Annotated in this window: 100 protein-coding genes (1 of these 100 running past the window's edge); 67 read left to right on the top strand and 33 right to left on the bottom strand. The window is 65.6% G+C overall.

All coding sequences use genetic code 11. The features are described 5' to 3' along the window. A protein-coding gene (locus tag LK539_RS14735; RefSeq protein ID WP_227801760.1) for a DNA topoisomerase IV subunit B crosses the window boundary here: on the bottom strand, positions 1 to 1,605 show its 5' portion. 393 nt of this gene lie to the left of the window's left edge; the window shows 1,605 of its 1,998 coding nt (coding positions 1-1,605); the start codon lies at positions 1,603 to 1,605; its stop codon lies off the left edge, out of view. Between the two features lie 164 nt (positions 1,606 to 1,769). Between LK539_RS14735 and LK539_RS14730 the strand changes: the two genes are divergently transcribed. The 12 genes from LK539_RS14730 (at position 1,770) to LK539_RS14675 (ending at position 18,040) form a co-directional block, all read left to right on the top strand. Then, positions 1,770 to 2,615, top strand: coding sequence for a two-component system response regulator (locus tag LK539_RS14730; protein WP_227801758.1), 846 nt, complete (start codon positions 1,770 to 1,772; stop codon positions 2,613 to 2,615). A gap of 142 nt (positions 2,616 to 2,757) precedes the next feature. Then, positions 2,758 to 3,759 carry a gamma-glutamyl-gamma-aminobutyrate hydrolase family protein gene (locus LK539_RS14725; RefSeq protein WP_227801756.1) on the top strand — a complete coding sequence of 334 codons (1,002 nt, stop codon included), beginning with the start codon at positions 2,758 to 2,760 and terminating at the stop codon, positions 3,757 to 3,759. Positions 3,760 to 3,851: 92 nt separating this feature from the next. Continuing rightward, positions 3,852 to 4,184 carry a hypothetical protein gene (locus tag LK539_RS14720; protein ID WP_227801755.1) on the top strand — a complete coding sequence of 111 codons (333 nt, stop codon included), beginning with the start codon at positions 3,852 to 3,854 and terminating at the stop codon, positions 4,182 to 4,184. 426 nt (positions 4,185 to 4,610) lie between these two features. Then, positions 4,611 to 5,429 (top strand): polysaccharide lyase family 7 protein, encoded by an 819-nt coding sequence (locus LK539_RS14715; protein ID WP_227801753.1) that lies wholly within the window; start codon positions 4,611 to 4,613, stop codon positions 5,427 to 5,429. Between the two features lie 108 nt (positions 5,430 to 5,537). Then, the gene (locus LK539_RS14710) at positions 5,538 to 8,252 is read left to right on the top strand and encodes a TonB-dependent siderophore receptor (protein ID WP_227801751.1); all 2,715 of its coding nucleotides are present in this window, start codon (positions 5,538 to 5,540) and stop codon (positions 8,250 to 8,252) included. 238 nt (positions 8,253 to 8,490) lie between these two features. Then, on the top strand, positions 8,491 to 9,525 hold the full coding sequence (locus tag LK539_RS14705) for a LacI family DNA-binding transcriptional regulator (RefSeq protein ID WP_227801750.1): 1,035 nt from the start codon (positions 8,491 to 8,493) through the stop codon (positions 9,523 to 9,525). Positions 9,526 to 9,559: 34 nt separating this feature from the next. After that, positions 9,560 to 10,315 carry an SDR family NAD(P)-dependent oxidoreductase gene (locus LK539_RS14700; protein ID WP_227801749.1) on the top strand — a complete coding sequence of 252 codons (756 nt, stop codon included), beginning with the start codon at positions 9,560 to 9,562 and terminating at the stop codon, positions 10,313 to 10,315. Positions 10,316 to 10,409: 94 nt separating this feature from the next. After that, positions 10,410 to 11,375, top strand: a complete 966-nt coding sequence (locus tag LK539_RS14695; protein ID WP_227801748.1) for a sugar kinase — start codon at positions 10,410 to 10,412, stop codon at positions 11,373 to 11,375. Between the two features lie 35 nt (positions 11,376 to 11,410). Next, positions 11,411 to 12,682: an MFS transporter gene (locus LK539_RS14690; RefSeq protein ID WP_227801747.1), complete on the top strand. Its 1,272-nt coding sequence runs from the start codon at positions 11,411 to 11,413 to the stop codon at positions 12,680 to 12,682. Next, positions 12,679 to 14,937, top strand: coding sequence for a polysaccharide lyase 6 family protein (locus LK539_RS14685; protein WP_227801746.1), 2,259 nt, complete (start codon positions 12,679 to 12,681; stop codon positions 14,935 to 14,937). The genes LK539_RS14690 and LK539_RS14685 overlap by 4 nt, the downstream gene beginning before the upstream one ends. After that, complete coding sequence (locus tag LK539_RS14680) at positions 14,937 to 17,195, top strand: alginate lyase family protein (RefSeq protein ID WP_227801745.1); 2,259 nt, start codon at positions 14,937 to 14,939, stop codon at positions 17,193 to 17,195. The genes LK539_RS14685 and LK539_RS14680 overlap by 1 nt, the downstream gene beginning before the upstream one ends. Then, positions 17,192 to 18,040 (top strand): fumarylacetoacetate hydrolase family protein, encoded by an 849-nt coding sequence (locus LK539_RS14675; protein WP_227801744.1) that lies wholly within the window; start codon positions 17,192 to 17,194, stop codon positions 18,038 to 18,040. The genes LK539_RS14680 and LK539_RS14675 overlap by 4 nt, the downstream gene beginning before the upstream one ends. A gap of 158 nt (positions 18,041 to 18,198) precedes the next feature. Here the strand turns inward: LK539_RS14675 and LK539_RS14670 are convergent, their stop codons facing one another. The 3 genes from LK539_RS14670 to LK539_RS14660 form a co-directional block, all read right to left on the bottom strand. Beyond that, positions 18,199 to 18,471, bottom strand: a complete 273-nt coding sequence (locus LK539_RS14670) for a hypothetical protein (protein ID WP_227801743.1) — start codon at positions 18,469 to 18,471, stop codon at positions 18,199 to 18,201. A gap of 439 nt (positions 18,472 to 18,910) precedes the next feature. Continuing rightward, a complete protein-coding gene (locus LK539_RS14665; protein ID WP_227801742.1) occupies positions 18,911 to 19,633 on the bottom strand; it encodes a ribonuclease activity regulator RraA in 723 nt (240 codons plus the stop codon). A 95-nt stretch (positions 19,634 to 19,728) separates the two neighbouring features. After that, the gene (locus LK539_RS14660) at positions 19,729 to 20,406 is read right to left on the bottom strand and encodes a helix-turn-helix transcriptional regulator (protein WP_227801741.1); all 678 of its coding nucleotides are present in this window, start codon (positions 20,404 to 20,406) and stop codon (positions 19,729 to 19,731) included. Positions 20,407 to 20,479: 73 nt separating this feature from the next. Here LK539_RS14660 and LK539_RS14655 point away from each other — a divergent pair, with 73 nt between their 5' ends. Beyond that, positions 20,480 to 20,827 carry an NIPSNAP family protein gene (locus tag LK539_RS14655; protein WP_227801740.1) on the top strand — a complete coding sequence of 116 codons (348 nt, stop codon included), beginning with the start codon at positions 20,480 to 20,482 and terminating at the stop codon, positions 20,825 to 20,827. Next, positions 20,808 to 21,152, top strand: a complete 345-nt coding sequence (locus LK539_RS14650) for an antibiotic biosynthesis monooxygenase (RefSeq protein ID WP_227801738.1) — start codon at positions 20,808 to 20,810, stop codon at positions 21,150 to 21,152. The genes LK539_RS14655 and LK539_RS14650 overlap by 20 nt, the downstream gene beginning before the upstream one ends. A 7-nt stretch (positions 21,153 to 21,159) precedes the next feature. Here the strand turns inward: LK539_RS14650 and LK539_RS14645 are convergent, their stop codons facing one another. The 5 genes from LK539_RS14645 to LK539_RS14625 form a co-directional block, all read right to left on the bottom strand. Further along, positions 21,160 to 22,299 carry a YbdK family carboxylate-amine ligase gene (locus tag LK539_RS14645; protein ID WP_227801737.1) on the bottom strand — a complete coding sequence of 380 codons (1,140 nt, stop codon included), beginning with the start codon at positions 22,297 to 22,299 and terminating at the stop codon, positions 21,160 to 21,162. Further along, positions 22,289 to 23,491: a cation:proton antiporter gene (locus LK539_RS14640; protein WP_227801735.1), complete on the bottom strand. Its 1,203-nt coding sequence runs from the start codon at positions 23,489 to 23,491 to the stop codon at positions 22,289 to 22,291. The genes LK539_RS14645 and LK539_RS14640 overlap by 11 nt, the downstream gene beginning before the upstream one ends. A 167-nt stretch (positions 23,492 to 23,658) precedes the next feature. Then, positions 23,659 to 24,828 carry a VWA domain-containing protein gene (locus LK539_RS14635; RefSeq protein WP_227801734.1) on the bottom strand — a complete coding sequence of 390 codons (1,170 nt, stop codon included), beginning with the start codon at positions 24,826 to 24,828 and terminating at the stop codon, positions 23,659 to 23,661. After that, positions 24,822 to 25,418, bottom strand: a complete 597-nt coding sequence (locus tag LK539_RS14630) for a GNAT family N-acetyltransferase (protein ID WP_227801733.1) — start codon at positions 25,416 to 25,418, stop codon at positions 24,822 to 24,824. Before LK539_RS14630 ends, LK539_RS14635 begins: the two co-directional genes overlap by 7 nt. Continuing rightward, complete coding sequence (locus LK539_RS14625) at positions 25,415 to 26,269, bottom strand: MoxR family ATPase (RefSeq protein ID WP_227801732.1); 855 nt, start codon at positions 26,267 to 26,269, stop codon at positions 25,415 to 25,417. Before LK539_RS14625 ends, LK539_RS14630 begins: the two co-directional genes overlap by 4 nt. 189 nt (positions 26,270 to 26,458) lie before the next feature. Here LK539_RS14625 and LK539_RS14620 point away from each other — a divergent pair, with 189 nt between their 5' ends. Together LK539_RS14620 and LK539_RS14615 are read left to right on the top strand one after the other, a co-directional pair. Then, a complete protein-coding gene (locus tag LK539_RS14620) occupies positions 26,459 to 26,806 on the top strand; it encodes a cytochrome c (protein ID WP_227801731.1) in 348 nt (115 codons plus the stop codon). 10 nt (positions 26,807 to 26,816) lie between these two features. Next, entirely contained in the window at positions 26,817 to 27,155 is a 339-nt protein-coding gene (locus tag LK539_RS14615; protein WP_227801730.1) for a cytochrome c, read from the top strand. A gap of 202 nt (positions 27,156 to 27,357) precedes the next feature. Here the strand turns inward: LK539_RS14615 and LK539_RS14610 are convergent, their stop codons facing one another. The 3 genes from LK539_RS14610 to LK539_RS14600 form a co-directional block, all read right to left on the bottom strand. Next, positions 27,358 to 27,786 carry a DUF1841 family protein gene (locus LK539_RS14610; protein WP_227801729.1) on the bottom strand — a complete coding sequence of 143 codons (429 nt, stop codon included), beginning with the start codon at positions 27,784 to 27,786 and terminating at the stop codon, positions 27,358 to 27,360. A gap of 64 nt (positions 27,787 to 27,850) precedes the next feature. Then, on the bottom strand, positions 27,851 to 29,407 hold the full coding sequence (locus tag LK539_RS14605) for an aspartyl protease family protein (protein WP_227801728.1): 1,557 nt from the start codon (positions 29,405 to 29,407) through the stop codon (positions 27,851 to 27,853). A 99-nt stretch (positions 29,408 to 29,506) separates the two neighbouring features. Continuing rightward, complete coding sequence (locus tag LK539_RS14600; protein ID WP_227801726.1) at positions 29,507 to 30,157, bottom strand: RNA pyrophosphohydrolase; 651 nt, start codon at positions 30,155 to 30,157, stop codon at positions 29,507 to 29,509. Between the two features lie 204 nt (positions 30,158 to 30,361). Between LK539_RS14600 and LK539_RS14595 the strand changes: the two genes are divergently transcribed. The 4 genes from LK539_RS14595 to LK539_RS14580 all read left to right on the top strand — a co-directional run bounded on the left by LK539_RS14595 (position 30,362) and on the right by LK539_RS14580 (position 35,615). Further along, positions 30,362 to 32,080: a proline--tRNA ligase gene (locus LK539_RS14595; RefSeq protein ID WP_227801724.1), complete on the top strand. Its 1,719-nt coding sequence runs from the start codon at positions 30,362 to 30,364 to the stop codon at positions 32,078 to 32,080. A gap of 8 nt (positions 32,081 to 32,088) precedes the next feature. Next, entirely contained in the window at positions 32,089 to 32,703 is a 615-nt protein-coding gene (locus LK539_RS14590; RefSeq protein WP_227802089.1) for a lytic transglycosylase domain-containing protein, read from the top strand. A gap of 82 nt (positions 32,704 to 32,785) precedes the next feature. After that, positions 32,786 to 34,240 carry an alkaline phosphatase gene (locus tag LK539_RS14585; protein ID WP_227801723.1) on the top strand — a complete coding sequence of 485 codons (1,455 nt, stop codon included), beginning with the start codon at positions 32,786 to 32,788 and terminating at the stop codon, positions 34,238 to 34,240. A gap of 7 nt (positions 34,241 to 34,247) precedes the next feature. Next, positions 34,248 to 35,615, top strand: a complete 1,368-nt coding sequence (locus LK539_RS14580) for an alkaline phosphatase (protein ID WP_227801721.1) — start codon at positions 34,248 to 34,250, stop codon at positions 35,613 to 35,615. A 202-nt stretch (positions 35,616 to 35,817) separates the two neighbouring features. Here LK539_RS14580 and LK539_RS14575 read toward each other — a convergent pair whose 3' ends face one another. Together LK539_RS14575 and ffh are read right to left on the bottom strand one after the other, a co-directional pair. Then, entirely contained in the window at positions 35,818 to 36,207 is a 390-nt protein-coding gene (locus tag LK539_RS14575) for an SWIB/MDM2 domain-containing protein (RefSeq protein WP_227801720.1), read from the bottom strand. Positions 36,208 to 36,440: 233 nt separating this feature from the next. Beyond that, positions 36,441 to 37,808, bottom strand: coding sequence for a signal recognition particle protein (gene ffh / locus LK539_RS14570; RefSeq protein WP_227801718.1), 1,368 nt, complete (start codon positions 37,806 to 37,808; stop codon positions 36,441 to 36,443). Positions 37,809 to 38,058: 250 nt separating this feature from the next. Between ffh and LK539_RS14565 the strand changes: the two genes are divergently transcribed. The 10 genes from LK539_RS14565 to LK539_RS14520 all read left to right on the top strand — a co-directional run bounded on the left by LK539_RS14565 (position 38,059) and on the right by LK539_RS14520 (position 50,406). Continuing rightward, on the top strand, positions 38,059 to 39,030 hold the full coding sequence (locus LK539_RS14565; RefSeq protein ID WP_227801716.1) for an ABC transporter substrate-binding protein: 972 nt from the start codon (positions 38,059 to 38,061) through the stop codon (positions 39,028 to 39,030). 5 nt (positions 39,031 to 39,035) lie between these two features. Further along, positions 39,036 to 39,878, top strand: coding sequence for an ABC transporter permease (locus tag LK539_RS14560; protein ID WP_227801715.1), 843 nt, complete (start codon positions 39,036 to 39,038; stop codon positions 39,876 to 39,878). Position 39,879: 1 nt separating this feature from the next. Next, on the top strand, positions 39,880 to 40,695 hold the full coding sequence (locus LK539_RS14555) for an ABC transporter ATP-binding protein (protein ID WP_227801714.1): 816 nt from the start codon (positions 39,880 to 39,882) through the stop codon (positions 40,693 to 40,695). Between the two features lie 211 nt (positions 40,696 to 40,906). Further along, a complete protein-coding gene (locus tag LK539_RS14550; protein WP_227801713.1) occupies positions 40,907 to 41,710 on the top strand; it encodes an inner membrane protein YpjD in 804 nt (267 codons plus the stop codon). Continuing rightward, on the top strand, positions 41,707 to 41,958 hold the full coding sequence (locus tag LK539_RS14545; RefSeq protein ID WP_227801712.1) for a PP0621 family protein: 252 nt from the start codon (positions 41,707 to 41,709) through the stop codon (positions 41,956 to 41,958). Before LK539_RS14550 ends, LK539_RS14545 begins: the two co-directional genes overlap by 4 nt. A gap of 8 nt (positions 41,959 to 41,966) precedes the next feature. Then, positions 41,967 to 43,619, top strand: coding sequence for a PAS domain-containing sensor histidine kinase (locus LK539_RS14540; protein WP_227801711.1), 1,653 nt, complete (start codon positions 41,967 to 41,969; stop codon positions 43,617 to 43,619). Positions 43,620 to 43,646: 27 nt separating this feature from the next. Next, on the top strand, positions 43,647 to 45,122 hold the full coding sequence (locus LK539_RS14535) for a sigma-54 dependent transcriptional regulator (protein ID WP_227801709.1): 1,476 nt from the start codon (positions 43,647 to 43,649) through the stop codon (positions 45,120 to 45,122). Between the two features lie 473 nt (positions 45,123 to 45,595). Further along, positions 45,596 to 48,532 (top strand): ribonucleoside-diphosphate reductase subunit alpha, encoded by a 2,937-nt coding sequence (locus LK539_RS14530; protein WP_227801708.1) that lies wholly within the window; start codon positions 45,596 to 45,598, stop codon positions 48,530 to 48,532. Positions 48,533 to 48,628: 96 nt separating this feature from the next. Then, positions 48,629 to 49,738, top strand: coding sequence for a ribonucleotide-diphosphate reductase subunit beta (locus tag LK539_RS14525; protein ID WP_227801707.1), 1,110 nt, complete (start codon positions 48,629 to 48,631; stop codon positions 49,736 to 49,738). Positions 49,739 to 49,863: 125 nt separating this feature from the next. Beyond that, a complete protein-coding gene (locus LK539_RS14520) occupies positions 49,864 to 50,406 on the top strand; it encodes a DUF4256 domain-containing protein (RefSeq protein WP_227801706.1) in 543 nt (180 codons plus the stop codon). A gap of 8 nt (positions 50,407 to 50,414) precedes the next feature. On the opposite strand, the gene LK539_RS14515 is transcribed toward LK539_RS14520, so the two are convergent. Beyond that, entirely contained in the window at positions 50,415 to 52,868 is a 2,454-nt protein-coding gene (locus tag LK539_RS14515; protein WP_227801705.1) for a PAS domain S-box protein, read from the bottom strand. A gap of 172 nt (positions 52,869 to 53,040) precedes the next feature. On the opposite strand from LK539_RS14515, the gene LK539_RS14510 reads away from it, so the two are divergent. From LK539_RS14510 to LK539_RS14500, 3 genes are all read left to right on the top strand, one after another. Then, a complete protein-coding gene (locus tag LK539_RS14510) occupies positions 53,041 to 54,381 on the top strand; it encodes a glycoside hydrolase family 5 protein (protein ID WP_227801704.1) in 1,341 nt (446 codons plus the stop codon). A 61-nt stretch (positions 54,382 to 54,442) separates the two neighbouring features. Further along, positions 54,443 to 56,140: a PQQ-dependent sugar dehydrogenase gene (locus LK539_RS14505; RefSeq protein ID WP_227801702.1), complete on the top strand. Its 1,698-nt coding sequence runs from the start codon at positions 54,443 to 54,445 to the stop codon at positions 56,138 to 56,140. 107 nt (positions 56,141 to 56,247) lie between these two features. Next, positions 56,248 to 57,009, top strand: coding sequence for a hypothetical protein (locus tag LK539_RS14500; RefSeq protein ID WP_227801701.1), 762 nt, complete (start codon positions 56,248 to 56,250; stop codon positions 57,007 to 57,009). Positions 57,010 to 57,041: 32 nt separating this feature from the next. Here LK539_RS14500 and LK539_RS14495 read toward each other — a convergent pair whose 3' ends face one another. Next, a complete protein-coding gene (locus LK539_RS14495) occupies positions 57,042 to 57,701 on the bottom strand; it encodes an outer membrane beta-barrel protein (protein ID WP_227801699.1) in 660 nt (219 codons plus the stop codon). A gap of 325 nt (positions 57,702 to 58,026) precedes the next feature. On the opposite strand from LK539_RS14495, the gene LK539_RS14490 reads away from it, so the two are divergent. After that, entirely contained in the window at positions 58,027 to 59,673 is a 1,647-nt protein-coding gene (locus tag LK539_RS14490) for a glycosyltransferase family 4 protein (RefSeq protein WP_227801697.1), read from the top strand. Positions 59,674 to 59,788: 115 nt separating this feature from the next. Here LK539_RS14490 and LK539_RS14485 read toward each other — a convergent pair whose 3' ends face one another. Next, the gene (locus LK539_RS14485) at positions 59,789 to 60,190 is read right to left on the bottom strand and encodes a DoxX family protein (protein ID WP_227801696.1); all 402 of its coding nucleotides are present in this window, start codon (positions 60,188 to 60,190) and stop codon (positions 59,789 to 59,791) included. 131 nt (positions 60,191 to 60,321) lie between these two features. On the opposite strand from LK539_RS14485, the gene LK539_RS14480 reads away from it, so the two are divergent. From LK539_RS14480 to LK539_RS14470, 3 genes are all read left to right on the top strand, one after another. After that, positions 60,322 to 61,218, top strand: coding sequence for a LysR family transcriptional regulator (locus LK539_RS14480; RefSeq protein WP_227801694.1), 897 nt, complete (start codon positions 60,322 to 60,324; stop codon positions 61,216 to 61,218). A 486-nt stretch (positions 61,219 to 61,704) separates the two neighbouring features. Continuing rightward, positions 61,705 to 63,039 carry a transcriptional regulator gene (locus tag LK539_RS14475; protein ID WP_227801693.1) on the top strand — a complete coding sequence of 445 codons (1,335 nt, stop codon included), beginning with the start codon at positions 61,705 to 61,707 and terminating at the stop codon, positions 63,037 to 63,039. An 87-nt stretch (positions 63,040 to 63,126) separates the two neighbouring features. Continuing rightward, complete coding sequence (locus tag LK539_RS14470; RefSeq protein ID WP_227801692.1) at positions 63,127 to 63,654, top strand: YggT family protein; 528 nt, start codon at positions 63,127 to 63,129, stop codon at positions 63,652 to 63,654. Positions 63,655 to 63,727: 73 nt separating this feature from the next. Here the strand turns inward: LK539_RS14470 and LK539_RS14465 are convergent, their stop codons facing one another. The 8 genes from LK539_RS14465 to LK539_RS14430 form a co-directional block, all read right to left on the bottom strand. Next, positions 63,728 to 64,669, bottom strand: a complete 942-nt coding sequence (locus LK539_RS14465) for a carbohydrate kinase family protein (protein WP_227801691.1) — start codon at positions 64,667 to 64,669, stop codon at positions 63,728 to 63,730. Between the two features lie 10 nt (positions 64,670 to 64,679). Further along, positions 64,680 to 65,981: a zinc-ribbon and DUF3426 domain-containing protein gene (locus tag LK539_RS14460; RefSeq protein ID WP_227801690.1), complete on the bottom strand. Its 1,302-nt coding sequence runs from the start codon at positions 65,979 to 65,981 to the stop codon at positions 64,680 to 64,682. 3 nt (positions 65,982 to 65,984) lie between these two features. After that, the gene (gene prmA / locus LK539_RS14455; protein WP_227801689.1) at positions 65,985 to 66,941 is read right to left on the bottom strand and encodes a 50S ribosomal protein L11 methyltransferase; all 957 of its coding nucleotides are present in this window, start codon (positions 66,939 to 66,941) and stop codon (positions 65,985 to 65,987) included. Beyond that, positions 66,938 to 68,338 carry an acetyl-CoA carboxylase biotin carboxylase subunit gene (gene accC, locus LK539_RS14450; RefSeq protein WP_227801688.1) on the bottom strand — a complete coding sequence of 467 codons (1,401 nt, stop codon included), beginning with the start codon at positions 68,336 to 68,338 and terminating at the stop codon, positions 66,938 to 66,940. The genes prmA and accC overlap by 4 nt, the downstream gene beginning before the upstream one ends. Positions 68,339 to 68,437: 99 nt before the next feature. Further along, on the bottom strand, positions 68,438 to 68,911 hold the full coding sequence (accB, locus tag LK539_RS14445) for an acetyl-CoA carboxylase biotin carboxyl carrier protein (protein ID WP_227801686.1): 474 nt from the start codon (positions 68,909 to 68,911) through the stop codon (positions 68,438 to 68,440). A 95-nt stretch (positions 68,912 to 69,006) separates the two neighbouring features. Further along, complete coding sequence (gene aroQ, locus LK539_RS14440) at positions 69,007 to 69,444, bottom strand: type II 3-dehydroquinate dehydratase (protein WP_227801684.1); 438 nt, start codon at positions 69,442 to 69,444, stop codon at positions 69,007 to 69,009. A gap of 239 nt (positions 69,445 to 69,683) precedes the next feature. Next, the gene (locus LK539_RS14435; protein WP_227801683.1) at positions 69,684 to 70,238 is read right to left on the bottom strand and encodes a TlpA disulfide reductase family protein; all 555 of its coding nucleotides are present in this window, start codon (positions 70,236 to 70,238) and stop codon (positions 69,684 to 69,686) included. Beyond that, on the bottom strand, positions 70,235 to 70,864 hold the full coding sequence (locus LK539_RS14430; protein WP_227801682.1) for a hypothetical protein: 630 nt from the start codon (positions 70,862 to 70,864) through the stop codon (positions 70,235 to 70,237). Before LK539_RS14430 ends, LK539_RS14435 begins: the two co-directional genes overlap by 4 nt. A gap of 90 nt (positions 70,865 to 70,954) precedes the next feature. Between LK539_RS14430 and mpl the strand changes: the two genes are divergently transcribed. From mpl to LK539_RS14385, 9 genes are all read left to right on the top strand, one after another. Beyond that, positions 70,955 to 72,325: a UDP-N-acetylmuramate:L-alanyl-gamma-D-glutamyl-meso-diaminopimelate ligase gene (gene mpl, locus LK539_RS14425; RefSeq protein WP_227801681.1), complete on the top strand. Its 1,371-nt coding sequence runs from the start codon at positions 70,955 to 70,957 to the stop codon at positions 72,323 to 72,325. Continuing rightward, positions 72,322 to 72,897, top strand: a complete 576-nt coding sequence (locus LK539_RS14420) for a YqiA/YcfP family alpha/beta fold hydrolase (RefSeq protein WP_227801680.1) — start codon at positions 72,322 to 72,324, stop codon at positions 72,895 to 72,897. Before mpl ends, LK539_RS14420 begins: the two co-directional genes overlap by 4 nt. Before the next feature lie 11 nt (positions 72,898 to 72,908). Further along, on the top strand, positions 72,909 to 73,475 hold the full coding sequence (locus tag LK539_RS14415) for a chorismate lyase (protein ID WP_229520738.1): 567 nt from the start codon (positions 72,909 to 72,911) through the stop codon (positions 73,473 to 73,475). Between the two features lie 2 nt (positions 73,476 to 73,477). Continuing rightward, positions 73,478 to 75,529 (top strand): ribonuclease catalytic domain-containing protein, encoded by a 2,052-nt coding sequence (locus LK539_RS14410; RefSeq protein WP_227801678.1) that lies wholly within the window; start codon positions 73,478 to 73,480, stop codon positions 75,527 to 75,529. Positions 75,530 to 75,749: 220 nt separating this feature from the next. Beyond that, positions 75,750 to 76,604 carry a TonB family protein gene (locus LK539_RS14405; protein WP_227801677.1) on the top strand — a complete coding sequence of 285 codons (855 nt, stop codon included), beginning with the start codon at positions 75,750 to 75,752 and terminating at the stop codon, positions 76,602 to 76,604. Positions 76,605 to 76,610: 6 nt separating this feature from the next. Beyond that, complete coding sequence (gene aroE, locus LK539_RS14400; RefSeq protein ID WP_227801676.1) at positions 76,611 to 77,420, top strand: shikimate dehydrogenase; 810 nt, start codon at positions 76,611 to 76,613, stop codon at positions 77,418 to 77,420. 17 nt (positions 77,421 to 77,437) lie between these two features. Then, positions 77,438 to 78,157, top strand: a complete 720-nt coding sequence (gene mtgA / locus LK539_RS14395) for a monofunctional biosynthetic peptidoglycan transglycosylase (protein WP_227802088.1) — start codon at positions 77,438 to 77,440, stop codon at positions 78,155 to 78,157. A gap of 110 nt (positions 78,158 to 78,267) precedes the next feature. Then, positions 78,268 to 79,233 (top strand): magnesium/cobalt transporter CorA, encoded by a 966-nt coding sequence (gene corA / locus LK539_RS14390; protein ID WP_227801675.1) that lies wholly within the window; start codon positions 78,268 to 78,270, stop codon positions 79,231 to 79,233. A 163-nt stretch (positions 79,234 to 79,396) separates the two neighbouring features. Further along, positions 79,397 to 81,736, top strand: coding sequence for a DUF4214 domain-containing protein (locus LK539_RS14385; RefSeq protein WP_227801674.1), 2,340 nt, complete (start codon positions 79,397 to 79,399; stop codon positions 81,734 to 81,736). An 83-nt stretch (positions 81,737 to 81,819) separates the two neighbouring features. Here LK539_RS14385 and LK539_RS14380 read toward each other — a convergent pair whose 3' ends face one another. Beyond that, entirely contained in the window at positions 81,820 to 82,776 is a 957-nt protein-coding gene (locus LK539_RS14380) for an IS1595 family transposase (protein WP_227801672.1), read from the bottom strand. Between the two features lie 37 nt (positions 82,777 to 82,813). Then, entirely contained in the window at positions 82,814 to 82,981 is a 168-nt protein-coding gene (locus LK539_RS14375) for a hypothetical protein (protein WP_227801671.1), read from the bottom strand. A 21-nt stretch (positions 82,982 to 83,002) separates the two neighbouring features. Between LK539_RS14375 and LK539_RS14370 the strand changes: the two genes are divergently transcribed. Together LK539_RS14370 and LK539_RS14365 are read left to right on the top strand one after the other, a co-directional pair. Next, positions 83,003 to 85,189 (top strand): TonB-dependent siderophore receptor, encoded by a 2,187-nt coding sequence (locus LK539_RS14370; RefSeq protein WP_227801669.1) that lies wholly within the window; start codon positions 83,003 to 83,005, stop codon positions 85,187 to 85,189. A gap of 10 nt (positions 85,190 to 85,199) precedes the next feature. Beyond that, positions 85,200 to 86,465 (top strand): PepSY domain-containing protein, encoded by a 1,266-nt coding sequence (locus LK539_RS14365; RefSeq protein WP_227801668.1) that lies wholly within the window; start codon positions 85,200 to 85,202, stop codon positions 86,463 to 86,465. Positions 86,466 to 86,471: 6 nt separating this feature from the next. Here the strand turns inward: LK539_RS14365 and hemL are convergent, their stop codons facing one another. After that, complete coding sequence (gene hemL / locus LK539_RS14360) at positions 86,472 to 87,764, bottom strand: glutamate-1-semialdehyde 2,1-aminomutase (protein WP_227801667.1); 1,293 nt, start codon at positions 87,762 to 87,764, stop codon at positions 86,472 to 86,474. A 13-nt stretch (positions 87,765 to 87,777) separates the two neighbouring features. Then, positions 87,778 to 88,593, bottom strand: coding sequence for a hydroxymethylpyrimidine/phosphomethylpyrimidine kinase (locus LK539_RS14355; protein WP_373889545.1), 816 nt, complete (start codon positions 88,591 to 88,593; stop codon positions 87,778 to 87,780). 92 nt (positions 88,594 to 88,685) lie between these two features. Between LK539_RS14355 and LK539_RS14350 the strand changes: the two genes are divergently transcribed. The 6 genes from LK539_RS14350 (at position 88,686) to LK539_RS14325 (ending at position 97,877) form a co-directional block, all read left to right on the top strand. Continuing rightward, positions 88,686 to 88,838, top strand: a complete 153-nt coding sequence (locus tag LK539_RS14350; protein WP_029755924.1) for a rubredoxin — start codon at positions 88,686 to 88,688, stop codon at positions 88,836 to 88,838. Positions 88,839 to 89,084: 246 nt separating this feature from the next. Next, a complete protein-coding gene (locus LK539_RS14345; RefSeq protein ID WP_227801665.1) occupies positions 89,085 to 89,480 on the top strand; it encodes a PleD family two-component system response regulator in 396 nt (131 codons plus the stop codon). A 25-nt stretch (positions 89,481 to 89,505) separates the two neighbouring features. Next, entirely contained in the window at positions 89,506 to 89,898 is a 393-nt protein-coding gene (locus tag LK539_RS14340; protein WP_373889544.1) for a response regulator transcription factor, read from the top strand. After that, on the top strand, positions 89,895 to 90,428 hold the full coding sequence (locus LK539_RS14335; protein ID WP_227801664.1) for a chemotaxis protein CheW: 534 nt from the start codon (positions 89,895 to 89,897) through the stop codon (positions 90,426 to 90,428). Before LK539_RS14340 ends, LK539_RS14335 begins: the two co-directional genes overlap by 4 nt. 51 nt (positions 90,429 to 90,479) lie before the next feature. Continuing rightward, positions 90,480 to 92,720, top strand: coding sequence for a methyl-accepting chemotaxis protein (locus LK539_RS14330; RefSeq protein WP_227801663.1), 2,241 nt, complete (start codon positions 90,480 to 90,482; stop codon positions 92,718 to 92,720). A gap of 15 nt (positions 92,721 to 92,735) precedes the next feature. After that, a complete protein-coding gene (locus LK539_RS14325) occupies positions 92,736 to 97,877 on the top strand; it encodes an Hpt domain-containing protein (RefSeq protein ID WP_227801662.1) in 5,142 nt (1,713 codons plus the stop codon). Positions 97,878 to 98,001: 124 nt separating this feature from the next. Here the strand turns inward: LK539_RS14325 and LK539_RS14320 are convergent, their stop codons facing one another. Then, positions 98,002 to 99,465 (bottom strand): deoxyribodipyrimidine photo-lyase, encoded by a 1,464-nt coding sequence (locus LK539_RS14320; RefSeq protein ID WP_227802086.1) that lies wholly within the window; start codon positions 99,463 to 99,465, stop codon positions 98,002 to 98,004. Positions 99,466 to 99,753: 288 nt separating this feature from the next. Here LK539_RS14320 and LK539_RS14315 point away from each other — a divergent pair, with 288 nt between their 5' ends. The 6 genes from LK539_RS14315 to LK539_RS14290 all read left to right on the top strand — a co-directional run bounded on the left by LK539_RS14315 (position 99,754) and on the right by LK539_RS14290 (position 104,469). Next, positions 99,754 to 100,368, top strand: coding sequence for a YqgE/AlgH family protein (locus tag LK539_RS14315; protein ID WP_227801661.1), 615 nt, complete (start codon positions 99,754 to 99,756; stop codon positions 100,366 to 100,368). Positions 100,369 to 100,496: 128 nt separating this feature from the next. Continuing rightward, positions 100,497 to 100,889 carry a Holliday junction resolvase RuvX gene (gene ruvX / locus LK539_RS14310; protein ID WP_227801659.1) on the top strand — a complete coding sequence of 131 codons (393 nt, stop codon included), beginning with the start codon at positions 100,497 to 100,499 and terminating at the stop codon, positions 100,887 to 100,889. Continuing rightward, the gene (pyrR, locus tag LK539_RS14305) at positions 100,876 to 101,412 is read left to right on the top strand and encodes a bifunctional pyr operon transcriptional regulator/uracil phosphoribosyltransferase PyrR (protein WP_227801658.1); all 537 of its coding nucleotides are present in this window, start codon (positions 100,876 to 100,878) and stop codon (positions 101,410 to 101,412) included. Before ruvX ends, pyrR begins: the two co-directional genes overlap by 14 nt. Next, the gene (locus tag LK539_RS14300) at positions 101,396 to 102,373 is read left to right on the top strand and encodes an aspartate carbamoyltransferase catalytic subunit (protein WP_227801657.1); all 978 of its coding nucleotides are present in this window, start codon (positions 101,396 to 101,398) and stop codon (positions 102,371 to 102,373) included. Before pyrR ends, LK539_RS14300 begins: the two co-directional genes overlap by 17 nt. 11 nt (positions 102,374 to 102,384) lie before the next feature. After that, on the top strand, positions 102,385 to 103,665 hold the full coding sequence (locus tag LK539_RS14295; protein WP_227801655.1) for a dihydroorotase: 1,281 nt from the start codon (positions 102,385 to 102,387) through the stop codon (positions 103,663 to 103,665). Positions 103,666 to 103,704: 39 nt separating this feature from the next. Beyond that, positions 103,705 to 104,469: a 1-acyl-sn-glycerol-3-phosphate acyltransferase gene (locus LK539_RS14290; protein WP_227801654.1), complete on the top strand. Its 765-nt coding sequence runs from the start codon at positions 103,705 to 103,707 to the stop codon at positions 104,467 to 104,469. 12 nt (positions 104,470 to 104,481) lie between these two features. Here LK539_RS14290 and LK539_RS14285 read toward each other — a convergent pair whose 3' ends face one another. Beyond that, positions 104,482 to 105,060 carry a DUF6624 domain-containing protein gene (locus LK539_RS14285; RefSeq protein ID WP_227801653.1) on the bottom strand — a complete coding sequence of 193 codons (579 nt, stop codon included), beginning with the start codon at positions 105,058 to 105,060 and terminating at the stop codon, positions 104,482 to 104,484. Positions 105,061 to 105,256: 196 nt separating this feature from the next. Here LK539_RS14285 and ilvD point away from each other — a divergent pair, with 196 nt between their 5' ends. Then, the gene (ilvD, locus tag LK539_RS14280; RefSeq protein WP_227801651.1) at positions 105,257 to 107,119 is read left to right on the top strand and encodes a dihydroxy-acid dehydratase; all 1,863 of its coding nucleotides are present in this window, start codon (positions 105,257 to 105,259) and stop codon (positions 107,117 to 107,119) included. Positions 107,120 to 107,281: 162 nt separating this feature from the next. On the opposite strand, the gene LK539_RS14275 is transcribed toward ilvD, so the two are convergent. Continuing rightward, positions 107,282 to 108,139, bottom strand: a complete 858-nt coding sequence (locus LK539_RS14275) for a symmetrical bis(5'-nucleosyl)-tetraphosphatase (RefSeq protein WP_227801649.1) — start codon at positions 108,137 to 108,139, stop codon at positions 107,282 to 107,284. Positions 108,140 to 108,429: 290 nt separating this feature from the next. Between LK539_RS14275 and LK539_RS14270 the strand changes: the two genes are divergently transcribed. From LK539_RS14270 to LK539_RS14245, 6 genes are all read left to right on the top strand, one after another. Further along, a complete protein-coding gene (locus LK539_RS14270) occupies positions 108,430 to 109,530 on the top strand; it encodes a glycosyltransferase family 4 protein (protein ID WP_227801647.1) in 1,101 nt (366 codons plus the stop codon). A gap of 93 nt (positions 109,531 to 109,623) precedes the next feature. Further along, entirely contained in the window at positions 109,624 to 109,956 is a 333-nt protein-coding gene (locus LK539_RS14265) for an H-NS family nucleoid-associated regulatory protein (RefSeq protein WP_227802085.1), read from the top strand. A gap of 200 nt (positions 109,957 to 110,156) precedes the next feature. Further along, a complete protein-coding gene (locus LK539_RS14260; RefSeq protein WP_227801645.1) occupies positions 110,157 to 111,539 on the top strand; it encodes a phosphomannomutase/phosphoglucomutase in 1,383 nt (460 codons plus the stop codon). 16 nt (positions 111,540 to 111,555) lie between these two features. Next, positions 111,556 to 112,536 (top strand): lipopolysaccharide heptosyltransferase I, encoded by a 981-nt coding sequence (gene waaC / locus LK539_RS14255; protein WP_227801643.1) that lies wholly within the window; start codon positions 111,556 to 111,558, stop codon positions 112,534 to 112,536. 8 nt (positions 112,537 to 112,544) lie between these two features. Further along, positions 112,545 to 113,801 (top strand): lipid IV(A) 3-deoxy-D-manno-octulosonic acid transferase, encoded by a 1,257-nt coding sequence (gene waaA, locus LK539_RS14250; RefSeq protein ID WP_227802084.1) that lies wholly within the window; start codon positions 112,545 to 112,547, stop codon positions 113,799 to 113,801. 50 nt (positions 113,802 to 113,851) lie between these two features. Beyond that, a complete protein-coding gene (locus LK539_RS14245; protein WP_227801642.1) occupies positions 113,852 to 114,400 on the top strand; it encodes a YcxB family protein in 549 nt (182 codons plus the stop codon). A 158-nt stretch (positions 114,401 to 114,558) separates the two neighbouring features. Here LK539_RS14245 and LK539_RS14240 read toward each other — a convergent pair. Further along, positions 114,559 to 115,343, bottom strand: a 785-nt coding sequence (locus LK539_RS14240) for a M48 family metallopeptidase (RefSeq protein ID WP_227801641.1), incomplete at its 5' end; no start/stop codon positions are given.

Raw genomic sequence — 115,343 nt, 5'->3', positions numbered from 1 at the left:
GTGCTTGAAGAACAGCGTCAGCAGCAGCACCTGGATGTGCGAGCCGTCCACGTCCGCATCGGACAGGATGCAGATCTTCCCGTAGCGCAGGCCGGTCAGGTCGGGATTGTCGTCCACGCCGTGCGGGTCGACGCCGATCGCCACCGCGATGTCGTGGATTTCGTTGTTCGCGAACAGGCGGTCGCGCTCGGTCTCCCAGGAGTTCAGCACCTTGCCGCGCAGCGGCAGGATGGCCTGGAATTCCTTGTCGCGGCCCATCTTGGCGGAACCGCCCGCCGAGTCGCCCTCGACCAGGAACAGCTCGTTGCGGGTGATGTCCGACGATTCGCAATCGGTCAGCTTGCCCGGCAACACGGCCACGCCCGAGGACTTCTTCTTCTCGACCTTCTGCAGCGAACGCAGGCGGGATTGCGCCTGCTTGATGACGAGTTCGGCCAGCTTCTTGCCGTATTCGACGTGCTGGTTCAGCCACAGCTCGAGCGGCGGCTTGGTGAAGGTCGACACCAGCTTGACGGCGTCGCGCGAGTTCAGGCGTTCCTTGGTCTGGCCCTGGAACTGCGGGTCCAGCACTTTCGCCGACAGCACGAAGGAAACGCGCGCGAACACGTCTTCCGGCAGCAGCTTGACGCCTTTCGGCAGCAGCGAGTGCATCTCGACGAAGTTCTTCACTGCGCCGAACAGGCCGTCGCGCAGGCCGGATTCGTGGGTGCCGCCACTGACGGTCGGGATCAGGTTGACGTAGGATTCGCGCACCACGCCGCCTTCCTCGGTCCAGGCCACTACCCACGCCGCGCCTTCGCCTTCGGCGAAGCCTTCGTCGCCCGCGGCTGCGTATTGGGCACCTTCGAACAGCGGGATCACGGTCTGGCCGCCCGAGGTCTGGGCCAGGGCTTCGGTCAGGTAGCCGCGCAGGCCTTCGTCATAGCGCCAGGTCTGGACGTCGCCGGTTTTTGCATTGGTCAGCGTGACGGTCACGCCCGGCAGCAGCACGGCCTTCGAGCGCAGCAGGCGCTGCATGTCGCCGAGCGGGATGTTCGGCGAGTCGAAATACTTCGGATCGGGGCGGGCGGTGACGCGGGTGCCGTTTTTCTTGCCGCCGCGCTCGGCCGGTCGCGAGCTCAGGGGCTCGACCAGGTCGCCATTCTCGAAAGCCAGCTCGTGTACGCCATTGCCTTCGTCGTCCTTGCGCCAGACGGTGATCTCCAGGCGCGTCGACAGCGCATTGGTCACCGATACGCCAACGCCGTGCAGGCCGCCCGAGAAGGCATAGGCGCCGCCCGAGCCCTTGTCGAACTTGCCGCCCGCGTGCAGGCGGGTGAAGACGATCTCGACGGTCGGCACGTTTTCTTCCGGGTGGAGTCCAACCGGAATACCGCGGCCATCGTCTTCGACCGTGACCGAGCCGTCCGTGTTCAGGGTGACGCCGATGTTCTTGCAGTGTCCGCCCAGCGCCTCGTCGGAGGCGTTGTCGATCACTTCCTGGATGATGTGCAGCGGGTTTTCGGTCCGGGTGTACATGCCCGGACGCTGTTTCACTGGCTCGAGTCCCTTGAGGACGCGGATGGATGATTCGCTGTAGTCGGATGCGGGTTTCTTGGTCGCCATGCTGATATTCGTTAATTCAATGCTTGCGCATTCTATCTTGTCGCGCGGAAAAATTTGGCCTTTTTGCGATGCCAAACGTACTTGTTACTCCGCACCCTTGTGCTAGATTAAGAGGATGTGGCCCGGGAGATGCCAAAGGCGGCCCCAAGGAAAGGCTGGAGAAGATGCAAACCAGATATCCGTTCACTGTCCGCCTGGTCGGGTTCGCGCCGCCCGAATGCGCCCAGCTGGAGAGCCTGCTGGCGCAAGCCCCGTTGCCGGGGGCGTCGTATTTTTGCCTGCACGACGACAGTTTGCAAGAACCCGATCTCTATATTGCCGATGGCAGCAACCCGGCCGCCCTGGCTCGCCTGGCCTGCCTGCCGCCCGGCGCCCTCCAGCCCATCCTCATGATCGGCGGCGACGGCGCCAGCAAGTATCGCACTCTGCCGCGTCCGGTCGACTCCGCCCGTCTGTACCAGGTCCTTGCCGAGCTGCTCGATACCCGGGTGAAGGCGCTCGTCGCCCTGGCCGCCAGTGGCGAACGCAGCCTGCCGGAACGGCGACGAAGGCCCAGGCTGGCGCCGGATACCGAGGCGCCGGCCTACTATCAACGCCTGCGCCAGGGCCCGCCCGACGGCGCGGTGCTCATCATCGACAAGGGCGGCGCCTTTCGCGACCACGTCGCTCGTGTTGTCAGTAATACATTTGCCAACACTGCAGGGCCTGCTAGCCGCTCGATCGAGTGGACCGACAGCGGCCGCGCCGCGGTACGCCTGTGCGACGAGACGCCGGTGTCGCTGGTCATGATCAATACTTGCGCGACCGGCATCGAACCGTACAGCCTGAGCAGCGCCATCAAGTCTCAGGAAGGAGCAGGGCGTACCGCCGTGCTGTTTCTTGTTGGGCAATCCTTCAAATATGACAGCCTGCGCGCCCGTGATGCCGGCGTGCGCGGCCTGCTCGACAAACCGGTAGCGGACCGGCACCTGCTTGCTACTTTCCAGAAATTGTTGGCGCTGCCGCACTAAAACTACTGTGATTGCATACAGTATTATCCAAAACCGGAATCCGTGCAAGGCCGGGTGTTGTACGGATGAGCTGTAGCGAACGATAAGATTTTTGTAACAACTTCAAATCGTGCGCGGGTCTGGCAGAGCTATATTGGCATGCATGGCGGAACAACAACGACAACCATCCGAAGAGGTCCCTGGTCCTCCGGTCGACAAGCGTCGCGAGACGCCGGCCCGTATTCCCGACCGGCGTGCGACCCAGGGCCAGACCATGCGCGGCTACGCCAAGTACCAGCGCGATGGCGATACGGCGCTGGCGCTGGCCGGGCGGGTGCTGAGTTCGCGCTGGCGTGCGCTGCGCGAACGCTTCAACCGCGATTTCATGAACCGCACCCTGCACATCGGGGTGTCGGCGCGTATCTTTCATCCGGAACCGGGCGCCAGGGGCCTGCTCAGCAAGAACCTGCAGTATCTCGAAGAATCGATCGCCCAGTGGGTGATGTCGCGTGACGTGCTGGTGTTCATGATTCCGACCGTGAACACGAATGGCATGTTCCATCCCAGTAATATCACCTTGCGCCACTATGCGCGCCACCTCGACGGACTGGTGCTGCAGGGCGGGGCGGACGTGGCGCCCCAGACCTATTCCGAGGTGCCGACCCGGCCCGAGTGGAGCGGCGACCGCGCGCGCGACGTCTACGAGCTCGAGCTGCTGCATGAATTCGTCGACGCCGGCAAGCCGGTGCTGGGTGTGTGCCGCGGCTGCCAGCTGATCAATGTCGCCTTCGGCGGCACCCTGTACCAGGACGTCGTCACCAACGTACCGGATGCGCTGGCCCACGTGCAGGACATCTACGACGCGCACCGCCACGCGATCCGCTTCCCGGCCGGCTCCTCGCTTGGCAAGATGTTCGGCCATGTGAACCAGCCGATCGTCAATTCGATCCACCACCAGGCCGTCAAGGAACTGGGGCGCGATATCCGGGTCGAGGCCTATTCCGAGCCGGACGGCATCGTCGAGGCGATCCGCTACGAGCGCGCCGACTTCGTCATGGGCCTGCAGTGGCACCCCGAGTTCCACCGCGCCGGCGGCACCGAGTTGCTCGACTGCACGCCGGTGCTCGACGAGTTCCTGCGCGCGGCGCGCGAGACGCGGCTCTAGGCCTAGCGAAAACACTTGCGTTCGTCCCTTCATCGGTGAATAATGAATGAGAATCATTCTCATTCATTCGAGTATCCATGAGGAGGGCGTGCATGACCATTTCATTCGCAGACCCGGCGCCGGCGCCGCGCAGCCAGGACACCCTGCTGGTGGCGTCGCTGTTGCACCTGATGTCGCATTACACCGCGCGCGTCGACGGCGAACAGCCTTGCGTGAAACTGGCCTCGGTCATCGAGCGCCACCTGTGCGCACTGTCGCGCCTGCCGGACGTGGACCCGGTGCTGCGCGCCACCTGCGAGCAGTTGGCCGAGCGCTGGGCGCTGCTGGTGGATGAAACGATGCCGCGCCCTCAGCAGCCCAAGCAGCCGCTGCTGGCGCGTTTCATGAAAGGGCAGTGGGGCGCCAGGCCGGTCGCTGCCAACTAATCCGGTTCACGCGGCGCCGCGGCGCCGCTTTGTCGATGTCGCAGGAGGCCGTCCGGCCTTGCCAATCTGTTCCCCGCACATAGGCCAATCCTGGCGCTCGCAGCGCTGTCTCCCCTGGCAGCCAGCAACGCCTGTTATGTGCCAGCCATAATCCCCGCAAAAATTGTTGACTGACATCTTTTTTCTGATAGTCTTTACTAAATCGTTGTAGTAAATCGTTTACCTATTTCTTGCATTAATGGTCTAAGATATACGGAGCGCGGCAGTAGCCGTTGCAAGAAGGCCAAGATTAGCAAGGCAGAGAAATCGTTTTCTGTAAAAATGCTGTAAATCGTTTTAGACCGTCGTAGGCATGCGATGTCGCTTCTGTTCAGCAGACCGAATGCCGCGGCGAGTAACAACAAAAAACAATCCTGGAGACCTGGCATGACAACACCTCAGCGCTTGCGTTCGCTCGCCATCGGCCTGGCGGCCGCGCCGATCATCTGCGTCGGCTTGCCGGCCGCCCTGGCGCAACCCAGTCACGCCGGCGCGCCGGCAGCGTCGTCGGGCGCGGGCTTCACCCCTCGCGACAGCCTGGCCAGCCTGTTCGAGCTGGAGGGTGGTTCGCCGTATTCGACGCCCTATGACGGCACGCTGAATTTCAGTGCCTTCACCTCGAAACACGCGACGCCGAATGGCCATGGCTACCGCAATGAACTGAAGATCAGCCGCGCGAGCCGCCTGCCGATCGAACAGACCCACGAACATTTTTCGGCGCTGGTCACCCCCACGCTGCCGGCTGGCGCCAGGACCATCGTGGCGCAATACCACGTCGAAGGCATCGAGACCATCGTCAAGGTGTATGTGCAGGATATTGCCGAGCCGGCTCTGCTTGACGGCAAGGCAAACAATGGCGTCTTCGACGTCGTCGCACGGATCCGCGATACCAGCGGCAAGGATGTCTCTACCGCACTCGGGACGGTCAGGTCGGGCGAGCGCTTCGCACTCGATGTCCGCTTCGACGGCGGCAATGCCCGTGTCAGCGTCAGGTCCGACCGGCATGGCGCCCTGCAGACGCCGCTCACCCGGGTCATGGGCGACCACCGCAAGATCTATTTCAAGTTCGGCGATTACCTGCAGGCACGCGACCCCGACACCGGCGCCATGAGCACCAAGCCGGCCACCTGGGATGCCTATTTCCAAAGAAATGGCATCGGTAGCAGCCTGATCAGCTTCAGCGAAACGAAGTTCGAACGCAAGTAGGGCGTGTGGGCGGCGGCTCGTCCGTGCGAGCCGCCGGCGCCCGGATTCGGTATTCCACTTTTAGTAAAAAAAACTCTCGGAGACAATGCTGTGAATAAAAGTTCAAAGATGTTTTTCCATGCCCAACGTCCGATCGCGTCGGCGGTCGCCCTGGCCCTGCTCGCCATGGCCGGCGCGGCCCAGGCGCAGCAGGCGCCGTCCGAATCTTCCGATTCCTCGATGGCCAAGGTCGAAGTGACGGGGACGAGTTTCAAGCGCGCGGTGGCAGACCAGGCCTTGCCGGTCACGGTCGTCAAGGCCGAGGACTGGATCGCCCAGGGCATGCTGACCATCGACGACATCCTGATGTCGATGTCGACCGCGTCGGTCTACCAGCCGAATACCACCGCCGGCAACGGCAACAGCGCCAACATGCGCGGCATCGGCAGCTCGCGCACCCTGGTGCTGATCGACGGCAAGCGGGTCAATGACTCCTCGATCAACCCGAACGTCATTCCGGTCAGCGCGCTCGATCGCACCGAAGTGCTGCGCGACGGCGCCTCGTCGATCTACGGCAGCGACGCGATCGGCGGCGTGATGAACTTCGTCACCAAGAAATCGTATACCGGCGCCTCGGTGACCCTCAAGGGCACTTCGCCGGACAAGAGCGGCGGCGGCCAGTCCAAGGGCGCGAGCTTCATCGCCGGCAAGGGCGACCTCGCCAAGGACGGCTGGAACGTGTATGTCACCGCGGACTTCAATCACCAGAACGAGCTGCCGCAGAGCGCCCGTCCCGACCTGACGACGGACGCGCGGCGCCAGGCCGCCGGCTTTGCGCCGTTCCGAGCGACCCGGGGCACCAATTCGGTACCGGCCAACGTCACGGCCGCCAACGGCTCGACCCGGGTCGGCAACCTCACCATCACCGGCAATCCCTATTACGCGAGCGGCTGCCTGCCGCCCTACACCACGCCGGGCACCAACAATACCTGCTACTCCCTGTTCAACGCCAACAACCTGACCCTGACCAAGGAAGGCCAGCAGGCGTCGGTGTTCAGCAAGGGCACCCTGGCGCTCAACGCCGATCACCAGGTCTCGGCCTCGCTGCTGTATTCGAAGATCTACAACCGTCCGGTGAAGAACCCTACCTACGGCATCGCCGCTTCGATCCCGAACTTCCCGGCGCTGACCATCGGCCCGACCAGCCCATACTATCCCGGCAAGGGCATCGTTCCGGCCATGCCTGGCATTACCAACCAGACCCTGACCCTGGCATGGTCGCTGATCGGCGACCTCGGTCCCACGGTCTTGAACTACGACACCGAGACCGCGCGCGCGAACATCGACCTCGACGGCCGGCTGGGCGCATGGGACTACAAGGCCAGCCTGTGGAGCGCCCTGTACCGGTCGCACGTCAGCTTCCGCTCCGGCTTCGTGAACAGCTACGGCCTGCTGGCCGGTGTCGCCAACGGCAAGCTGAATCCGTTCGGCCTGCAGAACGAGGAGGGCCGCGCCTACCTCGACAGCATCTCGACCAACGGCCAGACCGCCGACTCGGGCCTGAACCGCCTGCACGGATTCGACCTGAGCGGCAGCCGCGAGCTGATGGACATGGCCGGCGGCCCGATGATGCTGGCGCTGGGTGCGAACGCGTATCACGATTCCGCCTATCACTCGATTCCGGACACGGTCGTGCAATCCGGCGGCCAGACCGGCACCACCGCGGCCGTCAACGAACGCGCCTCGCGCAACGTGGTGGCGGCTTACGCCGAACTCGAGATCCCGTTGACCAAGGCATTGAATGTCAACGTGGCGGTGCGCACCGACCACTACAGCGACTTCGGCTCCACCACCAATCCCAAGCTCAGCTTCCGCTACAAGGCCAGCGACACGGTGATGCTGCGCGGCGCCGTCGGCACGGGCTTCCGCGCACCGACCCTGAGCGAGCGCTACTTCGGCGCGGTCAACGGCCCGACCGGCCTGACCAGCGATTCCTACAACGACCCGGTGCTGTGCCCGGGCGGAGCGCCGGGCGCCAGCACCGGCGGCACCGCACTGCCAGGCTACAACACGACCCGCGTGTGCGCGGCGCGCCAGCCGATCAACACGGGCGCCAACCCGGACGTCGGTCCCGAGCGCTCGACCACCATCAATCTGGGCGCCGTGTTCACGCCGACCCGCAACCTCCTGGTCTCGCTCGACTACTTCAACGTCAAGCTGCGTGACGCGATCGGCCAGCTAGCGCAGAACGCGATCTTCACCAACCCCGCTTATGCCAACCTGTTCGTCCGCGACGCCAACCGCAACCTGCTGTGGGTGGACGACCGCCGCAACAACCTGGGCGGACTGCGCACCGACGGCATCGACGTCACGGCCACCTATACCTTCCCGCGCACGAGTTATGGACGCTTCGGCGTCCAGCTGGACGGCACCTACCTGCACCGCTTCGATACCCAGGTCGAAGACGGCGGCGAGTGGATCTCGAGCGTCAACAAGTTCGGGCCGCTGGATGCGAACGTGATGAACTTCCGCTGGAAGTATGGCGCCTCGGTGAAATGGACCAGCCCGAAAGGCGCCTGGAGCTCGACGCTGAACGAGCAGTACAAGCAGAGCTTCGAGGACCGCAACGCCGATTCCCAGTTCTACCACCGCATCGATTCCTACCGCGTCTACAACTGGTCGCTGACCTACGCCGGCTATCGCAAGCTGAAGGTCGTGGTGGGCATCAACAACCTGCTGGATCGCGATCCGCCGGTTGCCAACTACCGCAACGAAGGCTACGCCAGCGGTATGGCCAGCCCGGTGGGCCGTACCGTGGTCGGACGCGTGTCCTACGAGTTCTAAGTTCCAACACTGCGCAGGCCGGCCCGCCGGCCTGCGCTTCCTGGTGTTCTTCCCGATTCTCCAAATTGCTGTTGACTTCAACCCGGATTAGGGTAAGCTGGCTAAATCGATGCACTAAATCGTTGCAGTTCATACATGCCCAGTATTGATTGCAAATACAGGCAAATACTGTAACGATGTAGTAAAGCGTGGCATTTATAACAAGTAGTACAGCAAATTACAGAAAGATCAGAACCTCATGGGCGAACCCAAGATTCAGGATGTGGCAAGGCTGGCAGGCGTGTCGGCTTCCAGCATCTCGAATTTCCTGAATAACCGCATGGAGCAGATGCGGCCGGATACCCGGCAGAAGATCGCGAACGCGATCAAGCAGCTGGGCTACCGGCCCAACAATGCGGCGCGCCAGCTCAAGACCGGCGTCGCCGCCATGGTCGGCCTGCTGGTGCCGTCCCTGGCGAACCAGTTCTTCGGCTCGCTGGCATGCGCAGTGGAGGCCGCCGCCGCCCGCTACCAATGCCATGTCATGACCTTCAGCACCTTCCGCGACCCGCAGCGCGAACGGGCGGTGATGGCCGACCTGCTGTCCTATGGCGTGCAGGGCATCATTACCGGCTCGGCCCTGAACGATACCGAGCACCTCGCATCGATGACCGAGCGCTGCCCCGTGGTGGCCTTCGACATCAAACCGACCGACCAGCAGCACACCGGCATCGGCACGATCTCGGTCGACAACGCTGCCGCGACGGCCATGGCGGTGGCCCACCTGGCGGCGCTCGGCCACCGCAGCATCGCCCTGGTCACGCCGCCGCCGTTCACGCTCAACCGCCAGGAGCGCGTACGCGGTTTCCAGCAGGCGGTGGCGCGCGCCGGCATCGCGGGCGACGTGGTGCTGGCCGATCCATCGGACGCGCCGAGCGACCCGCACGGCGATACCCAGCTGTTCGAGATGGGCCGGGTTGCCGCGAGCCGCATCCTGGGCGCGCCCGGTGCGCCGACGGCAGCGATCGCCATCAACGACATGATGGCGATCGGCATCGGGGTCGGCCTGAAGCAGCTGGGCATAAAGATTCCGGAAGATTTTTCCCTGATCGGCATCGACGATATTTTCTTCTCGGCGGCGCACGATCCACCGCTGACCACCTTGCGCCAGCCCATCCAGGCCATGGCCGATGCGGCAGTCCAGCGCATCCTGGCGCCGCACGCTGCACAGTCGGGCGAGCTGTTTGCACCGGAGCTGATCGTCCGGCGCTCGACGGCCGCCCCCAAGCATTGACACGACCGCATTCACAATTTTAAGAAAGAGCAATATGGAACTCATCGGCAAACGCGCACTCGTCATGGGCGGTGCATCGGGCATCGGCAAGGCCACTTCGCTGGCGCTGGCACAAGCCGGCGCGGACGTGGTGCTGACCTACTGGAGCAGCAGCGACGAAGCGAACGAGGTGGTCACCCAGATCCGCGCCATGGGCCGGCGCGCCCAGGCGATCAAGGCCGACCTGACCGACGCCGAGGTCGCCGAGCAGGTGTATGCCGAGGCTGAAGGCGCGATCGGCGACATCGACGTCCTGTTCGCGAACATCGGCGGCCTGATCCAGCGCTGCCGCGTCGCCGAGATGCCGCTGTCGCTGTGGAACGAGGCGATGAACCTGAACCTGACCTCGACCTTCCTCATCTGCCAGGCGGCGCTCAAGCGCATGGAGCCGCGCAAGCAGGGCGTGATCGTGACCATGTCCTCGCTGGCGGCCTTCGACGGCGGCGGCCCGGGCTCGGCGCACTATGCCTCCTCGAAAGCGGCGGTGGCCACCTTCACCCGCGCGCTGGCCAAGGAAGTCGGACCGAACGGCGTGCGCGTCAACGGCGTGGCGCCGGGCCTGATCGCCACCCGCTTCCACGACACCTTCAACACCCCGGCCAACCGCGCTGCCATCGCCGAGCGCACGCCGGCCCGCCGCGAAGGCCAGCCGGACGACGTCGCCAACGTCGTGGTGTTCCTGGCCTCCGAGCGCGCCGCCTTCCTGGCCGGCGAGATCATCCAGGTGAACGGCGGTCTCGGCCTGTACTAAGCACCCCAGCAGCCTGCGGTAGCAAACCCAAGGGCGCCCTTGCCACGGCGCCGCAGGCCCGCTGTTGCCCAACATTTCCAAGGGATCGGACACCATGAACGGAGCAGTCACCCCAGCAAGCGATCATCCCGAGCTCGACGTGCTCACCGTCGGCGAAGCCATGGCTTTGCTGATGGCCTGCGAACCGGTCCCGCTGGACCAGGTCCGCCGCTTCGAGCGGGCCACCGCGGGAGCCGAGCTCAACGTGTCGGTCGGCATCGCCCGGCTGGGCTTCAAGGTCGGCTACATCAGCCGGCTCGGTGCGGACAGCCTGGGGCGCAACCTGCTCGATTTCATGGCGGCGGAAGGCATCGACCTGCGTCATGTACAAACGGATGCCCGCTACCCGACCGGTTTCATGCTGAAGTCGATGGCCCTGGACGGCAGCGACCCGCAGATCGAATACTTCCGGCGCGGTTCCGCCGCCAGCCATATGTCGCTGGACGACATGCCGGCCGGCCTGGTGCGCCAGGCCAGGCTGCTGCATCTCACCGGCATTTCGCCCGCCTTGTCCGGCAGCTGCCGCGACCTGGTATTTGCGCTGGCCGCGCAGGCACGCGGCGCCGGCCGCCTGGTGAGCTTCGATCCCAACTTGCGGCCGCGCCTCTGGCCCAGCCAGGCGGCGATGGTCACGACCCTCAACGAACTGGCCTCGCATGCCGACCTCGTCCTGCCCGGCCTGGCCGAAGGCAAGCTTCTCACCGGCTGCAGGCATGCCGAAGGCATCGCTGACTTTTACCTGGAGCGCGGGGCGAGCCAGGTGGTGGTCAAGCTGGGGCCGGAGGGCGCCTACTACGCCAGCGCCACCGAGCGCGGCATCGCGCCGGGCCGCCGCGTCGAGCGCGTGGTGGATACCGTCGGCGCCGGCGACGGCTTCGCCGTCGGCGTCATCAGTGCGCTGCTCGACGGGCTGCCGCTGGCTGCGGCGGCCGCACGCGGCAATGCGGTTGGCGCGCGCGTGGTGCAGTTCCGCGGCGACTGCGAAGGCTTGCCGAACCGCGCGCAGCTGGATGCCGGCTAAGACCGGCCATCAAGGACAACAATACGGAGACAGGCATGAAAACAATGAAAGGCTTGCGCTGGCTGGTCATGATGCTGGTGGCGGCCGCGACAATCATCAACTACATCGACCGCTCCGCCCTGGCGGTGATGTGGCCGGGTATTGCCGACGAGCTCGGCATGGACAAGCAGGACTACGCCAACATCGTGACCGTGTTCCTGGTCGGCTATGCGGTCGGGCAGACCCTGTTCGGCAAGCTGTTCGACGCACTCGGCACGCGCGTCGGTTTCATCCTGTCGATCGTGGTGTGGTCGATCTCGATCGGCCTGCACTGCGTGGCGCGCTCGGCGCTGTCCTTCGGGCTGTTCCGCGTGCTGCTGGGCGTGGGCGAGGCAGGCAACTGGCCGGGCGCGACCAAGGCCGCGGCCGAATGGTTCCCGATCAAGGAGCGCGCGCTGGCGCAGGGCATCTTCGGCGCCGGCGCCTCGCTCGGTTCCATCGTCGCGCCGCCGCTGGTCGCCATCCTGTACCACTACGTGGGCTGGAAGGCCACCTTCATCCTGATCGCGGCGCTCGGCTTCATCTGGATCGTGCCCTGGCTGATCATCTACAAGTCCGGTCCCGGCGCCCATCCCTGGATCAGCGAGGACGAACGCCAATACATCCTGAGCGGACAGGTCCGCGCTGAAGAGAAGCAGGCCGAATACGTGCCGACGCTCGGGCAGCTGCTGCGCCACCGCGAGAGCTGGGGTGTGATCGCTGCGCGCTTCTTCATCGACCCGGTCTGGTGGCTGTTCGTGGCCTGGCTGCCGCTGTACCTGAACGAGCGCTTCGGCTTCGACGTCAAGCAGATCGGCCTGTTCGCCTGGGTGCCCTTCGTGGGCGCCGCGATCGGCGCGCTGGCGGGCGGCTGGCTGTGCGGCCGCCTGCTGGCCCGCGGCTGGAGCGTGAACCGGGCGCGCAAGTCGGTGATCGGCCTCGGGCTGGCGCTGATGCTGCCGTCGCTGCTGCTCAGCGCAGTTGCCGCCACGCCCCTGCTGGCGGTGATGTCGATCGCCGTGATCCTGTTCGGCTTCCAGGCGGCGATCACGAACATCCAGACCCTGCCGAGCGATTTCTTTTCAGGCAAGACGGTCGGCTCGCTGGCCGGGATCAGCGGCACCGCAGCAGTGCTGGGCGTGATCGCCTGCATGCAGCTGGTGCCGGCCCTGACGGCAGACGGCAACTACGCTCCCTTCTTCGTGCTGGGTGCGCTGCTGGTGCCGCTGGTGTTCGTCTCGCTGTGGCTGGGCGGCACCGTGCAGCCGGTCCGGAAAGGAGATCAATGATGAGCTTCTCGAAGGCGCTGGGCGCCCTGACGATCGGTATATTGCTGAGCCCTGGCTTGTCGGCCAAGGATGTCGTGGTCAAGGACAAGGGCGCCTTCGACGCGGCCCTGAAGCGGCTGGCGCCGGGCGACGCGATCGTCCTCAAGAACGGCACCTGGCAGGATTTCGAGGTCGGCTTCTTTGCCGAGGGCAGGGCGGGCAAGCCTATCACGCTGCGCGCCGAAACGCCGGGCAAGGTGATCCTGTCCGGGCGCTCCAACCTGCGCCTGGCCGGCCAGCACCTGGTGGTATCGGGCCTGGTGTTCAGGAATGGTTATACACCCACGCAGGAAGTGATTTCCTTCCAGCGCAACGCCAAACAGGTGGCGAACCACTCGCGGGTGACCGAGGTGGTCATCGACAACTTCAACAATCCCGACCGCGATGCCGTCGACTACTGGGTGTCCCTGTCGGGCAAGCACAATCGCTTCGATCACAGTTACCTGGCCGGCAAGCGCAACCAGGGGGTGACGATGGCGGTACGCCTCGAGGGCGAGGACAGCCAGCAGAACCACCACCGGATCGACCATAACTATTTCGGTCCGCGTCCCATCCTCGGATCGAATGGCGGAGAAACCCTGCGGGTGGGCACCAGCACCTATTCCCTGACCGATTCCCATACCCTGATCGAGGAGAACTATTTCGATCGCTGCGATGGCGAAGTCGAGATCATTTCCATCAAGTCCGGCCGCAACATCATCCGCAACAATGTGTTCTTCGAATCGCGCGGCACGCTGACGCTCAGGCACGGCAATGGCAACCTGGTCGAGGGCAACGTCTTCTTCGGAAATGGCGTCGAGAACACCGGCGGCATCCGCGTCATCAACCGCGACCAGACCGTGCGCAACAATTACCTGGAAGGCTTGACCGGCACCCGTTTCGGCAGCGGCTTTGCGATCATGAACGGCACCGTGGATGCGCCGCTCAACCGCTACAGCCAGGTGCTCAATGCCCACATCCACAACAACAGCTTCATCGACGTCGACCACCTGCAGTTCGGCGCCGGCAAGGACGCGGAGCGCAATGCGCCGCCTGCCAACAGCCGCATGGAGGACAACCTGGTCCTGCACCGGACCGGCAAGGCGAACGTCGTGTTCTATGACGACATGCGCGGCATCCGTTTCGCCGGCAATGTCGTGCAGGGTGTGGACGCCGGGCTGCCCGCCGGCTTCGAGCGCGCGGCGCCGGCGCTGAAGAGGAATAGCGCCGGCCTCTTGATGCCGCAGGACGAAGCCTTGCGCCAGCGCGGCGCCAGCGCTTCGCTGCGCCCGATTGCCAAGGCGCAGACCGGGCCGGCCTGGTACCCGAAACGCGAGCCGCAGGTGGCTTTCGACTCCGGCAGGCAGATCGCCGTGGATGGCGCGCGCGAAGACGCCCTGGCGCATGCGCTGGCGCAGGCAGGCAATGGCGACCGCCTGGTGCTGGCGCCCGGCCGCTACCCGGTCGCCAGGCTGCTGGTCATCGACAAGGTGCTGAGCATCGAAGCGCAGCAGGCCGGCAGTGTGGTGCTGCTCCCCGAGCGCAACACGCTGTTCGAGATCCGCAATGGCGGCTCCCTCAAGCTGGCCGGGTTGCAGATCGATGGCAGCGCGAGCCCCGATTCGGCCGGCAACATCCTGATCCGCACGCAAAAGAGCGGAATGCAGGTGAGCTACCGCCTGGTGCTCGAGAACGTCGAGGTCAGGAACCTGGACGTCAACCACTCGCATCACTTTTTCGATGCGGGCGACCGCAGCCTGGCCGAAGAGATCCGCATCACGGGCTCGCGTTTCAGCAAGATCAGCGGCGACCTGCTCAGGCTGGACAAGGAGCGTGACGACCTGGGCAACTACAACGCCGAGGCCCTGGTGCTCGAGGGTAACCGCTTCGCCCAGATCGAGGGCGCGCTAGTCAGCCTCTACCGCGGCGGCACCGACGAAAGCACCTTCGGTCCGCGCCTCGCGTTCACGCGCAACGTCGTCGACCGCGTCGGGCAAGGCAAGCGCAACAAGCGCGCGGCGGCGCTGTACCTGCACGGCGTGCAGCGCACCCGCATCGCGGCCAATGAATTCGCCGACAGCGCCGGCATCGTTGTCGAGCATACCGTGGGCGACCCGGATACCGAATTGCGCGGCAATACCTACCGGAAGGTCGCGGCGCTCAAGGCGAGCGAACTGCACGCCAAGGGCGCCAGCACCGTACGAGTCCTCGACAACCAGGAAGCGCGAAGGAATTGATGATGTCGATGCACAGGAAATTACTTGGCGGGATGGGGATGGTGGCCATCCTGGGCCTCGGCCTCGCCAATCCGGCTTACTGCGCGCAGGCGCAGGCACGCCCAGCCGCGCATCCGGCGCTGGTCATGACGGCGCCGGAAGTGACCCGGATGCGCGCCGAGATCGCGCGTCCGGGGCGTTTCCAGCGTACCTACCAGCAGCAGAAGGCCGAGGTCGACCGCAAGATCGCCCTGCCGAAGCAGGTGCCGGTCCCGGTTGATGCCGGCGGCGGCGTCACCCACGAGATCCACCGCAACAACGCCCAGCTCATGTATGACGCGGCGGTGATCTACCAGCTCACCGGCGAAGCGAAATATGCGCATTTCGTGCGCGACATGCTGTCCATGTATGCCGAGCTGTATCCGACGCTGCCGCTGCACCCGCAGCGCAAGACGGATTCGGTGATTTCGGCAGGGCGTTTGTTCTGGCAGAACCTGAACGAATCGGTGTGGCTGGTGTACACGATCCAGGCCTATGACGCGATCCTGCCCGCCTTGCAGGAAGGGGAGCGGCGCAAGATCGAGAACGGCATCCTGCGTCCGGTCGCGCTGTTCCTGTCGGAAGGCTCGCCCCATACATTCAACACCATCCACAACCATGCGACCTGGGCCACCACCGCGGTGGGCATGACGGGCTATGTGCTGGGCGAGCGCGATTGGGTGGAACAGGCCCTGTACGGCTCGGACAAGTCGGGCAAGGGCGGCTTCCTGCGCCAGCTGGACGAGCTGTTTTCGCCCGACGGCTACTACACCGAGGGGCCGTACTACCAGCGCTACGCCTTGCTGCCTTTTGTGACCTTCGCCAAGGCCATCGAGACCAGGGAGCCGCAGCGCAAGATCTTTTCCTACCGCGACGGCATCATCCTGAAAGCGATCGACACGACGATCCAGCTCAGCTACAACAAGCTGTTCTTCCCGATCAACGACGCGATCAAGGACAAGGGCATCGACACCATCGAACTGGTGACCGGCGTTGCCATCGCCTACTCGGCCACCGGCGATGCCGGCCTGCTCGACATCGCCAGGCGCCAGGACCGGGTGATCCTGACCGGCGACGGCATGCGGGTCGCGCAGGGGCTCGACGCGCGCCGGGACAAACCTTACCGCTTCGCCTCCAGGGTGTTCCGCGACGGCGCCAAGGGCGACGAAGGCGGCCTGGTGGTGATGCGCGAGCCGGACCAGGCGCTGGTGTTCAAGGCCACCGCCCAGGGCATGGGGCACGGCCATTTCGACAAGCTGAACTGGCTGTTCTACGACAAGGGCGCGGAAATCGTGTCCGATTACGGGGCGGCGCGCTTCCTGAACATCGAAGCGAAATTCGGCGGCCGCTACCTGCCGGAAAACAAGAGCTACGCCAACCAGACCGTTGCCCACAACACTCTGGTAGTCGACGAAGGCAGTCACTACGGAGGCAAGCTGGATGTGGCCGAAGCCCACCATCCCGAGCTGCTGTATTTTTCCGACAAGGACGGGCTCAAGATTTCGGCGGCGCGGGTCGGGGATGCCTATCCGGGTGTGAGCTTTGTGCGCACCATGGCGCAGCTGCGCGATGCGAGGCTGCGCCAGCCGATCGTGCTCGATGTCCTGACGGTGGACTCAAGCAAGAACCATCAGTTAGACCTGCCGCTGCATTACAAGGGACACCTGATCAAGACCAACTTTGCGCTGGACACTGCCACCCAGAGCCTGGCGCCGCTGGGCAAGCGCAACGGCTATCAGTATCTGTGGCTGAAGGCGCGCGCAGAAGCGGCAGCGCCGCTGAGCCAGGTCACCTGGCTTAACGAGAATGGCCGCTTCTATACGCTCAGCACGCTGGCCGCGCCGGGAATGCAGGTGCTGTTCACCCAGATCGGGGCGAACGATCCGAACTTTAACCTGCGTAACGAGAATGCCTTCATCCTGCGCATCCCCGCGGCGCGCCAGGCGGCCTACGTGAGCGTGCTCGAGCCGCACGGTGGCCACGATCCGATCAGCGAGATGACCAGCGATGCCGACAGCCGGGTCAAGCGCATCCAGCACGCCCGCACGGGCGACATCGATGCGGTGCATCTGGCATTTGCCAGCGGCTTGGAGTGGCTGCTGCTGTTGAATAACAGCACGAGCTTCGACCCGAAACAGACCAGCATCGCCCGCTTCGAGGGCAAGGATTACTCCTTCCAGGGCCGGTTCAAGCTGATCGAGCTTGGTCAGGATCAAGCAAGGGGAGGGAACAAGCAATGAAACTATGTCGGGTTGGCGCCCCTGGCGCCGAAATCCCTGCGGCCATCGATGCCCAGGGGACGATCCGCAGCCTCGCTTCCCTGGTACCGGACCTGACGCCGGAATGGCTGGCGCCGGAGCGCCTGGCGGCGCTGGCGGCCGTCGACCTGACGCGGCTGCCCGCGATCGATCCCGCCACCCGCATCGGGGTGCCGGTGGCCGGGATCCGCCAGTTCATCGGGATCGCCCTCAATTATCGCAAGCATGCCGAGGAATCGGGACAGGCGATTCCCGCCGAACCGATCGTCTTCACCAAGGCCATCACCTCGCTGAGCGGTGCCAACGACGACATCGTGATGCCTCCCGGTTCCGAGCACACCGACTGGGAAATCGAAATGGGCATCGTGATCGGCACGACCACCCGCAGCGTGCCGGTCGCGGCGGCGCTGGATCATGTGGCCGGCTATTGCCTGGCCAACGATGTCTCCGAGCGGCACTGGCAGAACTTCCGAATGGGCCAATGGAACAAGGGGAAAAGTTTCGACAGCTTCGGCCCCATCGGTCCCTGGCTGGTCACGGCCGACGAGATTCCAGACCCGCACGCGCTTAGCATGGAGCTGAGCGTCAATGGCGAGGTGATGCAGGCCAGCTCAACCTCGGACATGATCTTCAGCGTCGCCGAACTGGTGTCCTACGTGAGCCAGTTCATGACCCTGTTGCCGGGCGATGTGATCGTTAGCGGCACGCCGGGAGGCGTCGGCATGGGCCTCAAACCGCCGCGCTATCTGAAGCAGGGCGACGTGCTGCGGCTGGCTATGGACGGGCTGGGGACCCAGACCCAGCATGTTGCCATGGAGGGTCGCTGACGCGCTGGCGAGGGCTCGCCGGCCAGCATGTCCAGGAGCTCCTGAAAAAACGGTTACTTACCCTGATGGCAACTAGCTCGTACACCGAGCCGTGCCAAGAGCGAGATGAACGACAGAGCTGAACTGCCGCATGGCCTTGTCCTGCTGCGAATCCGGCGCTATTGCGCTGCCGTGAGCTTGAGTCCCGGCCGTAGTGCCTGAGAGACTTCCTGTAGACCTTTGCGCTGGTCAGATACCTGCTCGATTCCCTTCCTTGTTACTTCTTCAAGAAAAACGATACGAGCCCTGTAGTAATCTGCACGCAACTGCATTTCCAGCAAATGTTGCTCGGATTGATACAGCTCCATGCGCAGCTCGTTGAGCGACCGTTTTGCGTGTTTCTCAGGCGTAAGAGCGTTTTGAGAAATCAAGTTTTCAAGCCACCGTAGCATGATGAAGCCCTCCTATCGTCAAGTGCTCTGACGCTGGTATCAAAACGGAAATCACGACACTGTCAAGGACGACACGACCCGATTTCCAGCTAGACACAGTCTATCAAAACATTTGCGCCACACTTTTGGAGCGTCCCTGATGTGTTGTTAAAATGACACCAAGTATTTGCCTATGCTCGATTTCCGTGGGCAAGCGGATCCTAGGAGGGCTGATGCCATTGCTGCGAAACGTTCGCTTCGGGTCGATAGCGGACGTACATGGGCTCAGTCCGAGCATGAAGATAGCGGCCGTGTTCGCAGACGCAGTGATGCCATGGCCCAAGCACTTCTTTCTGAAGGCCTCTGGACGCTCATTGCAGCCCGTCTCCCGGCGCACCAGGATCGCAGGTAGGCAAGCGCCCACGTATCAATGGTCACGCGTCCCTGACTGGGATCCAGTTTAGTCGGCGGCGCGACGCGCGAGCCAGGCTTCGTAGCGGACCCGGGTTTCGGGATTCGTGGCCGGATACAGGCCGATGATCGAGGCGCCGCTTTCCACTTCTTCCAGCACGAAGTCTTCGAAGCGTTCCATCTCGACCGCGTCGCGCGCGATTTCCTCAGCCAGATGGGCGGGGATACAGACCACGCCGTCGTCATCGCCCACCATGATATCGCCGGGATAGACCGGCACGCCGCCACAGCCGATCGGTGCGTTGATGTCGAGCGCGTGGTGCCGGATCAGATTGGTCGGCGCCGACGGGCCCGCGCACCAGGCTGGCATGTCCAGTTTGGCGATGCCGGAGGCGTCGCGCAAACCGCCATCGGTGACGATGCCGGCTGCACCGCGCACCTGCATGCGTGTGGCCAGGATGCTCCCAGCCGAGGCCACCGACACATCGCCGCGGCAATCCATCACGAGCACTGCGCCGGCGGGGATCTCTTCGACCGCCACGCGCTGTGGATGGCGCGGGTCGCGGAAGACTTCGATGCCGTCCAGGTCCTCGCGTGAAGGAATATAGCGCAAGGTGAAGGCCGCTCCGGCCAGGCGCTGTCCCGGCTTCAGGGGCCGGGCTCCCTGGATGAATACATTGCGAAAGCCACGCTTATACAGCAGCGAGGTGAGGGTGGCGGTGCTGACGGTTTTCAGCATGTCCAGCGTGCTGGAGGGTACTGCCTGATTCATCTTTTTCTCCGGGTCGGTGGTGCTCTACAACGATTTACTGTAACGATTTAGTAAGCAGGTCGAGCGTACGCACGAACACTGGACATGTCAACAAGCTAGCGGCGCTCGCCTTCGCCCAACCACTCCCGCAGTTTCGCTTCGCCGGCCTCATTGAACGCCATCACCCGCGACTCGGGCACCCGCTTCGCCCACCCGAGCTGCTCGAAGCGATCGAGCAGCTTCGCGCCGAGCACGCCCGCCAAGTGGTGGCGCCGCTCGCTCCAGTCCAGGCAGGTGCGGCAGAAGGGGCGGCGTCCGTCGGGCAGCGTGAGGTCCACGCCGAGCTGCCCCAAGGCTTCTCGTCCCTGCGACGTGAGCGCGATGCCATCCGGCCCCAGGGCAAAGGCGCCGCGCTGTGCCAGCCTTTCGTAGACCAGCACTCCAAGCTCGCCCGCCAGGTGGTCATAGCAGACGCGTGCCTTGCGCAGTGCCGGCTCGCGCGGGCCCACGTGCACGGGACGCTTCAGGGCGGCTGCCCCCATCAGGGTTTCCAGCATGTGCGCGACCTCGGCATCGGCGATGCGGAAGTAGCGGTGCCGTCCCTGCTTCTCGACCGCGAGCAGCCCGGCCTCGACCAGCTGGCCCAGGTGGGTGCTGATGGTCTGGCGGGTGACGCCGGCTGCGTCGGCCAGTTCGGTGGCGGTGAGCGCGCGACCGGCCATGAGTGCGCTAAGCGCCTGGCCGCGCGCGTTGTCGCCGACGAGTGCGGCAATGGTGGTGATGTTCGGTCCCATGCTTCGATCTTAGCCGAAGCATCGCCCCATGCAAACGGCCAGAATGGCCACATCCACCACACGAGGAGTTCGCATGACCATCACCTGTTTCATCCGCTACCAGATCGATCCCTTCCAACGCGAGAACTTCCGGCGCTACAGCGAAAACTGGGGCCGCATCATTCCGCGCCTGGGCGGCCACCTGCTCGGCTACTTCCTGCCGCACGAGGGAACGAATGACGAGGCCTGGGGACTGGTCGCCTTCGACAGCCTGGCCGCCTACGAGGCCTACCGCACGCGCCTGAAGACGGACCCGGAGTCGCGCGCCAACTTCGCGCTGGCGCAGGAACAGCGCTTCATCCTGCGCGAATGGCGCACGTTTACCGAGGTGGTGGAGGGCACGTTGGGAAAGGAGGCGCAGCATGATCGCCGTGATCTTTGAAGTCGAGCCGGAGCCGGACCGGCGCCAGGAATACCTCGATATCGCCGCCAGCCTGCGTTCCGAACTGGAGGCCATCGACGGTTTCTTGTCCATCGAGCGCTTCGAGTCCCTGTCGCGCCCGGGCCGCATCCTGTCGCTTTCGTTCTGGCGCGACGAAGAGGCGGTGGCGCGCTGGCGTAACCTGGAAGCACACCGCATCGCCCAGGCGCGCGGCCGCGCCGGGGTGTTCAAGGGCTATCGGCTCAGAGTGGCGCAGGTCGTGCGTGACTACGGCATGATGGAACGTGACGAGGCGCCGCCGGACGCCCGTGCAGTACATGGATAAATGCGGGCTAGCGCACCAGGCGCATGCGGCGCTCGCCGCGGAACTGCTGGATGGCGCCGTTGACCATGCCCTCGACGCTGCCTTCGCGCTCGAAGTGCCGGCGCAGGCGCGCGGCGTCGCTGCCCTCGCGTGCGGCGTCGGCCAGGTGCTGCAGCGCCTCGCTGCTCCCCAGCGCCTCGGCGTGCGGCATCATCTTCTCGAGCGTGGCGAGGATGTCTTCGCGCATCGGCACGTTGGCAAAGGTCTTCGGGTGCGTGATCGATCCTTCTAGGCCGAAGCGGCAGGCCTGGAAGCGGTTGTAGTTGTAGACCAGGTAGTCGTCCTCGACGGGCGGCTCGTCCACGCGTGTGAGGAGATGGCGGCACACGGCCTGCAGGTAGGCCGCCAGCGCCGCCGCCCGCTCCACCGTCAGCGGCGTGTCGCACACGCGCAGCTCGATGGTGCCGTACTCCGGCTTGGGGCGCAGGTCCCAATAAAAATCCTTCATGCTCTTGATGATGTTGGTGCGCTCCATCTTGGCGAAGTACACGTCGGTGAACTCCTGCCAGCTCAGCACGAAAGGCGCGCGCCCGCTCATCGGGAAGGCGAACACGGAATTCAGGCGCGCCGAGTCGAAGCCGCTGTCGTGACCCTGCACGAAGGGTGACGATGCGGACAGGGCGATGAAGTGCGGCAGGTAGCGGTTCAGCGCGTGCAGCAGGTAGAGCGCGTCGTCGCCGTTGGCGCAGCCGATGTGCACGTGCTGGCCGAACACCGTGAACTGCTTGGCCAGGTAGCCGTACAGCTGCGACAGGTATTCGTAGCGCGGCTTGGGCGTGATTTTCTGTTCCGACCAGTGCTGGAAGGGATGGGTGCCGCCGCCGGCGATGCCGATGTTGAGGATGTCGCCGGCCGCCACCAGGGTGTCGCGGATTTCCTTCAGCTCGGCGAGCAAGGGCCCGTAGGATGAATGCACGCTCGAGTTAATCTCGATCATGCTCTCCGTGATCTCGGGCGTGACGTTGCCGGGGAAGGGTTTGCGTTTTAACAGGTGCAGCAGGTCGGGTGCGGCCGCGGTCAGGTCGAAGTCCGACAGGCTGACCAGCTGCAGCTCCAGCTCGACCCCGAAAGTGAGCGGCTGCGAGGCGTTGAAGGCTTCAAGCGGCATGGGTAGCCTCCGGTGCGTCCACGGACGATTCGCGCGCCCACACCAGCACGCGCTGGATGATCACGGGACCGAACACTTCCAGCAGCATCGTCACCGCGGCCATGGCGCGCAGTTCTTCCACCACGTGCACGCCCGCGTGGCGCGCGTGTTCGATCAGCAGGATCACGAACACCGACAGCGGCGCCAGGCCCAGCCCCGTGAGGGCGCCCTTGCGCCAGGAGACGCCGGACAGGTGGGCAAAGGCCGTCACACCTGCGGTTTTTGCCACCTGGCGCACGAGCACCACGATCACTGCCAGCGCGCTGCCGGTGGCGACCTGGCGCCAGTCGAGCGTCGAGGCGGCGTAGATGAACAGCAGCACGGTCAGCACCTCGCCCAGCGCGCCGAAGTTGCGCTGCGCCTGGCTGAAGGCAACGCGGCGGTGGCGCGCGGTGAGGCCGAAGAACAGGGTGGCGATGTAGGGCGAGAGGGTGCCGGCGTCGCAGATCGCCACCAGCAGCACGATGGCAAGCGCAAACGCGACGGTGGCGTCCTGGCGCGGGTTGTGGATGGCGCGCAGCAGGGCCGGCACGGCTACCCCGAAGACCGCGCCCACCAGCGCCGATCCGGCCAGCACCACGAGGCTTTGCCACAGCGCCTCGCCCATCGCGTCGAAGGTGCGGAAGATCCAGAAGCCGATGATGGCGTTGAAGGCGAACACCGCCAGCACGCAGTTCTGCGCCGTCAGGTGCAGCACGCGCTCGGTCACCTGGCCGGAACTGCGCTGCTCGTTGATGACGCGGACGATGGTGGCGGGCGAAGTGCCCATCGACAGGGCCGCCATCATCAGCGCGATGATGTGCGAGGTGCCGAAGGCCAGCGCGACCAGGTAGACCAGCACGAAGGTAAGCAGGCTTTCCGCCAGCCCGGCCACCCCCAGCCAGGGGTTGCGGCGCAGCCAGCGCAGGTTGAAGCGGTAGCCCAGCTCGAACAGGATCAGGCCGAAGGCGACGTCGGCCAGCAGCGATACGGGACCGGCGCTGGGCGCCGGCAGCACACCGATCTGCGAATTGCCCAGTGCAAAACCGACCAGGCCATAGAAGCTGATGCGGGGCAGGCCCGTGAAACGCTGCCCGAATTCACCAGCCAGCCACGCGACCGCCAGCGCGAGCGGCCAGGCGAGACTGGTCAGGATGGGCAGCAGGTCGGGCATTGGAACTCCTTGTCATCGTCGTTGTAGGGTGGGCGGATCTTCCGCCCACGCGGCGACAGTTGGCACCGCGTGGGCGGCAAAGCCGCCCACCCTACGAACGGCAGAGTGTGGTGTTTTTGCCAATTCTACAAGAGGGTCCAGCGCGCACGATTGACGTAGGAGGGGGCCTATTTGGAGAGCAGGCGCATGGTCCGTTCCAGCCCTTCGAGGGTGATCGGGAACATGCGGTGATTCATGATCTGCTTGATGACGGCGATCGATTGCCGGTATTCCCACAGGTGTTCCGGCTCGGGATTGAGCCAGGCAAACTTGGGAAAGGCACTGGTGAAGCGGGCCAGCCATTCGGCCCCGGCTTCCTCGTTGTTGTACTCGACCGACCCACCGGGTGCCAGCACCTCGTAGGGGCTCATGGTGGCGTCGCCGACGAACAGCAGGCGGGTGTCGGGCGGATACTTGCGCAGCACGTCCCAGGTCGGGAAGCGCTCGCTGTGGCGGCGGTGGTTGTTCTTCCACAGGTAGTCATAGACGCAGTTATGGAAGTAGTAGAACTCCATGTTCTTGAACTCGCTCTTGGCGGCCGAGAACAGTTCCTCCACGCGCTCGATGTGGTCGTCCATCGAGCCGCCCACGTCCAGCAGCATCACCACCTTGATGCGGTTCTTGCGCTCGGGCTGCATGCGGATGTCGAGGTAGCCCGCATTGCTGGCGGTGGCGCGGATGGTGTCGTCCAGCGCCAGTTCTTCCGCCGCGCCGGTACGCGCGAAGCGGCGCAGGCGGCGCAGCGCCACCTTGATGTTGCGGGTGCCGAGTTCGCGCTCGTCGTCGTAGTCGCGGTAGCTGCGCTGTTCCCACACCTTCACTGCCGTGCGGTTGCGGCCCTGGCCGCCGATGCGGATGCCTTCGGGGTTGGTGCCGCCATTGCCGAAGGGCGAGGTGCCGCCGGTGCCGATCCACTTGTTGCCGCCTTCGTGGCGGCCTTTCTGTTCTTTCAGCAGCTCTTCCAGGCGCTGCTGCAGCTTGTCGTAGCCGAGTTTTTCCAGCGCCGCGCGCTGCTCCGGCGTGAGCTCGCGCTCGAAGCGCTTGAGCAGCCAGTCGAGCGGAATCTCGGCCTTCTCGTCGAAGACCGCGTCGACGCCCTTGAAATACAGGCCGAAGGCGCGATCAAAACGGTCGAAGTGGGCCTCGTCCTTCACCAGGGTCAGGCGCGCGAGGTAATAGAACTCGTCCAGCGAGGGCAGGATCACCTGGCGCTGCATGGCCTCCAGCAGGGTCAGGAATTCCTTGATCGTCACCGGGACCTTGGCATCGCGCAGGGCGTAGAAGAAGTCGATCAGCATTGACGGCTTCCGTGGCGCTCCAGCCGCTCGTGCAGGGCGCTTTTAATGGGCGGCCACTCGCTGCGCAGGATGCTGTACATCACCGTGTCGCGCACCGTGCCGTCGCGGCGCAGGGCATGGTGGCGGATGACGCCATCCTTCTTCGCGCCCACGCGTTCGATGGCGGCTTGCGATGCGAAGTTCTCGCAGTCGGTGCGCAGGCCGACCACGCCGCAGCCAAGGGTGTCGAAGGCGTGCGACAGCAGGATCAGCTTGCAGCTGGTATTCACGTGGGTGCGCTGGACGCTCTTGGCGTACCAGGTGTAGCCGATCTCGACACGCTTGATGCCAGGGAGGATGTCGTGGTAGCTGGTGCTGCCGAGCAGCTTGCCGCTACGGGTATCGATCACGGCAAAGGCGACGCGGTCGCGGGTGTCGAGCGCGGTGCCGATGTACTGCAGCGCATTGTGCGGCTCCGGCACGCTGGTCACGCGCAGCTTCCACAGTTCGCCGTCGAGGGCAGCGGCGCGCAGGCCTTCTTCGTGGTGCGGCGCCAGCGGTTCCAGGCGCAGCCCGTTGAACTCGAGCGTCACTGGAACAACCTTGATCATCGGTTGGTCCTCGACATGTAGACCAGGCGCTCGAACAGGTGCACGTCCTGCTCGTTCTTGAGCAGCGCGCCGTGCAGCGGCGGCACGATGGCCTTGGTATCCTTGCTGCGCAGGGCCTCGGCCGGGATGTCTTCGGCCAGCAGGAGCTTGAGCCAGTCGAGGAATTCCGACGTCGAGGGCTTCTTCTTGATGCCGGCGACTTCGCGCAGCTCGTAGAAGCTCTGCAGCGCGGCAGCCAGCAAATCCTGCTTCAGGGTCGGGAAGTGGACCTTGACGATGTCGGTCATCGTGTCGCGGTCCGGGAATTTAATGTAGTGGAAGAAGCAGCGGCGCAGGAAGGCGTCCGGCAGTTCCTTCTCGTTGTTCGAGGTGATGATCACCAGCGGGCGGTGCTTGGCCACCACCATCTCGCGCGTCTCGTAGACGTAGAACTCCATGCGGTCCAGTTCGCGCAGCAGGTCGTTCGGGAACTCGATGTCGGCCTTGTCGATCTCGTCGATCAGCAGGACCACCGGCTCCGGCGCCGTAAAGGCCTGCCACAGCACCCCCTTGACGATGTAGTTGTGGATGTCGCGCACGCGCTCGTCGCCCAGCTGCGAGTCGCGCAGGCGCGACACCGCGTCGTATTCGTACAGGCCCTGCTGGGCCTTGGTGGTCGACTTCACGTGCCACTGCAGCAGCGGCATGTCGAGTGCCGCAGCGACCTCTTCGGCCAGCATGGTCTTGCCGGTGCCCGGTTCGCCCTTGATCAGGAGCGGGCGGCCGAGCGTCAGGGCGGCGTTGACGGCCAGTTTCAGGTCGGCGGTGGCGACGTAGTTGTCGCTACCTTCGAAGCGGGGGGAAGCGTGCATGGGCGTTCAATTTCGAGGGATCGAGGAAGTCGAGTATACGTCAGAACCGCAGCCGGAACGGGGCGCCGGGAAGCTGCGTGCGTTTGTAGACTGGTGACAACTCTTCAGATAGAATCGACAGGTTGGTAGTCCATTTGCTAACTTTTTGTGCGTTTGCGGTATTCGAATTACAACTAACGAGCCACACCCATGAAAACATCTTTAGCACTACTGGTATTGGCAGCGTTTGCCGCCAGCGTCGTCCCTGCCGCCGCGGCGGAAGTTGTCGGCAATCCGAAAGCAGCACCGGCCAAGATCGAAATGTGCATTGGCTGCCACGGCATTCCCGGCTACAAGGCCGGCTTCCCCGAAGTCTTCCCGGTTCCAATGATCGGCGGCCAGTCGGCCAAGTACATCGAGAGCGCGCTGAAGGCCTACCGCAAGGGCGAGCGCAAGAACCCGTCAATGATGGGCATTGCCAAGTCGCTGAGCGACCAGGACATCGCCGACGTCGCTGCCTACTACGCGCAGCAGACCCCTGCCACCGCCAAACGCTGAGGAACGGACGATGAAAAAACTGGTTTCCGCACTGGTCGTCGGTGCTTTCTGCCTGAATGCTTCCGCGGCCGACGTCGCGAAAGGCGAGGCCCTGGTCAAGAAGTACAACTGCGCATCCTGCCACGGCGCCGACTACAACAAGCCGATCGACCCGACCTATCCGAAGCTGGCCGGCCAGCATCCCGAGTACCTGGCCCACGCCCTGCGCGCCTACAAGCGCGGCGCCGGTTCCAACGGCCGCGCCAATCCGATCATGGCCGGCCAGGTGCAGCCGCTGTCGAACCGCGACATGGCCGACATCGGCGCCTACCTGGGCAGCCTGCCGTCGAACCTGGTGGTCAGCAAGTAAGCATTCCCGCAGCCTTACCGGCCGCACAACATCCCCCGACCGGGCAGCCGGCGGGGGATGTGTTTTTGGTTCCCACCTTCGGGGTCAGGTCTGACATTTAGACACGAACTCGACAGTGAAAGGCTGCTGACGGCAGAGTCCGTGTCCGAATGTCAGACCTGACCCCGGTAGGAGAGTTTGAATCTTATACTGCCGCTGGACGCTAGCGCGAGGCGCGCTGGCGCACGCATTCGATATAGGCCTCGGTATCCGGCGGCACGCCGTTACGCTGCGAGGCCCAGATCATCTCGCCGAGGCATTCCATGATCTCGTGGTGGGCGTCGTGCTCGCCACGCCTGGCGACCAGCGCGTCGTGCGCGGCCTTGATGCCGCGCGGCTGGTCGATCGACACCTGTTCGGCAATCGACAGGTGCATCGACAGGTGCAGGAAGGGGTTCGGCTTGCCGCCCTCGACCGAGTAGTCGCGCGCGATCGCGGCTTCCACGTCTTCGAGTTCGGCGTGGTATTCCGGGTGTTGCACGATCCAGTCGGCCGCGATGGCGTCCATCGGGGTCAGGATGTCGCCGTTGCGCTGCTTGCGCAGGGCTTCGCAGAAAAAGCGGCGCACGTCGTGTGAAGACGGAGTAAACATGATCGGGAAGGGAATGAAGAAAGGCGGGAAGCCGGTATTCTAGCGCTTCCCGTCCCGGCCTGCTTCAGGTGGCTTCTTGCGCCGCTGCTGGTGGGGGCGGGGCGGCCGGGCGCGGCGCCGCCGACGGCCCGCATTCCGGACGGTGGAACAGCAGCGACTGCGCCTTGGCGCTGTCGCCCATGGCCGTCGCACGCTCGGCCATCATGGTCTTGGCGAGGCACACCTGGCCCTTGGCGCGCAGCTTGTCGTCGCGCGCTTCCTCGAGCAGCTCTTCCTCGCTCAGCTTGCCCAGGAAGTGGCGCGCGATCGGATTCGGCCACTGGTCCTTGTCGTCGCGCGCGAACGCCTTCTGCAGGTCGGCCTTGGCGGCATCGCCTTCCCCCAGGTGCAGGCGGGCCAGGTAGAGCAACAGGGCCGCGTTGCGGTCGCCCGGAAGTTGTTCCAGGCCCAGGCGCAGATGGCGTGCGGCCTCCGCGTAGCGGCGCTGCGACAGGTGGCTGCGCCCGACACTGAAGTTGGCTGCCGGGTTGTTGCCCGCCACGGCGCGGTCGAACCAGCTCTTGGCCTGGGCCGGATCGCGCGCCACGCCGTAGCCGGCGCGGTAGAAGGCCGCCAGCATCATCTGGGCATCGGTGTTCCCGCCTTCCGCCTCCTTCAGCATCCAGGGCTCGATGCCGCGCCGCTGGCCGAGCGGATCGCCGCCAAGGTAGCTGATGTAAAGCTTTTCCTGGCTCATGGCGAACAGGACGCGGTGCGAACGCAGGAAGTCGGCGCCCAGCAGGATGTCTGCATCATGATGCAGGGTATTCATGACGGCGACCCGCGCGTTGCGGATGGTCTCGGCGCCCAGCTGCAGGGTGTCGAAGATGGCCACCCAGCTTTCCACCTGGGCCTCGCCCACGCCCCTGCTGAAACCGGCGCGCTCGACGCCGGGCGCGTCGAGCTTGAGGCCGGCGCGCTTGGCAGCGTCCAGCGTGACCGAGGTGGTTCCCGCGCCGCTGTCGATCATGGCTCTCAGCTTTTTGCCGTTCAACAGGACCGTGAAGCGGGGATTGGGCGCCCTGCTGTCGCTGTAGTCGAAGGGGATGACGGTGGCGTCCGGGTCCCAGTAAGCCAGGAACTGGTCGCGGCAGTCGACCGGCCGGAAGAAGCGGATCGTCTTCTCCGCCAGCACGAACTCGAGGTCGGCCTGCAGCAGGAAGGGCGAGCCGAGGATGCCGTCGTACGAGGGCGCGTAGCCGAAATCGTGCAGCACTCTCAAGGTGCCGTTTTTTGCGCTGGCCGGGCCGGCCCGGAATTCCTTGAAGCGGGTGTTGTAGACCCGGCTGAAGCCGCCGATGCCGGAGGCGATGCTGCCGGTGTTCCACAGGCTCATGTCGCGTGGCTCGGTGCCGGTCCGGGTCAGGACAGTGAAGTCGGCCCCCGTATCGACCAGCAGCCTGGCCGGCGTGCCGTTGAGCGAGCCTTCCATCGTGATCTCGAGCGATGGCCCGGTGTAGCGCAGCGGGACCGTGGCGACGTTGACGTACTTGCAAGCCTTTGCCTCGGATTCGGCGGCCGCATGGGTGGGGAGGGTGGCGAGCAGCACGCTGCAGGCGAACAGGCGGGAGAGAAGCGTCATGCCGACATTGTCATGGCGCAATCCGCATTTGACAATTCAGCAGGCATAAAGGGGGCCCTGCGCCGGCGTGCGGCGCAGGGGAAGGGCGGCGCCGCGCCCTTATTCGTCTGGCACCAGCACCAGCGAGTCCGGCGTGGCCGGGCGCGCCGACGTGGCCGTGGCGAGCGCCGGTTGCTGCGCTTGCTGCTGCACCTTGCCGCCACCTCCCTGCGTGCGGCCGTGCGGCTGACGCAGGTAGCGCGCGCTGTGGCGGCGCTCGCCGTGCTGGCCCTTGGCCGGCCAGGTGAGGAAGCGCGACAGCTCCTGCAGCGCCCGTTGGTAGACATCGCGCTTGAACTCGATGACCATGTCCAGCGGCACCCAGTAGTCGTGCCAGCGCCAGGCATCGAACTCGGGATGGTCGGTCAGGCGCAGGTTGACGTCGTTATCGCGCGCCATCATGCGCAGCAGGAACCAGATCTGCTTCTGGCCACGGTAGTGGCCGCGGATCTCGCGCTTGATGAAGTGGTCGGGCACTTCATAGCGCAGCCAGTCGCGGGTGCGGCCCACGATCTTGACATGTTCCTGGCGCAAGCCGATTTCTTCCTCGAGCTCGCGATACATTGCCTGCTCCGGCGTCTCGCCGTATTTGATACCCCCTTGCGGAAACTGCCACGAGTGCTCGCGCACCCGCTTGCCCCACCACACCTCGTTGTTGGCGTTCAGCAGGATGATGCCGACGTTGGGGCGGAACCCTTCACGATCGAGCATAAGTGCACCTCGAAACTTTCTGCCGGCCGTACGATCCTTATATTTTTACCCACAAAGTGCCATTGCCAGCTTGCCGGCGAGTTGCCGACAAGGAGGGTGCTGCGTGTTCCGGACCCATTTGTAGAAAGATTGGACGCATCAGCCAGCTAATCCTTTAAAATTAGGTCGATTATAACTCTCTCTTTTTAAAAAGAATTCACGGATATGCGCGCCTCACGATTTTTTATTTCAACGCTTAAAGAAGCGCCTTCCGACGCCGAAATCGTCAGCCACCAGCTGATGATGCGCGCCGGGATGATCAAACGCCTCGGTTCGGGCATCTACACCTACATGCCGACCGGCCTGCGGATCATCCGCAAGGTCGAGAACATCATCCGCGAAGAAATGAACAAGGCGGGCGCGATCGAACTGCTGATGCCGCTGGTGCAGCCGGCCGAACTGTGGCAAGAGACGGGCCGCTGGGACAAGATGGGTCCGGAGTTGATGCGCGTCAAAGACCGTCACGGCCGTGAGTTCGCCATCCAGCCGACCTCGGAAGAAGTCGTGACCGACGTCGTGCGCAGCGAGCTGAAGTCCTACCGCCAGTTGCCGATCAACTTCTATCACATCCAGACCAAGTTCCGCGACGAGCGCCGTCCGCGCTTCGGCCTGATGCGCGGCCGCGAGTTCACCATGAAGGATGCGTATTCCTTCGACCGCGACGTCGAAGGCATGCAGAAGTCCTACGCGACCATGTTCGACGCCTACACCAAGATCTTCACCCGCTTCGGCCTGAAGTTTCGCGCGGTGGCGGCCGACAACGGCGCCATCGGCGGCACCGGCTCGCATGAATTCCACGTCATCGCCAGCACCGGCGAAGACGCGCTGGTGTACTGCCCGACCTCGGATTACGCGGCCAACATCGAAGCGGCCGAAGCGCTGGCCGGCGGCGAGCGTGGCGCGGCGACCCAGCAGCTGACCAAGACCTCCACGCCCGGCAAGACCAAGTGTGAAGCCGTGGCCGAACTCCTGAGCATTCCGCTGCAGCAGCACGTCAAGAGCATCGCCCTGACCGTCGAGAACGAAGGCAAGAAGACTTACTTCCTGCTGCTGCTGCGCGCCGACCATGAACTGAACGAGATCAAGGTCAACAAGGTGCCGGGCCTGAAGGAATTCCGCTTCTCGACCGAAGCGGAGATCCAGGAGGTGTATGGCACCGTGCCGGGCTACCTCGGTCCGATCGGCACCAAGCTCCCGGTCACCGTCGTGGCCGACCGCAGCGTCGCCAACATGGCCGATTTCGTCTGTGGCGCCAACGAAGCGGATTATCACTACACGGGCGCCAACTGGGGCCGCGACTGCGCCGAGCCGCTCGTTGCCGACCTGCGCAACGTGGTCGAAGGCGACGCTTCGCCGGACGGCAAGGGCGTGCTGGCGATCGAGCGCGGCATCGAAGTGGGCCACGTGTTCCAGCTCGGTACCGCCTACTCGGAAGCGATGGGCGCCACCTTCCTCGACGAAGCCGGCAAGCCGGCCCCGCTGCAGATGGGCTGCTACGGCATCGGCGTGACCCGCATCCTGGGCGCGGCGATCGAGCAGAACTACGACGACAAGGGCATCATCTGGCCGGATTCGATCGCTCCCTTCGAGCTGGTGCTGTGCCCGATGGGCCTGGACCGCAGCGAGATGGTCAAGGAACAGACCGAGAAGCTGTACGCCGAGCTGCAGGCGGCCGGCGTGGACGTGATCGTCGACGACCGTGGCCTGCGTCCGGGCGCGATGTTCGCCGACTGGGAACTGATCGGCGTGCCGCACCGTGTCGTGATCGGCGAGCGTGGCCTCAAGGAAGGCAACCTGGAATACCAGGGCCGCCGCGACGAAGCCGCCACCAGCGTGCCGGTCGACGGCATGGTCGCCTTCATCAAGGGCAAGCTGGGCAAGTGAACCCGGTGATGTTGTTCCCGTGGGCGGCGAGCGCGCTGCTTGCCGCCGGCTTGCTGTTCGGAGGCTCGGCGCAGGCCGGCAACCAGAAGGAAGAACAGCTTGCCGACGCGGTGCGCCTGGCGCTGGCCAACGCCATCCACGACAAGCGCCTGCCCAAGCCCGTCCTGCGCGACGAGGCGGCGCGGGCGCGCTACCAGGCCTGGTTCGGCGAGATGTCGCGGCGCCTCGCCAAGCGCATCCCTGACGAACTGTCGCGTACCGAGTTCCTCGAGACGGTCTGGTACGAGTCGACCCGCGCCGGGCTGGATCCGGGACTGGTGCTGGGCCTGATCCAGGTGGAATCCGCCTACCGCAAGTACGCGATCTCGATCGCCGGCGCGCGCGGCTACATGCAGGTGATGCCGTTCTGGACCAAGGTGATCGGCGACAGCGACCGCCGCATGCTGTTCAACATGCAGACCAACCTGCGCTATGGCTGCGCGATCCTGCGCATGTACATCGACATGGAGAAGGGCAACCTCTATCTCGCCCTGGGCCGCTATAACGGCAGCCGCGGCAAGCCGCAGTATCCCAACGCCGTGCTGGCGGCGTGGAAGAAGTGGGAGTTCGGGCCTTCCGCCTGAGCCTACAATCTCGAAACATTTCAATCTGCCATATGCACTTGGCAAGGTGTAAACTCTTCGCTTTCCCGACCTCGAGGTCTCCATGCGATTGTCCACCCTTGCCGGCGCCATCCTGATTGTGACGCTGGCCGGCTGCGCGGCCGTGCCGCCGGCTTCCCATTCACCCGCCCAGGCCTCGAACGAAGCGCGCGCGAAGAACGTCATCTTCTTCCTCGGCGACGGCATGGGCCTGAACACGCTCACCGCCGCGCGCATCTTCCACGCCGGCGAAGAGGGCGAACTCACCATCGACCGCCTGCCCGAATCGGCCTTCGTGAAGACCTTCTCGAACGACGCGATGGTGACCGACAGCGCTGCCGGCATGGCTGCCTACATGACGGGCGTGAAGCAGAACAACGGCGTGATCTCGATGTCCTTCGGCACCCGCTCGGTTGCGCCGGGCAAGGACGCCAACGGCAATGCCCTGGTCAGCAAATGCGAGAACGGTTCACCCGCCACGACCCTGCTGGAACTGGCGCGCAGCCGCGGCATGGCGACGGGCGTGGTCACCAACACCAGCGTCACCGACGCCACCCCGGCCTCCGCCTATGGCCATGGCTGCCACCGCAAGCTGGAAACCGACTTCGCCGCCATGCTGGTGCCGGGCGGCGCCGGCTACAACAATGCCCTTGGGGCGCGCGGCCTGGATGTGCTGTTCGGCGGCGGGCGCCAGTTCTTCACGCCCTTCGAATTTGGCGGCAAGCGTGCCGATAGACGTGACCTGCTGGCGGAACTGGGCAAGCAGGGCTTCCGCGTGGTGTCGAATACGGCGGAATTCAACACCCTGGACGCCAACCCTCAGCAGCCGGCCATCGGCCTGTTCGCGGCCAATCACATGGACTACGACGCCACGCGCGACCCTGCGAAGCAGCCGAGCCTGACCGAAATGACGCGCAAGGCCATCGACCTGCTGGCGCCGCACGCCGGTCCGACAGGCGCCGGCTTCTTCCTGGTGGTGGAGGGCGGCCTGATCGACCACGCGCTGCACGCCACCCTCGGCAAGCGCGCGCTGCAGGAAACCGTGTCCTACAACGCCGCCATGCAGGCCGCGCTGGACAAGATGGAAGCGCTCGACCCGGGCCTGAAGAACACCCTGATCGTCGCCACTGCGGATCACGACCACACGCTGCTCCTGAATGGCTACACGGTCCGCACCGGCAAGACCACGCCGACTAACCCGGGCGTGCTGGGCCTGGTGCGCAACCTCGACGGATCTCCGAAGCTGGACCGGGAAGGCCGACCCTTCACCATCATCGGCTTCGGCACCGGCGAGAACCGCACCAACGGCAGCCGCGGCTCCAAGCCGGCGCTGACCGACGAGATCGTGACGCGCGATGACTACCACCAGGAAGCGGTGGTGCGCACCCGCACTGGGGCCGAGACCCATGGCGGGACCGACGTCTACCTGGGCGCCGCCGGCGCCGGCGCGGAACTGTTCCGCGGGACCATCGACAACACCCGCGTCTTCAGCCTGATCAAGACTGCAGCCGGCCTGTAAGGAGACCATGATGAATAAACGACTTTCCTGCCTAGCGGCCGCCACCTTCTTCAGTAGCGCCGCGATGGCAGCGCCGCAGGCCAAGAACATCATCTTCTTCCTCGGCGACGGCATGGGGCCCACCACCATCACGGCCGCGCGCATCTTCAAGCACGGCGAGGACGGCCTCCTGAACTTCGAAAGGCTGGAGCGCACCGCGCGCCTGAAGACTTATTCGAACGACTTCCAGACCACCGACAGCGCGCCTTCGATGGGCGCCTACATGACCGGCGTGAAGATCAACCAGGACGGCATCTCCATCAAGGATGCGCGCGCCATCGATCCGGACAGGGACGCCAACGGCAACCGCACAGTCGACAAGTGCGTCGACGGCCAGGTGGTGCCGACCATCCTGGAACTGGCGAAAGCGCGCGGCAAAGCGGTGGGCGCGGTGACCACCACCGAGCTGACCCACGCCACCCCGGCATCGACCTTCTCGCACGTGTGCCACCGCGACGCGGCCTACAGCATCGCGCGCCAGATCGTGCCGGGCGGCGCCGGCTACAACGCGGCGCTGGGCGACGGCGTCGACGTCCTGATGGGCGGCGGGCGCCATCACTTCACGCCTTTTGATAAAGCCACCAATCCGAAGGGCCGTGCGGACGGGCGCGACCTGATGGCGGAGTTCGCGGCCCAGGGCTATTACGTGGCCGGCACGCGCGCGGGCATGATGTCGGCGCGTCCGGGCCGCAAGTTCGTCGGCATCTACAGCGCCGACGACCATCTCGACTACGCGCTGGCGCGCCGCCCGGAGCAGCCGACCCTGAGCGAGATGGCGCTGAAGGCGATCGAGCTGCTGTCGAAAGATCCGGACGGCTTCTTCCTGATGGTCGAAGGCGGCAAGATCGACCACGCCCTGCATGACAACAACGCGAAGAATGCGCTGGCCGACACGGTGGCCTTCGACGAAGCCATCCAGGCAGCCATCGACCGCATGCGCCAACTGGATCCGGGCCTGGAAAACACCCTGATCGTGGTGACGGCCGACCATGATCACACGATGGTCCTGAACGGCTACCCGAAGCGCGGCAGCAAGGTGCTCGATATCGTGCACGACTACGCGAGCGGAGAACCGAAGAAGGACGCCGACGGCAAGACCTTCACCGCCCTCGTCTTCGGCAACGGCAAGGTGCGCCCGGACCTGCGCGCCGACGTCGACAGCGCCACCGCGCAGCGCGACGACTACCAGCAGGAGGCCGGCGTGCGCACGGTGTACGAGTCGCACGGAGGCGGGGACGTGAAGCTGTATGCGACCGGGGCCGGGTCGGCGCCGTTCAAGGGGACGATGGAGAATACGCAGGTTTTCCACCTGATGAAGGCGGCGGCGGGGCTGTGAACTGTAGGGTGGGCGGGTCTCCCGCCCACGCGTTCAAATCACGCTGATGTCGCCTGTGCGGCTATTCATATTCAAACTATCGCCGCGTGGGGTGAATCGTGCCAGTGGCACGATTCACAAGCCGCCCACCCTACAAAAACAAAAAGCCCCGTCATCCGACGGGGCTTTTCATTTGCAAGGCTACTGGACAGCCGGCCAGTGCTTACTTCAGGTGGTCCGAAATGAGCTTGGTCATTTCGAACATCGACACTTGTGCCTTGCCACCGAAGACAGCTTTCAGCTTGTCGTCGGCGTTGATCATGCGGCGGTTCGATGCGTCCTGCAGGTTTTCTTTCTTGATGTAGTCCCAGACCTTCTTGGTGACTTCGGTGCGTGGCAGCGGCTTGTTGCCCACGACTGCGGCCAGTTCGCCCGACGGCGTCATCTCTTTCATGAACGCGGCGTTCGGCTTGCGTGCTGCGGCCGGCTTCGCTGCTGGTTTCGCTGCTGCTTTTGCTGGAGCTGCCTTCTTTGCTGCAGGCTTGGCCGCTGCAGCCGGCTTGGCAGCGGCTTTCTTGGCTGGCGCTGCGGTGGATTTTTTGGCTGTTGCCATCTTCGAGCCTCCTAAAACGAACACAGGGAATTTGCGTTATTGACGCACGGGCTTATATTGGTGGCCTTTTACTGTTCGTGCAAGTCTTTTTCGAAATTTTTTCACTCTGATAAGCCCCAAAATGCGAGCTATCGCACACTTGAGGCGCCTTGAATGAAAAAACCGGCCGCCCGAATGTGAAAAAACCGCGTAAGGCCTGCGCCCGCGCGGTTTTCAGGGAAGCGCCGAATGGGTCAGCGCAGGCCGGGCATCATGCCCTTCATCCCGCGCATCATCTTCATCAGGCCGCCGCCTTTGAGCTTCTTCATCATGGTCTGCATCTGATCGTACTGGTTCAGCATGCGGTTCACTTCCTGGACCTGCACGCCCGCGCCGGCCGCGATGCGGCGCTTGCGATTGGCCTTGATCAGCTCCGGCTTGGCACGTTCGCCCGGGGTCATCGAGTCGATGATGCCGACCATGCGGCGCACCTGTTTCTCGGCCTGGTCCATGTTGGCGCCGGCTGCGGCCTGCTGGAACTGCGCCGGCAGTTTATCGAGGAGGCCGGACATGCCGCCCATTTTCTTCATCTGGGTCAGCTGCGCCTTGAAGTCGTTCATGTCGAACTTGCCGCCGCCCTTGATCTTGTTGGCCAGCTCGGTCGCGGCCTGGGCGTCGACGCCCTTGCGCGCTTCTTCGACCAGCGCCAGGATGTCGCCCATGCCCAGCACGCGGTTGGCCATGCGGCTTGGGTCGAAGGCTTCCAGGCCGTCCAGTTTTTCGGACACGCCGGCGAACTTGATCGGCTTGCCGGTCACGTGGCGCACGGAGAGTGCGGCGCCGCCGCGCGAGTCGCCATCGAGCTTGGTCAGCACCACGCCAGTCAGGGGCAGGGCGTCATTGAAGGCCTTGGCGGTGTTGATCGCGTCCTGGCCCAGCATGGCGTCGACCACGAACAGGGTCTCGACCGGATTGACGGCGGCGTGCACCGCGGCGATCTCCTGCATCATCGCTTCGTCGATGCCGAGACGGCCGGCGGTGTCGATGATCAGGACGTCGTGATAGTGCTTCTTCGCCCAATCGAGCGCGTTACGCGCGATATCGACCGGCTTGTCGCTGGCGGTGGAAGGGAAGAAGTCGGCGCCGACCTGCTTGGTGACGGACTCCAGCTGCGCGATCGCGGCCGGGCGGTAGACGTCGGCGGAAACCGTCAGGACCTTCTTTTTCTTCTGCTCTTTCAGGTACTTGGCCAGCTTGCCGGTGGTGGTCGTTTTACCGACACCCTGCAGGCCCGCCATCAGGATGATCGCCGGCGGCTGCTGGGCAAACGACAGCTGGGTGGCTTCCGGACCGAGGTCGGCGCCCATCAGGGCGGCCAGCTCGCGCTGCACCACGCCGACCAGGGCCTGGCCGGGGCTGAGCGAGCCGATGACTTCTTCGCCCAGTGCTTTTTCTTTGACTTTCGCGATGAACTCGCGCACCGCCGGCAGCGCCACGTCGGCTTCCAGCAGGGCCATGCGCACTTCGCGCAGCATCTCGGCGGTGTTGGCCTCGGTAAGGCGCGCCTCGCCGCGCATCGTCTTGACGACCTTGGCTAGGCGTTGGGTAAGGTTATCTAGCATGTTCTACCTGACTATATATACGACGGCATTCGAATACGGGCGCATTCGATAAACCACCATTTTACCTTGCACGGGCCGCCGAGTTCGACCGCGGCGGAGATATAGCGCAATTTTTCATCAGCTGTGATGCGTTCGATCATGTGGAAAGCTTGCCGGAATTGACACATCTCACGTGCTAACAGGCCATTTCCCGTCAGCATCTTCTTCTAGCCGCGTCTGTTTTGGCGTGGCAATCCATGGGAGAACATGCATGATCAGACTATTCGGCAGCATCCTCGCCGCCACCGCCCTGCTGGCAGCGGGCGGAGCAGGGGCCCAGGAGGTGGTTCGGCTCGGGAACCTCAAGCTCGCACACTTCGGGGCGGTATCGTACATCAAGGAGATCGCGCCCAAATGCGGCATCCGGGTCGAGGAAAAGGTCTTCGCCAAGGGACTGGACGTGATGCAGGCGATCATCGCCGGCGAACTGGACGTCGGCGCCACCGCCTCGGAGGCAGCGATCTCGGGCCGCGCCGGCGGCGCCCCGATCGTGGTGGTAGCCGGTTTCGCACGCGGCGGCGCGCGCCTGGTGGCGCGGCCCGAACTGCAGATCCGCAGCGTGGCCCAGCTCAAGGGCAGGAAGGTGGGCGTGACGCGCGGCGCGATCCAGGAAGTGCTCTTGATGGCGCAGCTGGCCAAGCACGGCCTCAAGGCCGATGCGGCGCCCGGCAAGGATGTGCAGCTGGTCTACCTGGGCTACCCGGACCTGAACCAGGCCCTGCTCGGCAAGCAGATCGACGCCATGATGCAGTCCGAGCCCCAGTCTTCCCAGGCCATCAACAAGGGCTTCGGCGTGGAGGTGCTGAAGCCGTATGACACCCCGATCGGCGAACCGGTGCGCACCCTGGTGATGACCGAGAAGTTCTACCGCGAGCGCCGCCCGGTGGCGGAAAAATTCATGCGTTGTTTTGTAGAGGCCACCAAGACCTTCATCGACAGCCCGGCCGCGGCCGAAAAGTACGTACGCGAGACGATCTTCAAGAACCAGATCTCGAGCGACGACTTCCAGGATGCGATCCGCAATTCGCCGTACTCGTTCGACATCACGCCGGAGCACATCCAGGTCACCACCGACATCATGGCCCGCACCGGGGTAGGGCGCATGGCCAGGCCGCCGCTGGCGCAGGACTGGGTGCGCACCGACCTCCTGGCGGCGGCCAGGAAAAGCCTGGACCTGAAGTGACGATCATGAAAGACAGACGCACATTCGCGCGCGAGCGCTGGAAAGAAGTCGCGACCGGCGCCGTGGTGCCGGTGCTGGCCATCGCCCTGTGGCAGTGGGTGGCCATGAACGGCTGGGTCAACCCGCAGGTGCTGCCGGCGCCGCTGGACGTATGGCGCAAGTGGGTGGCCTACCTGCTGCCGCTGGTGCCGTTCGATGCCTACACGGAGGGTGGCTGGCTGGCGTGGGCGCTGTCGGGCGAGCTGCCGGTGGACATCTGGACCAGCATGGTGCGGGTGGTGGTGGGCTTCGCCATCGGCGCCGGGCTGGCGCTGCCGCTGGGACTGGCGATGGGAGCAAGCCGCATCGTGTACGCGTGGATAAACCCCCTGGTGCAGATCCTGCGTCCGATCCCTCCGATCGCCTACATCCCGCTGGCCATCCTGTGGTTCGGGCTCGGCAACCCGCCGGCCGTGTTCCTGATCGCGCTGGGTGCGTTCTTCCCGGTCCTGATGAACACCATCGCCGGGGTGCGCCACGTGGACGGCATCTACCTGCGCGCGGCGCGCAACCTGGGAGCGGGCGGGGTCACCATGTTCCTGCGCGTGATCCTGCCGGCCGCCGTGCCCTACATCCTGTCGGGCGTGCGGATCGGGATCGGCACCGCCTTCATCGTGGTGATCGTCTCCGAGATGATCGCCGTGAACAACGGACTGGGTTTCCGCATCCTGGAAGCGCGCGAGTACTTCTGGTCCGACAAGATCATCGCCGGGATGATCACCATCGGCATGCTCGGCCTCCTGATCGACGTCGCCATGAACCGCCTGAACAATCACCTGCTGCGCTGGCACCGCGGCCTGGAGCACTGACATGAATGCACCGACCTCCAACCTGGCGCCCCACATCCGCATCGCGGGCGTCAACAAGATCTTCGAGACGGGCGGGCGCACCGTCACCGCGCTGCAGGACATCCACCTGGAGATCCCGCACGGCCAGTTCACCTGCCTGCTCGGGCCTTCGGGCTGCGGCAAGTCGACCCTGCTCAACGCGGTGGCGGGCTTTTCGCTACCGAGCAGCGGGACGATCACGGTCGACGCCAGGCCCGTCAAGGCGCCGGGGCCGGACCGCGGCATGGTGTTCCAGGAATATGCGCTGTTTCCCTGGATGACGGTGGAGGACAACATCGCCTTCGGCCTGCACATCAAGGGTGTCGGCAAGGCGGCGATCCGCGACCGGGTGGGCGAGCTGCTGGCGATGCTGTCGCTGTCGGACTTCCGCCAGCGCTTTCCCAAGGACCTGTCGGGCGGCATGCGCCAGCGGGTGGCGATCGCGCGCGTGCTGGCGCTGGATTCGCCCATCATGCTGATGGACGAACCCTTCGGCGCCCTCGACGCGCTCACCCGCCGCAACCTGCAGGAAGAGCTGCTGCGCATCTGGTCGGGCCTGAACAAGACCATCCTGTTCGTCACCCACAGCATTGAAGAAGCCATCTACCTGGCCGACCGCATCGTGGTGATGACCTACCGCCCGGGCACGGTCAAGCGCGACCTGCTGGTCGACCTGCCGCGCATGCGCGACCCGGCCTCCAGCGAGTTCAATGCGCTCAAGCGCGAGCTGGGGGTAATGGTGATGGAGGAGCAGCAGCGGCATCATACGGAGGAGATGCGGATGGCGGCGGTGGATTGATGCTGTGGTGGCTGACCTACGAAAATTAGGTTCCGGCCTTCGCCGGAACGACGTGCATACGTTAACGATGACAACTTTTGTACCGCTAAACGTGAAACCGTCATTCCGGCGAAGGCCGGAATCCAATTTAGCGTGATCAGCCACCCCAGCAAGCTCCGGCAGCGAAAGAGGGGCTATCCACCACCACTGGTCGATGGTGTAGACTCTTATTATGCAGAACTCCCTCTTCCTCGCCGCGGCCCTGCTGTACGCGGTGTGCGCCCTGCTGCCGTCGCGCCGGGGCGCTGTCATCTCAGGCGTCACCGCCGTGGCCTGGGCGGTGCATGGCGCTGCGCTCGCGCTCGACGTGGTCGCGCCCGGCCGGCTGCGGGTCGGCTTCGCCATCATGCTCTCCAGCGCGCTGTGGGTCTCGGTGGCCGCCTACTGGCTGGAAAACCGCAACTTCGCCCTGGACGGCATGCGCCGCCTGGTGATGCCCTTTGCTTGCGTGGCCGCGCTGCTGCCGGTGATCTTCCCGGGCAGCCTGCTGGCCCTGAACGGCCAGACGCCCGCCTTTGGCTGGCACGTGCTGGTTGCCGTGCTGGCCTACAGCACCCTCACCATCGCCGCCTTCCACGCCGTGCTGATGGCCCTGCAGGAGGCGCGCCTGCACACGCGCACCGCCGGCGGCGGCTGGCTGGGCAGCGCGCTGGACCAGCTGCCGGCGCTGCTCACCATGGAAAAGCTGCTGTTCCGCGTGATCTGGATCGGCTTCATCCTGCTCAGCCTTACAGTGCTGTCGGGCGTAGTCTTTTCCGAGCAGCTGTTCGGCCGCGCCCTGCGCTTCGACCACAAGAGCGTGTTCGCGCTGCTGTCCTGGCTGCTGTTCGCGGCGCTGCTGGCTGGCCGCCGCTGGCAAGGCTGGCGCGGCAAGACCGCCCTGCGCTTCACGCTGGCGGGCTTCGCCACCCTGGCGCTGGCCTACGTCGGCAGCCGCTTCGTGCTCGAAGTCGTCCTGCACAGGGGCGTCGCATGAGCCGCGTCCTGTTCTGGATCCTGCTGGTCGGCCTGGTCGTGCTGGCCATCCGTGCCAAGCTCAAGGGCCTGGCGGCGCGCCAGCAGCCGCCCCTGGATGACGAGCCGCGCGCACACAAGCCCGCTGCGCAAATCGAAAGCATGACCCAGTGCGCCCACTGCGGCATCCACTTCCCCGCGTCGGAAGCGGTGCAGGCCGACGGCCACGACTACTGCTCGCCGGGCCACGTGCGCCTGCCGCCGCAGTAAGCCGGCCGATGTCGTCCCCAGCGGTGCTGTCCCGCGAAGCGCGCACGACCCTGTGGCGCTCGCTCCAGACCTTTACCATCACCCGCATCGTCATCGCGCTGGTACTGCTGCTCTACCTGGGCCTGAGCGTCACCGGCGACGGCCTGCGCCTGGATGCCGTCAACACCCGCATCTGCCTGTTCTACCTGGCGGCGGCGCTGGTGTTCGGCGCCTTCGCTACCTGGGGGCGGCGCCGCTTCGCGCTGCAGCTGGGTTGCCAGATCGCGGTCGACCTGGTGGTGATCTCGCTGCTCTACCTGGAAACCGGCGGCATGCGCAGCGGCCTGGCGATCCTGTACCTGTTCCCGCTCGCCGGCGCCGCCATCCTGGCGCCGCTGACGCTGGCGCTGTTTTCGAGCGCGGTCGCGACGATGTTCCTGCTGCTGGAGTCCATCTGGCAGGTTTTCATGCAGGACCGGCAGCCGCCCCTGATGCAGGCCGGCCTGTACGGCGCCGCCTTCTTCGCCGGCGCGCTGCTGGTGAACCGCCTGGCGGCGCGCCTGATCAAGCAGGAAGAACTGGCCGCCCAGCGCGGCGCCGACCTGCGCATCCAGCAGGCGATCAACGGCATCGTCATCGCCGACGTCGGCGACGGCATCCTGGTGGCCGGCGACGACAGCGCGGTGTTTACCGGCAACCCGGCGGCCCGGCGCATGCTGGGACTGGAAGGGGAGGCGGCCGGCTTCCGGCTGGACGAGGCGCCGGGACTGGAGCCGATGGCCCAGGCGTTCGGCGCCTGGCTGCGCGCCCCGATCGAAGGCGCGGCCTTCGTCACCGTCAAGCCCTACCAGGAAGACGCCGGTCCCCTGCGTGGCCGGCGCGACCAGCCAGTCCACCTGAAGCTGCGCTTCGCGCGGGTCGACACGGCAGGCAGAGAGCTCGGCCGCAGCGTGGTGTTCATGCAGGATGTCAGCGCCATCGAGAACCAGGCGCAGCAACTCAAGCTGGCCTCGATGGGGCGCCTCACCGCCAGCATCGCGCACGAGGTGCGCAACCCGCTGTCGGCGATCGGCCACGCCACCGCGCTGCTGGCCGAAGACCTGCACGGCCCGGCCGAAGTGCGCCTGCTGAAGATCGTGGGCGACAACGTGGCGCGCGTTAACCGCATGGTCGAGGACATCCTGCAGCTGTCGCGCAAGGTGCAGCCGAACAGCGAGCCGCTGCAGCTGGCCGATTTTCTTACCGAGCTGAAAGCCGAATTCTGCGAAACCCATGGCCTGAGCGATGATATAGTCCATCTGGGCGACGCCGGGCCGAGCGCGGTGCGCTTCGACCCGCTGCACCTGCACGAAGTGCTGCTCAACCTGCTGGGTAACGCGGTGCGCTATGCCAGCAAAAAGCCGGGCAGCATCCGCATCTTCCCGGCGCGCGACGCCGCCGGCCGCATCGAGCTGCATGTTCAGGACGACGGCCCGGGCATCACGCCGGAAGTGCGCGCCCACCTGTTCGAGCCCTTTTACACGACCTCGAGCAAGGGCACGGGCCTGGGCCTGTACCTGGCGCGCGAGCTGTGCCTGAACAATGACGCGAAGCTGGACTATGAATACCGCTTCGATGCGGCGGGTAGCGGACCGCGCCGCGCGAGCGGACGCTTCGTGATCAGCTTTTCGCAGCCGGCCTAGCGCGCCACTATATAAATAGAGAACACCATGACCGCACCCCGCATCCTCGTGGTCGACGACGAAGCCGACCTGCGCGAACTGCTGGAGATCACCCTGCTCAAGATGGGGCTGGACGTCGACAGCGCCGCCACGCTGCGCCAGGCGCGCGCACTGGTCGAGGAGCACGACTACGCCCTGATCCTGACCGACATGCGCCTGCCCGACGGCCTCGGGCTGGAGCTGGTGCGCGAAGTGAGCGCCTCCGGCAAGGGCACCCCGATCGCGGTCATCACCGCCTACGGCAGCGCCGAGAACGCGGTGGTGGCGCTCAAGGCTGGCGCGTTTGACTACATCTCCAAGCCGGTGGCGCTCGACGCCCTGCGCGTGATGGTGCGCTCGGCCCTCAAGCTCCTCGATGCGCCGGCGGCGCCGGTGGACGGGGCGGCATCTAGCTCGCGCATGATCGGCAGGTCGGCCGCGATGGAGGCGCTGCGCGCCCAGATCGGCCGGCTGGCGCGATCCAACGCGCCGATCTCGATTACCGGCGAATCGGGCAGCGGCAAGGAACTGGCCGCGCGCGAAATCCACGCCCAGAGTTCGCGCGCCGGCAAGCCTTTCGTTGCGGTGAACTGCGGCGCCATCCCCGAGACGCTGATGGAAGCGGAATTCTTCGGCTACCGCAAGGGCGCCTTTACCGGCGCCTCCGAGGAGCGCGACGGCTTCTTCCAGGCCGCCAATGGCGGCACCCTGATGCTGGACGAAGTGGCCGACCTACCGCTGCCGATGCAGGTCAAGCTGCTGCGCGCGATCCAGGAGCGGCGCGTGCGCAAGATTGGCGACGCCAATGAAGAACCGGTGGACGTGCGCATCATCAGCGCCACCCACCAGGACCTGGCGCGCTGCGTCGAGCAGGGCCGGTTCCGGCAAGACCTGTTCTACCGCCTGAACGTGATCGAACTGTCGCTGCCGCCGCTGCGCGAGCGCATCGACGACCTGGCGCCGCTGGTGGATGCGATCCTGGCGCGCCTGGCCGGACCGGGCCAGGCCTCGCTGGGACCGGGCGTGCTGGACGCGCTGCGCGCGTATTCCTTCCCGGGGAATATCCGCGAACTGGAGAATGTGCTGGAGCGGGCGCTGGCCTTTGCCGACGACGGCGTGATCGAAGTCGGCGACCTGTCGCTGAAGGCGGCGCGGCCGGGTGAAGCCTCGGCGCGCGAACCAATGGCCGCGGCGCCGGCGCCTGCACCCGCCGCGCCGGAGCCGCAACCGGAGCCGCTGCCGCTATCGACCCCGGCCCCGCCACCCGGGCCGGCCATGCCCGGCCAGGACATGCTGGGACCGAACGGCCTGCCCGGCAACCTGCCCGAGTACCTAAGCCAGGTCGAGCGCGACATCATCCAGCGCGCCCTGCAGCAAACCCAGTTCAACCGCACCCAGGCCGCCAGCCTGCTCGGCATCAGCGTGCGCCAGCTGCGCTACCAGATGCAGAAGCTGGAGATCGTGGCGCCCGACGACAGCGCTTGACGCGCGTTGCACATGTCATCATGTTGTCTTTTCGCCAGTGCAGAATGCACAAGAATGATGCATCGCCCCTCGCCCTGACTACGCTTTATGCAGCACGATTTCGCGACGTTAGTACTCGCTCACGTCAGAATCCCCGCCATTCCGGCCACGCTTGCTTGTCAAGCCCATGCACCAAAAAAAACAGAAAAAATTGCGAAGTTCTTCACTTGCCGTGACTTGGGTCAGGTACTACAATTAGTCTCATATCAAGATCGAACACTAGATATAGTGGTAGTAGACGAAAGGCAACTATATTTAAGTTCGACTTGAAGCTTGCTCCGCAAGCTCCTGATTCATCAGCGATTTTCGAACCCTGCGTACTGGTTGCCAGTGAAGTGCTCCAGCTGGCGGGGTATCGCTTTGCTTAAATTTTGTCGGCCTGACAAGCCGGCCAAGACCAACGACGGCAGGTACGGCTGCCCACTGGAGGCCCAATGCAAACAGCACAAGACATTTCGATCAATCCGCACGTCACCACCGGTGCGTCGTCCACGGCCACCCCTGCGGAAATCGCCGCACGCGGTGACTATCGCGTCATCCGCCGCAACGGCGCCGTGGTCGCGTTCGAGCCGCACAAGATCTCGGTCGCGATGACCAAGGCCTTCCTCGCCGTCGCCGGCGGCCAGGGCGCGGCATCGGCCCGCATCCGCGAGCTGGTGGAACAGCTGACCAACAACGTGGTGGCCGCGCTGGTGCGCCGCCAGCCGAACGGCGGCACCTTCCACATCGAAGACGTGCAGGACCAGGTCGAACTGTCGCTGATGCGCTCGGGCGAGCATGACGTCGCGCGCGAATACGTGCTGTACCGCGCCAAGCGCATGGAAGAGCGCAAGGCCGCCAAGGAAGCCCTGGGGGGCACCGCCGTGGCCGCACCGCAGATCAATGTGGTCGACGGCGGCGAGCGCCGTCCGCTGGACATCAACGACGTCCACGCCCTCGTGAACGCCGCCTGCTCGGGCCTGGAAAAGCACGTCGATGCCGACGCCATCGTCGCCGAGACCCTGAAGAACCTGTACGACGGCGTGCCGGTCGAAGAACTGCACAAGTCGGCCATCCTGGCTGCACGCGCGCTGATGGAAACCGACCCGGCTTACAGCCAGGTCACCGCGCGCATCCTGCTGCACACCATCCGCAAGGAAGTCTTCGGCCACGAAGTGCCGCAGGCCGGCGCCGCCGCGGAGTACATCACCTACTTCCCGAAATACATCGCCAAGGGCATCGAGAACGAGCTGCTGGACGAAGAACTGGGCAAGTATGACCTCGAGCGCCTGGCCAAGGCCCTGGTCGCCGACCGCGACCTGCAGTTCGGCTACATCGGCCTGCAGACCCTGTACGACCGCTACTTCCTGCACGTGCGCGAAACCCGCATCGAGATGCCGCAGGCCTTCTACATGCGCGTCGCGATGGGCCTGGCCCTGCGTGAAGACGACCGCGAAGCGCGCGCCATCGAGTTCTACAACCTCCTGTCGTCGTTCGACTTCATGAGCTCGACCCCGACCCTGTTCAACTCGGGCACCCGCCGCTCGCAGCTGTCCTCGTGCTACCTGACCACCGTCGGCGACGACCTGGAAGGCATCTACGACGCCATCAAGGAAAACGCGCTGCTGTCGAAGTTCGCCGGCGGCCTGGGCAACGACTGGACCCCGGTGCGCGCGCTCGGTTCGCGCATCAAGGGCACCAACGGCAAGTCGCAGGGCGTGGTCCCGTTCCTGAAAGTGGTGAACGACACCGCCGTGGCGGTGAACCAGGGCGGCAAGCGCAAGGGCGCAGTCTGCGCCTACCTGGAAACCTGGCACATGGACATCGAGGAATTCCTCGACCTGCGCAAGAACACCGGCGACGACCGCCGCCGCACCCACGACATGAACACCGCGAACTGGATTCCGGACCTGTTCATGAAGCGCGTGATGGAGAAGGGCCACTGGAGCCTGTTCTCGCCGAGCGAGACCCCGGACCTGCACGACAAGGTCGGCAAGGCCTTTGAAGAAGCGTATGTCGCCTACGAAGCCAAGGCCGCACGCGGTGAAATGACCGTGTACAAGAAGGTCGAAGCGCTCGACCTGTGGCGCAAGATGCTGTCGATGCTGTTCGAGACCGGCCACCCGTGGATCACCTTCAAGGATCCGTGCAACATCCGCTCGCCGCAGCAGCACATCGGCGTCGTGCACTCGTCGAACCTGTGCACCGAGATCACCCTGAACACCAGCGCCGACGAGATCGCGGTCTGCAACCTGGGCTCAGTGAACCTGCCGCAGCACATGAAAGGCGAGGGCCTGGATCACGCCAAGCTGCAGAAGACCATCCGCACCGCGATGCGCATGCTGGACAACGTCATCGACATCAACTACTACGCCGTGGACAAGGCGCGCAACTCGAACATGCGCCACCGCCCGGTCGGCATGGGCATCATGGGTCACCAGGACTGCCTGCACATGATGCGCGTGCCCTTCGCCTCAGACAAAGCGGTCGAATTCGCCGACAAGTCGATGGAAGCCGTCTGCTACTACGCCTACCTGGCCTCGACCGAGCTGGCCGAAGAACGCGGTCGCTACGAGTCGTACACCGGCTCACTGTGGGACCGCGGCATCCTGCCGCAGGACTCGATCAAGCTGCTGGCCGAAGAACGCGGCGGCTACCTGGAGCAGGACACCAGCGAATCGATGGACTGGAGTGTGGTGCGCGAGCGCATCAAGCAGTTCGGCATGCGTAACTCGAACTGCGTGGCGATCGCCCCGACCGCGACCATCTCGAACATCATTGGCGTATCGGCCTGCATCGAGCCGACCTTCCAGAACCTGTACGTGAAGTCGAACCTGTCGGGCGAATTCACCGAGATCAACTCGTACCTGGTGCGCGACCTGAAGGCACGCGACCTGTGGGACGAAGTCATGATCGCCGACCTGAAGTACTTCGACGGTTCGCTGAGCAAGATCGACCGCGTGCCGCAAGACCTGCGCGACATCTACGCCACCGCGTTCGAAGTCGAGCCGAAGTGGCTGGTGGAAGCCGCCTCGCGCCGCCAGAAGTGGATCGACCAGGCCCAGTCGCTGAACATCTACATGGCCGGCGCCTCGGGCAAGAAGCTGGACGAGACGTATAAACTGGCATGGCTGCGCGGCCTGAAGACCACCTACTACCTGCGCACCATCGCTGCGACGCACATGGAGAAGTCGACCACCCGCACCGGCGCCCTGAACGCGGTCCCGGTCTCGGGCGGCCTGGTGGGCGGCCATGCAGCGCCGGCAGCGAACGGCCCGGTGGCAGCAGCCCCGGCAGCACCTGCAGCGGCCAGCGCGGAAATCGTGGAAGGCGCCGCCTGCTACCTGCGTCCGGGCGACGCCGGCTTCGACGAGTGCGAAGCCTGCCAGTAATCGGCAATTGAGGTGTAAGCCGGCAGAGACGCCGGTTTACACCGTTGAATAGTTAACGGCCCCACGTAGAGGAGGCCACGAAAGAAGGAACACACCATGCTCTCTTGGGACGACGAACAAACCACCGCACCAGCCCCCCGCGCACCGCAAGCCACCGGCGACGCCGCGCCTGCCGCCGCCGAAGTCGCCAAGCGCGTCAACGCCGACGACAAACGCATCATCAACGGCCAGACCGACGTCAACCAGCTGGTGCCGTTCAAGTACAAGTGGGCTTGGGACAAGTACCTGGCCGGCTGCGCGAACCACTGGATGCCGCAGGAAGTGAACATGCAGCGCGACATCGAGCTGTGGAAGAGCCCGAACGGCCTGTCGGAAGACGAGCGCCGCCTGGTCAAGCGCAACCTCGGCTTCTTCGTGACCGCCGACTCGCTGGCCGCCAACAACATCGTGCTGGGCACCTACCGCCACATCACGGCGCCGGAATGCCGCCAGTACCTGCTGCGCCAGGCGTTCGAAGAGGCGATCCACACCCACGCCTACCAGTACATCGTCGAGTCGCTGGGCCTGGACGAGCGCGAAATCTTCAACGCCTACAACGAGATCGAGTCGATCCACGACAAGGACCAGTTTCTGATCCCGTTCATCAACGTGCTGACCGACCCGGACTTCAAGACCGGCACCCTGGAAAACGACCAGAAGCTGCTGAAATCGATCATCGTGTTCGCCTGCCTGATGGAAGGCCTGTTCTTCTACGTCGGCTTCACCCAGATCCTGGCGCTGGGCCGCCAGAACAAGATGACCGGCGCCGCCGAGCAGTACCAGTACATCCTGCGCGACGAGTCGATGCACGTGAACTTCGGCATCGACCTGATCAACACGATCAAGATGGAAAACCCGCAACTGTGGACCCCGGCCTTCCGCGAAGAGCTGAAGGCCCTGTTCCTGCAGGCCGTCGACCTCGAGTACCGCTACGCCGAAGACACCATGCCGCGCGGCGTGCTGGGCCTGAACGCCCCGATGTTCAAGGGCTACCTGCGCTTCATCGCCAACCGCCGCGCCGTGCAGATCGGCCTGGATCCGCTGTTCCCGAACGAAGAGAACCCGTTCCCGTGGATGAGCGAAATGATCGACCTGAAGAAGGAACGTAACTTCTTCGAGACGCGCGTGACCGAGTACCAGACCGGCGGCGCCCTGAGCTGGGACTGATTCTTCCCGCCCATGCGTCCTGAAACCCGGCTGCCAGCGATGGCAGCCGGGTTTTTTCTTTCCTCGTCCACGGCTGTGCTAAGGTTGCGTTCCACACCGCTGCCAACCACGGGAGGACGCCAGCCATGCGCCAGCAACAGGACGAACTGCTCCAGACACTGAAGACGCGCTTCGACCAGCACATGCACCGCCACCCGGGGCTGTCCTGGTCCCTGGTGGAGGACAGGCTGGCCCGCCATCCGGCGGCACTGGCTGCGCTGGCGGAGATGGAAGCCACCGGCGGCGAACCGGACGTCATCGCGCATGACGAGGCCAGTGGAAGCATCAGCTTCTGCGACTGCTCGCCCGAGTCGCCAAGCGGCCGGCGCAGCATCTGCTACGACCACGCCGCCTTGGAAGCACGCAAGGAAAACAAGCCACGCAGCAGCGCCGAAGAGGTGGCCTCAGGCATGGGCGTCACGCTGCTGACCGAAGAGCAGTACCGCCACCTGCAGACGCTGGGCGAATTCGACCGCAAGACTTCCAGCTGGATCGCCACCCCGCCGGAGGTGCGCAAGCTGGGTGGTGCGCTGTTCTGCGACCGCCGCTACGGCAGGGTGTTCGTGTACCACAACGGCGCCGAGTCCTATTATGCGGCGCGCGGTTTACGCGGCCTGCTGAGCGTGTAAAGCCGGCGCTAGCGCGACGCCTTGGCGACCAGCGCCAGCAACTCGGGCGCCGCGACCGGCTTGACCAGGTGGTGGTCGAAGCCCGCCGCCAAGGCGCTGCAGCGGTCCTGCTCCTGCCCGTATCCCGTCAGGGCGATCAGGGTCGCTCCGCTGGTTTCCGGCTGCGCCCGCAGGCGGCGCGCCAGCTCGTTGCCGTCGATCCCGGGCAAGCCGATGTCGAGGATGCAGATCTCGGGGCGCACGAGTCTAGCCCGCTCGAGCGCCGGCAACGGACTGTATTCGAGCATGACTTCGTGGCCTGCCGCTTCCAGGCACATGCCCAGCATCTGCGCCGCATCGACGTTGTCGTCGACTACCAGGGTGCGCCGCCTGCCCGCCGGCACCGCCGGCACTGCTTCTTCCTGCGCCCGCACAGGCGCTTCCTGTCTGGCGGCACGCGGCAGGGTGACGATGAAGCGGCTGCCCTGGCCTTCGCCTTCGCTGCGGCAAATGACGCTGCCGCCATGCAGGTCCACCAGGCTTTTCACCAGGGCCAAGCCGATGCCGAGGCCGCCCTGCGAACGGTCGACGCTGCGATCGGCCTGGGCGAACAGGTCGAACACGCGTCCCTGCAGTTCGGGCGCGATACCGATGCCGTTGTCGGCCACTTCCAGCAGCACCTGCGCATCGCTCGTTCCCATCGTCACGGTGATACGCCCGCCCGCGGGCGTGTACTTGGCCGCGTTATTGAGCAGATTGCTCAGCACCTGCACCAGGCGCTTGTGGTCGCCCAGCACCTGGGCGGCATCGGATGCCAGTTCCACCACCAGCCGATGGCGCTTGGCTTCCATCAGCGGGCGGGTCTGTTCGATGGCGTCGGCGATGACCTGCTTCGCGTCCAGCCGGGTCTTCTGCAGCTCCACCCGCCCGCGTGTCACGCGCGAGACATCCAGTAGGTCGTCCACCAGGCCGGTCATGTGCCGCACCTGGCGTGAGATGATCTGGCTGGTGCGGCGGCGCTGTTCGGGAGGCAGCTCTCTTGTCTCGAGCAGGTCGGCGGCGGCGCGGATCGGGGCCATCGGGTTGCGTAGCTCATGCGCCAGCATGGCCAGGAATTCGTCCTTGCGGCGGTCGGCTTCGCGCAAGGCTTCCTCGGCGCGCTTGCGCTTGCTGATGTCGATGCAGACCGCAAGGATGCTGTCGACGGCGGGGCCGCCGGGGACGCGGATCAGACTTACCGTATTGCTGACCCAGATAAAGCTGCCGTCCGGACGGAGGTAGCGCTTTTCGATCTCGAAGGCCTCGCCGGTGGCGACCGCGCGCTTGAACAACGGGACGTTCTGGGCCAGGTCGTCGGGATGCGTGATGTCCTGCATGCGGATCGCGAGCAGCTCTTCGCGCGTGCGTCCCAGGATCTCGCAATAACGGTCGTTGACCTGCAGGATACGTCCTCCCAGGTCGGTTTCGCAGATGCCGGCCGCGCTCTGGTGGAACACCGACTGCAGGTGGATCTCGCTCTTGCGCAGCGCGTCTTCGGTGCGCCGGCGCTGGGTCAGGTCGACAAAGGTGCAGACCGCGCCCTCCAGTTGTCCGTCGCGCCACACCGGGCGGGCACGGTACTCGACGGGGAAGCTGGAACCGTCCAGCCGGAAGAACAGTTCGTCCTCGATTACGGCTGGCACCCCGAACTGGGCGGCGCGGTAGATCGGGCAGTCCGCGACGCAGTAATGCGAGCCGTCCGGGTGCGAGTGGTGGATCACATCGTGCAGCTTCTTGCCGATGGCTTCGTCCTCATGCCGGAATCCCAGCATCTTGAGGAAGGCCGCGTTGCACATGATCGTAACGCCGTCGCGGTCGACCGAATAAAAGCCTTCTTCGGTGCAGTCGACCAGCAGGCGCAGGTAATCGTGGCTGCTGCGCACGCGCTCCTCGGCCGCGCGCAGCTCGATGGCGATGCGGCTGCGCTCGATCGATTCCCAGCAGCGGTTCGCGACCGCCTCCAGCAGCCTGATGTCATGTTCCTGCCACTCGCGCGGCTGCGACTGGTGCAGGGCCATGCCCGCCACCCAGCGCTTGCCCTTAATCACGGGGACGGAGATGACTGCGCGGATGCCGGTGTCGCGGTAGGCCTGCAGTACGTCGCTGACGCGTTCATCGACCTCGGCATCCGTGACGACATAGGGCAGGCCGGCGCAGTTCAGGCGTGTGAATGCGGCGCCGAAGGCCGCCAATTGGTAGCGTCCGACGATGCTGTCCAGGCCATTGGTGTAGTTGCCCGTCAGGGTGAAGCTGCCTTCGTCTTCGCTGACATAGGCATAGGCGCAGCGGTCCGCGCCAAGGTGTTCGCCCAGCAGGCGCGCGGCGGTGCCGGCGATCTGCTCGGGATCGGTGAGCAGGCGGATGGCGTCGTCGAGTCCGGTAATGAACCGGTAGCGGGCGAGCTCGGCATGCAAGGATTCTTTGCCCGGCTCGTCTGCTTGCATTGATCTCAGCGCCATATCTTTTGAACAGTTTTTGAGCATTATAGCGTTCGCCTGCCTGGCCCGACACGCGATACCGGGGCGCAGCAAATCCACCATGGCAGGGCCGCCGGATGCTATGCTTTCAGATGAGATGGGAACGTTTCCAGTGAACAGCTGAGAGCAGGAGGCAAGGATGCATTTGCGCAGGAGCAGGCAAATCGGACCCGGCGCGGCGCGCGCCATGCTGGTGGCGATACTCGCGGCCTCGATGCCGGCGACGGCGGCCCAGGCCGGCGCCAGGATCGCGGAGCCCGGCCAGATGGTCCGCGCCCAGGGCGCCCGCTGGGTCACGGCGGACGGCAAGCCCATCGTCTTGAGGGGCGCCAACCTCGGCAACTGGCTGATCAACGAGTTCTGGATGATGGGGCAGGGCAGCAACGGCATCGACGACCAGTGCAAGCTGGAGGCGACCCTGGACCGGCGTTTCGGCTACCCCGAGCGCGAGCGCCTGATGAGGCTCTTTCGCGACAACTGGATGACGAGCCAGGACTGGGACCGCCTGGCCGCCTTTGGCGTCAACCTGGTGCGCATCCCCTTCATCCACACGGTGGTCGAAGAAGAAAAGAAGCCCGGCAGCCTGCGCCCGGATGCCTGGCGCTACCTGGACTGGGCCATCGAACAGGCCGAACGGCGCGGCATCTATGTCATCCTCGACCTGCACGGCGCCGCCGGCAGCCAGGGCTGGGAACACCACAGCGGCTGCGCCGGCCGCAATCAGTACTGGAGCGTGCCGGAATACCAGAAGCGCACCGTGTGGCTGTGGCAGCAGGTAGCAGGCCGCTATCGCGACCGCCCCTCGGTCGCCGGCTACAGCCTGCTGAACGAACCCTGGGGCACCGACTCGGCCAACATGGCCGCCGTGGTCGAGACCCTGTACAAGACGGTGCGCGCGGTCGACCCAAACCACGTGATCATCCTGCCCGGCCACGTCAAGGACGACATCCAGGCCTATGGCAAACCATCCGACAAAGGCATGACCAACGTCGCCTTCGAGATACATCCCTACCCTGGCCACTTCGGCTGGAGCACGGCGGGCCGCGACGTGCACCGCGCCTGGCTGCGCTGCGAGCCGGGCAGCCCAAATACCGTGTGCGAATGGGACCGCCGTATCCAGGCGCTCGACACGCCCTTCTACCTGGGCGAGATCCAGCCCTGGGCCAGCATGGGCCTCGAACTGGGTGGCCAGGTGGCGCGCGCCAGCTTCGATACCTACGCGAAGATGGGCTGGGCCGCCACCGCCTGGTCCTATAAATACGTGAGCAACAAGGGCGGCCACGGCCAGGGCACCTGGGGCATGGTGACGAATGCAGAAGGTGCGCTGGTGCCGCCGCTGGACTTCAATACGGCGTCAAAAACACGGATCGAAGCGTTGTTCCGGCTGTTCGGCACCCTGCGCTACGAACCGCACGGCCCCTTGCAGCGCTGGATGACCAGCCCGACGCCACCGGATCCGTTCGCGCCCGGGGCAGAATGAGAGGGGCGCAGGTATGATGTCGAGCTGTCCAGTTCCGCATCCCGAAAATAGGAGAACCCCTTTGCAAGCCAAGACCCTGACGCTGCATGCAGCGCTGCTCGCCAGCCTGGCGGCGCTGTCCAGCGCCCATGCGGCGCCGACCGCCGGCCAGACTACCTTCCAGAACAACTGCGCCAGCTGCCACAGCGTGGACGCGAACCTGTCCTCGCGCGCCGGCCCGGGCCTGTTCCGTGTCCTTGGGCGCAAGGCGGCTTCCGTCCCCGGCTATAACTATTCCGCCGCGCTGGTCAAAGCCGGCGCCGCCGGCAAGACCTGGACCCGCGAAGAACTGGACCTGTTCCTGCTCGATCCGGCCAAGAACGTGCCGGGCACTACGATGCCGGTCGGCGTGCCCGACAAGCAAACCCGCGCCGCGCTGGTCGACTATCTCGCCAGCCTGCAGGGTCCCGCCGCTGCGGCCGCGCCGGCCGCGGCGAAGCCCGCCACCGCCGCGGAGCGCACCGGCTCCTGGGACGACAACCAGCCCGGCCGCATCCACCACATCAAGCTCTCGGACCTGCCGCCGCCCTTCGCCACCAGCAGCGCCGGCAACGGCCCGCGCGTGGAGGCGCGTCCGAACGGCAGCATGCCGACCGTGCCGCAGGGCTTCGCGGTGAGTGTCTTTGCCAGCGACGCGGACAAGCCGCGCGTGGCGCTGCGTGCGCCGAACGGCGACATCTTCCTGGCCGCCACCGCCAAGGGCGACATCAAGGTGGTGCGCGCGAAGGACGGCGCATCGGGCGCCACCCCGGAAGTCTTCGCCACCGGCTTGAGCCGCCCCTACGGCATGGCCTTCTGGCCGTCCGGCGCCAATCCGCAATACCTGTACGTCGCCAACATCAATTCGATCGTGCGGATCCCGTACCGCAACGGCGACCTGAAGGCGCGCAGCGCGCCGGAAACCGTGGTGGCGCAGCTGTCCGATACCAGCGGCGGCCACACCACCCGCACGCTGGCCTTCTCGCAGGATGGCAAGACCCTGCTGCTGTCGATCGGCTCGGCCACCAATGTCGCCACCGAGATCGGTGCGACGGCGCCCGAGCCGCTGCCGCAGTGGGAAGCGAAACATGGCGTGGGCGGCGCCTGGGGCGTGGAGACCGACCGCGCCACCGTCATGGCCTTCGATGTGGACGGCAAGAACCGCCGCACCTACGCCACCGGCCTGCGCAACTGCGTCGGCATGCTGGTCTATCCCGGCACCGGCGACGTGATGTGCACCGTGAACGAGCGCGATGCGCTGGGCGACAACCTGCCGCCGGACTACCTCACGCGCGTGAAGCAGGGCGGCTTCTACGGCTGGCCGTGGTACTACATCGGCGACAACGAAGACCCGCGCCTGAAGGGCCAGCGTCCGGACCTGAAGGGCAAGACGATCGTGCCGGACGTGCTCATCCAGTCGCACTCGGCGCCGCTCGGCATGGTGGTCTACCAGGCCCCGAAGGGTGCGAAGAACGCTTTCCCGAAGGAGTACGAAGGTGACGTCTTCGTGGCCCTGCACGGCTCCTGGAACCGCGGCGTGCGCACCGGCTACAAGGTGGTGCGCGTGTTCATGAAGAACGGCGTGCCGACCGGTCAGTACCAGGACTTCATGAGCGGCATGGTACTGAGCGACCGTGACGTCTGGGGCCGTCCGGCTGCTGTCGAAGTGGCGGCGGATGGCGCACTGCTGGTGGTCGACGACGCCGGCGGCACTGTCTGGCGCATCGCGCCGCAGCGCTGAAGCTCCCCACGAACCCGTCGCAAGACGGGTTTTTGTTGTTGAGCTCGGTCATCATCCGCCGGGCTGGCCTAGAATAAGGTGTCCGGATCGCCATAACGGAGGATGCAATGAACGTGAGGGATACGCCGCGCGCGGTGGCGCGCACCGTGGAGTGGGAATTCGCCCAATCGACCTATGCCGCGGTACTGGCGGAGACACCGCCCGCGCTCTTTCCCTATTGGGCAGAGACGGCCCACCGTGAGTTTCCCGGCATTCCGCGCGACGCTTCCTTCTATGCCCAGTCGGCCGAAGGCCTGATGATCTTCTTCGACTGCGTCGCCGCCGCCGGCAGGCCCTGCGCGCTGCCCTCGCGTGCGGCAGACTCGGTCTGGCACGCCTGGGCGCGCATGGACGCGTCAAGCCTTGACCGCTTCTGCACCCGCCATTTCGGCAAAACCATCCCGCACCTCGAGAAGGCGCGCATGCAAGGGGCGATGGGCGGGGCGCTCGCGACCTGCCTGGTGCAGGCACGCCGCCGTGCATCGAAGCCGCCCGCCGGCCCCGACCTGCCGCGCCTGTTCACCCTGGATTTACAGCTCGGCATGCCAAGCGGTTTTGGATACCGGGTCATTGGCGGCCGGGTTGCCTGCTCGCCGCTGGACCAGCTGGGGCGTCCGGCCGGGCGCCCCAGCTTTCCGAGGGCCTTGATGCCAACCGCCTTGCTGCAGGCAGGCTTGATCAGCCAGGCCGAGTATGCCCAGGCCCGGGAAGCGCGCGACGCATCCGGGGATGCCGGCGGCGCCGCTGCTGGCTGCGACGGCGACGCCGGCTGCGGCGATGGCGGCAGTGGCTGCAGTGGCGGCTGTGGCGGCGGCTGCGGCGGCGGCTGAGGTTTCAGCCACCGTCGATCCTGGCCGGCGCCTCAGAACTGCCGGCTATAGCCCAGCGTGAGCGCGCCGAAACGCTTGCGCGCATAACGCACCGCGGGCGGTCCTTCGGCTTCCGGACGCGGCAGGGCGAGCCAGGTGGTTTGCAGCGACACGCTGGACTGCGCAGAGACGCGGTAGCCCAGGCCGGCGCGCAGCTGCCATGCGAAGCCGCTCTGCGACGCCGGGCCGAAGCAACTGCAGCCATCCCCCAGGCCCACCCGCGGCATGGTCGCGCGCCCCCAGCCGATGCCTGCGCCGACGAAGGCATCGATCGATTCATTCAGTTGCTCGACGCGGTAGACATTCGCGAACAGCGCCTGGTAGCGGCCCCGCGCGCCGAGCGCCGCGCTGCGCGGCCCGATCGTCAGTCGTTTGGTCTTCATGCGGCCGGCTTCATATTCCAGCTCGTAGCGTGCATGTCCGGACTGGCGGCCAAGCACCAGGCCGGCGTGCGCCCCGCGGTCCAGGTCCAGGCGCGCCGTCGCCAAGCTGCCCGCGCCGTAGTCCACCTGGGCATTCCAGGATGTCGGTGTGTTCACGCCCGCATGCGCGCCCCAGTAGCGTACCGCGTCGGCGGCGCCGGCCTGGGTGCACAGCAGCGTGGCGGCTGCGATCACGCCCAGGCGGGCGCACCATTGGGTCATGTTGCTCATACGTCCTCCTGTTTACCGTAACCGGTGCGAAGACCGTACCCAGGTCGGCCGCGTAGCGCATCGAAAGGCCTGGCGCACCGGCGAGCCAGGCAGCGGCCCCATTCATTCCGAAGTGTAGTGCGGCCGCCCGGCTCCAGATGAGCCCGTTAGAGCCGGTTCTGTGCGAGATCAAAGCCTTGCGTCTCCTAAGCAATAAATGGCGCTCCCGCCATGCTGTCGTCGTCGAGGGCCACGCTTGCGCCATGCTCCAGGCGCCACCGCTATCATGGCCGGCACAGGTCAGCGGTATCCGTCGTCCCGGGATCGCTTGGCCGCAGGAGACCACATGCCCGACAGTTTTGCCTTGCACTACATTCCAGAATCGTTCTCCGTGGCCGGCCAGAAGCTGATGGGCCGGCAATCGGCCGGCGTGGGCCTGCTGCAGGCACTCGCGCGGTACGACGGCTGGGACGCGATCGGTTGTTTCGCCGCGGAGCGCAGCCACGCCGAGGCGTTTGAAGCAGCGCTGCGTGCCGATGGCTACCGTGGCGAGATCGGCTGGGTGCCGCCTTCGGCGCCGCAGCGCCTGGAGCGCTTCGGCTGCCTGTACCATCCCGGTCCCGGCATCGAGCGCCTGGCCTGGCGCCGGCTGGCGGCGGGCGAGCACCGCTACAGCCTGTGCGGCATCACCCATGCCACCGCCTCGCACGAGATGATGAGCATGGTGACCGACTTGCTGGTGGCGCCGGTGCGCAGCTGGGACGCGATCGTCTGCACCTCGCGCGTGGTGCGCGACAGCCTGCGCGTGCTGGTCGAGGAACAGGCCGACTACCTGCGCACGCGGCTCGCCGCCCAGCGCTTCGAACTGCCCCAGCTGCCCTTGATCCCGCTCGGCGTGCACTGCGCGGACTTCACGCCGGATGCAGGGCGGCGCGAACAGGCGCGTGCGCGCATGGGCATCGGCGCCGACGATGTGGCCTTCCTCTACCTGGGCCGCCTGTCGGTGCATGCCAAGTCGCATCCGCAGCAGATGTTTAGCGCGCTGGAACGCGCCGACAAGGGCGGGCGGCGCGTGCACCTGATCATCGCCGGCTGGTACGCGGGCGAAGCGATCGAGGCCGCGTTTCGCGAAGCGGCGGCGCTGCTGTGCCCTTCGGTGCGGCTGGTCGAACTCGATGGCCGCCTGCCGGACGCCCAGCTCGATGCCTGGGCTGCCGCGGACGTGTTCACCTCGCTCGCCGACAATGTGCAGGAAACCTTCGGCCTGACCCCGGTCGAAGCGATGGCGGCCGGGCTGCCCTGCGTGGTGTCGGACTGGAACGGCTACCGCGACACGGTGCGCGACGGCGTCGACGGCTACCGCATCCCGACCGTGATGCCGGGACCGGGCGCGGGCCTCGACCTGGCGTTGCGCTACGACGATGGCGTGGACAGCTTCGACATGTACTGCGGCCACGCCAGCCAGGCGGTGGCGGTGGATGGTGCGCTGCTGGCGCAGGCCTACGGACAGCTGGTGCGCGATGGGAGTCTGCGGCGCCGCCTGGGCGAGCAGGCGCGCCGGCATGCGCAGGCGGAATACGACTGGAGCGCGATCCTGGCGCGCTACCGCGTGCTGTGGGACGAGCTGGCCGAGCGCCGCCGCGCCGATCCGAAGCTGGCGCCGCCGCTGCCGGCGCGCGCACCGGACCGCCCCGATCCCTTCAAGCTGTTCGCGAGCTATGCGACGCGGCCGCTCACGGCGGCCTCGCTGGTGGAATTGACGCCGGACTCCTCGCTGGCCCTGGTGAAACAGTACCGGGAGCTGGCGATCAACCGCTTCGCCGCGGCCTCCCTGCCGACGATGGAAGACTTCGGGCAGCTGTTCGGCGCGATCGGTCCGCGCCCGGTGGAGGTGGAGGAACTGATCGACACGCTGGGACCGTGCGACCGCCCAACGCTGCTGCGCGGGCTGGCCTGGCTGTGCAAGATGGATTTGCTCCGGGTGGTCGAGTAATCCGTAGGGTGGGCGGGTCTCCCGCCCACGCGGTCAAGCTGCGCTACTGCAGCCTGTGCGCCTGTTCAAATTGAAACTATCACCGCGTGGGCGTAATTTCGAGCATTGCCCGAAATTACCCTGCCCGCCCTACGGCGCCGGCACCGAAAGCCACCACCTGCAGCAGGCCACCCGCCATCGCGATGTTCTTCATGAAGTGGATCAGCTGGTTCTGGTCGCCGAGGGCGTTGTGGAACACCAGCGCGGTCACCACCGAGAAGGCTGCCAGCAGGGCGGCCACAAGGCGCGTCTTGATGCCCAGCGCGAGCATCACGCCGCCACCCAGTTCGATCGCGATCGCGGCCACCAGGCCGAGCGTTGCGAACGGCAGTCCCACCGATTCGATGTAGCCGATGGTGCCACTCGGTGCGAGCGCCTTGCCGACGCCGCTCAAGACGAAGATCGCGGCGAGCAGCACGCGGCCGATGGCCGGCAGGGTGGATTGGGTGGCGGTCGATTGGGTGGCGATGGTATTCATGGCAGCTCCTTTGGATGTTGGGTTCGGTTTGTCTGCGCAGTGTTTGTCGCTGCGATGAAGTCATCTTAGGCATCAGGGACCAATCGAGGAAGCCTATATAATTCGATGATAAATATCGAAGGAGTAGATGGATGCTCGACGGCCTCACCATGGACCAGCTGCGCACTTTCATTGCCGCAGCCGACGAGGGCAGCTTCTCCGCCGCGGGACGCAAGCTGCGGCGCGCGCAGTCGGTCGTCAGCCACACGCTGGCCAATCTCGAACTGCAGGTGGGCTTTGCACTGTTCGACCGTAGCGCGCGCTATCCGCAACTCACCGAGGCCGGGCGCTCGCTGCTGGAGCAGGCGCGTGCGGCGGCGGACAGCATGGACGCCTTCAAGGCGCGGGCACGCACGCTGGCGGAAGGACTCGAGCCCGAACTCGCGGTTGCGGTCGACGTGATGTTCCCGATCGCGACGCTCACCAATGCGGTGCAGGCCTTCCACCGCAGCTTCCCCGCCACGCCGCTGCGCCTGTACGTCGAAGCCCTTGGCGCGGTCGTGCAGCCGCTGCTCGATGGCCGGTGCCGCATCGCCGTGATCGGATCGCTGCCCGACGTCCCGCAGGGCTGCGCGTCCGAGTACCTCGCCGCGATCCCGTCGGCCACCGTCGCCGCCCCTGGACATCCGCTCGCAAAAATCAAGGGCACTGTCTCGCGTGCCGAGATGTCAAAGCATGTGCAGCTGGTGCTCACCGACCGTTCCTCGCTCACAGCGGGCCGCGAGTTCGGCGTGATGTCGCCGCTGGTGTGGCGGCTGGCCGATCTCGGCGCCAAGCACGCGTTCCTGCGCGCGGGCCTCGGGTGGGGCAGCATGCCACTGCATATGGTGCGTGGAGATCTCGCCGACGGATCATTGCAGCAGCTCCGTTTGAAAGCGCATCCATTGTTGGGAACGGCTTTTTCAATGCATGCGATCTGGCTCAAAGACCAGCCGCCAGGACCGGCGGGAAGATGGTTTGTCGATCAGTTGAAATGCGATTCCGTGTGATGGTTGACGGACGAATGCGCAATAGCATGTTTAAGTGCGAAACATGATTTGGTTTGTGGCGGATGGGTTGCGCACTCACAAAGTTTTCGTGTACTTTACGTGTTTGAATTTGTCAAAACGTGAACATGTGATATTGTCGCGTGCATCCGGGCAGTAATCGATCGATAAATAGGACACTGATTCAATCAGTATGCACTTAAGCGAAGCGAAAAGAACAAGCCGCACTGCCTGACCGAGTTCAGGCAAGGCGGCTTTTTCTTTTCGCGCCCGCAAGGGTAGCGATGTGAAAACGCGTTGAGTCGGTTACCTAGCGACGTTGGCTGAAGCGCTGCAATTGTGAGGAGTTGCAGCAGTTCAGCCGGTGCCGGATTCATTGGCCCAAATCGCCTGACGGTTTGGTCCGATGAATAATTCGCCCGCCACAGTTTGGGTGGGCGGGTTTTAAAACTTGAGCGTATTTCTCATCGCAGATGAAGGAGAATCAAAATGGCAACCGCTAAGAAACCAGCAGCAAAGGCTGCAGCCGAGAAACCGGCAGCTAAGAAATCCGCAGCCGCAAAACCGGCAGCCAAGGCCGCCCCGGCCAAGGCAGCCGCTAAGCCTGCTGCTAAGAAAGCTGCAGCAAGCAAGACCACCGCTACCAAGTCGGCAGCAAAACCGGCAGCAAAGAAAGCCGCCGCCAAGCCGGCAGCAAAGCCTGCTGCTAAGAAAGCTGCAGCAACCAAGACCGCTACCAAGGCAGCAGCTAAGCCGGCAGCGAAGAAGGCTGTTGCTAAACCGGCAGCAAAACCGGCAGCGAAGAAAGCTGCTGCTAAACCGGCAGCAAAGCCGGCAGCAAAGAAAGCTGCTGCCAAGCCGGCAGCAAAAGCCGCAACCAAGTCGGCAGCAAAGCCTGCAGCAAAGAAAGCCGCTGCTAAACCGGCAGCAAAGCCGGCAGCGAAGAAAGCCGCTGCTAAGCCGGCAGCGAAAGCCGCTACCAAGTCGGCCGCAAAGCCAGCAGCAAAGAAAGCCGCTGCTAAGCCGGCAGCAAAAGCCGCAACCAAGTCGGCAGCAAAGCTTGCAGCGAAGAAAGCTGCTGCTAAACCGGCAGCAAAGAAAGCCGCCGCTAAACCGGCAGCAAAAGCTGCTAGCAAGTCGGCAGCCAAGCCGGCCGCTAAAAAAGCTGCTGCTAAACCGGCCGCCAAGCCTGCCGCTAAAAAGGCCGCTGCTAAACCGGCAGCCAAGAAAGCCGCCGCCAAGCCGGTAGCAAAAGCAGCCGCGACCAAATCGGCCGCTAAGCCTGCTGCGAAGAAAGCCGCTGCTCCAGCTAAAGCCGCTGCAAAACCGGCTGCAAAGAAAGCCGCAGCGCCGGCCAAAGCCGCGGCTAAACCCGCTGCAAAGAAAGCCGCAGCGCCGGCGAAAGCCGCCGCTAAACCGGCTGCCAAGAAAGCTGCAGCACCGGCTAAAGCCGCTGCTCCGGCAAAATCGGCTGCTCCGGCTAAATCGGCTGCTCCGGCTAAATCGGCTGCTCCGGCTAAATCGGCTGCTACCAAAACCGCTGCGACCAAATCGACCGCTGCCAAATCCGCCGCCAAGCCTGCTGCAAAGCCGGCCGCAAAAGCGGAAGCCAAACCGGAAGTGAAAGCGGAATCGAAACCGGAAACCAAGGCCGAAGCCAAGCCGGAAGTGAAAGCCGATTCCAAGGCTGATTCGAAAGCCGATTCCAAGGCGGATTCGACCGATTCGAAATCGGACAGCAAGGCAGCCGCACCGGCTCCGGCAGCGAAAACCACGCTGTCGCCGGCAGCCGCATGGCCGTTCCCGACCAGCAGCCGTCCGTAATTCCGGCTCGATAGCGAGTCTTGCCTGGATCAGGCAAAATACCGCTGTGTGATCTTTCACACGGCGGTTTTTTTTTGAGGAGCCTACGTGCTGTCCATTCTCCAGTTTATCGTCGATACCGCTGCCGGCCTGCTGGGCGGATTGCTCCTGCTGCGCTTCTGGATGCAGGCAACCCGCGTGCGTCCGCCGCAGCAGATCGGCCAGTTCACCTTTACCCTGACCGACTGGATGGTGCTGCCGCTGCGGCGCCTGGTGCCGGGCATGGGCGGCTATGACTGGGCGAGCCTGATCGGCGCCTTCCTGGTCGTGCTGCTGGCCAGTTCGCTGCTGCTGGTGGCGGGGGCGCCGGGGGAGATGGTGCTGATGCACGCCCTGTACCGCTTCCTGACCTGGATCCTGTACGGCTTCATGGCGCTCCTGATCATCGATGCGATCTTCAGCTGGGTCAATCCGCATGCGCCGCTGGCGCCCTTCGTGCACGCGCTGAATACGCCGATCCTGCGGCCGATCCGGCGCGTGGTGCCGCCGGTTGGCGGAATCGATCTGTCGGTGCTGGTGGCGCTGGTGCTGATCCAGATTATCCAGTTCGTGCTGCGGCAGGTGTTTTACGGGTAATCCGGTAACGCGCTGCGCCAATAAAAAATGGGTCCCGATGGGACCCATTTTTTTGCCCGGTGAGCGCGGACTGTCAGCGGAACTTGTACCCGAATGCCGCCTCAAACTTCTGTTCGACTTCCTGCGCGGTAAAGCTGTGGTTCTGGCCACCGATCGAGCCAATCTTGATGGCGCCCAGCAGGCTCGCGATGCGGCCGGTGGTGGGCCAGTCGAGGCCATTCGTGATCCCGTACAGCAGGCCGGCGCGGTAGGCGTCGCCGCAGCCGGTCGGGTCGACGATGTTCTCGGCCTTCACGGCCGGGATGCGGTGGTGTTCGCCGCCGGCGTAGATGTCCGAACCTTCGCCGCCGCGGGTGACGATCAAGGCATCCAGGCGCGCGGCGATGTCGGCCAGGCTCAAGCCGGTGCGGTCCATCACCACTTCGAATTCGTAATCGTTGCACGCCAGGTAGCTGGCCCCGTCGATGAAGCGGATCAGTTCGTCGCCCGAGAACATCGGCAGCTGCTGGCCCGGATCGAACATGAAGGGGATCTTGCGGGCGGCGCAGTCGGCCGCGTGCTTGATCATGCCGTCGCGGCCGTCCGGCGAGATGATCGCCACGCGCAGCGCGCCCTGGTCGGCGACACTGTTCTCGTGCGAGTGCTGCATCGCGCCCGGGTGGAAGGCGTTGATCTGGTTGTTGTCCTGGTCCGCGGTGACGAAGCACTGGGCGGTGTAGGCGTCAGGGATGGTGCGGATGCCGCGCGTTTCGAGGCCCTGCTTCTTCATACGCTCGAGGTAGTCGCCGCCGTCCTGGCCGATGGTGCCCATGATCAGCGGTTCGCCGCCCAGCAGCTTGAGGTTGTAGGCGATATTCACCGAGCAGCCGCCGTACTCGAGGCGCATGGTCGGCACCAGGAAGGAGACGTTCACACGGTGCAGCTGGTCGGCCAGCAGGGTGTCGGCGAAGCGGCCGTGGTACTGCATGATCTTGTCGAACGCGATCGATCCGCAGATCAGGGCGGTTTTGGTCATGGATGGGCTTTCAAGGGTAGAAGACGGCGATATGGTAGCCGGACGGCGCCGGCTCCTCGACGCGGAAGTGCAGCTTGATCGGCTGCTCGGCGTGCGCGGCGAATCCGGCGGCCAGCAGCGGGCCGGCCGGCAGGTAGTCGCGCGGACCGAACACGCGCCGCACCAGCGGCTTGTCTTCGGCGTCGGACAGGGTCAGTTCGATGCTGGGCCAGGCCTGCGTGGCCTCGCCCTGGTTGCGCAGCTGGGTGCTGAAGGTATAGGCGTTGCCGCCCAGCGTGGTCAGCTCGCCGGTGTCGATCACCAGCTGCTCGATCTGCGCCGGCAGTTCGATGCGGCAGCCGAGCACGCCGCACAGCGACACCAGGCTGGGTTTCAATCCGGGGTAGCGCGCCGCCAGCGGATCGTGGAAGCTGCGCACGGCCTGGGCCGCGGCCAGCACCAGCAGCAGCAGGCTGCCGACGGCCATGGCGATGCGCAGCGCCTTGCCCGAGCGTTCGCGCTGGCGTCCACGCCGCACGAACTCCGGCTCGTCCGGCTCCGGCACGCGCAGCTTGGGCGGCTCGATCCTGGTGGGGGTCAGCTTGGAGCGGCGTGCACGCGCTTCGGCAGCCTTGGTACGCGGCGTACGCGGCGCGACCGGCGGTGCGCTGGGCGGCAGCGGCATGGTGACGGTGGCGGGCCCCGATTCGCGCAGCAGCAGCGGCGGCGCGGACGATGCGGTCCTCGCGGCCGCAGGAGCGGGCGAAGCGGCAGGGGCGGGCGCAGGATCCGGGTCGTAGTAATGGCCTGGTGGCGGCGCCGCGACCAGCGCTTCATCGACCTGCAGCTCGGCCGCAGGCGCTTCCGGCCCCAGTTCCGGTTCCGGCGCAGGTGATGGCTCAGGGGCCGGCTCAAGTGTCGTCTCAGGTGCTGGCTCGGGCACAGGCTCCGGAGTCGGTTCCGGCTGCGCCTCGGCCACGGGCGCGGTCAAGGACTTGCCCTCGGCCGCGCCATCCTCGTCGCTTACCTGCGGAATGATGCCGAAGGGCGCGAAGGTGCGGTCGAATTCGAGGGTATAGATGGGGTCTTCGGCCGCTTCCCCGGCTGCCGGAGCCGGGACTGCGGTCTCCGCATCCGTTGCACGGCGGCGGCGTGGAGAAGAAGATGGAGGAGGGGAAGGCGGCGCCGCGGTGGCCAGGTCAACCAGCGCGGTGTTACCGTCGAATACCTCGGTGCAGGCGCCACAACGCACGATGCCCCCGCGCAGCTTGAGCTGGTCCGCGGCGACGCGGAACATCGTGCCGCAGTGGGGGCATTGGGTGGCGAGCGCCATGCGTCAGCCGGCAGTGGCGGAGCGCGGCGCGGGTGCGGTGTCCTGGCCGAGCGTCCCGTGAAGGGCAACCCAGCCGTCCTGCTCGGCCCAGACGCCCAGCTTGATGAAAGGTGCGTAGGCGGCCGCGACTTCCTCCGCCTGGCGCGCCAGCACGCCCGACAGGATCAGGCTGCCGCCAGGCGCCACGCGGCCCGACAGCATCGGCGCCATCAGCTTCAATGGGCTCGACAGGATGTTCGCCACCACGATGTCGAACTGGCCCTTGGCGTGGCGCTCGTTCGGCGTCACGGCCAGGTCGTCCGGCACGTAGAAGTCGATCGCACAGCCATTGCGTTCGGCATTGGCGCGCGCGGATTCGATTGCCTGCGGATCGATGTCGACGCCGGCCACATCGCCGGCGCCGAGCTTCTTGGCGACCATCGCCAGGATGCCCGAGCCGCAGCCGTAGTCCAGCACCGATTTGCCCGGCGCCGGATGCGCTTCCAGCCATTCCATGCACAGGCGGGTGGTCGGGTGGCTGCCGGTGCCGAAGGCCAGGCCGGGATCGAGTTCCAGGATGAGGCCATTCGGGTCCGGCGCTTCGTGCCAGCTCGGCACGACCCAGATGTTCTTGCCGATGTGGATAGGCTCGAACTGGGATTGCGTGAGGCGCACCCAGTCGGCGTCCGCCACCGCGCGGGTGGTAAAGGAGGGCACGACCGGCAGCCTGATGGCGTTGGCGGCTTCCTGCACGATCGCGAACTGGTCGGCATCTAGGTCGGTGAGCGCGACGACGCGCGAATGGTCCCAGGCCGCTTCGGTCGGCTCCATGCCCGGCTCGCCGAACAGCGGCTTTTCCGCCTCCGTGCCTTCGTCCGCGTCTTCCACCGAGACCGACAGGGCGCCCGCTTCCATCAGGGCGTCCGACAGGGCCTCCGCGTGGTCACGCGCTACTTCGATGACGACTTCGGTCCAACTCATGCGTCTACCTTAACTTCCGATTTGGCGCCGATGCCCGTTTCCTTCGGCAGGTCCGGCTTGGCGGCCAGCTTCTGCTCCAGGTAATGGATGTTGGTGCCGCCCTCGATGAAGCGGGCGTCGACCATCAGCTCACGGTGCAGCGGGATATTGGTGAGAATACCTTCAACCACCATTTCCGAGAGCGCGATTTGCATGCGGCGGATCGCCTGCTCGCGCGTCGCACCGTAGGAAATTACCTTGCCGATCATCGAGTCGTAATGAGGTGGAACATAATATCCTGCATACGAGTGCGAATCGACACGGATGCCGGGACCGCCCGGCGGGTGCCAGCTGGTGATGCGGCCCGGCGACGGGGTGAACTTGAACGGGTCTTCGGCATTGATGCGGCACTCGATCGCGTGGCCCGACAGCATGATGTCGCGCTGGCGGAAGCGCAGCTTCTCGCCGCAGGCGATGCGGATCTGTTCCTGCACGATGTCGATCCCGGTGATCATCTCGGTGACCGGGTGTTCCACCTGCACGCGGGTGTTCATTTCGATGAAGTAGAACTCGCCGTTCTCGTACAGGAATTCGAAGGTGCCGGCGCCGCGGTAGCCGATCTTGCGGCAGGCCTCGGCGCAGCGGTCGCCGATCTTCTCGATCAGCTTGCGCGGGATGCCCGGCGCCGGTGCTTCTTCGATGACTTTCTGGTGGCGACGCTGCATCGAGCAGTCGCGTTCGCCCAGCCAGACGGCGTTCTTGTGTTCGTCGGCGAGGATCTGGATCTCCACGTGGCGCGGATTTTCCAGGTACTTCTCCATATAGACTTCCGGATTGCCGAAGGCGCTGCCGGCTTCGGTCTTGGTCATCTGCACGGCGCCCAGCAGCGCGGCTTCGGTATGCACCACGCGCATGCCGCGACCGCCGCCGCCGCCGGCGGCCTTGATGATGACCGGGTAGCCGATGCGGCGCGCGGTCTGGATGATTTCCTTCGGATCGTCCGGCAGGGCGCCGTCCGAACCGGGCACGCAGGGCACGCCGGCCTTGATCATTGCCTGCTTGGCCGAGACCTTGTCGCCCATCAGGCGGATCGAGTCCGAACGCGGGCCGATGAAGACGAAGCCGGATTTCTCGACGCGCTCGGCAAAGTCGGCGTTCTCCGACAGGAAGCCATAGCCCGGGTGGATCGCCTCGGCGTCCGTCACTTCGGCGGCGCTGATAATGGCCGGCATGTTCAGGTAGCTGAGCGCCGACTGGGCCGGCCCGATGCAAACCGATTCGTCGGCCAGCTTGACGTACTTGGCGTCCTTGTCGGCCTCGGAGTGAACGACAACCGTCTTGATGCCCAGCTCACGGCAGGCGCGCTGGATACGCAGCGCGATTTCACCACGGTTGGCGATGAGGATTTTTTCAAACATGGTAGGTTCGGTGTTTCAGTGAAAACCGGCGCAGCCTGTAAAAGCACGCGCCGGACACGACATAGGATGGGCTGGCGGCAGGGCGCCGCCGGAGGCTGCTTAGCCGATCACGAACAGCGGCTGGCCAAATTCGACCGGTTGGCCGTTTTCCACGAGGATCTTGGTGACCGTGCCGGCGACGTCGGCATCGATCTCGTTCAGGAGCTTCATCGCTTCGATGATGCACAGGGTATCGCCCTGCTTGATGCTCTGGCCGACTTCGACGAAGGCGGCGGCGCCCGGGGCCGAGGAGCGGTAGAAGGTGCCGACCATCGGCGACTTCACCACGTGGCCGGTCGGCTCGGCGGCAACGGCCGGGGCTGCTGCCGGTGCGGCGGCGGCCGGGGCGGCCTGCGGAGCGGGTGCGGCGTAGTGCTGCACGGCCTGCTGCGGGACCATCATCATCCCGTTGTTCTGCGGGTTTGCGGACGACTTGACGATGCGGACCTTGCTTTCGCCTTCGGTCACTTCGAGTTCAGCGATGTCCGATTCGGCGACCAGGTCGATCAAAGTCTTGAGTTTTCTGAGATCCATGTGAAACCCCTTGGAATGTTTTATTCGTTTTTAAGAGAGCTGGCAACGCGATGGCGGGTCGCCCTGCGGCCGCTGATACATGAAGTTGACGTAGATTAACGCGATTTAAGCGCAAAGTCGATGGCAAACCGGTATCCGTCCGGACCCAGGCCGCAGATCACGCCTTGCGCAATTGCGGACAGGTACGAGTGGTGCCGGAAGGGCTCGCGGGCGTGGACATTCGAGATGTGCACCTCCACGAACGGGATCGCCACCGCAGCAAGCGCATCGCGCAAGGCCACGCTGGTATGGGTCAGGCCGCCCGGATTGATGACGATCGCATCCACGCCTTCGCCGCGGGCGGCGTGGATGCGGTCGATCAGGGCTCCTTCATGGTTGCTCTGGAAGCAGTCGAGGCTTGCGCCCGCGCCGAGAGCCTGTGCCTCTGCTGCCTGCTCGATGTCGGCCAGCGTCGTCGCGCCGTACACCGCAGGCTCCCGGGTCCCCAATAAATTGAGGTTGGGGCCATTAAGCAGCAGTAGCTTTTTCGCCATGTTGAAGAGTCTGAACGCCCGAAAGGAAGGCATTGTGCCGCCAAGCTCGACTATTGGCAAGCAGTAAAATTGTCAGGCGATAGGGGCATGTTCGGAGAAGTTCGGAAAAGAACGATCGTTCGCCCGGCCGCTTTTCGTAGGGTGGGCGGCTATGCCGCCCACGCGTTCAAATTACGGTGCTGCTGCCTGCGCGGCTGTTCAATTGCTGACTGGCCGCGTGGGCGGGAAACCCGCCCACCCTACAACTTCGCTAAATCTGCGCGCAGTTCGTCGAACTTCAGCTTGCCTAGATAAGTCTTGCGCACCTGCCCGTCGGCCCCGATCAGGACCGTATACGGCAGGCCGCCCGCACTGTTGCCGAATTCGCGCGACAGCTCGGTGCCGCCCATGCCGGCCACGTACAGCGGGTAGGCGATCTTCAGCTTGGCCGCGAATTCGTTCATGTTCGAGGGCGAATCGATGCCGATGCCGATCACATTGAAGGTCTTGCCGCCGTCCGTATGCGCCAGCTCGGACAGTTCCGGCATCTCCTGCACGCAGGGCGCGCACCAGGTGGCCCAGAAATTCACCACCAGCGGCTTGCCGCGCCACTGGGCCAGCGATTGCGGCTTGCCCTGCAGGTCGTTCAGCGACTGCTTGAAGAGATTGTCCACCGCCGTATGCGGCTTGCCGCCGGTCGGCGCAATGGCGGTGGTATAGGGAGGCACTTCCTTTTTATTGATCGCCACGAGGGCGCCCATGATGCCGAACAGCGCGGCGACGGCCACATACGCAGCCACATGCTTTTTATTCATTCGTCCTGTTCCAGTGTTTCGTCATTCGCCATCAAGGCGCGCAGCCCCGCTGCGTCAACCCGTTGAAGGCGGCCATCCGCGCGCGGCTTCAGTGCCCCGCGCAAGTCATGAAAGTCGTACAACTCGGCATGAATAGTTTCCTTATGCCACATGAAGCTCACCGTTTCAACCGGATCGTGCCGTCCGCCCTTGAAATGGGGCGTTTCGGAGATCTCTATATTGACGTTACGGTTGAGCAGGTAGATCTCGACTTCCTTGGCGCTTTCCGCAAACAGCTGCAGGTGGATGTCGTCATGCTCGCCCGCGGTGCCGTTGAGCACGGCGCCGGTGAGGTAGGGGCGGAAATCGGCGAGCTGGTCCATTACCTGCAGGGCGGCCTCGCGCATGGCGAGCAGGCGCGCGGCCTGGCCGGCGCCGCCGAACAGCTGCTGGTATTTACGGACTTCGTCCTCGATCTGCAGGTTGTCGGGCATCAGGTTGGGGCTGGGGCGGTCGACCCCGAGCACCTGGCGGGCGGCCTTGCGGCGCGCGGTGTCGTAGTCGGCGCCATCCTGGGCGATCATGCGCGCCGCATTGGCAGCAATTTCAGCGCGCAACTGGAGTACATCACTATTCGGTGTAGGCATGATGCTTGAATCATACTCTTAAGCGGAAAATGACAGCGGGTCGGGTAGAATCGCGCTTTCGGTCCCTACCGCAGCTATTTCTTTTCGACCATGCACATTCATATCCTCGGTATTTGCGGCACCTTCATGGGTGGCCTGGCGGTCCTGGCGAAGGAAGCCGGCCACCGCGTCACCGGTTGCGACGCCAACGTCTATCCCCCGATGAGCACCCAGCTGGAAGCCCAGGGCATCGAGCTGATCCAGGGCTATGGCCCGGACCAGGTGTCGCTGAACCCGGATCTGTATGTGATCGGCAATGTCATGACGCGAGGGAATCCGCTGATCGAAGAGATCCTGAACCGCGGCCTGCCCTATGTCTCCGGCCCGCAGTGGATTGGCGAACACATCCTGCGCGACAAGTGGGTGCTGGCCGTGGCCGGTACGCACGGCAAGACCACGACCACCTCGATGCTGGCCTGGATCCTGGAAGACGCGGGCTACGCGCCGGGCTTCCTGATCGGCGGCGTGCCGATGAACTTCGGCATCTCGGCGCGCCTGCACGGCGACAAGCCGAGCGAGTTCTTCGTGATCGAGGCGGACGAATATGACACCGCCTTCTTCGACAAGCGCAGCAAGTTCGTCCACTACCACGCCAAGACCGCGGTGCTGAACAACCTGGAATACGATCATGCCGACATCTTCCCGGACATCGGCGCCATCGAAACCCAGTTCCATCACCTGGTGCGCACTGTGCCGGGCGTGGGCCGCCTGGTGGTGAACGGCGACGAAGCCTCGCTGGCCCGCGTCCTGAAGCGCGGCTGCTGGAGCGAGAAAGAGACCTTCGGCGCCGCCGACGGCGTGAACTGGACCCTGGTCGAGCATCCGGGCGGCGCCAGCTTCGACGTCCTGTTCAATGGCGACGTGCAAGGCACCGTGCACTGGGAACTGACCGGCCACCACAACCGCTCGAACGCGCTGGCCGCGATCGCCGCCGCGCGCCACGTCGGCGTGCCGACCTCGCAGGCGATTGCCTCGCTGTCGCGCTTCCAGAGCGTCAAGCGCCGCATGGAAGTGCGCGGCACCGTCAACAATGTCACCGTGTACGACGACTTCGCCCACCATCCGACGGCGATCGCCACCACCGTGGGCGGCCTGCGGCAGAAGATCGGCACGGGCGGCCGCATCCTGGCCGTGCTGGAGCCGCGCTCGAACACCATGAAGCTGGGCGCCATGAAGGATGCGCTGCCCGGCAGCCTGAAGGACGCCGACCTGGTGTTCGGCTTCGGCAGCCAGCAGGCCTTGGGCTGGTCGCTGGCCGATGCGCTCAAACCGCTGGGCGCGATCGCCCACAGCTTCGACCAGCTCGACTACATGGTGCAGGCGATCGTGCAGGCGGCCCAGCCGGGCGACCATATCCTCGTGATGAGCAACGGCGGCTTCGGCGGCGTGCACCAGAAACTGCTGGACGCCCTGGCTCCATGATTCTGTACCTGCATGGGTTTCGCTCCTCGCCCCGGTCCTTCAAGGCGCGCGTGGTGCACCAGGCCCTGGCGGACGCAGGGCGCGCGGGTGAGCTGATCTGCCCGCAGCTGCCGGCCTCGCCGAAGGAAGCGATGGCCCTGGCACTGCTGCTGGCCGAGCGCCATGCGCCGGACAACCTGGCCATCATCGGCTCCTCGCTGGGCGGCTTCTACGCCACCTGGCTGGCCGAGCGCCTGGACGTGCCGGCGGTGCTGCTCAACCCGTCCGTGAATCCACTGAAGAACCTGGAGCACCACGTCGGCGTGACCACGGCCTGGCATTCGGACGAAGCTTTTGAATTCCGCCGCGAATACATCGACGAGCTGGCGGCGCTGCGCGTCGAGAAGATTACGAAACCGCAGCGTTATTACCTGCTGGCCGCGACCGGCGACGAAGTGCTCGACTACCGCGACATGGTGGCGCACTACGCGGGCGCAAAGCAGCACGTGATCGAAGGCAGCGACCATGCGATCTCTGAATTCCCGCAATACGTGGACGACGTGCTGGCCTTCTGCGCGAGCCGGGTGCAGTGAGGGGCGCGTCCTTGCGCCTGGCGGCGTGGCAGCCGCATGTGCTCGCCGTGCGCGCGCCGGCGGCAATGCAGGATTGGCTCACGACCGAGGGCTCGCTGACGGCGCGCCTGATGGCGCACAGCGAGCGTTTCCGCGTGCGCCGGCTGCACCAGAACGCCGCTACCTGCCTGGCGGACGAGGCGCGGGCGATCGGCCTGCCGCGTCCGGGCCGCGTGTGGGAGCGCGAAGTGCTGCTCGAGTGCGACGGCGTGCCAAGGGTGTTTGGCCACACGGTCGTGCCGACCAGTTGCAGCGCCAGCGACTGGCCGCTGTTTTCGGCGCTGGGCGAACGTTCGCTCGGCACCACCCTGTTTTACGACCCGCTGGTGCGACGCGGCCAGCTGGAATTCGCGCGCATCCGCGCGGGCCATCCGCTGTTGAACCGCGTGCGCGCGGCGCTGGGCGGAGTCGAAGCATCCCATTATTACGCGCGGCGCTGCGTCTACCGCCGCCGTCAAGGCCTGCTGCTGGTCACTGAGGTATTCTTGCCTGCGGTGCTCGGCCTGACGCCGGCCACACCATTACAGAACACGAAATAAATATGAACGTTTTTTTTGAAGAGTCGGGCGACTTCAAGGTCGGCACCATCCTGTCGCAGGCGGGCGAGGCCTACCAGGTCGAACTGGCCAGCGGCAAGCGCAGCAAGGTCAAGTCCAAGGACGTGCTGATCCAGTTCGACAAGTCCGAGCCGGAAGCGCTGCTGGCTGCGGCCAAGGGCATCGCCGCCGAGGTCGACCTCGACTTCCTGTGGGAAGTCGCGGGCCAGGAAGAATTCGGCTTCGCCGAACTCGGCGCCGAATACTTCGGCCACGCCCCCCTGCCGCACGAAGCCGCCGGCCTGGTGCTGGCGCTGCACGCCGCCCCGATCTACTTCCACAAGAAGGGCCGCGGACGCTACAAGGCCGCGCCGGAGCAGACCCTCAAGGCGGCCCTGGCCGGCATCGAAAAGAAGAAGCAGCAGGCCATCATCCAGGCCGGCTACGTCGATGAGCTCAAGGCCGGCAAGCTCCCGGCCTCGATGCAGGCGATCGTGCAGCAGCTGCTGTTCAAGCCGGACAAGAACACCATCGAGTACAAGGCGCTGGAAGCGGCCGCCTCCGAACTGCAGACCACCGCGCAGCGCCTGATGCTGAGTACGGGCGGGCTGGCGTCGCCCAAGGAACTGCACATGTCGCGCTTCCTGTTCGAGCACTTCCCGCGCGGCGCCGGCTTCCCGCAAGTCGAGGTGCCGAAGGCGCCGGAAGACCTGCCGCTGGCAGACGTCGCCGCCTTCTCGATCGACGACGTGACCACCACCGAGATCGACGACGCCTTCTCGGTCGTCAAACTGGACGATGGCCTGGTGCGCGTGGGTATCCACATCGCGGCGCCGGGCCTGGGCATCCGCCCGGACGATGCGATCGACAAGATCGCACGCGCGCGCATGTCCACTGTCTATATGCCGGGCGATAAGATCACCATGCTGCCGGACGAGGTGGTGAACGCCTTCACCCTTGCGGAAGGCAATGACTGCCCGGCGCTGTCGCTGTATGCCGTGCTCAACCCGCAGGACTGGACCGTGGTCTCGACCACCACCCGCGCCGAGCGCGTACCGATCAAGAGCAACCTGCGCCACAACGACCTCGACGCGCTGGTCAATGAAGAGACGCTCGCCAGCGGCGAAGGCGAATATCCGCACAAGGAAGAACTGGGCCTGCTGTGGCAGTGGGCGCTGCAGCTGGAAGCGGGCCGCATGCAGAAGCGCGAAGCCTTCGGCCTGAAGCCCGAGCAGGCCAACCGCGTCGACTTCAACTTCTACGTGGAAGACGACGTGGTCACCATCGTGCGCCGCAAGCGCGGCGCGCCGCTCGACAAGATCGTGGCCGAGCTGATGATCTTCGCCAACAGCACCTGGGGCAAGCTGCTGCACGACTCGGGCGTGCCGGGCATCTACCGTTCGCAGGGTCCGGGCGCGGGCGGCTGGAATGCCAAGATCCAGGTGCGCATGGTCACCCACGCGGCGCTGCACCAGGGCCTGGGCGTGGACCAGTACGCATGGAGCACCTCGCCGCTGCGCCGCTATACCGACCTGGTGAACCAGTGGCAGATCCTGGCCTGCGCCTCCCATGGCGTGACCGCGCCGCTGGTGGCGCCCTTCAAGCACCGCGACGCGACGCTGTTCTCGATCGTCTCCGCTTTCGACGCGGCCTATGCGGCCTACAACGACTTCCAGCAGAACATGGAACGCTACTGGTGCCTGCGCTGGCTGGGGCAGGAGAATGCGAAGCAGGTCGACGCCGTGGTGCTGAAGGACGAAGTGGTGCGCCTGGTCGAGATCCCGCTGGTGGCGCGCCTGGCCGGCATGCCGCAGGTGGCCAGGGGCGCGCAGGTGAAACTGGATATCGTGCGCTGGGACGAAGTCGACCTGTCGCTGGAAGCGCGCCTGCTCGAGGTGGCGGCAGTGGCGCCGGATGCCTCGATCGGGCTGGAAGAAGAGGAAGAGGGCGATACCGGGGAAGCAGCGCTGGCGGAAGTGGTGGAGGCGGAAGGTGTCGTTGCTGCGGTCACGACGGAAGAAGGCGTGGAGGTCCCGGCAAACGCCGGCACGGCCTGATATCGTAGGGTGGGCGGGTCCTCCCGCCCACGCGCTCAACCGGCTGCAAGATCATCCCGAACAGTTATTCACCCGATAACTACCACCGCGTGGGCGGCAAAGCCGCCCACCCTACGAACCCCACCACACGCTGCCGTTGCAGGTTAGAATGCCCCATCCCTGACCCAACCGCCCGCCCCGGGCACGCGCAGTGAAGTATTTGCAAGATAACCGCCCCCTGATGATCGCCCTTGGCGTGTCCGTGCTCGCGCACGCGGCGCTGCTGGCGATCCGTTTCGCCGCGCCGGACGCCTTTCGCCAGCAGCCGGCGGATCCCGGGCTCGAAGTCATCCTCGTCAACGCCAAGCATGCGAACGCCCCGGTAAAAGCCGACGCCCTGGCCCAGGCCAACCTGGAAGGCGGCGGCACTGCCGATGCGGGACGCGCGCGCTCGCCGCTGCCCGACCTGCGCAAAACGGAGAACGGCGAAAGCATCAAGGCCCTGCAGCGCCGCATCGCCGAACTGGAACAGCAACAGCAGAACGTCCTGACCCGCGTGCGCGGTTCCGCCTTCAACGCGCCGCCCAAGACCGAGCAGGACAAGCCCGACCCGACCCGCACCGGCAGTGACGCGCTGGACACCAGCCGCGCCATCTCGCGCAGCGCGGCCGAGGTGATCGAGCGCATCGAAGACCAGAACAAGCGCCCCAAGCGCACCCAGATCACGCCCAGCACGCGCCAGGTCGGCTATGCGCTCTACTATAAAGAGATGCAGAAGCGGATCGAGGAAGTCGGCACCCTCAACTTCCCGCAGCAGAGCGGCCAGAAGCTGTACGGCGAGCTGGTGGTCTACATCCCGGTGTTCCAGGACGGGACCATCTACATGAAGGATGGCGGCCCGCGCGTCGAGCAGAGCTCGGGCAACCGCGCGCTCGACGCCGCCGCGCTGCGCATCGTGCGCCAGGCCGCGCCCTTCGGCAGCTTCCCGGCCAACATGCGCACCCGCGGCAAGGACGACCTGTGGGAAGTGATCACGCGCTTCCGGTTCACGCGCGAAGAAAAGATGCAGACCGAATTGCGAGGCGACGCAGGATGAGCAAACATGACAGATAAGTACTGCGTGATCGGCAACCCGATCGCCCACAGCAAGTCCCCGGAGATCCACCCGGTCTACGCGCGCCAGACCGGCCAGGACCTGGTCTACGAACGCTGCCTGGCGCCGCTCGACGGTTTTGCCGCGACAGTAAAACAGCTGGTGGCGGACGGCTTCCGCGGCGCCAACGTCACCCTGCCGTTCAAGCTCGAGGCGGCGCGCGTCTGCACCCGCCTGGAAGAACGCGCCCGCGCCGCCGGCGCCGTCAACACGCTGGTGTTCGCGAGCGGCGAGATCGTCGGCGACAACACCGATGGTCCGGGCCTGGTGGCCGACATCACCCGCAATGCGGGCGTCGCCATCGCCGGCAAACGCGTGCTGCTGCTGGGCGCCGGCGGCGCCGCGCGCGGCGCGCTGCTGCCCCTGATCCAGCAGGGCCCGCGCGAGATCGTGATCGCCAACCGCACCGTGGCCACCGCCGAGGCGCTGGCCCGCGATTTCGGCCAGTACGCGGTGCCGGTCAGCGGCATGGGCTTCGCGAGCGTCGCCGGCAGCTTCGACATCGTCATCAACGCCAGCGCGAGCAGCCTGGCGGGCGAATTGCCGCCGGTCTCGCCCACTGTGTTCGGCCCGGGCGCCCTGGCGCTGGACATGATGTACGGCAGCCAGCCGACCGTGTTCATGGAATTCGCTTCCCAAGCCGGCGCCGCCACGCGCGACGGCCTGGGCATGCTGATCGAGCAGGCGGCCGAAGCCTTCGCCATCTGGCGCGGCGTACGTCCCGACACGGCGGAAGTGTTCAGGAAGATGCGACCATGACCGCAAGCACGATGGCGATGGGGAAAACGAAAAAGGCCAGCGCGAAGACCTCGCGCCGCTGGCTCAAGTGGCTGATCCTCGGCCCGATCCTGCTGGTGCTGCTGGTGCAGCTGTACTTCTTCATCATGGTCTGCTGGTACTCGGTGTTCAATCCCGGCTCGACCAGCTTCATGCGCCAGCAGCTGTCCGAACTGCGCGAGAAGAACCCGAACGCGAAGCTCAAGCACGAGTGGGTGCCCTACGAGCGCATCTCGGTCAACCTGAAGCGGGCCGTGGTGGCCTCGGAAGATTCGCGCTTCGCCGAACATGGCGGCGTGGACTGGGAAGCGCTGGAAGCGGCCTATGAGCGCAACAACAAGCGCAGCAAGGTGGTCGGCGGCGGCTCGACCATCACCCAGCAGCTGGCCAAGAACCTGTTCCTGTCCGGTTCGCGCAGCTACCTGCGCAAGGGGCAGGAGATGATCATCGCCTTCATGCTCGAAACCGTGATGAGCAAAAAGCGCATCCTCGAGGTCTACCTGAACGTGGTGGAATACGGCCGCGGCGTGTTCGGCGCGGAAGCGGCGGCGCGCCATTACTTCCGCACCTCGGCCGCCAACCTGAACACCCAGCAGGCCGCGCGCCTGGCGGTGATGCTGCCCAATCCGCGCTACTATGACAAGCACCGCTCGACGTCCTACCTGATGCGTCGCACTGCGCTGATCCAGCGCCGCATGCGTTTCGCCGACCTGCCGTAAGTGCCCTCAGGGCACCGATCGGGACGAAATTGTCGTTACGGGGTGGCCCCGTGCAGGGCCTCTCAGGTACACTTGCGGCAAAATTTCGAATCCCGGCCGAGAAACAGCGCATGATCAACGTATTTGTCCTACAAAATGGCCGCCTGAACCAGGTCAGCGTCGACTCGCGCGAGGACCTGGAGAACGTGACGCCGGTCTGGGTCGACCTCAACGAGCCCACCGACGAGGAGCGCATCCTCGTCAAGACGACCTATGGCGTGACGCTGCCGGGCGAGGACGAGGTGTCGGACATCGAGGCCTCGGCCCGTTATTACGAAGCCGAAAACGGCGACCTGCACCTGCGCACCGACTTCCTGCTGGAAGAAGAGGACGGTCCCTCGCGCGTGGTAACGGTGGCGTTCATCCTGTCCGGGAAAATCCTGTTCTCGGTCCATAACGACGACCTGCCGGTGTTCCGCCTGGTGCGCCTGCGCGCGCGCTCGCGTCCCGGCTCGATCGAAGACTACATGGACGTGCTGCTCGACCTGTACGCCACCGATGCCGAATATTCGGCGGACGCGCTCGAGGGCATCTACGAGGCACTCGAAGAAGTCTCGACCCGCGTGCTGCAGAAGGAATTCACCGACCAGGACGCGGCCGCCGCGCTGAACGCGATCGCGCACGAGGAAGACTTGAACGGCCGCATCCGCCGCAACATGATGGACACGCGCCGCGCGGTCAGCTTCCTGATGCGCGGCCGCCTGCTCAACAGCGACCAGTTCGAGGAAGCGCGCCAGATCCTGCGCGACATCGAATCGCTGGACGGCCACACCTCCTTCCTGTTCGACAAGGTGAACTTCCTGATGGACGCCACCGTCGGTTTCATCAACATTAACCAGAACAAGATCATCAAGATCTTCTCGGTGGCCTCGGTCGCCTTCCTGCCGCCGACCCTGATCGCCAGCATCTACGGCATGAACTTCAAGGTGTTCCCGGAGCTGAACTGGAACTTCGGCTATCCGCTCGCGATCGGACTGATGGTCGCGGCGATGGCGGCGCCACTCCTGTATTTCCACCGACGCGGCTGGTTGCGTTGATGAAATAAAACGTCATTTTCAGGCGGGCGGTGAAAGAAAATTTCACTGCCCGTTTTTTTTGATGTGTGCCGAGCACAAGGCCGTGGGTTTTCAAGAGATTCCCCCACCCATCCATTCCCTATAATGGCACGGCGTTCCGCATCCACCTTCCTTCGTTCCCGCCATGGCCGACATCGCCGACGACCACCCCGCCAGTCCCGACACCAAAGCCTCGCTCAATACGCTCACGCCAGTCCGCGGAATGTTCGAGCGCCCACGCGACGTCGACTGGTACGCCTTCCGCATCGAGCGCGGATACTCGCATGTGCTGCTGTCGCTGCAGGGCGACGAGGCTCCGTCATACAGCGCCCAGCACTACGCGCTGGCCGTCTACGACGCCTGGGGGCAGGTCGTGGCCCGGCAGATGGCAGGCAGCTACGGGTTCTACCCGATGCTCGAATTCGTGGCGCTCAACGCCGGTACCTATTATGTCGCCGCGGCCTCGCTGTCCGATTCCAGCGCGCTGGGCGGCTACCGGCTGTCGGCGCAGTGGCACGACATCGTCGGCGACGATGCGCCCGGGCCCTGGACCCCCAAGCGCCTGGCGGGCGACGGCACGGTGGCCGGCAGCTTCGAGGTGGCCGGGGACACCGACTGGGTGGCATTCAGTGTGCGGCCCGGCATGCACTACGAGTTCACGGTCGAAGGCGTGGGCCAGCCCTACATGCCGCCAAGCGAAGTGGCGATCCTGGATGCCAACTACCAGCCGGTGCCTGGCCTGGGCTGGCAGTGGGGCTTCGACCCGAAGGCGGCGGGCGACTACCTGCTTGAACTGCGCTCGCTGGCGGCCGGAGGCTATAAGGTCAGGATGCTCGGCTGGAGCGACGACTACGCGGCCAGCGGCGAGGGCACCGGCAGCCTCGCGCCCGGCGCGCTGGCGGCCGGCGCGATCGAGTACGACCGCGACGTCGACCGTTTCCGGATGCAGCTCGAGCAGGACAACTATTACACGGTCACCCTGAAGGGCGAACAGCAGTTTTATTCCCTGTATCTCAAGGACGCGGCCGGCGCCACCGTCGCTTATTACTACGGCAATACCAACACTGAGAACATGCGTTTCGTGTTCCGGGCGCCGGCGGATGGGGAATACTTCCTCGACGTGGCGCAGTTGAACAGCTCGGTGGGCGGCGAGTCGCTGTCCTATACGGTCGCACTCGGCGCCGGCATGCACGACCTGGTGGGCAGCAGCATCGCAGCCGCGGCGCCGGCGCGTGCCGGGACACCAGTGCTGGGCGTGCTCGAAGCCGCCGGCGACCTCGACACCTACCGCATGAGCCTGGCCGGCGGCGAGCGCTATGCCCTCACGGTGGGCGCCCAGTCCGGCCAGCGCGAGTGGCTCACGCTGCGCGTGCTGGCGGCGGACGGCCGCACCCTGGCCTACGACGACGGCAGCGACCGCAACTATTCGCTCGCGCTCGACTTCACCCCGCCTGCCAGCGGCGAGTATTACCTGCAGGTGGGGCGCACGGGTTTCGGCAGCACCCCGTTCACGCTGCTGGCGCAGCCGCTGCGCGGCGACACGGCGGGGCCGGCGCTGCTGGCAAGCTCGCATCCCAACGGCGCCGCCGGCGTGCGCGTGACCGACAACACGGTGGTGCTCACCTTCAGCGAAGCGGTCGCGATCGACAAGTCGAAGATCAGCATCGTCGACGCGAGCGGCAAGGCGGTCGCCATGGCCACTGACGCAGACAGCAGCTACGCCAGCTGGCCCTTCGTGCAGGGCGCGCAGGTATTCCTGAAGACGGCCGATTTTCTGAAGCCGGGCAGCTATACGGTGCAGCTGCCGCGCGCGGCGGTGAGCGACCTGGCCGGGAACGCCTACACGGGACCGGACAGCCTGCGCTTTTCGACGGTGGCGCTGCAGGATGCCGGCACTCCCGGCGACGACCTGCTGGCGGGAGGGAAGGGCATGCGCATCGATGGCGGGGCCGGCATCGATACCTTGCTGCTGCCCGGCTCCGCGGGCAGCTACCAGATCCTGCGCGAGGCAGGCGCCGTCACGGTGCGCCAGGGGCTATTCGGCCTGCCCGACGTCGTGAGCGGAGTCGAGCGGCTGCTGTTCCAGAACCAGGCCATCGCGCTCGACATCGACGGCGCTGGCGGCCAGGCCTACCGCTTGTACCGGGCCGCCTTCGACCGCGCGCCCGACCTGAAGGGCGTCGGCTACTGGATGTCGCGGCTGGACGCGGGCGCCTCGCTGCTGGACGTCGCCCGCGCCTTCATCGGCAGCCTCGAGTTCCAGTCCCTGTACGGCAGTGCGCCATCGGATGCGGAATTCGTCCGCCTGTTGTACGCCAATGTGCTGCACAGGGCGCCCGACCAGGGCGGGCTGGACTACTGGATGGCGCGCCTGGGAGAAGGCCACCCGCGCGAGCATCTCTTGAAGTCGTTCAGCGAATCGCCCGAGAACCAGGACGCGCTGGCGGACATCATCGGCAACGGCTTCGTCTACCAGCCTTATTAGCCGCCGCCGGATGCGCGGCCCCGGCCATCAAAAAGAGGCGGGCGGTGAACCAGTTCACCGCCCGCTTTGCTTTGGCGCTGTCATCATTGAATGTGGAAGAGGCCGATCGCTGTCCGCAGGAGATGATCGGGGGCACCGATACGTCCCTCATCTAGGGCCCAGCGCCAGCCAAGGTAATTCGGTAGATAGCGCGACGCGACGCCGTGAAAGCGCGACAGCCAACTGCGCAGGCGCTGGTGGTAGGCATTCACGTTTTGCACGTGCACGGCGCCGCGCATGCGCTCACCGGCCCGCAGGTTCACAAAGGCATGCGCAATCCGGGCCTCGCGCGCGAAGGTACGGTACGCAACATGCCCGTCGGTTACCAACAGGACGTCAGGATCGAGCACGGGCCGCAAGTGCCGGTGCAGCTGCCTGGCCGTGACCGCAGCCCGTCCGGTCACGCAGGAACAGGTCTGGCCGGCACGGTCGCGCGCAACAAGGATACAGTCATGTTCCTGGCTGATGCCGCGGGTGCGGGCATGGCCTCCACGCTTGCGGGCAGGCCGACCCAGGCGGCGCGATCCCTTTTGCGATTCGAGGATGAACATCTCGTCTGCTTCTGCGATGCCGATGAGGCGCTCGGGCTGGTCGAGCCGTACCCCGTCCAGAAAGCGGTGGCGCCAGCGAAAGCTGGTGTTGCGATGCACTCCGATACGCTTGGCTGCCGCGCGCACGCTGCGCGAGTCGAGCATGTCCCTGAGGTAGTCGAGCCACTTTGATCGGTGGCGCAGCCTTGCGAGGGGCGTGCCAGTCAGGGCGCTGAAGGTGCGGCCGCAAGCGCGGCAGCGGTAGCGCTGCAGGCCGCGGACAATGCCATGGCGGTAGTGGCGGCTGTTGCCACATCCAGGGCAGCACAGGGGAGCCGAGCGGGCTCCGTCGATGGCTTCGCACACCTGATCCAGGCCAAGCGCGGGGCGCAGGGATTCAATCAGCAGCGATCGTTGCTGGCGGCTCAGCAAGCCTGCCTGCCGCAGCAGACGAAAGCCCGCGGCATACATGGTTCCTCCTGGTCATCGACCCAGGTTGGACCTCCATTCAGCTCAGCAGTTCAATTTCTACACTCAGCGGTGACATCGCCTTTGCTTTTGGCGGCGGCATATGGTCATTCCGGCATGGCAGCTTGACAATTGAATGAGAATCATTATCATTCGCATTCAAATATCGTGCTGCCGCATCGCGATGCGGATCAGCAATCGCTTTCACCACTCGCCATCTGGATAACTCATGACCATCAACACCTGCCGGACGCTCCGCCTGAACCGACTCGCCCTCCTGACTGCTGCAATCCTGCCCCTGGCCGCCCAGGCGGACGACGGGGACCAGGCCGGCGCCGGCATCCAGCAGGTGCAGGTCAATGCCCGCAAGCTGGGCGAGACCACGTACACGGCCGGCAGCGCGCGCAGCGCCACGCCGCTCGACCTGTCGCTGCGCGAGACGCCGCAATCGGTGTCGGTGGTGACCCTGCAGCGCATCGAAGACCAGAACCTGCAGTCGGTGACCGACATCGTCAACAACGTCACCGGCGTCTCGGTCAACCAGTACGAGACCAACCGCGCCGGTTTTACCGCGCGCGGCTTCGACATCGACAACCTGCAGATCGACGGCATCCCGACCACCTGGGACCAGGCCTGGAGCGCGGGCGAAGTCGCGGGCAGCCTGGCGCTGTTCGAGCGGGTCGAAGTGGTGCGCGGCGCGACCGGCCTGATGACGGGCGCCGGCAACCCGTCCGCCGCCATCAACCTGGTGCGCAAGCATGCGACCAGCCGTGCGCTCACGGGTGCGGTGGAGGCGGGCGTCGGCCGCTGGAACGAGCGCCGCGTCATGGGCGATGTCTCCACGCCGCTGAACGCAAGCGGCACCGTGCGCGCCCGCGTCGTGGGCGAGTACAGCAAGTCGGACAGCTGGGTCGACCTGCTGAAGAACGAAAGCAAGACCATCTACGGCGTGATCGACGCCGACCTGGGCCCGCGCACCCTGCTGTCGGCGGGCTTCAGCCGCCAGGACCTCGATCCGCGCGCCGGCATGTGGGGCGGCCTGCCGTTCTGGTACAGCGATGGCAGCAGGACCAACTGGGACCGCTCCAAGACCACAGCGGCCGACTGGGTCAGCTGGGCTTCGCGCTACGACAACGGCTTCCTGGCGCTCGAACACGGCTTCGACAACGGCTGGACCCTGCGCGCCAGTTATAACCATGCGAAGCGCATCGGCGACTCCTACCTGCTGTATCTGTCGGGCGTCCCGGACCGCGTCACCGGCCAGGGCATGAGCGACTTCGCCGGCTCCTATCTCACCACCACGAAGCAGGATGACTTCAGCTTGCAGGCCAGCGGCCCGTTCGAGCTGTTCGGACGCCGCCACGAAGCCAGCTTCGGCTTCAGCCGCATGTCGCAGAAGTTCAATTCCGACAACCGCGCGGCCGACTTCGGCGGCGCCAACAGCGCGGTGGGCGATTTCCATGCCTGGAACGGCGCCGCCTATCCGACCCCGTCCTGGGGCGCGCCAACCTTCTATGAAAGCGCCGAGACCACGCAGTCGGGCCTGTACGGCGTGGCGCGTTTCGCGCTCGCCGATCCGCTCAAGCTGATCGTGGGGGCGCGCGTCACCGACTACGAGAAGAACGGCCGCGGCCTGTGGACGACGGCGTATGCAGTCAAGCACGAGAACGAGCTTACGCCCTATGCGGGCCTGGTCTACGACCTCGGGCGCAACTGGTCTGCCTACGCCAGCTACACCGACATCTTCCAGCCGCAGAACCGCAAGGACATCGCCGGCAACATGCTCGAGCCGATCGTCGGCAAGAATTACGAACTGGGCCTGAAGGGCGAGTTCTTCGGCGGCCGCCTGAACGGCTCCTTCGCCGTATTCCGTATCGAACAGGACAAGCTGGCGCAGGATGCCGGCCGGATCGACCGCGACGGCGACGGCCCGCTGCTGGAAGAGAGCCACTACCGCGCCGCCGAAGGCGCGAAGAGCGAAGGCGTCGAGTTCGAGCTGTCGGGCGAACTGGCCCGGGGCTGGAACGCCACCGCCGGCTACTCCGTGTTCCGCGCCAGGGATGCCGGCGGCGCCCACGTCAACAGCATCTATCCGCGCCAGCTGCTGCGCGTGTTCACCACCTACAGGCTGGCCGATGCGTGGAGCGGCCTGACGGTCGGCGGCGGCGTCAACTGGGAAAGCCGTACCTGGACGCTCGATCCGGCGGCGCCGAAGGGCAGCACCGGCCTGATCGAGCAGGATGCGTTCGCCCTGGTGAACCTGATGGCGCGCTACGAGTTCAGCCCGCGCCTGTCGGCCCAGCTCAACATCGACAACCTGTTCGACAAGAAGCACTTCGGCATGTTTGCCGCCTACGGCGCGCTGACCTGGGCGGCGCCGCGCAGCGCGTCGCTGTCGCTGAAGTACCGTTTCTGAGGACGAAGCCATGCGCGCATTCTGGACCCTGGTGCACGGCTACGCCGGCCTGTTGACGGCGGCCTTCCTGTTCGTCAGCGGCCTGACCGGAGCCGTGATCTCGTGGGACCACGAGCTCGACGACCTGCTCAATCCGCACCTGATGGAGGCGCACACGCCGGGCCGCGCCCAGCCGGCGCTGCTGCTGGCGCAACAGGTGGAGGCGCGGTATCCGCAGGTGCGCGTCTCCTACGTGCCCCTGCACGCCGAGGAGGGCAGGTCGCTGGCCCTGGGCGTCGCGCCGCGCTACGACGCGGGCGCGAAGGCCATGACGGAGCCGGGCTTCAACCAGGTCTTCCTCGATCCGGTCACCGGCGCGGAACTGGGCAAGCGCGAATGGGGCGCCGTCTGGCCGATCAGCCGCGAGACCTTCGTCTCCTTCCTCTACCGCCTGCACTACACCCTGCACATGCCGGAGATGTGGGGCATCGACCGCTGGGGGATCTGGCTGCTGGGCGTGATCGCGATGATCTGGACGGTGGACTGCTTCGTCGGCTTCTACCTGACCCTGCCGCTACGCCGGCGCCAGGCCGCGCAAGGGGGAGGGGGCGCGGGCGGCAAGTCCTGGTGGGGGCGCTGGAAGCCGGCCTGGAAAGTGCGCTGGAGCGGCGGTTCCAGCAAACTCAATTTCGACCTGCACCGTGCGTTCAGCCTGTGGACCTGGGCGCTGCTCCTGATCCTCGCCTTCACGGCGTTTTCCCTGAACCTGTACAGCGAAATCTTTTATCCGGTGATGAAGACCGTGTCCGAAGTCACGCCGACGCCCTTCGACACCCGCCCGATGAAGCTGGGCGCCGACGTGATCAACCCGCGCGTGGGTTTTAGCGAGGTAGTCTCGACGGCCAGCAGGGAGGCGGCACGCCGGAACTGGGAGGCGCCGGCCGGCGGCGTGTTCTATTCCCAGGAATACGGCATCTACATGGTAAGTTTCTTCGAACCGGGCAACGACCACGGCACGGGCGGCGTGGGTCCGCCGGTGCTCTACTACGACGGCGTCGACGGGCGCCTGCTGGGCGAACGCCAGCCGTGGAAGGGCAGTGCGGCCGACATCTTCGTCCAGGCCCAGTTCCCGCTGCATTCGGGACGCATCCTCGGCATCCCGGGACGCATCCTGATCTCCTTCATGGGCGTGGTGGTCGCCATGCTGAGCGTGACCGGGGTCGTCATCTGGTGGCGCAAGCGCAGTTCACGCAGGGTCGCGAAGACCCTGCGTGCGGACGAACTGCAGGAAGCCTAGGCGCTCTTAGCCGATGCGCGCGAACACGCGGCGCGCGGCCTCGACCGTCTCGTCGATCACCGCATCCGTGTGCTGCGCCGAGACGAAGCCCGCCTCGAACATCGCCGGCGCAAAGTACACGCCTTCTTCCAGCATGCCGTGGAAGAAGCGGTTGAAGCGCTCCTTGTCGCCGGCCATCATCTGGGCGTAGGTCGAGGGGATGCTATTGCTGAAGTAGAAGCCGAACATGCCACCCACCGCGTCGCCGCAGAAGGGAATGTCGGCTTCCCTGGCAGCTTCGGTCAGGCCCTTGACCAGGCGCTCGGCGGCGGCGCCGAGACGATCATAAAAGCCCGGCGCCTGGATCAGCTTCAGGGTGGTCATGCCCGCCGCCACCGCGACCGGATTGCCCGACAGCGTACCGGCCTGGTAGACCGGGCCGATCGGCGCCATCTTCTGCATCAGTTCCGCACGGCCGCCAAAGGCCGCCACCGGCAGGCCGCCGCCGATCACCTTGCCCAGCGCGGTCAGGTCCGGCGTGATGCCGTACATTTCCTGGGCGCCGCCGAGGCCGACGCGGAAGCCGCACATCACTTCGTCGAAAATCAGCACGGCGCCGTGTTCGGTACACAGTTCGCGCATGCGGTTCAGGAATTCGGGCGTGGCGCGGATCAGGTTCATGTTGCCGGCCACCGGCTCCACGATCACGCAGGCGATGGTGTCGCCCATCGAGGCAAAGGCGTCTTCCAGCTGCGGGACGTTGTTGTAGTCGAGCACCAGGGTGTGCTTCACGAAGTCTTCCGGCACCCCGGCGCTGGTCGGATTGCCGAAGGTGAGCAGGCCGCTGCCCGCCTTGACCAGCAGCGAATCGGCGTGGCCGTGGTAGCAGCCTTCGAACTTGACGATCTTGTCGCGGCCGGTGGCGCCGCGCGCCAGGCGCAGGGCGCTCATGGTCGCTTCGGTGCCCGAGGAGACCAGGCGCACCTGCTCGATCGAAGGCACCAGGCGGCAGATCTCTTCGGCGATCTCGATCTCGCCCTCGGTCGGCGCACCAAAGGAGAGGCCATTGGCAGCGGCAGCCTGCACCGCCTGGATGACTTCCGGATGCGCGTGGCCGACGATGGCCGGGCCCCAGGAACCGATGTAGTCGATGTAGCGCTTGCCGTCGGCATCCCAGAAGTACGGGCCCTCGGCGCTGGTGATGAAGCGCGGCGTGCCGCCCACCGAGCGGAAGGCGCGCACCGGCGAATTCACGCCGCCCGGCGTCGTCTGCTGGGCGCGGGCGAACAGTTGGTCGTTCTTCGAGGTGTTCTCAGTCATGGTAGCGAAGGGCTCAAGCCCGGTAGAATTTATTGGGAATGAACTTGCCCATGCCGAAGCGCTGGGCGTGTTCGAGGGCGCCGGTGGTGTAGTCCTGGGCGGCGACCAGCGCCTCGGGCGCCTCCATGCCGCGCGCCATCAGGGCCGTAAAGGCGGCCGAATAGGTGTTGCCGGCGCCAACAAAGGGGCCGGGCAGGTGCTTCCATTCGACCTGGGCCACCACGCCGTCGGCGTCGAACAGGGTATTGGAACAGGCGCCCGTTTCGTCGCGGGTGCCGGTAACCAGCACATACTGGCAGCCGGCGTTGGTCAGTTCGGCCACGTCTTCGAGCAGCGAACCCTCCGTGCCCACAGTCTGGTCCACTTCGCGCCAGGTCTCGGCCATGCGGCCCAGCTCCGACTGCGACAGCATCAGCACCGTGGTCTGGGGCGCCAGGATCGAACGGATCGCCGACAGCATCTCTTCGTCGGCCAGGCCGGAATCGGGCAGGGCGGTGAGGAAAGGGTCGAGAATCAAGGGAGCGTCCGGGTAGTCGGACACGATTTCGGCGATGGCGGCCAGCTGCAGCACGGTGGCGACGGCGCCGACCTTGAAGGCGGCCACCGGCATGTCTTCGAGCAGGACCCGGGCCTGGTCGGCCATCCAGTCGCTGTCGACTTCATGCAGTTCTTCGACCTTGGCGCTGTCGGCCACGAGAATGCCGGCGACGACCGACAGCCCATGGCACCCATGCGCGGCGAATGCGGCCAGGTCGGCCTGCACGCCGAGCGCGCCGACCGGGTCGGACACGCCAAATGTCAGGATGAGGGGTAACGGTTGGTTTTGCACGACGGCTGCATTAATATACGCGACTCTCCATTCTACTAGATACAAGGACCCATATTGTGAGTACTGATTCGACGGCCCCATTCCAGACCTGGATGTGCCTGATCTGCGGCTGGGTCTACGACGAGGCGGCCGGTGCGCCGGACGACGGCATCGCCCCCGGCACCCGCTGGGCCGACGTGCCGATGAACTGGACCTGTCCGGAATGCGGCGCCCGCAAGGACGATTTCGAGATGACCGCCATTTGATCTCGTAGGGTGGTCGGCTTTGCCGACCGCGCGTCCAACCGTGTTTGAATAGAGACAGCGTGTCCATTCAGGCGTCGGTCGAACGCGCGTACGGCAGAGCCGTACACCCTACAAATTGCAATAACGTCAGCTGAGTTTTCAAATTGCTACGTCAATCTGCGTGTAACAGTTGACGTACTGCAACACACTACGCACAAGGGATAAGCCCTGTGCTATCGTGGCGCTTCATGCTGAAGTGAAACGAAAATGACGACATCGCCGCAAGCAACCGGCCTGACCATCATGGTGATCGACGACAGCAGCACGATCCGCCGCTCCGCCGAAATCTTCCTGACCCAGGCCGGCTACCAGGTGGTCCTTGCCGACGACGGCTTCGATGCGCTGGCCAAGATCAACGACCACCACCCCGCGCTGGTGTTCTGCGACATCCTGATGCCGCGCCTCGATGGCTACCAGACCTGCGCCCTGATCAAGAAGAGCGCGCGCTTCCACGCGACGCCGGTGCTGATGCTGTCGTCCAAGGACGGCCTGTTCGACCGCGCGCGCGGCGCGATGGTCGGCGCCAGCGCCTACCTTACCAAACCGTTTTCCAAGGACAGCCTGCTGGCCGCCGTGCGCGAGCACACGGCCGGCAAGGCCTGAATCCGATTACCGAACCGAGTCCAACGTGGCCATTCACAACATCCTGATCGTCGACGATTCCCCGACCGAGCGCTTCTACCTGACCGACATCCTGGTGCGCGCCGGCTATGCCGTGAGCACCGCTGTCAACGGCGAAGAGGCGATCGACAAGATCCGCGCCGAGCGCCCGCAGCTGATCCTGATGGACGTCGTCATGCCCGGCGCGAACGGCTTCCAGGTGACGCGCTCGATCGCGCGCGACCCGGAGCTGGCGGCGATCCCCGTCATCATCTGCAGCAGCAAGAACCAGGAGACCGACCGCATCTGGGGCATGCGCCAGGGCGCCAGGGATTACCTGATCAAGCCGGTCGACCCGGGCCTGCTGCTGGCCAGCATCGCCGCGCTCGACCAGAAACCGGCCACCGCGGCGGCGGCATGACCGCCGAAGAAGGACGGCCCGACCCGGCCGCGCGGCGCGAGCGCCTGCGCGAATACCAGGACCAGCTCCTCGAGCGCATGCAGGCCGCCAAAAGCGGCGGCGGCGCTCCGATCCAGCAGCTCGGCATGCAGGTGGGCGCCACGCGCTACCTGCTCGACCTGGTGGAAGCGAACGAGATCGTCCCGCTGGTGCCGCTCACCCGCGTGCCGCTGACGCTGCCCTGGTATCTCGGGCTGGCCAACGTGCGCGGCACCCTGGTCGGCGTGATCGACCTGGCGCGCTACCTCGGCGAAGACAGCCTCCCGGCCTCCGGGCCGTCGGCGCGTCTCGTCACCTTCGCCCCCACGCTCGGTTTCAATTGCGCGCTGCTGGCCGACCGCGTGTTCGGCCTGCGCCAGGCATCAAACATGGAGCGCGAGGGCGAGCGCCTGCGCGACGCGGACGGAAACACGTGGACGCCGCTGTCGCTGGCGGCCCTGGTGCGGGAAGAGCGCTTCCTGCACGTTGCGCAACAAGCAGACCAACGCTAACCCACAACAGCAGGACCAGGAGCCGGTATGGGATTCGCCTCGAAACTCAGCATGAACGTATTCTCGAAGGACAGCGAGGACGACGATACCGTCCTGGCGTCGCCCGATACCGAATTCGGCCCGGGCGTGCTGCCGCAGCATCCTTCGGCCGACGCGGGGCCTGCGCTGCACGGTTCGGCCGAAGCCGCGGCGCGCCGGCTCGGCAACACCCGCCCGCGCAAGCCCCTGAATGCCCCGGTCGAAGACGAGGACCTGCGCCTGCCGCTGATCGGCCACCTGTCGCTGTCGCGCCAGCTGCGCCTGGTGCTGGCCGCTTTCGTGGCCGGCATCCTGCTGACCGTGCTCTCGATGTGGCAGAACGCGGCGCGCACCGACGTGGTCTCGACCCAGGGCCAGATCGCGGCCGACGCCCTGATGCACGCCCAGCGGGTGGCCAGGTCGGCGCCGAACGCGCTACGCGGCCAGACGGACGCCTTTGCCGAACTGGACGACAGCCGCGCCGAAGTCGGGCGCCTCCTGACCCTGCTGGCGCGCGGCGGCCAGGCCGGCGGCCATGCAATTCCCGGCGCGTCCGGCGAACTGGTGCCCTTGCTGGCCAAGGCGCGCTCCGGCTGGTCGGCCTCGAATGCGTCCGCCGCCACCATCGTCGGCAACAAGCGCCACCTGGTCGGTTTCGGCGCCGGCGTCGCGAAATTCGAGCCGCTCGCCACCGAGCTGCAGTCGATCGCCGAGAAGCAGCCGGGCAATACCGCCCTGGGGCGCCTGACGGCCCTGGGCGACCGCCTGTCGGTCACCACCCATGCCTTCCTGAGCCCGGGCGCGGCCTATCGCGACGCCGCCCGTGCCATCGCGCGCGACAGCGCCGAACTGGGCGCGCTGCTCGACAGCCTGTCCGACGGCGGCACCCCGCTCGAACCCGCCCTGCGCGAGCGCGTGCAGGATGCCCGCACCGCCTTCAAGACCTGGCAGGAAAGCCTGGCGCCGCTCTCGACCAACCTGCACAACTTCAGCGCCGCACGCAGCGCCGAGCAGGTGATCGCGCGCGACAACGAGGGCCTGCGTTCGGCGCTTACCCGGGTGCAGGGCGAATACCGTCGCCAGCTGGGCCAGAAGAGCGGCTGGTTCTGGCTGCTGGTGGGCGCCTCGGTGTTCACGCTGGCGATGGGCGGCAGCTTGAGCCGCGTGATGCTGCAGGACTCGCGCAACCGCACCCGCGGCGCCGAGGCGCGCCGCCGCGAAGCCGAGGCGATGCGCCAGCTGGCCCAGGCCAAGGAAGAAGAAGCCAAGGCCACCAATGACCAGAACCAGGCGGCGATCCTGCGCCTGATGAACGAACTGCAGGAAGTCGCGGACGGCGACCTGACCGTGCACGCCACCGTGTCGGAAGACATCACCGGCGCGATCGCCGACTCGGTCAACTACACGGTCGAGGAACTGCGCGAGCTCGTCTTGCGGGTCATCAGGACCACCGAGCAGGTCACGCGCGCATCAGGCAGCGCCCAGGCAGTGTCCACCGAATTGCTGGGCGCGGCGGAACAGCAGTCGCGCGAGATCCAGGAAGCGTCTGGCACGGTGCTGCAGATGGCGGCGCAGATCGCGGGCGTGTCGCGTTCCGCAACCGAATCGGCGGACGTGGCGCGCCAGTCGGTGGCGGCGGCGGAGCAGGGCGCGCAGGCGGTGCAGAACGCGATCCTCGGCATGAACGAGATCCGCGAGCAGATCCAGGAAACCTCGAAGCGCATCAAGCGCCTGGGCGAATCCTCGCAGGAGATCGGCGAGATCACCGAGCTGATCTCGGACATCACCGAACAGACCAACGTGCTGGCGCTGAATGCCGCGATCCAGGCCGCGTCGGCCGGCGAGGCGGGACGCGGCTTCTCGGTGGTGGCGGAAGAGGTGCAGCGCCTGGCGGAACGCTCGGCCGAAGCGGCCAAGGGCATCGGCGCGCTGGTGCGCACCATCCAGGCCGACACCCACGACGCCGTGGCGGCGATGGAAAAGTCGACCCAGGGCGTGGTCGAGGGCGCGCGCCTGTCCGACGCGGCCGGCGCAGCGCTGGCGGATATTTCGCGCGTGTCGAACCGCCTGGCGGAGCTGATCCAGGCGATTTCCAGCGCAGCTGAACAGCAGGCGACGTCCGCCAACGGTGTGGCCCATAATATGCAGCACATCCTGTCGGTGACCGAGCATACCCAGGGCGGCACGCGCCAGACGGCGCAGTCGATCCGCGAACTGGCGCTGCTCGCCCAGGAACTGAAAGATTCGGTGTCGCGCTTCCGCGTGGCTGCATAACCTGACTGAAAACACATGACGAACCCTGCCTCCCAACGCCTGCCTGCCTTCGATACCGGTCCCCTGTCCTGGGTGATTGGCGAGATCCGCGACGCGCTGGGACGCTCGGGCACCGCCCTGCGCGACGCCGCCAACCGCAGCATCGAGGCGCAGCCGACCCTGCTGCTGCACGCGAAGACCCACCTGCACCAGGCGCACGGCGCGCTGCAGCTGGTGGACGTCGAGGGCGTGTCGGTGCTGGGCGGCGCGGCCGAACGGCTGATCGACCGCTTCAAGGATGGCCAGCAGGCCTGCACGCCCGACTCGGTGAAAGTGATCCAGGATGCCTACCAGGCCCTGGTCGAATACCTCGACGAACTGCTGGCGGGCAGCCCGCAGCAGCCGGCGCGCCTGTTCCCGTACTACCGCGACCTGCAGGAAAAGCTGGGTGTCGAACGCATCCACCCGTCCGACCTGCTGCCCGCCGACCTGGGCAAGGACGCCGATCTGCAGGCGCCGGCGATGGCGAATCTCTCCGGTTCGGCGCCGGACATCGCGGCCTGCCGTGCGCGCTTCGAAAAATCGCTGCTGCCCTACCTGAAGAGCGGCGAAGCGCAGCACGCGGCCGGCATGCGCGACGCCCTGGCGCCGATCGCCGCCAGCCAGGAGGAGCCGCGCGCGCGCCTGTTCTGGCAGGCGATGCACGCCTTTGCCGGCGTGGTAGCCGATGCCGCGGTCGAGAGCGACCTGTACGTGAAACAGCTGCTGGGCCAGGTCAACCTGCAGTTGCGCCGCCTGACGCAGGGGCAGGGCGGCACCCCGGATGCGATGCTGCGCGACGCGCTGTTCTTCGTTGCCGCAGCCAGCCGGCCGAACGCCGACGCCCAGCGCCTGCGCCAGGCCTGCGGCCTGGACGGCCTGGTGCCGCACGATTATGCGGCGCGCCGCTACGGCCGCATCGACCCGGCCGCCTTGCAGGAAGCGCGCGACGCGCTGGCGCGCACCAAGTCGGACTGGGACCGCATTGCCAGCGAAGGCGACCTCGGGGTCAAGGAAGATTTCAACCAGCAGCTGTCGCGCCTGGCCGGCGCCAGCGAGAAGCTGGGCGCCCCGGCGCTGGCCCAGCTGATGCGCGAACTCGGGCGCGCCGCCACGGATGCGATGCAGGCCGGTCGCAGCGACGACTTCGGGCTCGAGATGGCGACCGCCATGCTGTTCGTCGAGAACGGCCTGGACCAGCTGCGCCAGCTGCCCGAGGACTTCGCCGCGAACGCGGAAAGCGTGGGCGCGCGCCTGCTGGCCCTGGCCGCCGGCGAAACCCCGCCGGACGCCCCGCAATGGCAGGGCGAGCTGGCGCGCCAGATCCAGCAGGGCCAGACCGTGGCGGTGCTGGCCGGCGAGATCAAGGCGGGCCTGCGCCAGGTCGAAAAGCTGCTCGACGAGTACTACGACAAACCGGGCAAGCGCGAAGTGCTGCTGCAGGCCGAGCCGGTGCTGCACCAGCTGCAGGGCGCGCTGGCCATCCTCGACCAGGACCAGGCGGTGCAGGCCGCGCGTCACGTCGCCGGCGAAGTCAAGCTGCTCGCGGCCAGCGACGGCGAGGTAACAACCCAGTCGGCGGTGCTGCACAACATCGCCCAGAACATCGGCGCGCTCGGCTTCTTCACCGACCTGCTGGCCCAGAACAGCGAGGCGGCCAAGGGGCGCTTCACCTTCGACCTGGACAAGCGCCTGCTGCGCGAGCTGCCCTTCGAATTCGTCGAGGCGGCGCCGGACACTGCGGCGCCCGAGCCAGCGCCGCAGGAAGCGACGATCGAATCCGAGCTGCTCGAGATCTTCATCCTGGAAGCGCAGGAAGTGCTCGGCTTCGTGCTCGATACCTTGCCGCTGGCCGAGAGCAACCCGGCCAGCCAGGAAACCCTGACCCTGCTGCGCCGCTCCTTTCATACGCTCAAGGGCAGCAGCCGCATGGTCAGCCTGGAGCGCTTCGCCGAAGGCGCGGCCGCGGTCGAACGGGTAATGAACCTGTGGCTGGCCGAGTCGCGCAGCGCGACGCCGGAGCTGTTGCAGCTTCTGCGCCGGGCGCACGCGGAACTGTCCGATTGGGTGGCCGACCTGGTCGCCGCCGGCACGTCCGAACGCGACAGCGCGGACCTGGTGGCGGCCGCCACGCGCGTGCAGGAGGGCGGTGCGCCCGCGCTCGAGCCGGAACCGGCAGCGCAGCCTGATACCAAACGCATCGGCGAACTGGAGATTCCGCTCGGCCTGTACACCATCTACCTCGACGAAACCGAGGGCCTGGTGGAGGCGCTGGCTGACGATTTCGAGGCTGGACGGCACGCTTCGCCGGAGGCCCTGAAGGCGGCGCACACGCTGGCCGGCACCTCGTCCACGGTCGGTTATGCCGCGCTGCGCGACCTCGCCCATGCGCTGGAGCTGGTACTGGAAAAACTGGCGGCGCCAGGCCCGCTGCTCGACGACAGCGGGCGTGCGCTCCTGGATACGACCCTGGCGCGCGTGCGCAGCATGCTGCAGGTGTTCGCCCTGGGCGAACTGGCCCCCGGGCAGCCGGAGCTGATTGAGCAACTCGCCCAGCTGGAGGAAGGGCTGGCCAGCCAGCAGGCTGCCAGCGTGTACGGCGGGGCCGATCCGGCGCTGGCGCACCAGCTCGATGCGCTGTTCGCCGCCGCCTACGACGAACTGCTGGCATCGCCCCCGGTACTGGTGCAGACGCCCGCCATGCGCGCGGCCGAGGAAAAGGCGAGCGCGGTCGACGAGATCGACGACCTGTTCGACACCTTCCTCGACGACGCCTTCGCCGCCCCCGCACTCGACCAGGCGGCGCCGGCGCAAGCGCAGCCGGCCTTCGTGCCGGTCACGCCGGACGAAGCCGTGCTGGAAGCGGCGCCGGAATCCGTGCCGGCCGAGCCGCAGCCCGAGCCGGAACCTGAGCCGGCACCCGAACCCGCGTCGGAACCGGTCGCTGCGCCGGACGACAGCGTGCTGGCCACGGTCCCGGTCTTCACCGACGAACTCGACCCGGACCTGCTGCCGGTCTTCCTGGAAGAGGGCGCCGACCTGTTCCCGCAAATCGGCAATGGCCTGCGCCAGTGGCAGCAGAACCCGCAGGACCACGGCATCGCCCAGGGCCTGCAGCGCGCGCTGCACACCGTGAAGGGCAGCGCCCGCATGGCTGGCGCCATGCGCCTGGGCCAGCATACCCACGAGCTGGAAACCCAGATCGAGAACATGGTGCATGCCGGTACGACGACGCCGGCAGCATTCGATGAACTGCTGGCCAACTATGACAGCGCGCTGCTGCTGTTCGAACAACTGCAGCGGCCGGCCAGCCCTGCTGGACAAGCCGCGGCGCCGGCGCCGGCCGAGCAGCCGGGCACGCGCGCCCCGCTGGTGCGGGTGCGCGCCGACCTGCTCGACCGTGTCGTCAACGGGGCGGGCGAAGTGTCGATCACCCGCTCGCGCCTGGAGAACCAGGTGGGCACGCTCAAGGGCGCGCTGTCGGACTTCTCGGACAACCTGGACCGCCTGCGGCGCCAGATGCGCGAGATCGAGATGCAGGCCGAATCGCAGATCGCCTCGCGCCTGTCGATCGCCGGCGAGCGCGAATTCGATCCGCTCGAGTTCGACCGCTTCACGCGCCTGCAGGAACTGACGCGCATGATGGCCGAGAGCGTGAACGACGTCGAAGCCTTCCACGAAAGCCTGTCGCGCACGGTGGACAGCGCGCAGGAAGACCTGGCGGCGCAGTCGCGCATGACCCGCGACCTGCAGCGCGACCTGATGCGGGTGCGCATGGTGCCCTTCGCCAGCCTGTCGGAACGCCTGTTCCGGGTGGCGCGCCAGACCGCGAAGGAACTCGAGAAGCGCGTCAACCTCGACATCCGCGGCGGCGCGGTGGAAATTGACCGCAGCGTGCTGGAACAGATGGCCGCGCCTTTCGAACACCTGCTGCGCAATGCGATCGTGCACGGCATCGAGGACCGCACGGCGCGCCTCGAGCAGGGCAAGCCTGAAACCGGCGAAGTGCTGGTGCAGGTGAGCCAGCACGGCAACGAAGTGGCGATCGTGTTCAGCGACGACGGCGCTGGCCTCGACCTGGAGCGTATCCGTAGCAAGGCGCGTGCGCTGGGCCTGGTGGGGCAGGATGCGCAGGTATCGGACCACGAGGCCGCCGAACTGATCTTCGAGCCGGGCTTCTCGACCGCCGACACCCTGACCGAACTGGCCGGCCGCGGCGTCGGCATGGACGTGGTGCGTTCCGAAGCGCAGGCGCTGGGCGGCCGCGTGGTGGTCTCGACCGAACCCGCCAAGGGCACGCGCTTCTCGATCCACCTTCCCCTGACGCTGGCGGTGGCCCAGGTGGTGCTGGTCGCCAGCGGCGGCCGCACCCACGCGCTGCCCTCGACCCTGGTCGAGCAGGTGATGCAGGTGCGCGATACCGAGCTCGCTGCCGCCCAGGCCGCGGGATCGATTGCCGTGTCGGGCCAGCCGCATGCGCTGCATGCACTCGACGTGCTGCTCGGCGAGGGGAATGGCGGTGCGCCTCAGCGTGTGAATCCGGTGCTGGTCGTGCATGGCGCGGGCGGCCGCATCGCGCTGCGCGTGGACGAGGTGCTGGGTAACCGCGAGGTCGTGGTCAAGAACATCGGCCCGCAGCTCTCAAAAGTGCCGGGCATCGCCGGCGCCACCGTGTTGGGTACGGGCGAGATCGTCCTGATCCTCGATCCGGTGCTGCTGGCCCAGCGCCCGGCGGTGCCGGTCCCGGTCCAGGCCGAGGAAGCGCCGGCGAAGCGCGCGACCATCATGGTGGTCGACGATTCGATCACCGTGCGCCGCGTCACCCAGCGTCTGCTGGAGCGCGAGGGCTATGCCGTGATGCTGGCCAAGGACGGGGTCGACGCGCTCGAGCAGATCGAGCACGTCAGGCCGGACCTGATGCTGGTCGATATCGAGATGCCGCGCATGGATGGCTTCGACCTGACGCGCGAAATCCGCGCCCAGGAGGCGACCAAGGGTATTCCGGTCATCATGATTACCTCGCGGACGGCGGACAAGCACCGCAACTATGCGCTGGGCCTGGGCGTGAATGCCTACTTTGGCAAGCCGTATCAGGAACCGGTGCTGGCGGCGGCGATCGAAAGTCTGCTGGAGAAGTAGTAGGGTGGGCAGGTCTCCTGCCCACGCGGTCAAATCACGGTGATGCGACCTGTGCGTTTTTTCTATTGCAGGCTGACCGCGTGGGGTGAGTCGTGCCAGTGGCACGACTCACGAGCCGCCCACCCTACGAAAATTGGCTGCTGGTCTTTTTCACGACAGCGAACCGTTCCAGCGTGCGCTTCCTGGCTGCGTCATGATCGACCACGGGCAGGGGATAATCCCTCCCCAGCACCACGCCTTTCTCCGCCAGCACGTCGGTATCGACCAGCCACGGCGCATGAATCTCCTTCGCGCCGAGCCTCTCCAGCGCCGGCACCCATGCCCGGATGAACTCCCCCTGCGCATCGAAACGCTGCGACTGCGCCACCGGATTGAAGATCCTGAACCACGGCTGCGCGTCGCAACCGGTGGAGGCGGCCCACTGCCAGCCGCCGTTGTTCGAGGCCAGGTCGTAATCGTTCAGCTTGAGCGCAAAGTAGCGCTCTCCGCGCCGCCAGTCGATCCCCAGGTCCTTGGTGAGAAAACTCGCGGTCACCATGCGCAGCCGGTTGTGCATGAAGCCCGTGCGGTTGAGCTGCGCCATGGCTGCATCCACCAGCGGATAGCCGGTGCGGCCCTCGCACCAGGCTGTAAACAATTCATCGTCCTGCTCCCACGCGATCGCATCGAAGGCCGGCTTGAACGAGCGCGTCACCACCTGCGGGTTGCGCGCCAGGATCATCGAATAGAAATCGCGCCAGATGAGTTCCGACAGCCAGACGGTAGCGCCGGATCCGCCGGCGCCGTTCTCGATCATCTGGCGCGCCGTGCGCACCAGGTGGCGGATCGAGGTGGTGCCGAAGCGCAGGTGGGCCGACAGGCGCGAGGTGCCGTCCTCCGCGGGGAAATCCCGGGCCTGGCCATAGTCCGCAATGTGCGACACGAAACGCTCGAACAGTTCCTCCGCGCCTTCCATCCCGGCCGGCAGCGGCGGCTCGCCCGGCTCGAAGCCGATCTCCGCCAGCGAGGGCAGCGATGTACGCAACCCCGACGGCCCCGGCGGCGGTGCGAAGGCATGGGCGTAGGGATCGACCGGATAGGCGGCCAGCGCCTCCGGCATCGCCGCCAGGCGCTTGAGCCAGGCGTTCTTGTAGGGCGTAAACACCGAGAACGGCCCTCCCGCCAGCGTCCGCACCTCGTCCTGCTCGAAGATGACCTGGTCCTTCAGACTCAGAAATTTCCGACCGTCATTGGATAAACGCTCCGCCATTTGTGCGTCACGTTCCACCGCGTCGGGTTCATAATCGGCACATACCAACACCGCGTCGACAGCCAGTTCGGTGGCGAGCGCCGGGATCACTTCAAGAGGGCGGCCCTGCCGCACAATCAGATAAGCGCCGAGCCGACGAAGTTCGGCGTCGAGGCTGGCCAGGCTGGCGTGAATGAACCGCACACGGCGGTCGTCGCGCGGCAGCGGGTCCAGAATGTCGCTGTCATACACAAAAACGCAGTACACACGGTTGGACGACGTCAATGCCCGGTGCAGGGCTGCATGGTCGAATGCCCGCAGGTCGCGCCGGAACCAGACCAAAGAATTGCTCATTTTCATCATCGTGTGCAGGGTCAAAGTGGCGGCCGATTTTACTGGGTAGGATTCTTCCTAACGAAACCTGATCGCAGCATGGCGGGACAGAGACGGGACGCCGCCCGCAGCCCCAACCAGAGCATATCGGGGCGCTTCCAGAGGTCCGGGTGCGATTCGGTGTAAACTATCGAAAAGCGTAATGTTGTTTTGTGGCTACTTCGATGTTTCAAACGGTTATTAACCAGAGTGAGCCCATGTGAGAGCAAGCGTATGAAAAAAAGCAAAGTTGGCAGCACTCTACCGATGCCCGGCATGCCACCGGAAAACGACGAAACGCTCGGTAAGATCGGCCCGGCTTCTTCCGGCCTGAACCTTGCCAACCATTTCCTGATCGCGATGCCCTCGATCCAGGACCCGATCTTCGGCGGCACCGTCGTCTACATCTGCGAGCACAACGAAAAGGGCGTGCTCGGGGTGGTGATCAACAAGCCTACCGACATGACGATGGAAGTCCTGTTCGACCGCGTCGACCTGAAACTGGCACCGGGGCTGCGTTCCTCGGTGGTGGACCAGCCGATCATGTTCGGCGGCCCGGTCCAGGACGACCGCGGCTTCGTCCTGCATTCGCCGGGCGGACGCTACTCGTCCTCGCTGACCGTCACCGACGACGTCGCCTTCACCACCTCGATCGACGTGCTGGAAGCCGTCGCCAGCGGCGCCGGCCCGCACCGCATGCTGGTGTCGATCGGCTACGCCGGCTGGAGCCCGGGACAGCTGGAGGAAGAAATCTCGCGCAACGGCTGGCTGACCGTGGGCGCCGATGCGAAAGTCCTGTTCGACCTGCCGATCGACGAACGCTATACCGCCGCCATCAAACTGCTGGGGATCGACCCACTTATGCTCGCGACCGAAGCCGGCCATGCATAAGCGGCATCCCGAACAACCTACTACGCGTCGCAGGCGCGGCCTGCGATGCTCGCCGTACTCAAGTACGGCTGCGCTTCTCGACCACGCCTGCTTCCGCTCGCTACGGTTCTTCGGGATGCCGTTCTGAAATGACGGAGATTGTTTTTGGTTTTGATTTCGGGGTGAAGCGCATTGGCATTGCCATGGGCAACACCCTGACTGGACAAGCCCAAGCGTTGACCGTCATCAAGGCGGTCGACAACGCCACCCGTTTCCAGGTCATCGGCGACCTGATCAATGAATGGAAGCCGGCCCGCCTCATCGTGGGCGAGCCGCGCCATCCCGACGGCGCCGAGCACGACATGACGCTGCGCAGCCGGCGCTTCGCCAACCAGCTTCACGGCCGCTTCAGCCTGCCCGTCGAACTCGTCGACGAGCGCTACTCTTCCGCCGTCATCCCGCAAAAGCGCGGCGAGATCATCGACGCCAAGGCGGCCGCCATCATTTTGCAACAATACTTTGACTCCCATGCCAACTTCTAATCAAGAGTACGACGCGGAGGCGCTGTACCGCGAGCTGCTGGGCCAGGTCCGTGCGGGGCTGGACGGCGTGCCGGATGCCGCCATCGTCGGCATCCACTCGGGCGGCGCCTGGCTGGCCGAACGCCTGGCGAAAGACCTCGACCTGACCAGCCGCTTCGGCACCATCGACGTCTCGTTCTACCGCGACGACTACGCCAAAAAGGGCCTGCATCCGGACGTGAAGCCGACCCACATCCGCTTCGCGGTCGACGGCGCCACCATCGTGCTGGTGGACGACGTGCTCCAGACCGGCCGCACCGTGCGTGCCGCGATCAACGTGCTGTTCGATTATGGCCGTCCGAGCTGCATCCGCCTGGCGGCCCTGGCCGACCGCGGCGGACGCGAACTGCCGGTGGCGCCCGACTATGTCGGCACCCGCGCCGAACTGGCGCCGCACCAGTCGCTGTGCCTACAGCGTGGCGACGCCGGCCAACTCTCGCTGACCATTGAAGAAGACCAGTCCGACAATGCCGAAACTGTTTAACAACCCGCAACTGAACAAGAACGGCGAGCTGCAGCACCTGCTCACCATCGAGGGCCTGCCCAAGTCGGTCATCAACCACATCCTCGATACCGCGTCGAGCTTCGTGGGCATCTCGGACCGCGAAGTCAAGAAGGTGCCGCTCATGCGCGGCAAGAGCGTGTTCAACCTGTTCTTCGAAAACAGCACGCGCACCCGCACCACCTTCGAGATCGCGGCCAAGCGCCTGTCGGCCGACGTCATCAACCTGAACATCCAGGCCTCATCGGCCAGCAAGGGCGAGTCGCTGCTGGACACTATCGACAACCTGTCGGCCATGCACGCCGACATGTTCGTGGTGCGCCATTCGCAGTCGGGCGCGCCCTACCTGATCGCCAAGCACCTGATCGAGACGAACCAGTCGCACGTGCACGTGGTGAACGCCGGCGATGGCCGCCACGCGCACCCGACCCAGGGCCTGCTCGACATGTACACGATCCGCCACTACAAGAAGGACTTCACCAACCTGCGGGTGGCGATCGTCGGCGACATCCTGCACAGCCGCGTGGCCCGTTCGGACATCCATGCACTGACCACCCTCGGGGTGCCGGAAGTGCGCGCGATCGGCCCGCACACCCTGCTGCCGGGCGGCCTGGCCGAGATGGGCGTGCGCACCTTTACCAACATGGACGAGGGCCTGAAGGACGTCGACGTCATCATCATGCTGCGCCTGCAGAACGAACGCATGAGCGGCGCGCTGCTGCCCTCGGCGCAGGAATACTTCAAGAGCTACGGCCTGACCCCGGAACGCCTGGCGCTGGCCAAGCCGGACGCGATCGTGATGCACCCGGGTCCGATGAACCGCGGCGTCGAGATCGACTCGGCGGTAGCCGACGGCAGCCAGGCGGTGATCCTGCCGCAGGTGACCTTCGGCATTGCGGTGCGCATGGCAGTGATGAGCATTTTGGCGGGAGGTAGGGCTTGAAAATCGCACGGATGAAACTTCATATTAAAAACGGGCGAGTGATTGACCCGGCGAACGGCGTCGACCTCGTACAAGACCTGTTTATTGCCGACGGCGTGATTGCCGCCCTCGGCAGCGCGCCCGAGGGCTTCACGGCCGACCAGACCATCGACGCGAGCGGCCTGGTGGTCGCTCCCGGCCTGGTCGACCTGTCCGCGCGGCTGCGCGAGCCGGGCTACGAATACAAGGCGACGCTGGAATCGGAAATGCAGGCGGCGATGCAGGGCGGCGTGACCACCCTGGTGTGCCCGCCGGACACCGACCCGGTACTGGACGAACCGGGCCTGGTCGAGATGCTCAAGCACCGCGCCCGCATCCTGGACAAGGCCAGCGTGCACCCGCTGGGCGCGCTGACCATGGGCCTGAAGGGCCAGTCGCTGACCGAGATGGCCGAGCTGACCGAAGCCGGCTGCATCGGCTTTGCGCAGGCCGAGGAACCGGTGCTGGACACCACCGTGCTGCTGCGCGCCATGCAGTACGCGAAAACCTTCGGCTACACCGTGTGGCTGCGTCCGCAGGACCCGCACATCGGCCGCGGCGGCGTGGCCCACAGCGGCCCGCTGGCTTCGCGCCTGGGCCTGTCGGGCGTGCCGGTGATGTCCGAAACCATCGCGCTGCACACCATTTTCGAGCTGATGCGCGCCACCGGCGCCCGTGTACACCTGTGCCGCATGTCCTCCGCAGCCGGCCTGGCGCTGGTCGCCGCCGCCAAGAAGGAAGGCCTGGCGGTCAGCTGCGACGTCGGCGCGCACCACCTGCACATGACCGATGCCGACATCGGCTTCTTCGACCCGAACGCGCGCTTCAACCCGCCGCTGCGCGGCCAGCGCGACCGCGATGCGATCCGCAACGCCCTGCTGGACGGCACCGTGGACGCGATCTGCTCGGACCATACCCCGGTGGACGACGACGAAAAGCTGCTGCCCTTCGCCGAGGCGACCCCGGGCGCGACCGGCCTGGAGCTGCTGCTGTCGCTGAGCCTGAAGTGGGCCGAGGAGCAGCGCGGCGCCGAGGCCCTGGCGCAGGCACTGGCCAAGGTCACCGTCGAGCCGGCGCGCATTGCCGGCCTGCCTGCCGGCACGCTGTCGGTAGGCGGCACGGCCGACGTGGTCGTGTTCGATCCGGATGCGCGCTGGAAGGTCGAGCGCAAGGCGCTGGCCAGCCAGGGCAAGCACACCCCCTTCCTCGGCTACGAGCTGGCAGGGCAGGTGCGCGCGACGGTCGTGCGCGGCCGCGTGGCCTTCCAGCGCTGAGCAGGCAGGCCCCGGCGGCCTGCCCATCGTTCTCGTCCCGTGAAGATCCGCTTAGCCCTGCGCCTCGCGCGCGTCGTGGTCCACCTGGTGGCGGGCCTGGCGACCAGCGCGCTGGTGTTCCCGCTCGCATCCCACGCCATGCGCGAGCGCCTGACGCGGCGCTGGTCGAGGAAGCTCCTCGGCCTGTGCCGCGTCACGGTCGAGCAGCGGCCGGGCGCGCCCGTGCTGGACCACGCGCTGATCGTCGCCAACCACGTCTCCTGGCTCGACATCTTCGTCATCAACGCCCTGCATCCCTGCCGCTTCGTGGCCAAGGCCGAGATCCGCTCCTGGCCGGTGCTGGGCTGGCTGGCCGCCGCCGCCGGCACCGTGTTCATCGCGCGCGGCAACCGGCGCGAACTGCGCCACATCTTCAAGGGCCTGGTCACGGTGCTCGAAGGCGGCCAGCGCGTCGCCTTGTTCCCGGAAGGGACCACCGCGCAGCAGGGCGAGGTGCTGCCCTTTCACGCCAACCTGTTCGAAGCCGCCATCGACGCCAGGGTCGCGGTGCAGCCCTATGCGCTGTCCTACGTGGACGCGTCCGGCGCTTTCCACCGCTCGGTCGACTACGTCGGCGACACCACCTTCGTCGATAGCCTGTTCACGATCCTGCAGGGCGAACCCGTGCGCGCGCGCCTGCAGCCGCTGGCGCCGATCGATAGCGTCGGGGCGCACCGGCGCGAGCTGGCGCAGGCTGCCCAGGATGCGGTAGCGGCAGCCCTGGCTGGTGGAGGCAATATCAAGGCCGGCGCCTCTACCGGCTAAGGTCCCTCGCCCTCAATCGAAACCGGCCAGCGGCGGCAAGCCGATTGCCCGGCGCCGTTTGTTCAGGCTCTTGCCGTCTTCGACAGGCGCCAGCTTGCCGCTTCCAAAATCCGACTCCGTGCCGTAACGCTGCGGTTTACCTTGCCGCACCAGGGTTCGGTCCACCAGCCACGCCAGATACTCGTTCGATATCTCGCCGCGCCGATTGGCCGCCTGTATCGCGGGCAGGTATTTCAACTGGTAGGGAAGTTCGGCGTGCTGGATGATAAAGAAGGCCGACCGGGCCGCGCGCTTGTTGTCGAGTCTTCCGGGCCAGCCACAGCGGTCGATCAGCCGATCGAGTTCGGCCTGGTTCTTTTCGTCCGTCGCCAGGATGGCATTCTCGATGCGTTCTTTTTCGGCCGGGTCGACACTCGCTTTCCGATGCTCGAGTTCGAGGATCTGGATATACCGGCCACGCAAAGCCTGATCCTGGTCGAGCATGTCGGCATATTTTTTGGCGAGCGCCGTCTTGTCGCAGTCGACCGCACGTGCATTGGCCGGCAACAGGAAGCTCGAGACGGTGGCGAGGACAAGTAGGAGGATTTTCACGCAGTGGGAATTCTGTTAGGGGACCGACAAGCTAGCACATCGCGTTCGCTGGAAAGACGCGCTTTGTCACGGGGGAAGGGGGCTCTCGCCTGTGATACGGCAGTCGTATCACAGAATAATAATTCATATATTGGACATCTCACAGAGGAGGGCGCATGCTGGTGCTTTGCCCAGCAAGCAGTTCGAGGAGACCAATATGCCCACTTACCGTTCCCGCACCACCACCCAGGGCCGCAACATGGCCGGCGCCCGCGCCCTGTGGCGCGCCACCGGCATGAAGGACGGCGACTTCGAGAAGCCGATCATCGCGGTGGTGAATTCCTTCACCCAGTTCGTGCCCGGCCACGTGCACCTGAAGGACTTGGGCCAGCTGGTCGCGCGCGAGATCGAGGCGAGCGGCGGCGTGGCCAAGGAATTCAACACCATCGCGGTGGACGACGGCATCGCCATGGGCCACGGCGGCATGCTGTACTCGCTGCCTTCGCGCGACCTGATCGCCGATTCGGTCGAATACATGGTCAATGCCCACTGCGCCGACGCGATGGTGTGCATCTCGAACTGCGACAAGATCACCCCCGGCATGCTGATGGCCGCGATGCGCCTGAATATCCCGGTGGTGTTCGTCTCCGGCGGCCCGATGGAAGCGGGCAAGGTGGTCAAGGTGGTGAATAACGACCGCAAGATCATCAAGCTGGACCTGGTCGACGCCATGATCAAGGCCGGCGACAGCAGCGTGTCGGACGCCGACGTGGCGGAAATCGAGCGCTCGGCCTGCCCGACCTGCGGTTCCTGCTCGGGCATGTTCACCGCGAACTCGATGAACTGCCTGACCGAGGCCCTGGGCCTGTCGCTGCCGGGCAACGGCACCATCGTCGCCACCCACGCGGACCGCAAGGAACTGTTCCTGCGCGCCGGCCGCCTGATCGTGGACGTCGCCAAACGCCACTACGAACAGGACGATTATTCGGTGCTGCCGCGCTCGATCGCGACCAAGGCCGCCTGGGAAAACGCGATGGCGCTCGACGTCTCGATGGGCGGCTCGACCAACACCGTGCTGCACCTGCTGGCGGCGGCGCACGAAGCGGGCGTGGACTTCACCATGGCCGACATCGACCGCATCTCGCGCAAGGTGCCCTGCCTGTGCAAGGTGGCGCCGATGACCGACAAGTACCACATCGAGGACGTGCACCGCGCCGGCGGCATCGTCGCCATCCTGGGCGAACTGGCGCGCGCCGGGCTGCTGGACACCTCGCTCCCGACGGTGCACAGCGCCACGATGGGCGAGGCGATCGAGAAGTACGACATCAAGCGCAGCGACGACCGTGCCGTGCACCAGCTGTTCCGCGCGGCGCCCGGCGGGGTGCCGACCCAGGTCGCGTTCTCGCAATCCGAGCGCTTCGAAGCGAACGACCTGGACCGCTCCACGGGCTGCATCCGCGACCGCGAGCACGCCTACTCGCAGGACGGCGGGCTGGCGGTCCTGTACGGGAACATCGCCGAGAAGGGCTGCATCGTCAAGACCGCCGGCGTGGACGAGAGCATCCTCAAATTCTCCGGCAAGGCGCGCGTGTTCGAAAGCCAGGACGCGGCAGTGGAAGGCATCCTGGGCGACACCGTTCATGCAGGCGACGTCGTCATCATCCGCTACGAAGGCCCGAAGGGCGGCCCCGGCATGCAGGAAATGCTGTATCCGACCTCGTACATCAAGTCCAAGGGACTCGGCAAAGCCTGCGCGCTGTTCACGGACGGGCGCTTCTCGGGCGGCTCCTCGGGCCTGGTGATCGGCCACGCCTCGCCGGAAGCGGCCGAAGGCGGTGCGATCGGACTGGTGGAAGAGGGCGACCTGATCGACATCGACATTCCGGCCCGTACCATCAACCTGCGCGTGAGCGTCGAGGAGCTGGCGCATCGTCGCGCGAAGATGGAAGAGCGCGGCGACCAGGCCTGGCAGCCGGTGGGACGCGAGCGCTACGTGTCGCAGGCGCTGCAGGCCTACGCGGCGCTCACCACCTCGGCCGATCGCGGCGCGGTGCGCGATTTGAGCCAGCTGAAACGCTAACGCATACTCGGACCACGAATCCGTAGGGTGGGCGGCTCGTGATTCGTGCCACCGGCACGAATCACCCCACGCGTTCAACTGACGGTTGAACAACCGTGTCGGCCATTTAACTGCTGGTTGAACGCGTGGGCGGGAAACCCGCCCACCCTACAAAAGCGGCGATTATTTCTTCCCGCTGTGCTCCCGGTACTCGGGACAATCCACCTGCAGCAGCGAGCGGTCGTCCAGGCACACCGCCGTCAGCTTCCCGCCCCATACGCAGCCGCTGTCCAGCCCCACCAGGTTGGGCCGCAGCACCAGTCCCAGCGCCGACCAGTGCCCGAACACGACGGTGACGTCGGCCGTCCCGCGCCCCGGCAGGTCGAACCAGGGCACCAGGCCCGAGCCTTCCGGTCCGCTCTCGCTTTCCTTGTGCAGGAAATCCATGCTGCCATCCGGCGCGCACAGGCGCATGCGGGTGAGCGCGTTGACGATACAGCGCAGGCGCTCGATACCGGTCAGGCTGTCGTCCCACGCATTCGGCTCGTTGCCGTACATCTGGCCCAGGAAATCGATCCAGCCGTCGCCGCGCAGGACGTTTTCCACTTCGTGCGCCAGCGTCATGGTCTGCTGCGCATCCCACTGCGGCGCGACGCCGGCGTGCACCAGGAGGTGCGCATCGACGAACATCGCCAGCGGGCGCTGGCGCAGCCAGGCGATCAGTTCATCGCGGTCGGGAGCGGCGAGGATCTCGTCGAGCGTGTCGGAGCGGCTGGCGCGCTGCGCGCCGACAGCCACCGCGATCAGGTGCAGGTCGTGGTTGCCGAGCAGGGCTTCGACCCGGCCAGGGTGCGCCTCGGACAGCGCCTTCATGCGGCGCAGCGCGGTGAGCGAATCCGGACCGCGGTTGATCAGGTCGCCCACGAACAGGATGCGGGGCTCGGCATGGCCATGCTGCTGCGCGTCGTCGACGATGCGTTCGATCAGGAGTTGGGCTTCGTGGGCACAGCCCTGCAGGTCGCCGATGGCGTAAGTTCTCATGTTGTTCTTATCCCGTCCGGTGATGCGGGAGGTGTGAGGCATTTGCGGATACTAAATGATTTTGCGCGGGCGCGCAGGCTAGCGAAAGCGGCGCCGCGTCTATCGATACTGGGAATCGATGCAGCGCGAATTTGATCCAGTCGAGCGACGTCCGGCAGAATCGCATTTCGGTCCTGATCCGCTCGTCTAATCCGGTACAATGGGCCACCATTCCACGATAAGAGTGCCGTGGTTTTTTCCGCAAAGTCGATAGCGGAAACAACTCGCAGTGTGCACCGAAAGCATAATAAATGTTCTCCTTTTTCGTCAGTTTCGTATCCTGTGCGCTGCTGACCCTGCTAGTGATTAAGTATGCGAAGCGCAATGGTACGGCGCTCGACACCGATTATGGCGGCGTCCAGAAGTTCCACACGCATCTCGTTGCGCGCATCGGCGGCCTGCCGATCTATCTCGCGGTCCTGATTACTTCCGCCATTTCGGCATGGCGCGAACCTTCGCTCGCATCCTGGCTCGCGCCTTTGCTCGGATGCGCCTGCATTGCAATGGCGGGCGGTATCGTCGAAGACTATACAGGCCGTGTTTCGCCGGCGCGCCGGTTGCTGCTGACAATGCTTGCGGCGCTGCTCGCGTATTACCTGCTCGGCGCAAAACTGGTGCGCCTCGATTTGCCGTGGGGCGTGCTGCCGCTGCAGTTGAACTGGGTGGTGCTGCCGCTGACCGTGCTTGCGGTCGCGGGTATTGCGAACGCGGTGAATATCATCGACGGTTTCAATGGGCTGGCGAGCATGGTCAGCATTTGCATGCTGCTGTCGCTGGCTTATGTGGCGCTGCAGGTGGGCGACATGTTCGTGCTGGTGACGGCGCTGATCGTGGCCGGCGCAGCCGCCGGTTTCCTCATCTGGAATTATCCGGTCGGCCTGATCTTCCTCGGCGACGGCGGCGCCTACTTCATCGGCTTCATGCTGGGTGAGCTCGCGCTGCTGCTGGTAATGCGCAATCCGGGCGTGTCCACCTGGTACGCCGCGCTGCTGCTGCTCTATCCCGCATTCGAAACGATATTCTCCGCTTACCGCCGCATGTTCGTGCGCGGTAAATCACCGGCACTGCCGGATGGAATTCATCTGCATAGTTTGATATTCCGCCGCATCGTGCAATGGACGGTGGGACCGCGCGAAGCGCGCGCACTGATGAAACGGAACGCGCGCACTTCACCTTATTTATGGCTGTTTTCGCTCATGGCGGTCATTCCGGCGACGGTGTTCTGGAAAAACACCGGCGTGCTCATTTTCTTCAGCTTGTTGTTTATAATCAGTTACCTCTGGTTATATGCGCGTATTGTTCGATTTAAGTCGCCACGCTGGCTATTCCTGCACAAGAAAAAGCGGAATTAAAATATTAGTGTTAGTATGTCGCGACATTTGGTGAGTATCTCGCCCTGCTGTTTCAACCTTGAGTTATAACCTTTCACTAATGAGGGAACGATGATGGATCTGTCTAATATGTCCGTAGGCGATTTGCGCAACCTGCAGGAGCAAATCAAGCAGGAGATGAAAACGCGCGAAGCGCAGGAAGTGCAAAAGGCGCGCGAACAGATTCTGGCAATCGCACAGAGCGTTGGCGTCCCCCTCAAGGATCTGCTGGCAACCGGCGGCCGTGGCACCGCCGCGAAGGGCGGCTCGACCAAGGGCAATACCGTGGCCGTGCGTTACCGTCATCCGGACAATGCATCGCAGCAATGGACTGGCCGTGGCCGCCAGCCGAAGTGGGTCAAGGAATGGGTCGAAGGCGGCAAGTCGCTCGACAAGCTGCGCGTCTGAGCCATTCTTCCGGGCCGGTCAAGCCGGCTTGGTGAGAGCGCGCGAGCGGCCCGTCCGACTCCCCAAGGACGCCGCTTGCCGCTACAATACTCGCATTTGTCATTTCTCCAAGTAGTCACCCCCGATAACCGCCGCCGCTTTGCATCTGCCGCATCTGCCGGCTGCTTGTGCATGCCCGCGCCCCAGTATTCAAGGACATCATGGTTGCTCTCTCCAAAACGATCTTCAAGGCCTATGACATTCGCGGCGTCATCGACAAGACCCTCGACGAAGGCATCGCACGCCACATCGGCCGCGCCTTCGGCAGCGCCGCGCTGGCCAAGGGAGAGCGCAAGGTCGTCATCGGCCGCGACGGCCGCCTGTCGGGCCCGGGCCTGACGGCGGCGCTGGCCGAAGGCCTGCGCGACGCCGGCGTCGACGTGATCGACCTCGGCATGGTCGCCACCCCGATGGTCTATTTCGCCACCAACGTGCTCGACACCCGCTCGGGCATCATGGTCACCGGCAGCCACAATCCGCCGGACTACAACGGCTTCAAGATGGTGATGGCGGGCGAGGCGATCTACGGCGACGCCATCCTGGCCCTGCACGACAGCATCGCAGCATATGACGGCAAGGTCGCCGAACAGCGCGGCGGCTACTCGACCCACGATATCCGCAGCGCCTACCTCGAGCGCATCATTGGCGACGTCAAGATCGCACGCCCGATCAAGATCGCGGTCGACTGCGGCAACGGCGTGGCCGGCGCCTTTGCCCCGGATCTGTTCCGCGGCATGGGCTGCGAGGTCGTCGAACTGTTCTGCGAAGTGGACGGCCACTTCCCGAACCACCACCCGGACCCGGCGCACCCGGAAAACCTGCAGGACCTCATCAAGGCGCTGCAGGACACCGATGCCGAGATCGGCCTGGCCTTCGATGGCGACGGCGACCGCCTCGGCATCGTCACCAAGGATGGCCAGATCATCTTCCCGGACCGCCAGATGATGCTGTTCGCATCGGACGTCCTGTCGCGCAATCCAGGCGCCGAGATCCTCTACGACGTCAAGTGCACCCGCCACCTCGCTCCCTGGATCGAGAAAGCCGGCGGCCGTCCGCTGATGTGGAAGACCGGGCACTCGCTGGTCAAGGCCAAGCTGAAGGAAACCGGCGCCCCGCTGGGCGGCGAAATGAGCGGCCACATCTTCTTCAAGGACCGCTGGTACGGCTTCGACGACGGCCTGTACTCTGGCGCGCGCATGCTCGAGATCCTGACCAAGGAAGCCGATCCGTCGAAGCTGCTCAACAGCCTGCCAATCGCGTCCAGCACCCCGGAACTGCACCTGCACCTGAAGGAGGGCGAGAACTTCGCCCTGATCGACAGCCTGCGTGCCAACGCCACCTTCCCGACGTCGGAAAAAATCAACGGCATCGACGGCCTGCGCGTGGAATACCCGGACGGCTTCGGCCTGGCCCGCTCCTCGAACACCACCCCGGTCGTGGTCCTGCGCTTCGAGGGCGAGAACCCGGAAGCGCTGGCCCGTATCCAGGGCGAGTTCAAAAAGGTGATCCTGGCCGCCAAGCCGGACGCGGAACTGCCATTCTGATCGCTAGGAACCGCGCTTGAAGATCCTGCTGGTGCGCGTGTCGTCGCTGGGCGACGTGCTGCACAACCTGCCGATGGTGGCCGACATCCTGCGCCACCATCCCGGCGCCACCATCGACTGGGTGGTGGAAGAGGGCTATACCAGCCTGGTGCGCCTGAACCCGCACGTGCGCAAGATCATCCCCTGGGCCCTGCGCCGCTGGCGCAAGAGCCTCGGCAAGGCGGAGACGCGGGCCGAGATCAAGACCTTCTTCCGCAACCTGCGCGAAGAGGAATACGACCTCGTGTTCGATACCCAGGGCCTGCTCAAGACCGGCATCATCATGGGCGCCGCGCGCGTGCGCAAGGGCGGGCGCAAGGTCGGCCTGGCCAACGGCAGCGAAGGTTCGGGCTATGAGGGCATCTCGCGCATCTTCCACACCCACAGCATTCCCCTGAACCCGCGCACCCATGCGGTGGCGCGCGGCCGCATGGTGGCCGGTGCGGCGCTCGGCTATAGCGTCGACCATGCGCCCGATTTCGGCCTGCCGGCGCCGCAAGCGTCCTCACGCCCGGCCTTCCTGCCGCGCGAAGACTACGCCGTGTTCTTCCACGGGACCGCGCGCGACGCCAAGCGCTGGTCGCGCGAGAACTGGATCGCGCTAGGACAGGCGCTGGCGCCGATGCCCGTGCTGCTGCCCTGGGGCTCGCCTCAGGAGCAGGAAGAAGCCGAGGCGATGGCCGCGGGCCTGCCGAACGCGCGCGTGCTGCCGAAACTGTCGATGATGGATGCGGTGGCGCTGGCCCAGCATGCACGCCTCGCGGTCGGCGTGGATACGGGACTGACCCACATCGCCGCCGCCTTCGTGCGTCCGACGGTCGAAATCTACTGCGATTCGCCGAAGTGGAAGACCGAGGGCAACTGGTCTGATCGCATCGTCAACCTGGGCGACCTGGGTGCGCCGCCGTCCGCGAATGAAGTCATCGCCGCCGCACGGCGCCTGCTGGAGGCCGTGTGAAGCGCTGGATGTACTCGCTGGCCTGGTGGCTGGCGCTGCCGCTGGTATTCGCGCGCCTCTGGTGGCGCGGGCGCCAGGAGCCTGGCTACCGCGCCCATTGGGCCGAGCGCCTCGGCTTTCCCAGCGCCGCCCCCTCGAACCGCCTGACCCTCTGGGTGCACGCCGTCTCGGTCGGCGAAACCCGCGCTAGCGAACCGCTGGTGGAGGCGCTGCTCGCTGCCTATCCTGACTGCCGCATCCTGCTCACCCACATGACCCCGACCGGGCGCGCCACCGGCAAGTCCCTGTTCGGCCACCATGGCGAGCGCCTGGTCCAGTCCTACCTGCCGTACGACACCGGTTTCATGGTGGGCCGCTTCCTGCGCCGCTTCAATCCGCGTGTGTGCATCCTGATGGAGACCGAGGTGTGGCCGAACCTGATCGCCGGCTGCGCACGCAGCGGCGTGCCGGTGGCGCTGGTGAATGCGCGCCTGTCCGAACGCTCGCTCAGGCGCGGCCAGAAGATGGGCAGCTTGATGACGGATGCGGCGCGCGCCATCACGCTGGTCGCCGCGCAGACCGATGCCGATGCAGGCCGCATCCGTTCGCTCGGTGCGCCGCAGGTGGCCGTCACCGGCAGCATCAAGTTCGACGTGGTGCCGCCGCAGGCCGCGCTGGACAAGGGCGCCTGGCTGCGCGCGCAGATTGGCGATCGTCCCGTGTTCCTGTGCGCCAGCACGCGAGAGGGCGAGGAAGCCCTGATCCTGGACGCCTGGCAGCGTGTGGCCGACAAGCCGCGCGGTGCCTTGCTGGCGATCGTGCCGCGCCATCCACAGCGTTTCGACGAGGTCGAGAAGATGGTCGGCGCGCGTGGTTTGAGCGTGGTGCGCCGCTCGCGCCTCGAGAATGGCATCGGCGGCGCCGACGTCCTGCTGGGTGACTCGATGGGCGAGATGTTCGCCTACTACGCCGCCTGCGACTGTGCCTTCATCGGCGGCAGCCTGATGCCGCTCGGCGGCCAGAACCTGATCGAGGCCTGCGCACTCGGCAAACCGGTGCTGGTGGGCGAGCACACCTTCAACTTCGCCCAGGCGACCGAGGAGGCCGTGCTTGACGGTGCGGCCTTGCGCGTACCTGACGCCGACGCCTTGATCGCAGCCGCACTACGCCTGCTCGAAGACGGCGCCGCACGCGCCGGCATGGGCGCGCACGCCCTGGCGTTCGCGGGCCGCCACCGCGGCGCGACCCTGCGCACTGTTGAACTCCTGCGACAACTAATCGGGTAGGTTTTGTTACCATTCCGGTTCGAGCTCGGATAATAACCAGGGGATGCGCTATGTTGTCGTTTAATCACCCGAGGCCTGTCAACAGCAACAAACCCGTCGCCGCGCTGGTGCAAGAGCAGGCTGACGACAGTGTGCTGCACATGTCTGTGAGTGATGGACCGGCGGACGTACCGGTGTCATCCGCTGCGCCTGCGCTTCCCTTATCCGAACTGCATTTCTTCGTGCGCTACACCCTCGGCGAATATCTCAGCTTCATGTGGGAGCATGGTGGGTTTCTCATCCGCCGCCGCCGCATCCGTTTTCCTGCCAGCCTCTACCTTCGCCTGAAGAGCACCCTGAGCGCGGCGCTCCATTTCATCATGCTCGGGCGCGGACGCCGCACCTACGAGTTCACCATCGACCAGCACGGCATCGTGCGCACCAGCGGGGGCGTTACCCTGATCGGGTGGGAAGATGTGATCGCGGTGCGCACCTATACGCGCGGGTTCATGATGGTGCTCAAGCGGGGGACACTGCCGCTGCCGTTCCGGGCGCTGTCGGAAGCGCAGACGGGGGCGATGCGGGAGTTGGCGGCTGCACGCCGCGATTCGCTTCTGTAGGGTGGGCGGGGTAATTTCGGGCAATGCCCGGAATTACGAACGCCCACGGGTTCAACTAGCAGCAAGATCATCCGACGCGACAACGAAGCCGTTAGCGATCACCGCGTGGGCGGGAGACCCGCCCACCCTACGATTCGCGGCAAATCCAATGTATCAGGTTAATCGGTAAACAGCACCGGCATCTCGTGCGACCACTTCTTGAGCGCCAGCCGCGCCCCGTCGTAATCCGGATACACCTCGCCTACCGTCGCCCAGAAGGCCGGGCTGTGGTTCATCTCGCGCAGGTGCGCCAGTTCGTGCACCACGACATAGTCCACCAGCGACGGCGCGTAGTGGATCAGGCGCCAGTTCAGGCGAATATTCCCTTCGATCGTGCACGAGCCCCAGCGCGTGCCCGCCGAAGACAGCGAAAACGCGCGGTAGCTCACGTTCAGCTGCGGCGCGAAGAAGTCCAGGCGTTCCTTGAACAGCTTGTTGGCTTCGGCCTGGAACCACAGCTTGACGCGTTCCTTGAGCTGCCATTCCGACAGGCCCGGCACCACGCCGATCCACAATTCGCTGCTCGCCGCGTCGAACTGGCAGTGGCTGCGCTCCGCTTCTTCGAGGCGCAAGGTGATCTCGCCGCCCAGGTAGGGCAGGCGCGCGCCGTCCTTCCATTCGACCGGCGCGCGCTCCTGGTGCCGGGCGCGGCGTTCGCCGCGCTCCAATAGCTTGGTCAGGATCCAGCGCTGCTTGGCGCGGATCGCGTTGTCGATATCGAGCTGGCTGCAGCGGCGCGGCGCGGTCACGCGCAAGCCGTCGTCGTCGATCATGAAGCCGATCGAGCGGCGCGACGAGCGGCGCAGGGCGTAGTCGACGGTGTGGGCCCCGAGCACGATGCGCTTGAGGGGCGGTTCCCCGTCGGCGACCGGCGGCGCCGGGATCAGGTGGCGTGGCGCCGGAG

This window comes from Massilia sp. IC2-476 (assembly GCF_020707295.1).
Classification (GTDB): Bacteria; Pseudomonadota; Gammaproteobacteria; order Burkholderiales; family Burkholderiaceae_D; genus Telluria.
Note: the sequence above shows the minus strand (reverse complement) of the source record. Positions and strands in the feature narration are given on the sequence as shown.

Coding starts and splice junctions, on each gene's coding strand:
- LK539_RS14730 (WP_227801758.1), top strand. CDS start 1,770: ATGCAAACCAGATATCCGTTCACTGTCCGCCTGGTCGGGTTCGCGCCG.
- LK539_RS14725 (WP_227801756.1), top strand. CDS start 2,758: ATGGCGGAACAACAACGACAACCATCCGAAGAGGTCCCTGGTCCTCCG.
- LK539_RS14720 (WP_227801755.1), top strand. CDS start 3,852: ATGACCATTTCATTCGCAGACCCGGCGCCGGCGCCGCGCAGCCAGGAC.
- LK539_RS14715 (WP_227801753.1), top strand. CDS start 4,611: ATGACAACACCTCAGCGCTTGCGTTCGCTCGCCATCGGCCTGGCGGCC.
- LK539_RS14710 (WP_227801751.1), top strand. CDS start 5,538: ATGTTTTTCCATGCCCAACGTCCGATCGCGTCGGCGGTCGCCCTGGCC.
- LK539_RS14705 (WP_227801750.1), top strand. CDS start 8,491: ATGGGCGAACCCAAGATTCAGGATGTGGCAAGGCTGGCAGGCGTGTCG.
- LK539_RS14700 (WP_227801749.1), top strand. CDS start 9,560: ATGGAACTCATCGGCAAACGCGCACTCGTCATGGGCGGTGCATCGGGC.
- LK539_RS14695 (WP_227801748.1), top strand. CDS start 10,410: ATGAACGGAGCAGTCACCCCAGCAAGCGATCATCCCGAGCTCGACGTG.
- LK539_RS14690 (WP_227801747.1), top strand. CDS start 11,411: ATGAAAACAATGAAAGGCTTGCGCTGGCTGGTCATGATGCTGGTGGCG.
- LK539_RS14685 (WP_227801746.1), top strand. CDS start 12,679: ATGATGAGCTTCTCGAAGGCGCTGGGCGCCCTGACGATCGGTATATTG.
- LK539_RS14680 (WP_227801745.1), top strand. CDS start 14,937: ATGATGTCGATGCACAGGAAATTACTTGGCGGGATGGGGATGGTGGCC.
- LK539_RS14675 (WP_227801744.1), top strand. CDS start 17,192: ATGAAACTATGTCGGGTTGGCGCCCCTGGCGCCGAAATCCCTGCGGCC.
- LK539_RS14670 (WP_227801743.1), bottom strand. CDS start 18,471: ATGCTACGGTGGCTTGAAAACTTGATTTCTCAAAACGCTCTTACGCCT.
- LK539_RS14665 (WP_227801742.1), bottom strand. CDS start 19,633: ATGAATCAGGCAGTACCCTCCAGCACGCTGGACATGCTGAAAACCGTC.
- LK539_RS14660 (WP_227801741.1), bottom strand. CDS start 20,406: ATGGGACCGAACATCACCACCATTGCCGCACTCGTCGGCGACAACGCG.
- LK539_RS14655 (WP_227801740.1), top strand. CDS start 20,480: ATGACCATCACCTGTTTCATCCGCTACCAGATCGATCCCTTCCAACGC.
- LK539_RS14650 (WP_227801738.1), top strand. CDS start 20,808: ATGATCGCCGTGATCTTTGAAGTCGAGCCGGAGCCGGACCGGCGCCAG.
- LK539_RS14645 (WP_227801737.1), bottom strand. CDS start 22,299: ATGCCGCTTGAAGCCTTCAACGCCTCGCAGCCGCTCACTTTCGGGGTC.
- LK539_RS14640 (WP_227801735.1), bottom strand. CDS start 23,491: ATGCCCGACCTGCTGCCCATCCTGACCAGTCTCGCCTGGCCGCTCGCG.
- LK539_RS14635 (WP_227801734.1), bottom strand. CDS start 24,828: ATGCTGATCGACTTCTTCTACGCCCTGCGCGATGCCAAGGTCCCGGTG.
- LK539_RS14630 (WP_227801733.1), bottom strand. CDS start 25,418: ATGATCAAGGTTGTTCCAGTGACGCTCGAGTTCAACGGGCTGCGCCTG.
- LK539_RS14625 (WP_227801732.1), bottom strand. CDS start 26,269: ATGCACGCTTCCCCCCGCTTCGAAGGTAGCGACAACTACGTCGCCACC.
- LK539_RS14620 (WP_227801731.1), top strand. CDS start 26,459: ATGAAAACATCTTTAGCACTACTGGTATTGGCAGCGTTTGCCGCCAGC.
- LK539_RS14615 (WP_227801730.1), top strand. CDS start 26,817: ATGAAAAAACTGGTTTCCGCACTGGTCGTCGGTGCTTTCTGCCTGAAT.
- LK539_RS14610 (WP_227801729.1), bottom strand. CDS start 27,786: ATGTTTACTCCGTCTTCACACGACGTGCGCCGCTTTTTCTGCGAAGCC.
- LK539_RS14605 (WP_227801728.1), bottom strand. CDS start 29,407: ATGACGCTTCTCTCCCGCCTGTTCGCCTGCAGCGTGCTGCTCGCCACC.
- LK539_RS14600 (WP_227801726.1), bottom strand. CDS start 30,157: ATGCTCGATCGTGAAGGGTTCCGCCCCAACGTCGGCATCATCCTGCTG.
- LK539_RS14595 (WP_227801724.1), top strand. CDS start 30,362: ATGCGCGCCTCACGATTTTTTATTTCAACGCTTAAAGAAGCGCCTTCC.
- LK539_RS14590 (WP_227802089.1), top strand. CDS start 32,089: ATGTTGTTCCCGTGGGCGGCGAGCGCGCTGCTTGCCGCCGGCTTGCTG.
- LK539_RS14585 (WP_227801723.1), top strand. CDS start 32,786: ATGCGATTGTCCACCCTTGCCGGCGCCATCCTGATTGTGACGCTGGCC.
- LK539_RS14580 (WP_227801721.1), top strand. CDS start 34,248: ATGATGAATAAACGACTTTCCTGCCTAGCGGCCGCCACCTTCTTCAGT.
- LK539_RS14575 (WP_227801720.1), bottom strand. CDS start 36,207: ATGGCAACAGCCAAAAAATCCACCGCAGCGCCAGCCAAGAAAGCCGCT.
- ffh (WP_227801718.1), bottom strand. CDS start 37,808: ATGCTAGATAACCTTACCCAACGCCTAGCCAAGGTCGTCAAGACGATG.
- LK539_RS14565 (WP_227801716.1), top strand. CDS start 38,059: ATGATCAGACTATTCGGCAGCATCCTCGCCGCCACCGCCCTGCTGGCA.
- LK539_RS14560 (WP_227801715.1), top strand. CDS start 39,036: ATGAAAGACAGACGCACATTCGCGCGCGAGCGCTGGAAAGAAGTCGCG.
- LK539_RS14555 (WP_227801714.1), top strand. CDS start 39,880: ATGAATGCACCGACCTCCAACCTGGCGCCCCACATCCGCATCGCGGGC.
- LK539_RS14550 (WP_227801713.1), top strand. CDS start 40,907: ATGCAGAACTCCCTCTTCCTCGCCGCGGCCCTGCTGTACGCGGTGTGC.
- LK539_RS14545 (WP_227801712.1), top strand. CDS start 41,707: ATGAGCCGCGTCCTGTTCTGGATCCTGCTGGTCGGCCTGGTCGTGCTG.
- LK539_RS14540 (WP_227801711.1), top strand. CDS start 41,967: ATGTCGTCCCCAGCGGTGCTGTCCCGCGAAGCGCGCACGACCCTGTGG.
- LK539_RS14535 (WP_227801709.1), top strand. CDS start 43,647: ATGACCGCACCCCGCATCCTCGTGGTCGACGACGAAGCCGACCTGCGC.
- LK539_RS14530 (WP_227801708.1), top strand. CDS start 45,596: ATGCAAACAGCACAAGACATTTCGATCAATCCGCACGTCACCACCGGT.
- LK539_RS14525 (WP_227801707.1), top strand. CDS start 48,629: ATGCTCTCTTGGGACGACGAACAAACCACCGCACCAGCCCCCCGCGCA.
- LK539_RS14520 (WP_227801706.1), top strand. CDS start 49,864: ATGCGCCAGCAACAGGACGAACTGCTCCAGACACTGAAGACGCGCTTC.
- LK539_RS14515 (WP_227801705.1), bottom strand. CDS start 52,868: ATGCAAGCAGACGAGCCGGGCAAAGAATCCTTGCATGCCGAGCTCGCC.
- LK539_RS14510 (WP_227801704.1), top strand. CDS start 53,041: ATGCATTTGCGCAGGAGCAGGCAAATCGGACCCGGCGCGGCGCGCGCC.
- LK539_RS14500 (WP_227801701.1), top strand. CDS start 56,248: ATGAACGTGAGGGATACGCCGCGCGCGGTGGCGCGCACCGTGGAGTGG.
- LK539_RS14495 (WP_227801699.1), bottom strand. CDS start 57,701: ATGAGCAACATGACCCAATGGTGCGCCCGCCTGGGCGTGATCGCAGCC.
- LK539_RS14490 (WP_227801697.1), top strand. CDS start 58,027: ATGCCCGACAGTTTTGCCTTGCACTACATTCCAGAATCGTTCTCCGTG.
- LK539_RS14485 (WP_227801696.1), bottom strand. CDS start 60,190: ATGAATACCATCGCCACCCAATCGACCGCCACCCAATCCACCCTGCCG.
- LK539_RS14480 (WP_227801694.1), top strand. CDS start 60,322: ATGCTCGACGGCCTCACCATGGACCAGCTGCGCACTTTCATTGCCGCA.
- LK539_RS14475 (WP_227801693.1), top strand. CDS start 61,705: ATGGCAACCGCTAAGAAACCAGCAGCAAAGGCTGCAGCCGAGAAACCG.
- LK539_RS14465 (WP_227801691.1), bottom strand. CDS start 64,669: ATGACCAAAACCGCCCTGATCTGCGGATCGATCGCGTTCGACAAGATC.
- LK539_RS14460 (WP_227801690.1), bottom strand. CDS start 65,981: ATGGCGCTCGCCACCCAATGCCCCCACTGCGGCACGATGTTCCGCGTC.
- prmA (WP_227801689.1), bottom strand. CDS start 66,941: ATGAGTTGGACCGAAGTCGTCATCGAAGTAGCGCGTGACCACGCGGAG.
- accC (WP_227801688.1), bottom strand. CDS start 68,338: ATGTTTGAAAAAATCCTCATCGCCAACCGTGGTGAAATCGCGCTGCGT.
- accB (WP_227801686.1), bottom strand. CDS start 68,911: ATGGATCTCAGAAAACTCAAGACTTTGATCGACCTGGTCGCCGAATCG.
- aroQ (WP_227801684.1), bottom strand. CDS start 69,444: ATGGCGAAAAAGCTACTGCTGCTTAATGGCCCCAACCTCAATTTATTG.
- LK539_RS14435 (WP_227801683.1), bottom strand. CDS start 70,238: ATGAATAAAAAGCATGTGGCTGCGTATGTGGCCGTCGCCGCGCTGTTC.
- LK539_RS14430 (WP_227801682.1), bottom strand. CDS start 70,864: ATGCCTACACCGAATAGTGATGTACTCCAGTTGCGCGCTGAAATTGCT.
- mpl (WP_227801681.1), top strand. CDS start 70,955: ATGCACATTCATATCCTCGGTATTTGCGGCACCTTCATGGGTGGCCTG.
- LK539_RS14420 (WP_227801680.1), top strand. CDS start 72,322: ATGATTCTGTACCTGCATGGGTTTCGCTCCTCGCCCCGGTCCTTCAAG.
- LK539_RS14410 (WP_227801678.1), top strand. CDS start 73,478: ATGAACGTTTTTTTTGAAGAGTCGGGCGACTTCAAGGTCGGCACCATC.
- LK539_RS14405 (WP_227801677.1), top strand. CDS start 75,750: ATGATCGCCCTTGGCGTGTCCGTGCTCGCGCACGCGGCGCTGCTGGCG.
- aroE (WP_227801676.1), top strand. CDS start 76,611: ATGACAGATAAGTACTGCGTGATCGGCAACCCGATCGCCCACAGCAAG.
- mtgA (WP_227802088.1), top strand. CDS start 77,438: ATGGGGAAAACGAAAAAGGCCAGCGCGAAGACCTCGCGCCGCTGGCTC.
- corA (WP_227801675.1), top strand. CDS start 78,268: ATGATCAACGTATTTGTCCTACAAAATGGCCGCCTGAACCAGGTCAGC.
- LK539_RS14385 (WP_227801674.1), top strand. CDS start 79,397: ATGGCCGACATCGCCGACGACCACCCCGCCAGTCCCGACACCAAAGCC.
- LK539_RS14380 (WP_227801672.1), bottom strand. CDS start 82,776: ATGTATGCCGCGGGCTTTCGTCTGCTGCGGCAGGCAGGCTTGCTGAGC.
- LK539_RS14370 (WP_227801669.1), top strand. CDS start 83,003: ATGACCATCAACACCTGCCGGACGCTCCGCCTGAACCGACTCGCCCTC.
- LK539_RS14365 (WP_227801668.1), top strand. CDS start 85,200: ATGCGCGCATTCTGGACCCTGGTGCACGGCTACGCCGGCCTGTTGACG.
- hemL (WP_227801667.1), bottom strand. CDS start 87,764: ATGACTGAGAACACCTCGAAGAACGACCAACTGTTCGCCCGCGCCCAG.
- LK539_RS14350 (WP_029755924.1), top strand. CDS start 88,686: ATGTGCCTGATCTGCGGCTGGGTCTACGACGAGGCGGCCGGTGCGCCG.
- LK539_RS14345 (WP_227801665.1), top strand. CDS start 89,085: ATGACGACATCGCCGCAAGCAACCGGCCTGACCATCATGGTGATCGAC.
- LK539_RS14335 (WP_227801664.1), top strand. CDS start 89,895: ATGACCGCCGAAGAAGGACGGCCCGACCCGGCCGCGCGGCGCGAGCGC.
- LK539_RS14330 (WP_227801663.1), top strand. CDS start 90,480: ATGAACGTATTCTCGAAGGACAGCGAGGACGACGATACCGTCCTGGCG.
- LK539_RS14325 (WP_227801662.1), top strand. CDS start 92,736: ATGACGAACCCTGCCTCCCAACGCCTGCCTGCCTTCGATACCGGTCCC.
- LK539_RS14320 (WP_227802086.1), bottom strand. CDS start 99,465: ATGAAAATGAGCAATTCTTTGGTCTGGTTCCGGCGCGACCTGCGGGCA.
- LK539_RS14315 (WP_227801661.1), top strand. CDS start 99,754: ATGCCACCGGAAAACGACGAAACGCTCGGTAAGATCGGCCCGGCTTCT.
- ruvX (WP_227801659.1), top strand. CDS start 100,497: ATGACGGAGATTGTTTTTGGTTTTGATTTCGGGGTGAAGCGCATTGGC.
- pyrR (WP_227801658.1), top strand. CDS start 100,876: ATGCCAACTTCTAATCAAGAGTACGACGCGGAGGCGCTGTACCGCGAG.
- LK539_RS14300 (WP_227801657.1), top strand. CDS start 101,396: ATGCCGAAACTGTTTAACAACCCGCAACTGAACAAGAACGGCGAGCTG.
- LK539_RS14295 (WP_227801655.1), top strand. CDS start 102,385: ATGAAACTTCATATTAAAAACGGGCGAGTGATTGACCCGGCGAACGGC.
- ilvD (WP_227801651.1), top strand. CDS start 105,257: ATGCCCACTTACCGTTCCCGCACCACCACCCAGGGCCGCAACATGGCC.
- LK539_RS14275 (WP_227801649.1), bottom strand. CDS start 108,139: ATGAGAACTTACGCCATCGGCGACCTGCAGGGCTGTGCCCACGAAGCC.
- LK539_RS14270 (WP_227801647.1), top strand. CDS start 108,430: ATGTTCTCCTTTTTCGTCAGTTTCGTATCCTGTGCGCTGCTGACCCTG.
- LK539_RS14265 (WP_227802085.1), top strand. CDS start 109,624: ATGGATCTGTCTAATATGTCCGTAGGCGATTTGCGCAACCTGCAGGAG.
- LK539_RS14260 (WP_227801645.1), top strand. CDS start 110,157: ATGGTTGCTCTCTCCAAAACGATCTTCAAGGCCTATGACATTCGCGGC.
- waaA (WP_227802084.1), top strand. CDS start 112,545: ATGTACTCGCTGGCCTGGTGGCTGGCGCTGCCGCTGGTATTCGCGCGC.
- LK539_RS14245 (WP_227801642.1), top strand. CDS start 113,852: ATGTTGTCGTTTAATCACCCGAGGCCTGTCAACAGCAACAAACCCGTC.